This is a genomic window from Pedobacter jeongneungensis, from assembly GCF_000633455.1.
Taxonomy (GTDB): Bacteria; Bacteroidota; Bacteroidia; order Sphingobacteriales; family Sphingobacteriaceae; genus Pedobacter; species Pedobacter jeongneungensis_A.
On the sequence record NZ_AYMG01000026.1, the window covers coordinates 1 to 115343 of the forward strand.

Here is a 115343-nt window from a genome sequence, read left to right on the forward strand (position 1 = left end):
AGCTATAGCAGGACGAGACAAATTGCTGATTTGTACAAAACTGAACCATTTCCGTACAAAACTGAACCCTTCCATTAGGTACAAGTAGCTAGTTTTGGAATCACCAAATATGACAGCTACAAATTATTATGAGATCGATAGGCGGGTCTTTCCGCGAACTTTTGGAAATTCTCCACTGAAGTTTGTATCGATGCAAATCCTTGAAAAGATTTACCGGGATTGGACATTAACCATTCAACCTTTTTTACTGCTTCTTACTTTGATTACAGTCGTTACGCCTTGCCTTGCGCAGGATGGATGCTACAGCCGTTTGAATAAGGATACCCTTACCATTGGCAATCAATTTATAGAGCGTAAGTTTATCTGGAACAAGGGGAATATCGTTACTTACAGCCTCAGTGATAAAATGGGGCAGAGGGTTTGGTTTAACCGGAACAAGAAACCTGATTTTTCTGTTCAGGCAGATGAGGTAGCTCGAAATGCAAACTATCAACTCTGTTCAAGAAAGGCTGATCCAGTTAAAGTCGCTACTCAGGAAACCATCGTTTCTTTTTCTATAGGCAGCCTTGATGTAAAGCGAATCTATCGGATTACCGCTCAAAGTCCTTCAATCGCTTGCGAAACCTATCTGAAAGGAAAGATGGAGGGCATGACAGGAACGCAATCAGTCAATGCCGCTGATCAAAAAAACATTGAATTTGCTGAGGACATGAGGGTTAACGGTTCTGCCGCAGTTTTAGATCAATTAAAGCTCGACGGGTACCATTGGCAGGGTAAGGCCGTTGAATTTTTTGATGTAACCGATTGGAACAATAATCTTGTGCAGGAGAATAAGTTTATTCCCTATCGGAAAAGAACGCACAGAGGCAACCTGCTTTTTGTACACAATCAGGAAAAAGAGAGCGGCTTTTTTTTCTTGAAGGAAGCGCCAAGTTCCAGTGTGCAGCTTGCCTATGGCGGTCAGGATTTTACGACTGAATTTGGACATTTTGCAGTAAATGGATTGGGGCTAAGTGCCAGGGATATTCTTACAGATGACTGGCGCAAAGCCTACACGGTTGTATTGGGTGTTTATAGCGGACAGGAGATTGACCAGCTGCAAGCCTTACGCAGTTATCAGAAAACCATCCGTAAAAACGAGCCACAGCGAGACGAAATGGTGATGATGAATACCTGGGGGGATAGGAGCCAGGATGCTAAAGTTAATGAACGGTTTAGCCTTTTAGAATTGGAAGCTGCCGCAAAGCTGGGTATAACACATTTTCAAATTGATGATGGGTGGCAGCAGGGAAAAAGTCCAAATTCTGCCTTAGCCAAAGGATCTTTTAAAAACATTTGGGACAATCCAAATTATTGGAAACCCGATACTTCAAAATACCCAAATGGACTCGATCCAATCGTAAAGAAGGGCAAAGCGCTGGGCATTGAAATTTGCTTATGGTTTAACCCCAGTATTCAGCAAGACTATGCAGACTGGGAGAAAGACGCTTCGGCAATGGTAAAACTTTACCGGATGTACGGAATCAGGACATTTAAAATTGATGGACTCTCCATTCCCAACAAGCAATCGGAAATTAATTTGGGCAAAATGTTTAATAAGGTGCTGAGCGAAACAGAAAACCAAGCCGTTTTCAATCTCGATGCCACTGCAGGGCGTAGGGGTGGGTACCATCTTTTTACTGAATATGGCAACATTTTTCTTGAAAACCGTTACACCGACTGGCAAAACTATTATCCCTACTGGACACTACGTAACTTATGGCAACTCTCCAAATATGTACCACCAGAGAAGTTGCAGATTGAATTTTTAAATAAATGGAGAAATGCCGACAAGTATGGCAATGATCCTTTTGCCCCTTCCAAGTATGCTTTTGATTATTTATTTGCCAGTACAATGGCTGCTCAGCCACTGGCCTGGTTTGAAGGAACAGGGCTACCTAAAGAAGCCCTAAAACTGGGAACACTCGTAGCAAAATACAAAAAGGTTCAGCACGATTTCCATCAGGGAGTTATTCTACCAATTGGTGAGGAGCCTTCTGGCAGATCCTGGACAGGATTTCAATCCCTTCAAAAAGATAGGGGTTACTTGATTGTTTTCAGGGAAAATACTGCAGATGGTATAGGCATGCTGGAAACCTGGTTGCCCGAAAATGTCAAAATACAATTAAAGCCCCTGCTCGGTAAGGGAAAGTCGATGATCCAGGCAACAGGACGTAAAGGTTCTATAAAGGTAGAATTACCTGCAAAAAATGATTTCGTGATGTACAGCTACACCATTTTAAGATAACCCAATGAAACAAAAAATATTACGCTTATTCCTTTTAACGTTCCTAAGCATCCCCGCAACCGCCCAAAAGAGGGTTAGTGTTAATTCTCCTGACAGGAGGTTGCAGGTGGATGTGATTATCGCTGATAGTATTCGTTTTCAGCTGGAGCACGATAAGGAAAGGGTACTGAATTCTGGTGCAATAGCCATGAAACTAGGCAACGGGAAAAATTTCGGTATCAAATCTCACTTCAAGCAAGCCAAAACCATTACGGTTAAACAAGATATTCCCGCTCATTTTTACAAAAGAAACAGCATAAGTGATGACTATTCAGAATTGACACTGGAATTCAAGGAAGATTTTAAACTGATTTTCCGACTTTACAATGAAGGAATGGCTTACCGTTTTATATCTACGGGTGAAAAGGATTTTATCGTCAATGAAGAACTGGCCGCTTTCGGTTTCCCAAAAGATTACAAAGCCTACATCCCTTATGTGAAGACGAAGGAAACAACACTGGAAGGACAGTATTTCAATTCATTTGAAAATACCTATGCCTACAGCCAATTGAGTAAAATGAACAGCGGAAAACTTGCATTTTCACCGCTGGTAGTAGAATTGGAAAGGGGAAAGAAAGTATGTTTAGCAGAAGCTGATTTGCAAAGCTATCCAGGTATGTATCTTTTTAATCCTACTGGAGGTACTATCCTGAAGGCCAACTTTGCCACTTATCCAAAATCTACTACGCAAGGTGGGCATAACCAGCTGCAACAAATAGTGACCTCGCGCCAGCCATACCTCGCTAAAAGCAAGGCTGGAACTAAATTTCCCTGGCGTATTTCCATAATAACAACGAGCGATAAAGCCCTGGCTGATAATGATATGGTTTACAAGTTAGCCGAGCCCAGCCGGTTAAAGGATGTTTCCTGGATAAGACCAGGGAAAGTTGCCTGGGAATGGTGGAATAACTGGGGGCTGAGTAAGGTAGACTTTGTTTCGGGTGTTAATACTGAAACCTATAAGGCTTATATAGACTTTGCGGCCAAAAATAAAATTGAATACGTTATTCTGGATGAGGGTTGGGCGGTAAACCTCAAGGCGAGCTTATTTGAGGTTGTACCAGAGATTAACCTGAAAGAACTGATTGCTTATGGGAAGACCAAAAATGTAGATATTATTCTCTGGGCTGGATACTATGCCTTTGAACGCGATTTAGAGAAGGTTTGCAAGCATTATTCCCACCTGGGGATTAAAGGCTTTAAGATCGATTTCATGGATCGTGATGATCAGGATATGGTTGATTTTCATTATCGGACGGCAGAAACGGCGGCTAAATATAAGCTGCTGGTCGATTTTCACGGTACTTATAAACCCACCGGGCTAAACCGAACTTTTCCTAATGTAATCAACTATGAGGCGGTAAATGGTCTTGAGCAGATGAAATGGACCGGGTCTGAAATGGATATGGTTACCTACGATGTTACCATGCCCTTTATCAGAATGATAGCTGGTCCTGTTGATTATACCCAGGGAGCCATGCGCAATGCCACCAGGCGCAGCCACAGGGGAATAAATGATGAACCCATGAGTCAGGGAACGCGCTGCAGGCAGCTGGCAGAATATGTGGTTTTTGAATCGCCCTTAAACATGCTTTGTGATAGCCCTGATAATTATGCGAAGGAGCAGGAATGTACCGATTTTATCAGCGCTATACCTACGGTTTGGGATAACACAATCGTGCTTAATGGCGAGATTGGACAATATATAACTACTGCCCGTAAAAAGGGCAACACCTGGTATTTGGGCGCTTTAACCAATTGGGAAGCGCGTAAACTTGAGCTCGACCTCAGCTTTCTTGGCAGCGGAGATTATGCCGCAGAAATTTATCAGGATGGTATTAATGCCAATAAAATCGCTACCGACTACAAAAAGGAACGAATTGCTATCCCTGCCGATCGAAAATTATCCATTAACATGGCGCAAGGTGGTGGTTTCGCTATGAAAATCTTTAAAAAGTAAACACAATAATTTTATGAAACTAACCAAAGCCATTTTTAATTTGCTACTGCTGATGTGTTGTTTGCTGTCTAATCTTTCGGCACAGGAAGTTTTGGTAAATGTATACGGTAGAAAAACACAATCCCTTAACGGGAAATGGGAAGTCATTATAGATCAGTATGATCAGGGTAGGAAAAATAGAATCTATCTCAATAAAAAACCTGCGGGAAAGACAGATTTTTATGAATATGCTTTTGATGGTGGCTTAAAACTGAATGTACCTTCAGACTGGAACAGCCAGCTATCCGAACTGAAATATTATGAAGGGACTGTTTGGTATGCCAAACATTTTGATGCCCCGAAAGAACATAATGAGCGTTCGTTTATTTACTTCGCTGCGGTAAGTTATCGTTGTAAGGTTTATCTTAATGGAAAGGAAATTGCCGGGCATGAAGGTGGTTTTACGCCCTTTCAGGTTGAAGTAACAGATCTGGTTAAGCAATCAGACAATTTTTTAACCCTGGAGGTAAACAATACCCGAACTGTGGATGCGATCCCGGCGAAATCTTTCGATTGGTGGAATTATGGAGGCATTACCCGTGATGTGATGCTGGTATCAACCCCAAAAATATTCATTCAGGATTACTTTATTCGGCTGGATAAACAACGCAGTGATCAAATTAATGCGGAAGTTAAAATCGTTGATAACCAGAATAACATACCGGTAACCCTTGAAATCCCAGAATTGAATATCAAACAAAAACTGGTTACCGATCAACAGGGGATTGCCAAGCTGTCAATCACCAATGTAAAAAAAATACAGCGCTGGTCACCGGCATCTCCGAAACTTTATCAGGTGTTTATATCTACCGCGAATGATAGGGTAGAAGAAAGGATTGGCTTTAGAAACCTGGCCGTAAAAGGAACGCAGATTTACCTCAATGACAAGCCGATCTTTCTAAAATCCATTAGTTTTCACGAGGAGATTCCACAGCGCAAAGGTAGAGCCTTCTCTGAGGCAGATGCCATGATGCTTTTATCTGAAGCGAAGGCGTTGGGATGCAATATGATTCGTTTGGCGCACTACCCACAAAATGAATATACGGTACGTGCAGCCGAAAGAATGGGTTTTCTGTTGTGGGAGGAGACTCCAATATGGCAAGGAATTGATTTTGAAAATCCGGAAACCAAAAAGAAAGCCGGAAATATGATCAGGGAGATGGTTATGCGTGATAAAAACCGCTGCGCCCTCTCTTTTTGGGGTATGGCCAATGAAACTCAACCTTCTGCCGCCAGGAATGAATTTCTGAAATATCTGATCAAATGCACAAAGGATATCGATAGCACCCGTTTAATTACTGCTGCATTCGATCTGGTTCGGTTTGATCGGAACAAACAACGCTTTGTTATGGACGATCCTTTTATTAAAGAAATAGATGTGGTAGCCATAAATAAATATATGGGTTGGTACCATCCCTGGCCAGTTGCTCCAAACAAGGCCATTTGGGAGGTTGCCAGCGATAAGCCTTTAATTATTTCAGAATTTGGTGCAGAGGCATTGTACGGTAAATCCGGAGATGCTGACATAGCGAGTTCATGGAGCGAAGACTACCAGGCCCAGCTTTATAAAGACAACCTGGAAATGTTTAAAAATATTCCAAATCTCAATGGAATTTCACCCTGGGTATTGTTCGATTTTCGGTCGCCGTTCCGCTTTCACCCTACTTATCAGGAAGGCTGGAACAGAAAAGGACTGGTTTCTGATCAGGGATTTCGCAAAAAAGCCTGGTACATCGTAGCAGACTATTACAAAAACATCAAATAAAATTATGAGGAGATATTTTTTAGCCTTGTTGCTATCAGGGTTATTATGGTGCAACCTGGCAACTGCACAACCATTGAAAACAGTAGTTGCAAAGGCCCTGGCTTTTTCTGAACAGCAAAGTCTTTTAATGGCCAGGAAATATGAACAAGAAGCAGGTGTATTGCCCCGGTCATTCGAAGGGGGAAAAAACACGGTATCTGATTCACGGTGGTGGTGTAGCGGATTTTTTCCTGGCTCCCTCTGGTATCTTTATGAAAATAGCAAAAACCCAGAGCTGTTAACCTTCGCCAAACAATATACCGATAGGGTAGAGCGGGAAAAATACACTACCGATAATCACGATGTAGGTTTTATGCTGTATTGTAGTTTTGGCAATGGTTTGCGTTTAACCAAAGAAGCATCTTATAAGCAGGTTTTACTGACTGGAGCGCAATCGCTGGCTACCCGCTATGACCCTAAGGTGGGCCTCATCAGGTCATGGGATCATAATAAAACGATTTGGCAATATCCGGTCATTATCGATAATATTATGAATCTTGAGTTGCTGTTGTGGGCCAGTAAGCAATCAGGGAGCGAGCAGCTGAAAAAAATAGCACTTTCGCACGCCGATAAAACCATGAAGCATCATTTTAGGCCTGATTTCAGTTCCTACCATGTAATTTCTTATGATTGCCAAACTGGTCTTCCGCATAAAAAACAAACCCATCAGGGCTATGCTGATGATTCTGCATGGAGCCGGGGCCAGGCCTGGGGCCTGTATGGTTACACTTATCTTTATCGGGAAACCAGGGAAAAACGCTATTTGGAGCAGGCCAAGCACATTGCCAGCTTTCTAATCCATCATCCCCAAATGCCTGAAAATTTTATTCCTTATTGGGATTATAATGCTCCACAGGAAGCTGGTACGCCAAGAGATGCTTCAGCTGCCTGCATTATGGCCTCAGCACTAATCGAACTGAGTGATTTTGTAAATGCCAGCACCAAAAGGAAATACATGGAGGTGGTAGAAAAGCAAATCAGGACGCTCGCTTCGGATGAATACACGGCAAAGCTGGGCGAAAACGGAAATTTTATCTTGAAGCACAGCACAGGAGCATTTCCATTTAAATCGGAAGTAGATGCACCGTTAACCTATGCCGACTACTATTATCTGGAAGCACTCAGCCGTTTGAAGAAAAGATTGTAACCAGATCATCAAAATGATGTTGGATAGATTCCAGCTCAAATTCCATTGAAATACCCTATATCTTTCTATGAATACTATAAAAACCTATTACAAACTATTATTAACTGCATTTACCCTTTTAAGCTTCTTTACTGCCAATTCTCAAACGCAGACGGTAGATTTAACTGGCAAATGGCGCTTTCAAACCGATGTGATGGACTTTCGCCGGGGATCGCTTTCTCCCAGATATAACCATGAGTTGCAGGGGGAGATACAGTTACCTGGAATAACGGATGATTATCAAATCGGTTACAAGGTGCCGTATAAATATATCGACAGGCTTACGCGGAAATATGAGTATCTCGGGCCAGCCTGGTATCAGCGGGATATCGAGATTCCCCAGGCATGGAAAGGGAAGCAAATCTTTATTTATTTTGAGCGTACCAGCTGGTTAAGTTCCATTTATGTGGATACCAAAGAGGTGAGTAAAAGCGACTATGTAAGTGTTCCGCATAACCATAACCTTACTGCCTATCTTAAACCGGGTAAAACCCATCGCATAACCGTTTGTATCGATAACCGGTTTCAGTATAATACGCATAAATGGGACCATGCACATACAGAATTTACACAAATCAATTGGAACGGGATCCTTGGTGAAATGAAAATGATCGCAGTTGATCCTGTTTACATTGAAGATTTACAAGTCTATCCAAATATTAGTGAACAATCCATTGATGTGAAGATGGATCTGGCCAACCGGACAGGTAAACCCATTTCGGGCAGTATTAAATTTAACGTTGCCGGTAAGCATTACAACCTGGATAAGGTGATGAAGGTAAGCGGTAAAGACTCGCTGATTCATTTTGAAGGTAAAATTTCACTCGGTAAACAAATTAAACTCTGGGATGAGTTTCAGCCCAACCTTTACACGCTCAGCTGCAAACTAAGCAGTGATGTTGAAGGGGCCAGGTTTGAGCACGAAAAAACGGCCACATTTGGCATGCGCGAAGTAAAACAAGGGAAAAATCATGTTTTGATCAATAACAAACCTGTCCATTTGCGTGGAAACGTAGAAAATGCCGTTTTCCCCAGAACAGGCTATGCACCGGTAAAAGAGGACGAATGGGAGCGGATTATGCAGCTGATGAAACAATATGGATTGAATCATTTACGCTTTCACTCCTGGTGTCCGCCAGATGCAGCATTTAGAATGGCCGATAAATATGGTATTTATTTCCAGGTAGAAATGCCCATGTGGGGTAAAGATGCTGAGCCAGATGAAGCCCGGTACAATTTCTTTAGGAGAGAGATGACTGCTATATTAAAGGAGTATGGAAACCATCCCTCATTTGTGCTGTATTGTAATGGAAATGAGATTACCGGTAATTTCGATTTTATTGAAGAATTGACGGCTAAAGGCCGGCTGAAAGATAACAGACATCTTTTTTGCGGCTCCACTGCCCGAACACGCGTAAAATCAGATCAGTTCTACGTATCTCAACAAACCAATAAAGGACCTGTTAAAGTTTATGAAGGGTTGCCTTACACCAACTGGGATGTGAGCCAGCAATCGGATGTAGACGTTCCGGTAATCTCTCACGAATCGGGACAGCGTGCGGTTTATCCAAATTTCGAGGAAATAAAAAAATATGCCAATAGTCCCGTGGAGGCCAGGAATTTTGAGGTTTTCCGTGACTTGCTAGAAAAAAACGGGATGCTGGACCAGGCCAATGACTTTTTCAAGGCATCAGGTGCCTTAACCGTGGTTGAGTATAAATCGGTAGTAGAAGCGCTGTTGCGTTCGGCGAAATCAGCGGGATTTCAGCTTTTGTCTATTAATGACTTTCCCGGACAGGGGTATGCTTCTGTGGGTATTTTAGATCCTTTTTGGGATTCGAAGGGCTTGATCAGTCCTGAAAAGTGGCGGGAATTCTGCGGGCCAACTGTCGCATTATTGCGTTATGCCAAAAGCGCTTATTTCAATGACGAGGTTTTTCAGGGAGATGCTGAACTGTATAACTTTAGCCCTTTGGGATTAAAAAATGCAAAGATAAAATGGCTGCTTAAGGATGAATCTGGAAAAATTATCAAACAGGGGAGTTTGAAAACCCAAACACTGGGTACTGATGGCGTTTTTCCTATGGGCAAATTCACCTTCGACTTAAAAGACATTAAAAAAGCAGAAAAGTTAACCGTCTCTGTAGTGGTTAATGATACCATTAAAAACAATTGGAACATCTGGGTTTATCCCCGAAACGAAAATCTTTTGACCACAACTGCTGATGTGCTTTACACGACAGTTTTTGATGATCAGGCGAAACAAAAACTTGCCGCAGGAGGAAAGGTTGTTTTAATACCATTCCCTGAACAAGTGCAGGGCCGCAAGTCTATCTTTCACAATCACTTTTGGAACCCCATCATGTTCGCCTGGCCACCAATGACCATTGGTTGTCTCATCCATAACGAAGAGCCGGTTTTTGCAGATTTTATCACCGCTAACCATACTGACTGGCAATGGTGGGACATTTTAAACAATGCCAAGGTAATTGAAATGAAAGATGCACCGCAGGCATTGCGGCCTTTCCTTCAGGTAATAGATGCCAACGACAAGAACGAAAAACTGGGCATAGGTTTCGAAGCCCGGATTGGGAAAGGTAAGCTTCTGGTATTGGCGGTAGATACTAAAAAAGATATGGATAAGCGTCCGGCAACCCGGCAGCTGCTAAAAAGCATTGATACTTATGTGAAGGGCGATCAATTTAATCCTAAAGTAACAGTAGATGAGCAGTTTATTCAGTCGTTTATGGTTAAGTAATTTGAGAATAAGCCATGAAAAAAATAACTTACATCATTCTGTTTCTTGCATTTCTTTCCAGCAATGGCTTTGCACAGGAGATCCAATTTGATAAGCAGGCCAGTGTAGATCAGGGATATTTAAAACCTCAGGAATCTGCGAACCTGTTGCCCATGAATGAGTTGGATGTAGAAACTGGCTATGCTTTATACCAGGCAGAGATCAATCTATCAGTGGAAAATCCTCTGCTCAGGTTAGAAAATGTTCGCGATTATGCAGTAGTCTTTCTCGACGATAAATTACAGGGAACCCTTGCCGATCAACACAAACAGCTTGCCTTGAAGGCTGGACTGGGCAAGCATAAACTCCAGATTTTTGTAGAAAATATTGGCCGCATCACCTATGGCCCAGAGATCTTAGATAATTCGAGAGGATTGTTCGGAAGCATCACCCTGGGGCAGGATGAAATTGAGGATTGGATGATTACGCCAATAAGAATTAAAAATCTTGAGGTTTCTAAACTCCTATTTGAGCAGAAAAAGGTATCGGCCTTACCCTGTTTCTTTAAAGCTGAATTTAACATATCACAGCCATCGGCATATTACCTTGACATTTCTGGCTGGGGCATGGGAGAGATATGGATGAATGGAACCTATGTTGGTGCTTATTGGGAAGAGGAAAAGCAACAATCTATTCAGATTCCTTCAGAAGTGCTTAAGACCGGAAAAAATGAGATTGTTGTATTCGAATTAAAAAATCTGGAGCAGAAAAACATGAAGCTCAGTAAGCAAGCCGTATTTCGTTAACATATAAACAAATGACCAGACAGATAACCCTTTTGGTTTCTTTGATACTGATAAGCAATGTTGTATCAGCGCAAACTAAAAAAACAAAATTTTTATATCAGGATGCCCGCCAGCCAGTAGAGCTGCGGATAAATGACCTGCTGGAGAAGATGACTTTAGAAGAAAAGGTGATGCAGTTGAATCAGTACACTTTAGGCAGGAACGATAATGCCAATAACATGGCCGATCCGATAAATGATATCCCTGCTGAAATTGGTTCACTGATCTACTTTAGCAGCAATCCGGAACTGCGCAACCGGGTACAGCGGAAAGCCATGGAGCAAAGCCGCTTAGGGATTCCCATCCTCTTTGGTTATGATGTAATCCATGGTTTCAAAACCATTTATCCGATATCGCTGGCACAGGCCTGTGCCTGGAACCCGAATTTGGTACAACAGGCTACAGCTGTAGCCGCTCAGGAGGCGAGAATGTCGGGGGTAGACTGGACCTTTTCTCCTATGATAGACGTTGCCCGTGATGGGCGCTGGGGCCGTGTGGCAGAAGGATATGGTGAAGATCCCTACACGAATGGCATATTTGCTGTGGCATCTGTAAAGGGCTACCAGGGAAAGGATCTATCCAGTCCGGTCAACGTGGCCGCCTGCCTGAAACATTATGTGGGCTACGGAGCATCTGAAGCTGGCCGGGATTATGTGTATACCGAAATTTCTGATCAAACGCTTTGGGATACTTATCTTCCTCCATATGAGGCAGCTGTAAAAGCCGGAGCTGCAACTTTAATGAGTTCCTTCAATGACATCAGCGGTACGCCCGGCACTGCAAATACTTACCTGCTGAGAACAGTATTAAAAGAGGGCTGGAAGCACGATGGTTTTGTCGTTTCCGATTGGGGGGCTATAGAACAGCTTCGCAGTCAAGGGGTTGCTAAAGATAAGAAAGAAGCTGCCTGGAAAGCCTTTACTGCCGGTGTAGAAATGGATATGATGAATCAAAGTTATGACAAACATCTCGCAGCATTGGTAAAAGAGGGTAAGGTTGGGCAGCAGATTCTCGATGATGCTGTAAAAAGAGTTCTGCGTATCAAATTTCGTTTGGGCCTTTTTGAAAAACCTTATACCCCTGAAATTGCAGAAAAGGAACGTTTCTTATTGCCTAAAAGCCGGGCTATAGCAGCACGCCTGGCAGAGGAATCTATCGTATTGCTTAAGAACGAACAAAATGCCTTACCCTTAGCGGGCTTTAAAAAGATTGCCGTGATTGGTCCGATGTCTAATAGCAAATGGCATTTGTTGGGTTCCTGGAGGGCACACGGAAATGCCGAAGATGCCAGTACAATTTATGATGATATAAAACAGGAATTTGGAAATAAAATAGCGGTAAGCCAGGCGCAGGGTTGCGATTTTGATGGCAGGGATCAATCAGGTTTTGTTGAAGCAAACCGCCAGGCCCGGGAGGCAGATGCAATCGTAATCTGTTTGGGAGAGAAAGCCACCTGGAGCGGCGAAAATGCATCCAGATCTTCTATTTCTTTACCGGCCATCCAGGAGGAGTTACTTGCAGCATTGAAAAAAAGCGGTAAGCCAATTATTTTACTGATTTCCAGTGGGCGCCCTTTAGATTTAAGCAGGATAGAACCCATGTGCGATGCCATCCTCAGTATGTGGCAACCGGGAACAACAGGAGGAAAGGCAATTGCTGCGGTATTATCCGGCAAAATTAATCCCTCTGGTAAGCTGGCAATGACTTTCCCTTATTCCAGTGGTCAGATTCCAATTTATTACAATCACCGTCAAAGTGCCCGTCCAAACCAGGGGAAGTACCAGGACATTCCCAGTAAGCCTTTGTATGATTTTGGCCATGGACTCAGTTACACCACCTTCGAATACGCCGAATTGAAAGCCTCTTCCTCAAGCATTAAAGTCAGTGAAACTTTAACGGTAGAGGTTGCAGTGAAGAACACTGGAAATCGCGATGGGATGGAAATCGTTCACTGGTACATTTCCGACCCGGTGAGTAGCATTTCACGTCCGGTCAAAGAATTGAAATTTTTCCAGAAACAATTCATCAGGAAGGGTGAAACAAAAGTCTTCAGTTTCCAGATTGATCCTAAAAGAGATCTGGGCTTTGTGAATGCCAAGGGGGAGAAATTCGTCGAAGCAGGCGACTATTACCTTATCGTTAAAGACAAGAAGATGAAACTTGAGCTGCTGAAGGAATAATTTTTCCTCAGCGGCTTAACCAGGAGCAGTATGATGTGCCATTGAACAATAAAAATGCTTTTCTGGCCTCCATTGTACAAAACTAAACCATTTCCGTACAAAAACGAACCCTTTGCACGAAGGTTTAGAACTAGTTTTGTGCTAACCAGATATAAAAACCAAATATGATGAGCACAGGACAGATCATTAATTTTACCTTAGCTAACGTTTCGGTAAACACTAAGCTGAGGGCTGCCAGCATACCCGAAAAATCGCCAATACGATTTACGGTAAAACCCAATTTTCATGCAGTCCTATTTCCTCTTTTAAAAACCAGCCATACGAAAGGCTTCCAGTTTAACAGCAAGCCATCAGGCCCCTGAACTTCATTAACCTGCTGTTAAGTTTTTCTTACAGCACTCAGGAAATAGATAATTCAAATACTAACCATATATAACTCTAAATGATTAAAAAAATACAAATCAAGCTTAAGGGCCACATCATAACGCTGGTGCTGTTGTTACTACTAAACGTTAGTTATGCGCAAGACCTGAAAAAAGTTACCGGTAAAGTTACCGATGAGAAAGGAGATGTACTTGTTGGGGTTTCCGTTAGGGTTAAAGATAGCAATACAGGCACTTCAACTGATAAAGATGGAAATTATACCTTGCAGGCTGCTCCAGCTGCCATTTTGGTGTTTTCTTATGTAGGCTTTAGTAACCAGGAAGCGAGCGTAAGCGCCACAGGTGTAGTCAACGTAAAAATGGCTGGAGATAAACAACTGGATGAGGTGATCGTAGTGGGATATGGTACCGCCAAGAAAAAAGACCTTACCGGTGGACTGGCGGTGGTAGGAAAAGAGCAGATTAACATGGTTTCTACACCAAATCTGATGGATCGTTTGGTTGGACAGGTAGCGGGTTTTAATATCACTACAGGTAATGCCGCACCAGGTCAGGACCAGACATTACTTATCCGTGGCGAAAATTCACTATCCGCCAGCAACAATCCATTAATAATTTTAGATGGAATTCCATACAGCGGCTCGCTTGTAGACCTTGACCCGAATAACATCGAAAACCTCACCATTTTAAAGGATGCCTCAGCGGTAGCTATCTATGGTTCCCGTGGTTCAAATGGGGTAATCCTTATTCAATCCAAAAGAGGGATGCTGGGTAAAGCACAGGTTGGCTATAAAGGCCAGTTGGGTTTTGCAGAACCCATGCAGCGAATTGATGTAATGGGACCAAACGAATACATCAGGTTTAAGCAGGATATCGGCCGGTTGAGACTGAGCTATACAGGCGAACAGCTCGATCCAATTGCCGGAAACATCATAAGCGTTACTGAACGTGAAAATTACAAAAACGGAATCACCAACAACTGGCAGGATTATATCTTTCAGCGTGGGATCACCATGGACCATCAGTTAAGTGTTTCTGGTGGTACGCAAAATACCAAATACATGGCTGCAGCCTCCTCCCTCAGTCAGGAAGGAGTAGTTTATAATTCGAAACTTTCCAGACTAAACGTTACGGCCAATATTGATCAGACCTTTAATAATTGGTTAACTATGGGCATTGGGACACAGTTTGCGCAAAGAAATGATGGAGGCATTACCCCAAATATCGAACACGCAATTAAACAAAGTCCATATGGAAAGTATAAAGATGCCGCAGGTTATTATGTTCCGGAGCCAATGGAATATTCGCTGATTGTAAATCCGATGCGTAATGTTAATGCCGATCAGGATCGGATTAACCGCAGTTTTTTCCTTACCGGTTATGCTGATATCAAACTGCCGGTGAAAGGCTTAACAGTAAGATCAAACTTTGGGTATAACTACCGTAACGGATTTACAGGAACCTATTATGGCCGCGATACTTTCGATGGAAGGGAGCAGGCAGGATTAGTGGGTGGGAAGGCAAGCGTTAGCAGTAATCAGTATAACGATTATACCTGGGAGAATATCCTTAAATACGACCGTACTTTCGGCGACCACCGTATCGATGCTACTGGTTTATTTAGTATGAACCAGACCAGAAGCGTAAGCACCACCCAGAATGGGGAAGGCTTTGTTACCGATGACACGGGATACTTCATCATGGGGAATGCGAGCCGTAACATTACCAATGTTTCCGGTATTTCAGAAACAGCCATGTTATCTTACATGGGCCGCCTTAATTACGCCTATAAAGGCAAATACCTTGCTACGTTTACTGGCCGTACAGATGGCGCTTCCGTATTCGCGGTAAATAGAAAATATGCTTTTTTCCCTTCAGCAGCTTTAGCATGGAATATTGGTGAAGAAAATTTTGTGAAAGATAATTTAAAGTGGATTGATCTGATAAAATTTAGGGTTTCTTACGGAGCCAATGGTAACCAGGCGATTACTGCTTACAGGACCTTAGATCGGCTGAATTCAAGCGTTAAATATACCTGGGGAGATGGAAGTACTGCGGTTAATACCGCTTATCTGGCAGGAGACGGTATCGGAAACCCCAATTTGAAATGGGAAACTACTTATACAACTAATGTCGGTCTTGATTTTCAGTTGTTTAAAAATCGCCTGAGTGGAACCATCGATGCCTATCTCTCCAATACCAAAGATTTATTGATGATCCGTACGGTGCCTATCATGAACGGTTACAGCCGCATCTGGGATAATATCGGCCAAACCCAGAACAAGGGCTTTGAGGTTACGCTCAATTCGCTTAACATCGATTCGGAAAACTTCAAATGGAATTCAACAGCCGTTTTCTCATTAGATCGTGATAAGATTGTGGAACTTAGAGGTGATGGCCTGGATGATATCGGTAACAACTGGTTCATTGGCAAGCCCCTGAGAGTTTTCTATGATTACAATATGATCGGAATCTGGCAAAAGGGAGAAAACTATAGCCCTCAGCTGGGTGCAGGCGCCGGAGCTGCAAAACTTGAGGATGTGGATGGCAACGGAAAAATAGAACTTGCCGACAGGAAAGTAATCGGTTCAAAAATGCCAAGATATACGGCTTCATTTAGCAACCGCTTCAGCTATAAAAATTTCTACATGTCTGCCCTGCTTACCGGAGTATTTGGGGTATGGCGTGATGATCACATGGCCAACATAGGCGCCTGGACATTTGGCATCACCAACTATGTTCATCAAGCCAATTACTGGACGCCTGAAAATCCTGATGCAACCATTGTTTCTCCAGGTTATACCAATAGCCTCGGGCACGGTTACTATAAGAAAGTTAACTATGTACAGGTGAAAAATATCACACTTGGTTACCGGGTAACACCGCAACTGGCTAAAAAAGTTGGAGTAAGTGGAATTGATGTGAACGTTAGTGTTAACAACCTGGATACGTTCTCCAACATCAGGCAGGTACTCAATTATGACAATACCTGGATGGCCTCTTACCCCACAGCCCGCTCTTATATGTTCGGGTTAAATGTAAACTTCTAACCAACTACACAACATGAAAATTATTATAAAAACCAGCCTGGCACTCATGATGCTACTCTCCGTATGTGGGTGTAAAAAGTTTCTTGTAGAAGAATTGAAATCAGAACTGGCACCAACCAATACTTACACCAGTACCTATGGATTTGAAGTCGGAAGTGCCGGGTTGTATGCGCTAACCCGCTCTGAATATAATACTTATGGTGAAGGTGGTGCTTTCATTCACAACGGAGCCTGTCCGTACGAAGCTTTACAGGCGGGGACAGATATCGCCGATGTGATTAATAGTGATGCATCGTTATTGCCATTTGCCAATCTTACACTTGCCTCTTCAGATCGTTTTGTAGGAACATACTGGAACTGGGCTTACAGCCTGATTTCCTCTGCCAACCTTATGCTGGTTTATGCTGAAAAAAATACCAACTGGGATAGCCCATCTGATAAAGCCCGTTTTCAGGCTGATGCCCGTTTCTTCCGTGCCTATGCATACCGGTATCTGGTATACCTTTATGGTGATGTGCCCTACGTAGAAACCATTTTATACGATTTTAAACTCAATTTTACCCGTACACCAAAAGCTGAAGTGCTGGGTCATATTATTGACGACCTGAAATTTGCAACAGAAAATCTTCCGGCAAATCCAGATCAGGTGAAAGATGGAAAGCTGACCAAGTGGGCTGCTTATCATTTGCTAAGTGAAATGTACCTGCTGAACAAGGATTATGAACCTGCCGCGCAGGCCGCCCTTGCAGTGATTAATAGCGGTTATTATAGCCTGATGAAAACCCGTTTCGGAGCCAGTAAAGACAAGGCTGGCGATGTATTTAGCGATTTGTTTGTGGAAAATAACCAGAACAGAACCAAAAATGCCAATAAAGAAAGCATCTGGGTATTACAGTTTGAATTTAATACAGTAGGTGGTGGAACCAATTCTGACGATTGGACACGCAGGGCATGGATTCCAAACTATTCTTCCATTACCGGATTTGTGTTGGCTGACACGCTGGGTGGGCGTGGATTGGCGCAGTTAACACCAATGAAATGGTGGGTAGGAACCACTGGTACCAATGCAACAGGAAACGTACCCGGTATTTTTGAAACTGCAGATATTCGTAATTCAAACTATAACATCAAACGCAACTGGTACTATAACAATCCCGGAGAAACTTCCTTATATGGGAAAAAGGCCAACATCACCGAACAAACCTGGTTCTCTACCAAAACTTTGTTTCCGGCCATCACAAAATTTTTCTACGGGCGTGCAGAAAACCTCAGTTTAACAGGTAGTTATAAAGACCGTATGAAATTCCGTCTTGCGGAAACGTATTTATTACTGGCAGAAGCCTACCTGGGGCAAGGCAATCCATCAAAAGCTGCCGAAGCAGTAAATGAGGTGCGTAAGCGTGCCGGTGCTTCCCAGATCAATGCCAGTCAGATGACGATGGATTTCCTCCTGGATGAGCGTATTCGTGAACTGGTGGGAGAGGAAACCCGTAGGTTCACGCTAATCCGTACAGGTAAACTGGTTGACCGGGTGAAACTTTATAATGCCGCAATCAAAGATAAAATCATGGACTTTCATAACCTCTGGCCCATTCCACAGGGAATCATTGATGCCAACCGGGAAGCACCATTTCCGCAAAACCCTGGTTACGGTAAATAATGATGACCCTGCAACTACCTTGAAAATAGCCTATACCATTAATTACACTCCATATTCATTTAAGGATGAAAAGAAATAAATATCTATATAAAGTAATGCCTTTGGTATTACTGATGATTGGCATGGTTGCCTGCAAAAAGGGCATCAATGATATTGAGAAAGTTCAGGAGCAACTGGCCATTATGCCTTCATCAGAAAGCATTTTGCTCGACGAGAACAACCTGTCTAAAAACATTATCACATTTAACTGGAAACCAGCCCGGCCGCAGTCGGATGATCACTTGGTATCTTATATCACTAAGCTGGATGTGGTCGGGAATAATTTCGGCTCTTCTACAGCGATTATGAAATATGAGGATGACGAGACTTTCAGCAGGAGCTTTACTTCCGAACAATTGCAGAATTGGGCCAGCCAGAAATGGGGAATCCCGAACAATAAGGTATTTACTTTAGAGTTCAGGGTAGTTGCCCAATGGGAAGGGGGCCGAACTTTCGAGGCTCCGGAAGTACGTACGGTACAAATTAAAGTAACACCAATTAAGGCAGTCGTTTTTGATGCGGATAAGATTTTTTTATCAGGAAGTGCTGTGCCTGGGATAAACAAAATTGAAATGACAAAAACACTCGAAAACCTGAATCAGTACGCTTACGTATTGAACCTTCAGCCTGGTGAATTACAGATTCCGGTTGACTATAAAGGTGCAACCAACTATATCGCTTCTGCCGATGCAAGTACAGCCTTGCAAGATGGCAGTGCGGTGGCTATAAAAACCAGGGAAACGGCGTTTTCATGGAAGATAGAAACTGCCGGACAATATCGGGTAGTGGTAAACATGCAAAAGGCAACCGCCACCATTTATTCGCCCCTGAAGGCCCTAAGCCCAAAAGTGGTAAACTGGACTGGCGATGGATCGGTAGCTCAAACCACAACCGTTACCGATTTATGGATGCACGGTGCGATCAACAGTTTCGGTACGCCAATAAAAATGGACTGCCGGGTAAGTTTAGCCGATCCGCAAATCCTGGTTTATACGGGAGCAAGAGTTGGGAAAACTAAATTCATTGTTTATGGTGGTACAGATAATAATAAAAACCTGGCCTATGCCTTTAGTGCCCCACTTTCGGCTACTAATACTGCTCAAGACCTTACGTTGGTACAGGGCGCAGTTGCTACGCTATCCGGAGGCTCAACAAGTGCACAGCGAAATTCATACTACACCATCCCCTCAGGCACCAATGTGCTGATACTCGACCTGCGTAATATGACTATTCTCGCTGAAAAAAGATAGATCTCCATTAAATCAATGAATCATTTATCAATCAGATTAAGATTTTAAAAAGATGAAAACATTAAATTATAAATCAATCCTATCGCAAATTGCAATGACCCTGATGTGCATCATGATGTTGGCATGCAAAAAAGACGAACCAGAAGAAATTACCAAAGCCGAAGGTACATTGGTTAAACCTAATTATAACAGAAGTACCATGTTCAGAAACCCGTTAAACGGCTGGGTGATGTATGGTTCAGGTTCTGGTTCAGCCAGCTATTGGGACACCGAGTACTATGTGCCGGATCTTGGGAAAAAAGTAAAAGCCATAGATTATGCCTCCGCTTGCTACATCCGTACGAGTTGGGCTACATTTAACCCGGCCAACGGCGTTTATGCCTGGAGAGATCCAAACACAACCATTTATAAAATGATCAAAGCAGCAAACGATAAAGGTTTGCCCATTGCTTTCCGTTTTGTGGCCGATGGGCAGGATCAGGGCCTGAACACACCGCAATTTGTGATTGATGCAGGTGCCAAATATTACCTGGCAGATAGTAAATTTCCAGATCGCAAATCTCCATATCCACAAGACCCGGTTTTTCAGCAATACTATGCCAAATTTATTCAGGCGCTGGCCGAAGATTTCAATGATCCGAAGCGTACATCGTTTATTGATGGTTATGGACTTGGGAAATGGGGAGAGGGGCACGGTGTGATATATGAAGATCCCAATACTGCTACGGTGGCCAATACCGAAAAATATAAAACAGAAGTAATGGACTGGATTACAACTTTATATGCCAGGTATTTTACCAAGGTACCTTTGATTATGACTTATCATCGTTTAATTGCAGATCCGGCCAGTGGTGGTTCGGTTAATGCCAACAGCACCCGTTTACTGGAAATGGCGATCAACAAGGGATATAGTCTTCGTCAGGATGCATTCGGAATGACAGATTATTATCAAACCTGGGAAAAGAATTTTGCAAAAACCTGGAATTTTAAACGTCCGGTGATTATGGAGGGTGGATGGATTACCAGCGGCACACACCGTTACTGGATCGATCCGAGTGGTAAATACAGGGAGGGGCATCCGGAAGACGTACGCCAGGGCGAGTTTGATTCATCAGCCGAAGCCTGCGTGAACATGATGGATTTCCGAATTGGCGATATCGAATCCTGGTTCTCAAAGGCTTTCAACCTCACTCAGCGTTTCATCTCTGAAGGTGGATATCGCTTGTACCCGGATCAGGTATATCTGCCCGAAAAGATAAACAGCGGGAGCGAAACTACCATTACACACCGTTGGAGAAATATGGGCTGGGGCTACTTTCCAAACAATATTCCGCAGTGGAATTTCAAATACAAAGTGGCTTTTGCACTCCTTGATGGCAGTAATAACGTGAAGAAAGTTTTTCTTGATGCCAATGCTGAGCCTTCAACCTGGCTGAAAAACAACCCTGCCAGATATGAATTGAAGGCAACAGTAGGGGTTCCTGCCGGAAGTTATACATGGGCGGTAGCCATTGTTGATACCACAAAAGAAAATCAACCAGGGATAAAACTTGCTGTAAATGGCGATCTAACCCCTACAGGATGGCTGAAACTCATGGATGTAGCTGTTCAATAACCGCAGTTTAAAGGAGGATGTATCATAAAGATCGGGACAAGTTGTCGAAGACCCTGTTTTAAATGTCTGAAAAGGCATTTCGACAGGCTCAAGGTGACAAATCCAGAATGAATTACAAATTATGATACGGCTTCTTAACCGTTGGCGATTATAGTGCGGATCTTAGCTGAATCCAATAAGCTATTGAGATAAAATAAAATAGAAATCGAAATAAATTTATAGATAAAAAATTTTAATGGTAATTTCAAATTCAAGACTTTACCTGCTTCTGCTTTTTGACCTTATGGATATCCGGAAAATCTCTTATTTGCTATTTTGTTGCTGTGCATTTCTGCTTAAAAGTGCGGCTGCAATTGATATTTCCAGGTATCGGTTTCATGTGATGCCCGAAACATCGTATTACGGAGGTATTCAGAGCATCACCAAAGATAGTTTGGGGAGAATCTGGTATACTGGGCCGGATGCTGTTTTTATGTATGATGGAAACAGTTTTTATCAGTTGAATGAATTGGCCTCAAAGAGCAATCCCAAGGTAAAATGGGCTTACGGTTCTCTGGTAACCGATAAGAAGGGGGGATTGTTTTTGGCCACCAATCACGGTTTGTTAAAGTTTAACTATGAGCAGTTTAATTTTGATTTGATTCTCCCGGGAAAAATCCGTTCCATCTGTCTCCATAACGACGGTAATGTTTACATGCTCTCTGGCGACAGCCTGTTTATATACGATCGGGAAAAAAGGGTTTCTAAAAAAATCAAGCTTCCTACCAGCAAGTATTTCAATAGTGTGATCAGCCTGAAGGGAAATATTTATCTCTCTCAGGAAAATTTACTGTACAAGTTCAATACCAGAACAGCACGCTTTGCAGTTTTTGCCAATCTGGGACAAACCTCCTTTGTGGTGAACGATGCAGTGGCCTATCAGGGCGATTACTATTTTCTTACCCAACGGGGAGGTATTTTCGTAACCGATGCGAAAGGTGTAGTTAAGAAAAATATTTCAATAGCTGCTGCGGGTAACCAAACCACTATGGCCAAAAAAATCTTTATTGACCAGGTGGGTATGATGTGGGTAGCCACACAGTCAGGACTGCTGCTTTATGATCCGCAAACCCAAATCAGCAAGCTGCTTAAAATGAATCTGAACGATGCCTTTTCGCTGCCAAATAACTCTATCTGGACCATTTACGGTGACCCAGATCAGGGCGCCTGGATTGGCACTTATGGCGGAAAGATTGCTTATTGTTCACTTTATGATGCTTATGTTCGTTATTTTACACCCAGCCTTGGCGGACTTAACCACCCGGTGGTAAGTGGTTTTCAGGAAGATGATCTGGGCAATGTTTGGATTGCTACAGAGGGCGGTGGGCTCAACTATTGGAACCGGAAGGATGATACTTTTCGCCATTTTACCAAGTCAGAAGCCAACTCCATCAATTCTAACATGGTTAAGCGCCTAAAATTTGATCCCGAGCGAAAAAACTTATTTATTTCTTCTTTCAACGGAGGAATTTCTGCATATGAAATGGCTACAAAGCGTTTCAGTAACCTCAACATCCTTTTTCCCGGAAATAAACAGCCTTTAACCGTGTATGATTTTGTTCGCGATGCCGAAGGTACCTGGTGGATGACGGATCCCGATAAAAACTTTTTCCACCGGAAGAAAAGCCAGGCCGATGCAGAGACTGAGATTGTTAAACTTATCGGGGAAAATGGCCAGGCTTTAGATGTAGAAATCGAGGCGATTTCGCTCGATCAGCAACAAAATCTTCGTCTGGTTAGCCATCAGGGCCTGTATATTGCAGATCCCAAAACGCTTAAAGTAATGCGTCATTACGTGATCAAGAATGGCCCTTATTCGGTAAATCACCTTTGCAGCTATTATGAAGCATCAAACGGCGACCTTTGGCTCGGTACTTCAGGAAGGGGTGTCAATATTTTAAAGAAGGACGGGCGCTACCTTAATTTTAACAGTACCAATGGTTTTCCTCCTAAAATCGTTTTTGGTATTCTTGAAGATGATGTTTCAGGAAATATTTGGTTCAGCACCAATGAAGGGCTGTACTTTTTCGGTCAGAAAGCTCAAAAGTTTGAAAAAGCCAGGTTTTATAACGCAAACAGTTGTGGCTCCTTTTATTTAAGGTCGGCCTACAAAACCAAAAATGGAGAGATGTTATTTGGAGGTACAAACGGCTTTTTGCTTTTTGATCCGCAATACCTCAATAAAAACTTACAAAAGCCAAGGGTGTTTTTTACCAGCTTGTTAATCAACAATCAACAGGTAAACAATGTCTCCAAAGATTCTCCATTAACCAAAGATATTTCTACGCTAAGCAATCACAAGGAGGGAAGGATTTCACTTTCCAGTAATCAGTCAAATATTGAAATCCGTTTTTCGTCAAACAGCTATTTATCCGCAGATAAAAATCAGTTTTCGTATCGCATGGTTGGCTTAAGTGATAAGTGGCTTAAAATGAATACCAGTCAACATGCTGTTCAGTTTTTCAATTTGCCGAGCGGAGATTACATCTTTGAGATCAAGGCCTCTAATAATGACGGGCTCTGGGGTAACGAGATTTCGAGACTTTACTTTCATGTAAATCCACCGTTTTTCTTGTCCTGGTGGGCCTATTCCATCTATACTTTAATTGGTCTGGGACTCTTGTTTTTCATCATGCGTTATTATACCAATAAGAAGGTTTTCAAGGAACGATTGGCTTTAGAAGCGCTGAAAGAACAGAATATGCGGGATTTAAACCAAGCAAGGACAGATTTTTTTACTAATATTTCCCATGATCTGAAAACCCCACTCACCCTGGTACTCGAACCACTGAAGCAGCTAAAAGAAACTGTTCAGAAAAATGACCATGCAACAGGCTATATGCAATTAATTGAGAAGAATGTTGCCCGCATACACCGTACAATCAGTCAATTGCTGCGTTTTAGGGAGATTGAAAGTCAGAAGGTAACCTTAAATCCTCAGGTTGGCGATTTTATCAGTTTTGTACATGATGTTTTTGGCCTTTTTGAGCTCTATGCGAACAAAAAGGAAATAGAAACCAATATGACCGCCCATGAAGACCATTTATATGTGGCCTTTGATTATGATATTATTGAAAAGATTTTAACCAATCTTTTCTCCAATGCCTTAAAATATACCTCAAACAAGGGCTATGTGGGCGTAAGGATTTATCAATCTACGGCCGAAGAACAGTTACGGTTAGGTGTTGCGCCAAATCACCAGGAATGTGAATATATCTCTGTAGAGGTATTAAACACCAGTATCGGGTTTTCCGAAGAGCAGATTGCATCGTTATTTACATCCTTTAACCGATTATCCTCTTATCGCCCCACATTTGAAGAAAGCTCGGGACTTGGCCTTGCCATTGTGAAGGAACTCGTAGATGCCATTGAAGGAGAAATCTGGATGGTGAATAAAACCAATAAGGTTTCTTTTACCATGATGCTGCCGCTTAAAAAAGAAGCCGGCTCCGGAGATATGCAGTCGAACGTATACGATTATACCATCTCAGAAATTGATGATATCCTTTTAGAAGCCGAGGAACCCGATCATTCACTAAAGAATGTGAGGAAATCTACCAGCATTTTATTAATTGATGATGATCCAAACCTGCGAAACTATCTGGAACGCCGACTATCGGAAAAGTATAATGTATACTTAGCCAGCGATGGTATGGAGGGCATTATTAAAGCTGAAAAAATCTATCCTCAATTGATTATTACCGATCTGGTGATGCCTAATACCAATGGATTTGAGGTATGCAGTCATTTGCGGCAGAACTTTAAAACCAGCCACATTCCCATCGTAATGATTTCGGGTATGGGCGATGTACACCAGAATAAAACCAAGGCGCTGGAACATGGGGCAACAGTTTTTATCGATAAACCTTTTGAAGTAGAATACCTTATTCAGCAGATTGATACCATCTTGAAGAATCAGCAAGAGATGAGGGAAATGTACAGCAAGCGGCTGGTAGTCGATCCTTCTAATGTGACCATTACTTCTATGGATGAGGAATTGCTGATTAAGGCCATGAAGTTTATTGAGCAGAACATGGCCAATCCGAATTATTCAGTAGACGATTTTGTGTCTGATATGAACACTGGAAGAACAATTCTCTACCAAAAGATTAATGATATTGTGGGCATGTCTATCAAAGAATTTATTTTAAACATCAGACTTAAAAGAAGTGCCTATTTGCTGGAACATGCAGATTTAACAGTGGCCGAAGTGGCTTATCAAACCGGGTTTAATAACGCCAAATATTTTAGTGTTTGCTTCAAAAAACAATTTGAAACCAGCCCGTCTGAATATAAAAAGCGCTATAGTTCAGAGAATAATGCCGTTTAATAAACTCATACCGGGTATGCACCCTGCCAATAGCGGTTACTAAGCCGGTTTTAGTATAAATCTATCTATAAAGGGGCCTATTGCATCATTGAAGCCCCTATCATTAACCAAATAAAACCCATGAATCGTTTAAAAATTTTTCTTTTTATTTTATTGGCAACCGGCCTCTTGTGTGCCCTGCCAGGTCAGCAAGTCTTTGCCCAACATCAACTCAAGGGGATGCATCCGCAACAACAGATTGATTTTGTTAAAAAACAGCTCAAAGCCAAAAAAGAGCCTTATTTATCAGCCTATAAGGCCTTGTTAATCCAGGCAGATTCAGCCCTGCTGGTGACCCAACATGCGGTAGAAGACTTCAGTATTCCGGGATTTTATGCAGATAAGGAAACACATCGCCGAACTTCCCGGGCACTCCAGGTTGATGGGTTTTCGGCTTATAGTTGTGCCTTAGCTTATCAGTTGAGTGGGAAAACCAAATATGCAGATAAAGCTGTTTATTTCCTGAATGCCTGGGCGTCTGTTAATAAAAAGTATTCTCAACTGGATGGTTCACTGGTGATGTCCTATTCTGGTACCACCTTAATGATCAGCGCAGATTTGCTTAAGGGTTATAAAAGATGGCAGCCCAAGGATGTTACGCAGTTTAAATGGTGGACTAAAAATGTATTTCGTGCTGCTGCAAACAGCATCCGGTATCGGAACAACAACTCGGGCGATTGGTCTCGTTTGGCCTCTATCCTGGCCGACACCTATCTGGAAGACCAGGAAGATATGCAACAAAACATCACTTTGATTAAAAAGGATCTTTTCGATAAGATTGCAGCAGATGGCCACCTGGTTGAAGAAGTAAAGCGCCAGGGAAAAGGCATTTGGTATACTTACTTCTCTTTAGCACCACTTACAGCATCCAGCTGGATAATTTATAATCAGACGGGAGAAAACCTTTTTGAGGCCTCGCGAGATGGGGCATCATTTAAAAAGGCGCTCGATTATTTGTTGTACTACAATCAACACCCTGAAGAGTGGAAATTTTTCAAAAATCCGGATACAGGCTCCGTTCATACCATAACAGGCTTCTGGCCGGCCAACCTGCTGGAGGCGATGAATGGAATTTACCCTTCACAACAATTTGATGATTTTCTGGCACCATATCGGCCAATTATGTATACCACACACGATTACGCCTGGACATTCCCAACCCTTATGCCTTTACGTTTAAATGGATATCAATAAATTATTCGCCATGAAAAAACATTTACGCCAAACTTTATTGTTGAGCTGTGCCATATGCATCGGTTTATCGGCAGGAGCCCAGCAAAAGAAATATCCTAAGCCTCCTGCACTCCTTGCCAATGGTTACAAATTGGTGTGGGCCGAAGAATTTAACAGCAATGGTGCACCCAATCCGGCTAACTGGACTTACGAGCTCGGATTTGAGCGCAATGAAGAATATCAATGGTATCAACGGGAAAATGCATGGTATGAAAAGGGAAAACTAATCCTCGAGGCAAAAAGAGAAAAAAAGGCAAACCCTAATTTTAAGGAGGGAAGTAGCGACTGGAAAAAGAAGAGGAGAGAAGCCGATTATACTTCTGCCAGCATCAAAACACAGGGCTTGCACAGCTGGCTTTACGGCAGGTTTGTAATGCGTGGCAAAATTGATATCCGCGATGGCATTTGGCCAGCCTGGTGGACATTGGGAACTAAAGGATCCTGGCCAGCAACTGGTGAAATCGATATCATGGAATACTACCGGAAAAAGCTGCTCGCCAATATCGCCTTTATGGGGGCAGATCGAAAAGATGCCTGGTTTAGCACGGAGAAAAATATAGATTCCCTGGGTGGTCAGGCCTGGGCAGATCAATTTCACATTTGGCGAATGGATTGGGACGAAAACAGCATTGCGCTTTACGTAGATAACCAGCTTTTAAACAAGGTGTCATTAAACCAACTGGTTAACCAGAATGGTACCAATATTAATCCTTTTAAACAACCGCATTATATGTTACTCGACCTGGCAATAGGGGGTAAACAAGGGGGCGATCCCTCCAAAACTACATTTCCAGCCAGGTTCGAAGTAGATTATGTAAGGGTTTATCAAAAATAATCAATTAAGAAATGAAAGATATGAATTTAAAACGCCTGCTTTTGATTTTAATATTTAGTGGTTGTAGCGTACTTAGTGCCTTTTCCAGCCAGTCACCCGTAAAAAGGGATTCTATTTTGGAAAGTGCAAACATTTTTAAAACGATGCAGCGGGTGGCCGACTGGCAATTGAATACCTGGAAAAATAAAGGTTTTAATCATCGGAAAGCAGATTGGACCAATGGTGCTTGCTACACCGGTATTTTTGCGTTCGGTAACCTGAAGGGCAATGAACATTACCTGAAAACGCTGGTGGATATTGGCGATGAGCTAGGCTGGAATACCGGGCATTTGCGCTTTCATGCAGATGACTATTGCGTAGGGCAAACTTATGCGCAACTCTACAGTAAATTCAAAAAGAAAAGAATGATTGCTCCTTTTATTTTGCAGGCCGATAGTATTATAAGTCAGCCACATGACGAACCGCTAAACTGGAAAAATAATATCCAAAAAAGAGAGTGGGCCTGGTGCGATGCGCTTTTCATGGGGCCTCCTTCACTGGCTTATCTGAGCACTGCTACTAAAGAAGAAAAGTATCTGAACACAGCAGTTAAGCTATGGTGGAAAACCACAGAATTTTTATACGACCCTACTGAAAAGCTGTTTTTTAGAGATGAGAGTTTCTTTACTAAAAGAGAGAAAAACGGACAGAAAATATTCTGGTCGAGAGGCAATGGATGGGTTTTGGCTGGCCTGGTAAGGGTGTTGGAGAATATGCCGAAAAACCATCCCGATAGAAGTAAATCAATTCAGCTTTATAAGGATATGGTATCCAGGGTTGCCGGATTACAACAGGCAGATGGCAGCTGGCATGCTTCATTACTGGATCCTGCGAGTTTCCCGGTTAAGGAGATGAGCGGTACCGGCTTTTTTTGTTATGCCATTGCCTGGGGCTTAAATCATGGAGTTTTAGAAAAGCAGCAATATCTTCCTATAGTAGAAAAATCATGGAAAGCCCTGGTATCTGCGGTTCATGAAGATGGTATGCTGGGTTACGTACAGCCAATAGGCGCAAGTCCGGATGCGGTAAATGCCAGTAGTACCGAGGTTTATGGCGTGGGCGCATTTTTGCTGGCAGGAACGCAATTGTTCGAATATCTGAGGAAGCCAAAACAGGTAAATTAAAATTATTAATATGAAGATTAATATGAAACTACGGTTTACGGTTTTAATGAAATTCAGCATTCATTTTCTTCTGCTGGTTTGCCTGGCTGGAGATGTTTTTGCCCAAACCCAGCGAGATACATTACGCTTATTTATTATAGGAAACAGCTTTTCGCAAAACGCATCCACTTTTTTACCTCAACTGGCAAAAGAAAGAGGAAAAATACTCGTTATAGGGCACGCTGAACTTGGAGGGCATTCTCTTGAACAGCATTGGAGCTATGTAGAAAAAGCAGAAGCCAATCCTGATGATCCCAAGGGAAAACCTTACGGTGGCAAATCGTTAAAAATGTTGTTGGGACAAGGGAACTGGGATATCGTTACCATACAGCAATATTCTTTCCTTTCAGCAGATTCTTCAAGCTACTATCCTTATGCCAGTAAACTCATTGCCTACCTGAAGGCACTGCAACCTCAGGCCCGTATTTTCATCCATCAAACCTGGGCCTACCGTGCCGATGCCAAAAAGTTTGGTCGTATAACCGAAGGTGAACTCGCGAAGAACCAGCAGAAAATGTGGCAGAAATCCCGTGAGGCTTATCATCTCCTGGCAAAACGCATCAATGCCCCAATTTTACCTGTCGGTGATGCTTTCGAAGTCGTGGCCAACGATAAGATATATGGCTTCAAACCCGATCTTACATTTAATTATCATCAGCCCACAGCTCCAAATCTACCAGATCAGACCCATTCCATCAATATTGGGTACTTCTGGAATAAAAACGAGCTGGTGTTCGATCCTAACCATGCCAACGATGCAGGGAAGTACTTAGGTGGATTAGTCTGGTATAGCATCTTGTTTAATGATTCCATTAAAAAGATCAGATTTAAGCCAGAAAAGGTATCGGAAGAATTTGCCCGGTATCTTCGTAAGGTGGCAGCCAATACCGTAAATCATAAAGAAGCGGTAAAATAATTGCGAGTGCTAAACCGAATTCATTTAGGCTAGTTTCAGTTGCAAATTTTAAGCTTTGGGGAAATAAATTGCGGATATCCTCAATCTGTACAAAAACAAACCATTTCCGTACAAAAGTGAACCCTCTGAAGGAGATATGCATATAGATTTGTGTTAACCAAATAATAAACCTAACTAAGTATGAAAACCCAATTCCCAACCATCCTGGCTATTGCCAATGCGGAAAACACAACATCTGAATTACGAGCCAGTACATTGAAAAGGCCCTGCTGTTTAATCGGCATTCCCCGGCACCAGGTTTAGCTTACAAGCCTAAATCAAACTTAATAAAAACGCTATCGTAATGCTTTCCTATTTCCTTTCCTAAATATAGCTGATAAAACCTGAACCCTTTTAGGGGATTTATGAGGACGCGTGTATGGTATCCTAAAGATGCATTATGCGCGAAAAGCGAAAGTATTAAAAACCTATAATTCTAACCATATATCAAATAAATGATAAAGAAATTAAACCTCAGGCCCAAACGCTGGTTTTTTGTGGTTGTTGCATTTTGGTGTCAAGCACAGGCACTTTCCGCCAAGCCAATAAATATAACCACCAGCGCCGTTACTACGAGCGCTATGTTGCCGTATCAGGAAATAACCGGTACCGTAAAGGATGAAAAGAGCCAACCCATTCCGGGCGCAACGATCAGAATAAAGGGAACCACTAGCGGTGTTCAAACCGATCTGGATGGGAAATATAAGATAAACGTTAATCGTGGTCAGGTGCTTGTTTTTTCGACCATTGGCTTCGAAAGCAAAGAAGTAACCGTAGGTGCTGCCAGCGTAATCAGTGTAAGTTTGACCGCTACAAGCAGCTCGCTCAGTGAAGTGGTGGTAAACGGTTATTCTACACAAAGAAGATCAGCTGTTACTGCTGCCATTAGTACCGTTTCTGGTCAGGATTTATTAAAGGCACCAGTTACCAATGTCAATAATGCTTTGGCCGGTCGAGTTCCCGGCTTAGTGGTGCAGCAAACCTCCGGTCGTCCGGGGATTAACGGTGCAGCTTTGTATATCCGCGGACAGGTCTCACCCTCAGCTACAGCCCTTATCATTGTTGATGGTGTTGAACGGACTTCCTTCGGTGATATCGATCCCAATGAAATTGAAAGTATTAACGTCCTTAAAGATGCTTCATCTACAGCATTATATGGTTTGAAAGGTGCAAACGGTGTGTTTGTAGTCACTACCAAAAGAGGGGTAGAGGGGCCGGCCAGGGTAACGCTTTCCGGTAATCTGGGCATTATCAGTTCAACCTCCCGTCCTGAAATTCTGGGGGCGTATGAGAGTGCCATGCTGTTAAGCGAAGGCCAGTCAAACGTCGGTGAGTCGCGAACCTTTACCGATCAGGATTTAGCCATTTTTAAGGCTGGAAATGGCAATCCACTGCTTTACCCAAATGTGATGTGGTATGATGAACTGGTTAAAGATCATTGGATGCAAAATCAGCAAAACTTAACCATTTCAGGCGGAACTGAAAAAGTAAAATACTTTACTTCTTTTAGCCACATGCGAGAAGAAGGAAACTTTAAGGAGTTTAAAACCCCATTAGATTATTCGACTTCTCCAAGCTATAGCCGTTACAACTTCAGGGCCAGGGTAAGCATAGACCTAACCAAGACCACTAATTTTGAAGTCAATCTTGCAGGCAGGAACGAACACCGTTACAGCCCTGCCGGAATGAGTGAATACAACGATCCAGCCGGAGTAGTAAGTAACGGTATTGAAGGACTTGTTGGCCGCGCCTTAAAAATGCCTTCATGGGCAGCACCGTTTTTTAAGGAATATATCAATTCTGACGATCCCAAAATTATTGCTCTGGATGGAAATTACAACCACATTGTAAACTATGGGCTGGGAGGGGTAAATGCTTTCAATCCTTACGCTTTGCTAACCTATGGTGGATATGCCTTTACCGATAACAATATCGCCGAATCGATTTTCACAGTAAGGCAAAAACTTGATTTTTTAACCCAGGGCTTGAGCTTTAAGGCTCAGTTTGGTTATGATGCCACACAATTATCCGGAAAGTTGCAGCGTGGAAGTATTGGCTACCTCGAGCTGGACAGAAACACTTTGGCACTAACGCCGGTGGGTGGTACGTATAATGATTTTTTTGGAGCACCTGCCTATTCAAGAAGTGGTTTTACCAAAACGAATCTCCAGTTATTTTTAACCTACGGCAGGTCTTTCGGCAAGCATAACCTGAGTGCTAATCTAATCGGTCAGCGCGAACTTCAGGGATCGGCTGCGGCTGCCGCTCCTTATGCCAACCAGGGAATTATTTCGGAGGCCACTTATAACTACGGAAATAAATACTTTTTAACAGCCAGTGCCACTTATAATGGTTCGGAAAACTATGCCAAAGGTTATCGTTACGGATTTTTCCCGGCAGCAACGTTAGGTTATAACCTGGCCAACGAGGAATGGATGAAAAAACTGACCTGGATCAGCATGCTTAAAATTCGCGGTTCTATTGGACGTGTAGGGATTCCCAGTCCAGGTACAAGCCGTTTCTATTATCAGAATAGATTTGGGGCCGGTTCAAGCGTAGTGTTTGGAAATCCGAACAGTAACTTCAGCGCACCAACTTATACCCAATTACAATATGGCAATCCATTTATCACCTTTGAGGTTTCCTTAAAAAGAAATCTCGGCCTTGATTTGTCCCTATTCAAGGATAAGCTGAATATTACAGCAGACCTTTTTGATGATGAGCGTTCGGATATTTTGACTACCCGTTCAGCAACGAGTTTTGCTACTTATGGCGCTACTGTACCGAGTACCAATTATGGTATTAATTATAACCATGGGTATGAACTTTCAGTAACCTACCGGGATAAGATTAAAGATTTTACCTATTCCTTTACAGGCAACCTGAGTTATGCCAGAAATGAACGCAGAGTACTGGACGAAGCGCCCGGTCTTGCAGAGAACCTGCGGGTAACTGGCAGGCCGATTGGTACCTATTTCGGCTACCATGTTTTGGGTTTTTATGCAGATCAAAAGGATATAGACAGTAGTCCGCTGAATAAAATTACTGCCTATTCTTCCATACCCGGCGACTTTAAATATCAGGATGTTAACGGCGATGGAATCATCAATAACCAGGATGTAATGGCCATTGGACATTCAAATATTCCAGAGTACAATGCAAGCTTAAACATGCAGTTTGGTTACAAGGGTTTTCAATTGTCGGCACTGTTTAATGCGGTAACGAATGTAAGCTCTAATGTGGTGTTTCAAAGTGGCGGTCTTAACCAGTATTATGCACCGATGTTGAATAGATGGACCCCTGGCAATACCAATGCTAGCTGGCCGGTAATTCGTCCGGGCTTGAATGCAAACCCTAATGAAAGTCTCAACGACTTTATATTACAAGATGCTTCCTATATCAAATTACGAAATGTGCAGCTCAGTTACAGTTTGCCTAAAAAATGGATAACCAGACTTCGGTTAAATAGTCTTACGGTATTTGTTAGTGGTCAGAACTTAAAAACCTGGACGAATTTCTATGGCATAGACCCTGAAAATAGTTTGTCGGGAAATGCCTATGCCTCCTCTATTGCCACTATTCCCACCACTAAGGTTTTCAATTTTGGCCTCAATTTATCACTCTAATTAAAGGTTATCATCATGAAAAAGTTCATATATCTTTTATTTTTCGTTTTTCTCTCCACTGGTTATTCTTGCAAAAAGGATTTTTTACAGCGTGATGTGGGTATTCAGAGCGACCTTGAAGAAGTTTTTAAAGACCCACTGCTGGCCTCACGTTTTGGGGATTTCACCTATACCTTTTCTATTTCAGATTATGGTCGCCTGAGCGGGTACAAGGGAATGACCTCACAATTTACAGATGAATCCATTGCCAATAATGGTCAGATAGAAGTGGCGGCAATGAACAGCGGACAATTTTTAGATCCCGGAGCCTCAGATGTAGCAGGTATTTACACCCAGATGTACCGTGGAATCAGAAATGCGAACCTGATGCTGGCAAACATGGATAAAACGCCATGGACAGCGCTTTATAACGCCAATTATATCAAGGGTGAACAGCTTTATCTGCGTGCATACTTTTACTTTGAGCTTTTAAGACGCTTTGGAGGGGTAGTAATATTAACCCAACCACAGGATTTTACCGAGGCTTCTACAGATTTTCCCCGCAGTAGTTATGCAGAAACATTTGCGCTGATTTTAAGTGATCTGGAACAGGCCATCACGCTGTTGCCATTAACCAATGCTGATTGGCCCAATCCGGCAGCACAATCTAACAGGGCTACGGGGGCTGCAGTGATGGCGCTTAAGGCCAGGGTACTATTATTTGATGCCAGCCCCTTAAATAATCCCAGCAACGATTTAGCGAAATGGAAGAAGGCCGCAGACGCATCAAAATCAATTATAGACTTAAATAAATTTTCACTGGAGCCCAATTATGCCAACGTATTAACCGTGGCCAACTCTAATGAATATATCCGCATCTGGCCACGCGGCGGAAGAGGATTTATTGGTACCTACCTCAGCGATTTTTTGATTCCTACAAGTTTTGGTGGGGCACAATCTAATCTTTCGCCTGTTCAAAACCATGTTGATCTCTATGAAATGGCAAATGGTAAACCCATCACCGATGCCAGTTCGGGATACAATCCGCAAAATCCTTATCTCAACAGAGACCCACGCTTTTATGTTAACATTCTTTATAACAATACTACCTGGCAGGGGAGGGCGCTACAAACCTGGCAATCAGAACCCAATGCCCAGGGTATTATAACCTATGGAACTGATATCAGTACCGCTACTTCCATAACCAAAACCAGCTATTACCTGAAAAGGCTTTGGCCGGAAGCTTCACGTTCGGGCTCAACAGCATCAGCGTTGCTTAATTATGTTTTCTACAGGTATGCCGAAGTACTGATCAATTATGCGGAGGCTTTAAATGAAGAAGCAGGGCCGACTGCTGAAGTTTATAATGCAGTGAATGCCATTCGCTTGCGGGCTAAAATGCCGGCTTTACCAGCAGGGCTCAGTCAATCCGAAATGCGGGAGCGCATTAGAAACGAACGCGCCATAGAGTTCGCTTTCGAAGACATGCGCTGGTGGGATATTCTTCGCTGGAAAAAAGGTGCGGAAATCGTGGCTCAGCCAATGAAGGCGATGAAAGTGATTAAAAATACCAACGGATCTTTCAGCTATAATGTGGTAGAACTACCCGCATTTAAAAAGGTATTTAATGATAACATGTATTTATACCCCATTCCCCGAGCAGAAATGAATAAAACCAGCGGTGTATTGAAACAGAATCCGGGCTGGTAGTTATTCAGTTGTACATAATTTAAAAGATAAGAAATGACAAGATATATTAAATGTTCAGGCATTATTTTGGGCATCATATGCTATCTGTATACCTGCACAGCCTTAGCACAAAATACTAATCAGCAGGAGTCTGTTACGGGCGAAAATGGTAACCTGACAGATTCAACAGATAAATTAATAGAAATTCCCTTTGGTACACGGAGCAGAGAAGAACTGAATTATGCCCAGAGCTCGCTTCGCTACAACCAGCTCAGTAAGGTGCCCATCAGCAACCTGTCTGGTTTACTTGCCGGGAGGTTGAGCGGCTTTTTGTTCAGGTGGACAGGTAATCAGCCAGGTGGCGGAAACGTATCCTATCAAATCCGTGGAAGATCGTCTTATGCGCAAGGCTCTTCACCAGCTTTTCTGGTAGATGGAATTGAACGCGATTTCGAAGATATGGATATTAGCGAAATTGAAAGTGTTACGGTATTAAAAGATGCTGCTGGCTTAAACTGGTACGGCCTAAATGGAGGCAATGGCGCAATTCTGGTAACAACAAAAAGAGGTAAAGTAGGGCAGAACCTAATTTCTTTTGATGCTCAGGGTGGTTTTCAATCTGCCAGTAACCTCATTAAGCCCTTAAACTCCTTTGATTTTGCCACCCTGTATAATCGCGGGTTAACCAACGCCGGGCAGGCACCAGCTTATAATGATGCGGCTTTAGAAGGTTATAAAAATCATACCGATCCCTACCTCTATCCAGACAACAACTACTTAGATCGCTTTCTTAACAAAAGGGCATCTACCCAACGGTACGCGCTTACCTTTAGTGGCGGGAACAATAGGGTACGTTATTTCAGCTCGGTGAGTTACTTTAATCAGCAAGGTCTTTTTAAAGAAACCGAAACCCCTAATTACGATTCAAATTATGGTTATAAACGTTATAACTTCCGTATCAATTTAGACTATGATGTTACTAAAACACTTACCTTAACGCTTTTGGCAGGGCTAAGAAGTGAAGTGCGCAATGATGTTGGAGATGGCACCAGCACTGTTTTTAGCAACTTGTATAATTTACCGCCCAATGCCTTTCCTATTTTAAATGCAGATGGATCTTACGGTGGAACCTCGCTCTTTCAAAATAATCCCCTCGGTCAGCTACAGGCTACAGGATTTTCCAGGACTACAACTAATATTTTACTGGCCAGCATCATGGCCGATCAAAAACTGGATTTTATAACCAAAGGCCTTTCAGCTAACTTATTCTTTTCTTATGATGGCTACGGTAATTATGGCGATGGGTTATCTGAAAATTATGCAGTTTTTAATCAGACAGTCACTCCTGTACAAACTTATCGTACACCAGCCGTTATTGCTTACCGAACTGCAGCCTTTCAAACCAATACCAAAAATAATGAGCTCTGGTTTGGCTTAGATTACAACAGAACCATTGCCACAGATCATCAGATAAAGGCCAATGTACGTGCCCAACAATATGTAAGTGCAGCGGTAGACCGATTGGATTACCGTTCCCGTATGCTCGTGGGGAGAGCAGATTACAGTTTCAAGCAGCGCTATATGCTGGGGTTCACAGGGAGCTATTCCGGGGCTGAGAATTATGCACCGGGAAGACGTTTTGGCTTTTTTCCGGCAGTATCGGCCGGGTGGCTAATCTCCAAAGAAGATTTTCTGAAGGATGTTTCAGTGATTAGCTACCTTAAATTACGAGGGTCTTATGGTCGTTCGGGTAATATTGGCCCAACTTACGATGCCAATGGTAATGTGGTTAGGTTGCCATACCGTACGCTGTTTACCAGAGATGCAGGACCATTCCTGGGCTCTACTTTTTCTACATCAACCACGGCAAGGTTGGTAAGTCCTGCGGGTAACCCCTTAACCACCTGGGAAAAAATTGACCGCTTGAATCTGGGTACAGACGTAGACTTTTTTAAAGGAGCGTTTTCTTTGTCTTTTGATTATTTTGATGAAAAAAGAACTGATATACTTGGACCAGCCAACTTACCCGGTATCGTTGGAATCGCCATTGCGCAGGTGAATTCGGGCAAGGTAAGCAGCAAGGGATTTGATGCCAGTGAAACCTTCAATAAAAAAATTGGTGAAGTGCTGATCAGTGCGAACGCCAACTTTACGTATGCTAAAAATGTAATTTTGGAAAGAACTGAAAACGTATTGCCCAATCAATCTACAATAGGCCGATATGTGAATGGTGGAAATTATTACATTGCCGAAGGTATTTTTCAGAGCCAGGCAGAAATTAATGCCAGTCCAAGACAAACCCTTTCAAGCCTCGTTGTACCCGGCGATCTTAAATACAAGGATATTAACAATGACAATGTAATAGATGCAAACGATGCCGTTTCAAGCGACTATACAGATATTCCGAAAATATTTTATGGATTTGGCTTTAATATTAAATATAAACAGTTTGATTTCGGCGCACAGTTTCAGGGTGTAGAGGGCAGAACAGTAGATCTTTCTGATATCATGTACGCCGGTCCAAATGGACTAAATCAGCTAAGCTTAGACACCTGGACTCCAGCCACAGCGGCTACGGCCAAATATCCTCGTGTTGGAATTTCAGATAATGGAAATAATACTGCCAACTCTACCTTTTGGCTGTATTCGGGAGATTTTTTAAAACTCAGATCTGCCGAGATCGGCTATAGTACGCCACGAAGCCTGAATCAACGCTTACGCTTTAAGGGAGCAAGGATTTTTGTAAGTGGTAACAATATCTTTTCGGTTTCCAAACTCGATGACCTGGATATTGATCCTGAAACACCCAATGCAGGTCGTTTTTCCTCTTACCCTTACGTGAAAACCTTTGCAGTAGGCATAAATGTTAAATTTTAATTCATAATGAAGATGAAAAAGAAAATATATGGCATGCACATCGTTTTGGCCGTTTTGCTGATGAGCTTTGCCGCTTGCAAGGATGAATTCTTTGAGCCATCCTACAGTGAAGGCCCCGTGAATGAAGAAGCGATCTGGAATACCGACAGGCGAGTGCGGGAATATTTAAATAACGGTTATAATTATATGCTGCCCAGGTACAATGTTGATGGCTCAGGGGCGTTAATGGCCAGCGGAAGTGATGAAGCGGTAAATTCAAATCTAAACAGCAACGTAAATATTTTTAATAATGGCAATTGGAGCAGTTTAAGGACCTTTGATGAGCAGTATACCAATCTTTATAACGGCTTATGGGTGGTTAATACCTTTCTCGAACGATCGCCCACGGCGGTGATCTTTCCGGCAAGCGATCTTCGCGGATTAAGAGGAGAAGCCTTTTTCCTGAGGGGTTTATTTCATTACGAATTGTTTAAAAGATATGGTGGAATTGTCCTTGCCACCCGGTCCTTTTCACCGGTAGAAGACCTCAATATCCCCCGCAATTCTGTTGATGATGTGGTCAAACAAATTGTTAAAGATTGCGACTCGGCAATCAATCAGATTCCTGCGGCTTCTACCAAGGATTGGGATGCCGCCAATTATGGGCGTGCTACAAAAGCTGCGGGAATGGCGCTAAAAGCTAAAACCCTGCTGGTTTATGCAAGTCCGCAATATAACCCCGGCAACGATCTGCAACGCTGGCAAATTGCAGCAAATGCAGCAAAGGATTTGATCGATTTAAACAAACATAGTTTATTAAGTGCGGCCTTGTTTCCGAACCTGTGGGACTATACCACTGCTGCAACCTCTTACAACAACGAGGTCATATTTGCTACACCGGCAAGCAATACCAATGCAATTGAGGCAAATAATGCGCCCATTAGCTTCACTGGCGGATTGGGCAGAACAAACCCTACACAGAATTTGGTCGATGCTTTTGAAATGACCAATGGCAAACCCATTACCGACCCTACATCAGGCTATGATCCGCAAAACCCCTATGCAAATAGAGATTCACGTTTAAACCAGTTTATAGTTTACAATGGGGCAAATTTTAAAACAGGAAGCCTAACCCGGGCAGTGGAAACTTATGAAGGCGGACGTGACAATGTTCCTTCCAATGTAAACAGTACCAAATCCGGTTATTACCTTCGGAAGTTTTTAAGTGGTAACGCCACTTACAACATCACGGGTACCACAAGCGTAAGAAGGCCCTGGGTATTGTTTCGTTATGCAGAAATTTTACTCATCTATGCAGAAGCCCTGAACGAATTTGGAGGTCCGAATTCAGAGGTTTATACGGCAATAAATGCTGTACGTAACCGTGCAGGTATGCCTGCGCTGGCCGGATTAACACAATCGCAAATGCGTGATCGGATTAAAAATGAACGCCGGGTAGAATTGTGTTTCGAAGAACAACGGTTTTTCGATGTGCGGCGTTGGAAAGATGGGGAGAGCAATTTTAATGGATCGGTTAGAGGAATGAAAATTACTAAGGTCGGTACGGCGCTCACTTATAGCCCATTTGTAATTGAAAACAGAATCTTCAGCAGCAAGAACTATTGGTATCCTTTTCAGCAAACTGAAATCAATAAGGCAAATAAACTCATTCAAAATCCTGGTTATTGATAATGATGATAAGATTAGAATCCTTCGCTCCTAAAGGCAGATTGCTTATCAGCTATTGGATGAAAAAAGCAGTAATCTGCTTGATTGGGCTAAATTTTCTTTCAGCAGGCTTATATGCGCAGAAAACAGATAAGTTTATGGGAGAAATCGTTAATTATGATGAAAGTACCGTTCCAACCTATACCTTACCTAGTATACTTCTTACTGCAAAGGGAGAAAAGGTAAAAAATACCGCTACATGGGAAAAGAAACGTAGACCAGAGCTTTTAGCCCTGTTTGAAGAACATGTTTATGGAAAAACACCTGGCAGTTTCGACAGTTTAAAGTTTGTTGTCACCAATGAAAAAGCTGATGCCATGGCAGGAAAAGCACATTTGAAAGAAATAAAAATTACGGCCTGGAACGGTGGCCATTCGGTATCCTTTCCGGTAGTACTCTTTATTCCCAACAAGCGCAAAACACCTGCTCCGGTATTCTTACTGATTAACAACCGCAGTAGCAAAAATACAGATCCGGCAAGAATAGAAAAGAGCACTTTTTGGCCTGCAGAAATGGTCATCGACAGTGGTTACGCCATTGCTGCCTTTCATCATTCGGATGTGGCTCCCGACCGTAAGGACAGCTATCAAAATGGCGTATTAAAACAACTGTTTCCTGCAGAACTGGAAAAAGACAATGGTATGAAGGCCATTGGCGTTTGGGCCTGGGCCGCCAGCAGGGTGATGGATTACTTTAAAACAGATATAGAAATTGATTTTAATCATGTTGCCCTGGTGGGGCATTCACGAGGTGGTAAAACAGCTCTGTGGGCCGCAGCTCAGGATCAACGGTTTGCTATGGTATTCAGCAGTTGCTCCGGAAGTACAGGTGCATCACTTGCCAGGCGTAAATATGGCGAAACCATAAGCCTGATCAATAAACAATTTGGTTACTGGTTTAACAACAATTACAAAAAATATAGTAACGATGTAAACAGCCTCCCCGTAGATCAGCACATGCTCATTGGTTTGATTGCTCCACGACCTGTTTATACCACTAACGCTACTGAAGATCGATGGGCAGATCCCTATGGCTCATTTCTTTCATTGGTACATGCCAAGCCTGTTTATGATCTCTATCGAAAGAAAGTTAGTCTGCCGAAGGAGATGCCAGCAGTAAACAGTCCAATTATTAACTCGGCTATGGCTTACCACTTAAGGGAAGGGAAACATGACCTCAATGTTTATGATTGGACAAATTTTATACGCTTTGCCAATCTCTATTGTATACCATGAGGTTTGGCGGGGTGCTGTTGTAAGGTCTTTATTTGTAGTGTTTTATATTGTTTGATCTAAAGAAAGTTGGTTAGTTTTAGTTAACGGAGGTATGCTGTAAAGCATCTCCGTTTTTTGTTTTTCTTAACCATACGCACTGTTATATGGTGAAACATGACATGTGGTTTTTGTTAATTTAGCTCTGCGTCCATTGCGTTAAAACTCTGCCTGCTTTGCAGTTAAGTAAACATTAAGAAGTTAGGGGAGTTAAGGTTTGGCTGTGGATCCAACTCTGTGTCCACTGTGCCTTCACTCAGCGTCCACTGAGGTAAAACTTTGCGTGCTTTGCGGTTAGATAAACATAAGAAGTTAAGGGGAGTTGAGGTTTTTGGGGCGAATCGAAATGTGTTTAGCGTTAAAACGAATCCCGAGACTTTATGGATCCAACACTGTGTGCACCATGCCTTCACTCTGCGCCCTCTGTGGTAAAACTTTGCATGCTTTGCAGTTATTTCTTACGATTATAACCACTTATATCCCAATGTTTCACCACTTTGTACAAAATTGAACCATTTTCGGACAAAAACGAACCCTCCCGAACGCCTATCTGTGTATTTTTATCTCAACCAAATTATATTCTTATGAGCCATTATCTTAAATTCCATTAAATGGAGCGCAAGGTGAAATGGAAGGAACTTACACGTAGATAAAATCCATGCGCGGTGGATTAAAAACGTGCACAGCGCTTTTCATATCCGAAGTAGACAGTTTACTTGGGCACCTACTTTTTAACCCGTCATTCTGATTCGAAATAAAGATTTGTCGACGATCTTTCCGCTAATCTGTAATGTCTCTTTATGTCATTCCCTTATTCAGGTAGCCAATGATGCGCATTCAATTTAGCGAAAAGGCAAGCTATTGCCTTGAGTTTTCAAAATCAGTGCCGCATCAATCTAACGAACTTTTAAATCTAAAATTTAATGTTTATGACCATGAAAAAACTAATTTTCGAGCGAACCGGAAGGGCCGCGTTGTTGGCCTTTCTATGTTTGCAATCACTTTCCTGCTCCAAAAAGGTAGAAGAAGATCTTTCCGAAACCTTCAGTACCGGGCCCAGAAAAATGGCTGTTGTTGGTGCCGCCAATAATGTAGTGATCACGCCTGTGTACAACAGTACCGTGGTATTGCGAAACCCGCTAAACGGGTGGGTAATGTATGGGAAGCGTGATGCTACCGATACCTTTTGGGATAGTCAGTTTTTTGTTCCCGAATTGGGTGCAAACGTGAAGGCAATTGATTACGCTTCTGCCTGTTACATTCGCACCAGTTGGAGATCGCTTAATCCCAGTCCTGGCGTTTATGCCTGGAGAGACCTTAACTCTCAGATAGGTAAATTAATCAATGGCGTTAAAACAAGAGGTTTGCCCATCGCATTGCGAATTGTGGTAGATGGACGTGACCAGGGAGAAAATACCCCAGCCTTCGTGTTCACTGCTGGTGCTCAGTATTGGTTGTCAAACCCTGCAGTACCGGCACAGAAAACTCCCTTTCCCCAGGATCCGATTTTTAGACAATATTATACCACTTTCATTGAAGAACTCGCCAAGGATTTTAATGATCCTGTTCGTACCTCTTTTATCGATGCATATGGTTTAGGCAAATGGGGAGAAGCACATAATACCGTATATGCAGCCCCTGGGGTATTAACGGCAGCACAAACAGAATCAGTAAAGGAAGAGGTATTGGACTGGATCATGGCACTATACAACAGGACTTTTACCAAAGTACCGCTAGTGATCAACTATCACAGACTCATCGGACATCCAACGAGCTGGGGTGCAGCAAACGTAAATAGTAATGCTTTGCTGGTAAAAGCAATCAATCAGGGATATAGTTTAAGGCATGACGCCTTTGGTATGACCGATTACTATCAAAGCTGGGAGAAGAACTTTGCGGCAACCTGGAAACATAAACGCCCGATTATTATGGAAGGAGGGTGGATTGTGAGCGGTACACACCGATACTGGATTGACTCGAGTGGCCAATATCGGGAAGGGCATCCTGAAGATGTTAGAAAAGGTGAATTTGACAGATCGGCAGAAGCTGCGGTAAATATGATGGACTTCAGGGTGGGCGAAACCGCTTCCTGGTTTCAAACCAGCTTTCCTCTGGTACAACGCTTCAATGCGGAAGGAGGCTACCGGCTGTATCCCGATGAAGTTTCGTTGCCAAATGCGATTGCCAACGGGGCTACGGCTACACTGATCCATCGCTGGAGAAACATGGGTTGGGGCTACTGCCCTAATAACATTCCTCAGTGGAATTATAAGTATAAAGTGGCCTTTGCCATTCTGGATACTGCCGGTGTAGTCAAAAAACTTTGTATAGATGAAAATGGTGAGCCATCTAAGTGGCTGAAAGATAATCCCATTACTTATAACTTTACAACTCCGGCAATCAATCTGCCAGCTGGTAGTTATAAATGGGGGGTAGCCATTATTGATAAAACAAATGCAAACAAACCTGGGATTGCGCTTGCCGTAACCGGCAACTTTAAAAATGGCTGGCTGGAACTTGGTAGCTTGCAGATACAGGCTGAGCCACCCATTGGTCAGACCGTAAAATTAAAAGGTCCCAATAACCTGTTTGTTTCCGGCGAAAATGGGGAAGTACCAATGAGATGTAATCGCGCAAGTGCTTCTGACTGGGAAACTTTTACCATTATTGATGCCGGTGGTGGGAAAATCGCCTTGCGAAGTATGAACAAATATGTATCCTCAGAAAATGGCGCTACTACAGGGATAACCTGCAACCGGACAACAATCAGCGATTGGGAAAAATTCGATTGGGTGGTAAACGCTAACGGGAAAATTTCCCTTAAAGGAAATAATGGCAAATACATTTCTTCTGAAGATGGACAATCGGTAATGAAATGCAACAGGGCTACAATTGCTGGGTGGGAGGCTTTTGCTTTAGAGTAATCTTTTTAACTTTTAGCTAGATCATTATAAATCAGTTTAATTGGTTTGTAATGAGTCAAATATGAAATGGACTGGGTTGCTCTTTTTAGAGTAACCCCCTCTTCAAAAATGGATATAATATATTCGCAACGTTTCACCGATAATAGCTTAGCCTAACCCGTTTCTCTTAAATACGCTGCCCGGCTCAAAAAGTTGTGATCGGTTCGTTGACAACACTTTCTTTTTTTATTTTTCCCGTCATAGCGCCGTAGGCTAAAAGAAAGCAGATCTATGCTATGGATAAAAGATAATTTCTCGATGAATTTTATTAAATTCGTGCTTTTACCGCTGTTTAGTTTAATGATCAATAAATAAACCTAGGGCTTTTGTAAGCTTATATCAAGATCAATTAGCTGCCTTTCTTAGCCATACCTCCAGCGAGCGGCCGATCAGGTTTTCGGACCGGGCACCAGGGTGGAAATAGACCGATGAATGGGGGACGGTCGGCATGGTGGGAAAACCCAACCTGATCCAAAACAAAATCTGTTATCGATGTATTACAGTTATGTTTGAACTCTCCGGTGCTGAAAAAAGGCTACTGATCGATGCAAGTCTGGGCCATCGTATAGGATATCGGTATGCAGCTATTCTCAATAGGCTGGTTCCATATCTTTGGCTAAACTGGGGATTTCGGCAATGGCACACCTTCCGGATTGCTTTCATTCTGGATCATAATTGGCGCTACCGCACTAATCAATACTGCTTTTGCAACCCGGCCTTTGCCATGTTTCGCAACATAACGGACTACTTCACTACCACCGGTTGAGTGGCCAATGTGAATGGCATCTTTCAAATTGAGCGCCGCTGTGAGTTCTGCAATGTCGGCTACATAATTATCCATATCATTGCCATTTGCACTTTGGAAACAATGGTCAATTGATTGGTTTGTCGTGTTTTATTTTGTATTTAGCTGCATTTTCTAACCTCAGGCGCCAATAATCAGTTTTGTACTTAAGCTTACTTTCTGAGGTATGCGGAAAGAAATGGTGCTGTCTTGCTTTCTTTGCAGTTTATGAGGCCTTCAACGCTACCGCTATATACGATACTGCCACCTTTCTCACCTGCTCCCGGGCCGATATCAATGACCCAGTCGCTTTGTGCAATGACCTGCATGTCATGTTCAACCACAACAACAGTATTACCTGCATCAGCTAATCTGTTGAGCTGGACCAGTAACCGTTCTACATCCGAGGGATGGAGCCCCGTAGTGGGCTCGTCCAGGATATAAAGTGAAGATCCTTTCTGGCTTTTCTGAAGTTCGGTAGCCAGTTTAATCCGCTGCGCCTCACCACCGGAGAGTTCTGTTGCCGCCTGTCCGAGCCTGAGGTAGCCAAGACCGACCTCCCTTACGATATCAAGTGCGCGGTAGACAGCAGGATCCTCATCAAAAAAATGGCATGCCTGATCGACCGTCATTTCCAGTATCTGGGCGATGTTTTTATCCTTATAGGTGACCTCAAGGGTTGCGGGATTGTACCGTGATCCACTGCAGGTTGGGCAGGGAGTATATACGCTCGGTAGAAATAAGAGCTCAACCATCACAAAACCTTCACCAACGCAGTGCAGGCATCTTCCCTTTGCTACGTTGAAAGAAAAACGGCCTGCGTCGTATCTGCGTTTCCTGGCGAGCGCGGTATCTGCAAAACGCTTTCGCACCTGATCGAACAGCCCTGTATAGGTTGCCAGGTTCGATCTTGGCGTGCGGCCTATTGGCCGTTGGTCCACCACAACCAGCCGGGTAATCTGAGACAATCCGCCTGATATCGTCCCCTTAACCGGTGCAATGGCCGTCGATTCCGGTCCTTCAACAGCTTCGACGCCTGTATCTATTTTCTGGCCTAATCCATTTGCAACCAGTTCAACAAGAACCTGACTGACCAGACTGCTTTTTCCGGATCCGGATATCCCGGTGACACAGGTGAGCATGCCGATCGGGAAATCAATAGCCACATTTTTTAGGTTATGACGGTATACCCCTGAAACGCTCAGTTGGCCTGTGGCCTTTCTGGGTGTATTGATGGCGGGAGCTTTATCATTAAATAAAAATGAGGCGGTAGTCGATTGGCTTATACCTTTCAGGCCATGTGGGGTACCGCTATACAGAATATGGCCTCCGTTCTCCCCGGCGCCCGGCCCGACATCGACGATCCAGTCTGCATGTTTGATGACCTCGATCTCATGCTCAACGACAAAAATACTGTTTCCCGCATTTTTAAGTTTGTCCAGGATACCCAACAGTGCCATTGTATCTGAAGGATGGAGCCCGGCTGAGGGTTCGTCCAGAACATAGATTACGCCAAAGAGATTGGAATGGACCTGGGTAGCCAGTCTTAATCGTTGGAGTTCTCCGGGAGATAAGGTTGGCGTGGTTCGTTCCAGGCTCAGGTAACCCAGCCCGAGCTCCAGCATCACTTCTATACGGGAAAGAATGTCCGCGCAGATCCGCTGCGTGACGATCTCTTTCTCGGACTGCTGTCCTTTTTGAACAGACGCATATTTTTGGAAAATGACCGAAAGTTCGGATAGCGACAATCCAGAAAGTACCGCAATATCCTTTCCATCGAAGGTGACAGAAAGCGATTCTTTTCTAAGCCTCTTACCCAGGCACAGTGGGCAGGGAGCACTGATCATGTATTGGCTTACCCTTTTTTTCATCAGTTCAGACTGGCTCGAAGAAAACGTCTTAAGTACATAGGGCTTCGCACCGATAAAAGTCCCCATATAATCCGGAGTCTTCTTATTTTTTATGGCTTTCGCAGTCTCTTCTGGAGATAATCCAGGATAAACAGGAACAGTTGGGGTTTCCATTGTGAAGAGTATCCATTCACGTTCTTTTGCCGGAAGATCTCTCCACGGGATATCGACATTATATCCCATCGATACCAGGATATCCCGCTGGTTCTGCCCCTGCCAGGCGAGGGGCCAGGAGGCAACCGCACGTTCACGAATGGTAAGGCTGGGATCTGGGACCATGGTTTTTTCGGTTACCTCAAATACACTGCCCAATCCGTGACACTCAGGACATGCGCCTTGCGGGGTATTGGCCGAGAACCCCTCAGCATAAATGATAGACTGCCCTTTTGGATAATCACCGGCCCTGGAATATAACATACGCAGAAGGTTGGAAAGGGTGGTCACACTTCCGACTGAAGAGCGGGTACTTGCTCCTCCGCGCTGCTGCTGAAGTGCAACAGCTGGTGGAAGCCCGTCAATTGAGTCTACCTCCGGTACGCTCATCTGATTGAACAACCTTCGGGCATAAGGGGATACCGATTCGAGATACCTGCGCTGGGCCTCAGCGTATAGTGTTCCAAAGGCGAGTGAAGATTTACCTGATCCTGACACTCCGGTAAAGACCACAAGCTGATCTCTTGGAATGTCAAGACTGATATTCTTGAGGTTATGCTCCCTTGCGCCGCGGATGATGATCATATTCTCTTTTGCTTTTTCTACCATATTTCACTTACTCTATGCTATGCAACACCCGAGTGGTTAACCAGGTTTTGCTAAAATGGATTTTGTGAGTGGACACCACTTTTCCTCTTTTGCAGGGTTACAGGATCATGCAGATCTCATCCCAATCGCCTGCCTAAGGGCAGAAGAAGCTTGGTGGGGCGCCACATGAACCCATCAAGGACACCGAAATGCAGACCCAGCGGAGCATGAAAGCATGGTGCAGCAAAAATAATCGATTTCCTGTTAATTCCAGCAATTCCTGTATAGTGTATTATTGCGATTGAAGGGCCTAAGATGAAAATAGTAATATATAAATTTCCTAAATAATGTAGATGCTGTTTTTCAAACAATCTATTCGCTTGATGGTTTATTAAACAATTTCTTTGATATCCCATGAATAAATTTCTATCCGATCAGCCTGTGCAGGTACTGTCTTTGAGCAGTGAATACTATATTGCCGTATCAAAGCTTAAAGTTCAAGAAAGCACATCCCCTTTGTGGGACAGGCTGAGGCGAATTTTAAAAGCATTCACCTTTAAGGCCAAACGGACAGGGCTCTTAAAGAGCCGCAAAAGCCCCAAGGTAGCTAAGCGTGAATTCAGGCCGGAGTGTGGCATGCAAGCGCCTGAATATTGCTTTGATTATGATTCACTAAAGATAAAAATTATAGCCCGCTGGCCAGAGGCAGTACAAGATGTTATTATGGAAAGTGAAAAAGTTTATCTGGTGATATGCAAGCCAGGGATCTGCTTTTTTACCTTTAGGAGGGTGTTTCCGCAATTTGTTCCGCGAATAATTCAACAGGAAAACGATCTGGAATTTAAAGTTTACAATGCCAGTTTTAACAGTGATTTTATCGTCCGCCTATTCTAAAGGTCTTTTTCCACCAGAAGTAGATCTCAGGAGCATGTGCAAACATGTGATCAGGCAGGGTAATTCCGCTTGAATTGCGGTACATATCAGGCCCTGTTGATCTTTGCTTTCAAGCGACTAAGCGTCTCTTCCCTAATGCCCAGGAAACCTGCAAGATGTTTTGAGGGGATGCGTCGGTAAAGATGGGGGTAGGTTTCGATCAAACGTTGGATGCGCTTTTCCGCAGTCGGAATCCGGATGAGAAAATTACGCTCATCAGCTTCATGGTAGTGGTACCACAGCAGGTTTCTTGCCAGATGGTGCATCTGCGGAAAAGTGAAAAGTTCCATGATCAGTTCGTGTGGGATGATCACCGCATGTGTGGTTTCCAATGCCTGTATAAACTGCTGGCCGTGCAGGTTGTACTGTTTGTCAAAAAGCGTCAAACCAACAATATTGCCCTCTGTAGCCAGCCAGGTTGTAATCTCTTCACCGGCATCCCTGACAAAACCCCGTACAGCACCCTTGACAATAAAATAGAGGCTTGGTTTAAGGTCAAGCGGGCTTGAAATATGTTTATTCTTCCGGAAAGTGATGTCTAAACATTCACGTTCTACTACCAGTTTCATGTCATTCGGGATCCGGTTGAAGGATTCGAAATATCTGATAAGCAGTTTTGTACCATTAAGGTTAGACGTTAATGAGGGCATAGTTCGTAGGATAGACCTGCAAAAATACTACAAAGCACTTGCCTATCCCGCCTATCGATGGGCTGAATAAGTCGCTTTGTTCTTGACCTTTATCAAGAAATGTGATCTACGAGAGCGAATAAGTAATTCATGCTGCACTCCTCCGGACAAAAATTAGTCATTGATTCTCATTTTGGGTGCTTTTCCGGATTGAACAGGTGTGTGGGCGGGATGAATTGCTGGGCGGAAATTTTCCCTGCCCGAATACATCCTAGCAGGGTGAGAATAGGATAAATAGATATTTTTCATGGTTTAAAGATTGATGTTATGATAAGCCCATATAGCGAAAGATTGTTTTCTGAACTTGCAATGTGATTCCGGTTCTATCCTGGTACGAAGACTACAGGGCCTATCCTCCCGGTGGGACAAGGGTGGGTAAGAGGGAACAATCCTGCTCCGGCGGATGTTTGGTTCACGCTTTTTGTTTTTCCATAGAACAATTGCCGGATTTATAATGTTGGATTTAGGGAAAGCCTTTAGCTTTTAAAGGTCCGCCCACAATCCATGGCCAGGATATATGGGCAGTATGTTTAAGGCCGAAATAAACAACATAAAAAGAAATGACTGAAAATAAAAAACAGCCTTTACAGGATCCGAGAACTAAATATCCACAGCCGCCATTTAGCAAACAGCCACAGCCGGTACCGGGACTTGCATCAAAAATGGACCCGGTTCCGGATCACGGGGAGGAGAGTTATAAAGGATCAGAAAGACTTTTAGGCCGCAAAGCGCTCATTACCGGCGGGGATTCAGGGATTGGCCGGGCTGCGGCTATTGCCTATGCGAGGGAAGGAGCAGATGTGGTGATCGGTTACCTGCCCCAGGAGCAGTCCGATGCCGATGAGGTATTGGCGCTCATAGAAAAGGCAGGCAGAAAGGGATTCGGGATACCTGGCGATATTACCTCAGAGGCATTCTGTGTGTCCCTGGTTGCAGGGGCAGTGGAAAAATTAGGCGGGATCGATATCCTGGTCAATAATGCAGGGCATCAGCAGGCGGTCGATTCATTACTGGATATCAGTTCGCAGGATTTTGACACGACCATAAAAACCAATATTTATGCGCCATTCTGGATTACCAAAGCAGCTCTGCCACATCTTGAGCCGGGTTCAGTGATTATTTCAACCAGTTCTGTACAGGCGTATGATCCTTCGGAAAACCTTTTTGATTACGCACAGACCAAGGCGGCCAATGTGGCTTTTGTGAAATCACTAGCCAAGCAATTGGGGCCGAAAGGGATAAGGGTTAACGGGGTGGCACCCGGACCGGTATGGACGCCGCTGCAGACCAGTGGAGGACAGCCGCAGGATGCCATTGTAGAATTCGGGAAGGTAACGCCATTGGGGCGGCCGGGACAGCCAGCCGAGCTTGCTTCCATTTATGTACAGCTGGCAGATAATTCAGGCAGCTTTGCAACCGGGCAGATTTACGGTTCAGCCGGAGGGAACGGACATCCCTGATCTATCATCTGTCCCGAAATAGAGCGGGTTGTAGGAGTTCATATCTTCAGCTCTTCTTTCGGCTATATCGATTGCTTTTAGGCGCCCGTGAGGGTGTAATAGCGATTTTTCCATATTGTAGCCAGGCAAAACCTGTTTATTCCCCTATATCATCCTGATAGGTTTTTAGGTATTTTTTAAGCAGGAGCCTGGCCTGGTGGATGCGGGTTTTAACCGTGCCAAGCGGAATATCGAGCTCTGCGGATATTTCCTCGTATTTATAACCTTCGAAATAGCGTTGAAAAGGATAACTGTACACCTCAGGGACACTGGCCAATGCCCTGCGGATGTCCTCCATCATAAAGGTGGCGCCTGATGAGTTCCGGCTAGCGCTTTTTATCAGGCTGGGGCTGGTGATCTCTTGTTCCTGCACGATCAGCGTCTGTTTTTTCTGGTCCTTGCGGTAATTGTTGATAAAGGTATTACGCATGATCACATACAACCATCCTTTTATATTGGTACCCCTTTCAAAATTTGCGCAGAAACGTATCCCTTTAAGCAGGGTGTCCTGTACAAGGTCCTTTGCTTCATCCTCATCCCGGGTGAATTTCATCGCATGTGAACGGAGCGCGGATGCATGCTTGTCTGCAATCAGGCTGAATTCATTTTGATCCATAGTTTCTCGCTTAGTTGCCATTATCGACGGTCTTTTAACAACAAGGATGACTTTTGGTTTGCAGATAGTTCACAATTGGGAAAAGATGAGTATTTACACCATCATTGCCAGGCAGTTTTTTCGCTATGCGGTGGCCGGGAGTTATCAATATGGTTTGAAATGCCTGAAACAACCGTCGGTCTCTCTAAATGAAAACGGGAACCTATCAAAAGACAGGTTCCCGTTTAATCTAAATTAACGCTCTCAAATTAATAAGCGTATTTTTATAGTTTTTATTGTGCTTACTAAAAAAAATATTCACTATTATGCCCGTTTGAAAAGCTTAAACATCGCCGCAGTAGTGCAGGCTCCTGTCAGGTAAGAGCCAATGGTCAGTGTTGTTACCTTTGCATTTACTTATGGCGGGATATTGGGACAGTTGGAAGGAGCCTAAAACTGGGATTGTGTTCCGTCCTGCACCATCATCACGCAGCCGGCCAATAAATGTGAGGGAATTGCCGGCAGCAGAGCGGTTAAAGGTAGCCAACCAGTAGATGATACTTTATTGAAAGGCCCTCAGATGGACCCGAGATCAACAATGCGCGAAATAAAGATGAGCATAATAACAGGCCTTCAGGACCTGACCTTAGCTTTTTTGACTTTGTTTTCGCGGCCTCGTTTTGGGGCTGCTTCTATGGGATTTGGTGTCTGAGAAGTGCTGTTCGGTTTCTTTTTTTGCTTAAGTTTAGCGCCGTTTTTTTCCACCTGTTTGCTCAGGCGTTTCTCAAGACCTTGGAGCCTGGACTTCCATTTTGTGAGTGTGTCGTCGGCCTGACCGGGCTGTCCATCGGTATCGAGCAGGCCAAGGATGCTGGCAAGGGGCCTCGGCAACCTTTTGATGAGTACTGATCCAGTTTTGCTGAAGGGTTTTCAGATGTGCCTGCTGTGAACTGATCAGATCCTTCAATAGCTTCATTTCAGCTTTAATGTCCTTGCCCTTGCGAAGCAGGATGAGCAGTCGGGATGCGGAATGGAGGTGAACCGGATTTTTGGCAAGGATGGACCTGTAGGTTTTGATGGCCTGCACGTAGTCCCCTTCGGCTTCAAGGGCTTTCGCCGTTTCCATTCTTTCCGCCTCAATGATTTTTGCTTTTTTGGACATGTTTACGCTGTGGTTTATGTTGTCTGATCAGTTTCCCGTTCCCTGATGATCCGGTGTAATTCAGGCCAGATATTTTCTGCAGCGATCTGGTAACCTTTTTTCAATGGATGTACGCCATCTGGCATATTCAATTCTCGATGGCCGCTAACGTTTTTAAGAAAGGAGGGGACCAGTGCAATCCCATTTTTTTTTGCCAGCTGCGAGAAGATGATCCCATATCCGGTGCTGTGTGCCTCATTGGCCCAAACGGGAAGTTCGATACCAAGCAGCAATATGGAAGCAGAAGGACAGGCGGACTTTACCTTGTTGATTATGGCCTGAAGATTGGCCGTGACCAGGGCAGGGTTGATTCCGCGCAGGAAATCGTTGGCGCCCAGCTCCAGGATAAAAATAGCCATGTCTTCTTTCAATACCCGGTCCAGCCTGGATAACGCCGAAGTGGTGGTATCACCGCTAACGCCAGCATTGATCGTGCCGTAATTTAAACCCTTTTTTTTTAGCTTTTCGCCGATCAGTGCGGGAATGGATTCCCTGGATGGATCGCTTAAGCCGTAGCCTGCAAACAGGCTGTCACCAAAGAAAATAACCTTAAGCATCGTTTAGGAATTCTTTTTTATTAGCAATGCGGAAAGCAGTATTACAGCCCCCAACGCTATGTATTTGCGGTGTGCTTTAGGTTTTCCGGGTATTCCCCATCCCCCATGAACCGCGTTGCCGTATTCCACGGTGCAGAAAATGTTTCCATTGGTAGGGGGAATAGCTTTGGCATGCTTCAGGTAGGTCCGGATAATGCTACCTGCTATAGCGGTGGTCAGGGTAGGGAATAATGCACTGGAAAGGCGCATAAGTGAGGCGAAACTTCCCACCATTTTCTCAGGCCTTGGATTTAAGGAGAGTTTGAGTATTTCGATTGCCAGACGGTCTGGGTCATAAACCAAGGGCCCCGGTTTGAGTACTTTTCCCGTATAGTTTGCAGCATGCTGCATACCGGGTGTATCCAGAAAACCTGGAAAGGCGTCACACACATGTATATTTGGGTAGGACCGTAACTCCGATTTTAATGAGGCAGAAAAACCGCGCAGTCCAAATTTTGCGGCCGAATAACCTGCTCCGAAGGGAACCGGAAGAAAACCGCCTATGGATATATTGTTGATCAGGATACCATATCCCTGCTTTTTAAAATAGGGCAGAACAGCGTGGGCACCATGCATATAGCCCAGAAGGTTGGTCCTGATAACCTGTTCGCTCACTTCCAAGGGGGTCTGGTCGAAGTTTCCGATAGCAAAAACCCCTGCATTGTTGACCCAAATGTCGATTTCTCCTCCATCTGCGGCCGCGGACGCGAGGTTTAGGACCTGATGGTAATGTGAGGTGTCGCATGCGATGCATTTCACTTCAGCACCAAACATTGTACACTCTGAAGCAAGTTCCTCCAGTGCAGCGATATTCCGGGAGGCAATAACTAGGTGGTCACCGTGTCTCGCAAAAGCAAGTGCAATGGCCCTTCCAGCACCACTGGATGCGCCGGTTATGACTATTGTCCTGATTTTTCTTTTTATATGCTGGTCATTTTCCATATTGATATAACCCGCTTGCAAAGCTGAATGTTTGCTTTCTGGCAGTAATTGGACAAACTTTTTCCCTATATACACTGTTCTCCATCTTACAGGCCATATGGTAAGGAAGGTGCCGGCGGGAAGGCTGTGGCGTAATAAGTGCGCCAGCTATAAAAGATCAGGATGATGAATAATTGTATGGTTGTATGTTTTCTGACGGGTGCGGATTTTCTGCATGTAATGTTAAACCTGACCATGGAGAAGATGACCAGAAAGATACTTGTCGTGAGATAACTGCAAATGATGCAGTAGATGGCTATGAATATGAAAAAGATTTTATCCGCCAAAGGTATCCGCAGGGTTAGGCGCCCTTCTTATCTGGGATTCGATATCGAAGGTTATCCCTGGAAAAAGGAAATCAATTACCGTGAACATCCGCAGATGTACCGTGTTGGAAAAGGGGAACAGGGCGTATTGATTTGTGAACCCTACAAATCGATAATCGGCCCATTGTGGCGTTTTAAGGATCCACAGATTGCCAGGGAAAGCGCAGAGACAATTTTCAATCGCTTTATGGAATTTATTGACGATGGAGATTTCGTAGGGGCTGACCTGGCCCGGAAGTACCTTCAGATGGGGTATACCCGTTCGAGACGTTATGCTAATTATAAGGGTGGCCGCAAATATGATAAAGAAGATGGTTATGCCCTTTTAAAGCGTGGTACCGGTGAGAAACAAAAGGCAGAGGCTGCCCTGATATTCTATGGTTACTGGAAAAAGGCGGAAGGGAATGACTGGTACCGTGATGAAAAGATGCGCTGGAAGAAGGAATATGGCTGATTTTCAGCATAGTATAAGATGCATATAGAAATAAATGATAGTTATGAATATAAATCGGGATGGTGGTGCCCTTGACGGTGCCAATAGAAGCAAATTCGAAGAGGGTCTGGTGGAAACGCGTTGGACGGATGTCGGAGAGCCATATTATGTAATTCGGGATGGCCTTGATCTCGAAGAATATGCGGAAATGGCCAAAGCGGTGCTCGAGTCGGAAAGAGATATTGCACATGACTTTACAGGTAAGGTGATCAGTGAGTCGGGAGATCGGGAGGTCCTGTTTGAATACAGATCGGGTTGGTTTTTGGAGGGGCTCGCTGAAGGGGAGATTGAATAAAGAATTATGACCAGAATTATTGATTGTTACCATTAGCTAATGGATCGGATTGAAACGATTAAAGAAAAGCAACCGCTAATAGCGGTTGCCTAACTTAACATTGCTTAATGTTGTTACGAAGCTGTGGATTTAAAAACAGCTTTTTGTATCGCGAATTTTTTTACGGAAACCTGGTTACTGCCCGGTAGCTGGTTGAACTATGCATTCATTACCCAGATATTGTCCCCATTCCGTGTTGCCGTTGATGGATAGGCAGAACGGTATGTGGATAGGGTAGGTTTTTCATATTCCGGTTTCTCTTGTTCAACAGTTTCTTTTGAAGAATAGTTTTGGAAAACCGTGGTAATGGGAAACATTTCAGGAATCATGGCTTTGCAGGTTACAGGACTATGGATGATCCGTTTCATGATGTATATGAATAAAGATTTTGTGATCCCTCCTCGTCTCAAAACTTTCAGCCCGCTTCCGTGGTTGTAACACCATGCAGATTTTATCCCCTTCGGCTGCGCATGGTCCAGCGAGAAAATTATATCCCTATCAGCAGCATGCTATTGAAACCCTTTTTGAAAAAATGCAAAGTAGGACCGAAAGTCCGCGTTTGCTCTATCAGTTGCCTACCGGTGGTGGTAAGACGGTGATCTTTTCCGAAATTGCTGACCGTTTTATCAAAAAATACGGGAAGAAAGTTATCGTTCTGACCCATCGGCAGGAGTTGTGCAAACAGACCTCGCTGGCGCTGAAAAATACGGGTGTTGTTAATAAAGTCGTGAACAGTACAGTCAAAAGGATAACTAAAAAAGATTACTATAACTGTTATGTGGCAATGGTAGAAACCCTTAAGCACAGGATCGACGACGGCCTTATCGATACTGAAGGGGTAGGCCTTGTGATCGTGGATGAAGCCCATCACAATTCCTTCCACAAACTGCTTAAGAAATTTCCGGGAGCCGGAGTAATCGGCGTAACAGCAACCCCATTTTCAGCAGATATATCCAGGCCCATGAAAAACTTCTATGGTGAACTGGTGCTTGGGGAGCCGATAAGTTCGTTGATCGAAAACGGTTTTTTGGCAAAGCCAAGGAGTTTTGGCTATGAGGTAGAACTCAATACCCTCAACAGGGGCATTCATGGTGATTTTACGGTAAGCAGTTCCGATGAACTTTATTCATCCAAAGCCATGCTGGATCTCTTGGTACATGCTTACAGGGAACATTCCCTGGGGAAAAAGACATTGATTTTCAATAATGGGATATTTACCTCCCGAAAGGTTTTGCAGGTTTTCCAGGAGGCAGGTTATCCGGTCCGCCATCTGGACAACCAGACAGAGGGCGAGGAGCGGGTTGAGATATTGAGATGGTTTAAAAAAACAAAAGGCGCTATACTTACATCAGTTTCCATTTTGACGACAGGTTTTGATGAACCTTCGGTACAGTCGGTGATATTGAACCGTGCAACAACCTCCCTTACACTTTACCACCAGATGATTGGCAGGGGAGCGAGACGTCTGCCCGGCAAAAGAACATTCAACATCATCGACCTGGGCAATAATGCAGAAAGGTTCGGAGAATGGGATGCGCCAATCGACTGGCAACATGTATTTGAAAACCCAGAAATCTATCACCAGATACTGGCGAAGGTCAGTGATGATATCCATCAGATGCCTGCAGAAATGAGGAACAGTTTTCCCAATAGCGCGGGTATATCCTTTGATGTGTTGGCGGCTTATCAAACGGCTATAGAGAAAGGAGAAAAAGCAAGGACAGTACTCCGCAGTTCCATTAGGCAACACGCACTCATGTGTGCAGACAATGCGGAAACGGTAAGCATGGCGCTGGAATTATCCAAAACGCTTGATAAAGAGATCGACTGGAGGATAAAACAATACGGTAAATGCCTGGGTACGGTAACCAAAAATTATATGAAGTGGCTGGGCAGCGACTATCGGAGCCGTTTGCAGGGCCTGATCGAAAAAATAATGTCAAGGCGGGCCGTAATGCGTGCAGCGGTTTAATATATAAAGCAAGAGTCAACCCAAAAAAATACAAATTAGCCTTGCCGTACAAAAGGCAGGCTGGAATTTAGCAGAAGTAAAAATCATGATTGTTAACTATTGTAACAGCGGATGGGAAATTATAACCCAACGGGCTCACGGGCTCCTGGCCGGGCAGATATGTGCAAGATGGAAAATTTCTGACCAGCCCAGCCGATGGGTGGAAACTCTTATTGCAACCACCGAGCATGATGATGTTTTTAATGAATTCAGCCGTGGTCCGCTGTTGTGTGGTAATGGTGGTCCTTTGGATTTTAAAATGACCTCATTTGATATCACCGCCTGCAGGGAGATGATGGACAAGGCCCTAAGTAAGAGCCGTTTTATTGCACTGCTTTTTGCGAGGCATATCTCCTTTACCCATGGAAGTGAAGGTGCGGCAAAGCGTTATCTCGCAGGACTTAAAAAGCTGGAAGGGCAGTGGATCAAAGAGGCACGGAGCAGCATAGCTGAAGTAGACCGCGCTTACTCCCTGCTTGAATTCTGTGATGCCTTTTCGTTGCTCATCTGTCAGGACCAGATTCCCCCCGAGGAACGTCGCCTGGAAATCAGCCAGGGCCCTAGCGGCAATTCTTTCCAGTTTTTTCAGCAAGGGCAGCGGCTTGTTGTTGAGCCCTGGCCATTTGAGCCTGACAGGTTTGAGGTGGACTATGAGCGGCTGAGCTTAAAGGAAATCAGTTTCGAAAATGATAAGGTCTTTAGGAAGGCCCTGCGGAAAGCAGCGGTTGAACACCGGACGGTTATAATCTGCAGGGAATAATCTAGTTATTTTAACCTATTGGTTTTCAATTTCTTAAATAATCGTCGAAATTACTGCGCGCCCGATTACTCACCACTATCTTGATGCAGATTAACTTTGTATCTTACAATTCAAAGGTACAATTTGAGTTAAAACTAACCAAATCAAACTACTAAATTATGAGGTAGTGTGATTTTTGGACTTCTGAAAGAACTAAATGACATCCGTTCGACTGCAATATAGATTTTGTGGTTGCCCATCCGAAGTAGAATAACAACGGCATAAATTTTTTTCTGTGAAATAAACGGTCGGTTAACTGTACGCCATTGGAAAACAACTGGGAAGATTTTTTTTCGCATTATTCCGTACATTTTCGTGTTACACTAAATTAAATTATGTTATATTTATAGAAACGAGTAAAGTGTAATTATGCTAATTGGATATGCAAGGGTAAGCAAGTTTGAACAAAATTTAGATTTAAAAACTGATGCTTTTAAAAACATTGGAATAGAAAAAAATTTTGTTGACCAGGTTAGCGGTGTAGAATCTGAAATAGCACACCTTAACGAGCTATTAAGTTTTATAAGAAAGGGAGATACTTTAACAGTATGGAGATTAGACAGGCTTGATGGAACTTAAGTAAAGTTAATTGAATTCGTTACGCAACTTATAGAATCAGGAATACACTTTAGATCTCTTACAGAAAATATCGATACTTCTACGGCCATGGGTAAATTGATCTTTCACATTTTTTGCGCCTTAGCCGAACATGAAAGAAATGTATTAATAGAAAGGACTAATGCAGGATTGAAGTCTGCCAGAGCTAGGGGCAAAAATGGAGGTAGGCCAGAGGGTATGACGGATAAGTACAAAGAGATTGCCCCATTGATAAAAGCTTCTTACGAAAGTAAAAATGGATCAGTAGAGAGTATTATGAAAGCTTTTAATTTTGGGAGTAAAACCACATTTTATAAAATAATCAATTTTGAATTAGGGCAGCAAAGGTTTATGCTTTCTTTGGACTATTTCTTTTTATCTTAGGGGGGACTGCTTGGTACTGTAAAATTCAAAAACAGCAAGATCGGTTGCAATCAATCCAACTTGAAATAGCTCAAATCGAATTGTCAAAAATCAAATCTTCAAATCCAGAACTAGAGGAGTCTTAGACAATTCGAAGTGCAAACAAGCCTAGCTGTAATCCACCGTGTAGCAATACCGTGAAACATAAATGCAAAATCTCTATGAACGATTAATATGGATGACAAATTAAACAACGAGGAATTAATAACATTAGTAAAGAGGTCTTACGGTGAAAGTGACATTAAATTCGCCGGCCATAGTGATGAAATTGTAAATGCACAAAAGGCTTTGATTTTAGCAATGAAACTTGATTTAGAATTAGATCAATATTTGGATTACCATAAAAAATTTCTTTTTTATGGTAAAAAGGTATCAGCAGAACACATTAATAAACAGATTGAACGGGTTAAAGATCTTTCTTACTATTTTAAATTCGATTGATCAGTTTAAATTAGCTAAAAAGAAACATTAACCCGGCACCGTTTGCCAACAGCTTTTGATCAGATCCACATGTAACCAGATGAACATTAAAGTCCGGGACAAATAAATTCTTAAAGAACGATCAAAATGAAGTGCTCAATTATTGTATTTTTCTGTTCATTATTTGCAACAAGTTGCTTTTCTCAAGATCAATGGAAATATATCGGCACAGACCTATACTAATGGAGGTGCACAAAATACTTTCAGCTATAACTATGACAAGCTGAATAGGTTAACACTTTCCAGTGCAGGAAACAATCTTGGTGAAAGTATCAGTTATGATGTAATGGGAAACATTAAGAGTCTTTCCAGGGATGGTTATGGAGCCAATGACTATCACATTGATCAATATAAAGGGAACCAGCTGAAGAATATCAGTGGTTTTACCAATGGTAGTTACGTATATGATGAAAACGGAAATCTGGTGAGCGATGGGCCAGCCGGGACGATCATCGGTTACAATTACCTGAACCTTCCGGTACAGGTAAACGGGAACCAGAATATTACCTTTACCTACGATGCTTCTGGTAAAAAACTGACAAAGACTAATGCAGGCGTAGTTACGGCCAATTATCTTGACGGTATTGTCTATAAACCTAACGGTGTAATTGATTTCATTCAGACCGAGGAAGGGATCGCAAGGAATAGCAACGGTAGTTATAGCTATGAGTATAATCTTGAGGATCGTTTGGATAATGTGCGTACAAGCTTTCATCGAAATCCTGCATCAGGACTTTTGGAGCCTATCCAGAGAGACGATTATTATGCGTTTGGGCTAAGGAAAGTTGCGAGTGGAGGAACAAACAAGTATGTTTACGGTGGTAAGGAACTGCAAGAAGAGTTAGGGCAATATGATTATGGTGCAAGATTCTATAACCCTGTCATCGGCAGATGGAATGTTGTCGATCCGCTAGCAGATATGTCACAAGGAACCTCACCTTATGCGTTTTGCGCAAACAATCCTATTTTGTTTAATGATAAGCTGGGCTTAGACACTGCGAAAGCTCGAAATCTGGGAACCGTTAACATTACCGCACATAGCATAGCCCGCGGTTATGAAAGGCTTATGATGTGGACGCATGGATTTGGCAGGATTATAGTTGGCAAAACTTTGGATCACTTCAATGTGGCGAGTAATTCTTCAAACTTTTTTATGTTATTAGCGAATTCTGGAATGCAGAGAGGTAAAACAAATTTGACCGGTGGTCTCTTAGAAAAGTTGAAGAAAGATCCAGGGATGGCCAGGTTTAAGAAAAAATTGATAGAAAAAATGAAACTTAATCCTGGTCTGAAAAAAATTAAATTTTCTGACCTTGTAGAGTTTGGTGGGAAGTGGGAGGATGGCAATAAAATGAATGTAACCACAAACGCTTTGACGTGGACAATTCGTCATTCGTGGTTAGACGCTGATGCGATAATTAAGCCTGATGGAACTGTTGTAGTTCAATTTAGCACATCCGACACCTTAGATTTGACACCACAGGAATCTAGGTCGTTTAGCTATAATGTCGCCAGCTTCGTAACTGGCACAGTATACCATGGATTCGCGGGAGGAGGCATGGATATGAAAGTAGAAGCCAATTGGACCGAAACTATTAAACCATAAAAAATGAAGCAGTGTATCTTTTTAATAATTACGATTTTGTCGATGGCCGGTTGTGGCAGTAATTCAAAAAATGGGAAACAATCAGATGAATTTTATACAGACAAAGGAGGCATGGATTGGGGGCGGGTTCCAATTATTAAGCCATATGAAATAGTTTCGCTTAGGGAGGGGAATTGGGGCGCTAGATCTGTTGATACCTCTGACGTTGCATTAAGTATGCCAGGTGTCAGGTCAGTAAATGTTGTAGATTCTTTTATTTTCATTTCTGGAGAAAAAACGATTTTGAACGGTCAAGAGGTTGAGGCAGCCTGGTTTGTGATCAATTCTAAGAACCACAATGTGCTGGGCTTTAAAGATCATAAGGACTACCTTAACCATTTATATTTCATTGGGATTGACAATGAACCGAAATTACTTGATGTGCGAGAAGTTTCTCAATATTTCCTCAAACATGATACGGTTGATTGGAAAGGCATTTCAATATCTTCTAAACAATAACTTAGATTGACCTATCAACAGATCACCGAAGATTAAGAAATGGAGGGCGATAGTATATTTTTTAAAAATTGACGACCTATAGAAATGATGGATTTTGCTTTTTCAGAGAAGTTATTTATTATCTTTAACTTAGCCAATTACAGTCAAATAGTTGCAAAATAATGGTGAGCATATAGTGAGCTGGTTAGTGTGTTCTAATTTAAAATATTCATTATCAAAGAAATAAATGTTCGGTTCGAGTCCCGTCCATTCCCAACTAGAAATTCAAAAATATTAAAAGCCCCAAAAATATTTGGGGCTTTTAACTTTGCTGTGAAAGTTAAATTACGTGGTTTAAATATGACCGAACTGCTGTTTAAGCTTGCTCATATCCCGGCTTACTTTAATGTCAAGGACTTTTGCATAGTGCTGAGTAGTTTTTAAGGCAGTATGTCCTAGGATTTTGCTTACCGTCTCAATTGGAACCCCATTAGAAAGTGTTATTGTAGTTGCAAATGTGTGCCTTGCCAGGTGAAATGTCAAATGTTTAGCGATACCACAAACATCTGCTATTTCTTTTAAGTAAGCGTTCATCTTCTGATTGCTTAACACTGGTAATGAGAGGCCTTTGTTTTCGCATTCAGGGTTGTCTTTATAGCGGTTCAATATTTCAATGGCGCTTGGTAAAATTGGTATATGCGATGATGTATCAGTTTTTTGTCTCTTTGTAAATATCCACTTTTCACCATCTATCCCTATAACGATTTCTGTCCGTTTTAGTTTTTTAACATTAGCATAAGCTAGTCCTGTAAAGCAACAAAAAATGAAAATATCTCTAACTTGTTGTAACCTTCCTATTGCAAACTCTTTGGCTATAATCTTATCTATTTCCTCTTGGGTTAGGTAGCTGCGTTCTTTGGCTTTTGCTGTTGATTTATAACCGATAAAGGGAGCGTGTTTTAGCCAGCCATTTGCCATACAGTCGTTGATGATCTTTTAAAGGTGTTTAATATATTTTGCGGCAGAAAAATCTCTACACTTACAATCTGCCCGTAAATAATGTTCAAAATTGTTAATGAAGGCATAATTCAATTCACTGATCTGAATATCATCTTGGGTATACTTTTTTCGAAGGAAATCTGTTAAGTGTTTTTCAGATGTAATGTAGCCTTTTAGTGTATGGCTTCAAAACCATTCCCGATTAATTCCTTTATCCTCGAGTTATGTTCCGCAAATAAACCCGTTAAATATCTGCTTTTTTGTGATTTGCCTGTGAACTGTCCTTGCAAACTCGCTGCTGTAACCTGTAGGCCCGTGTCGAGTAAAGCCTGATGGGCCATTCTCATCTTGCTTTGCAAACTATCCAGATAGCTATTGTGGGTTCTGACATCTTCCTTTGTGCCAATTGCACGCCCGGCTGAACTATTCCATTTTCCGGGTTCGCAATCTCGACCTATAGATATTTCTGCCCGTTTACCATCTACGGTAATGCGCATATAAATGGCCCTTGGGCCTCCTTTGTAGACTTTTTGCTTTCTTAGATAAAAAAGCAGATGGAAATTACCTTTCATAATTACTTACTTGGAGTGAAACAAAAGTAAGACAACAGCTTTCCAGTATCAAGATGTTTAATGATTTAACATGTTGGTGTTCAAGTGATTGAAGTAAATTCGGTGCGTAGTTTTTTTATTCTAGATACACACCGAATTACACACTTTTTATTGCGATTTGATGCATATTTTAGGTTTTTGATATCAGTAAAAAACCCTTCAAATGTTTGATTTTCAGTGTTTTGATATTATTTTACATTGATTTTTGTAGCCCGTAGGGAAATAATCCCGGTTTCTCCCTGCGGTTAAGGTGCCTGAGAATAAATGCATGGTTCCAAAACTTTCGCCGCCCGCGTATGGTTATCAGCATGATGAAAAAATGGAATCCGTTTGAGTGGCTTGTGGTCTGCCTTATATTCATCATGTTTATTAGCAGGACGTGGGTTGCCTTGCAGCGCAGTAACAGCTCGACAGCATTACCTCCGCAATATCCTGTCGTTGCCATCTGCCGCTAAGGTTAAAAACTGTTATTGTAAAACAGCGTATTATTTAGTATACCATTTGCGTTAATCTCAGTCGTCTTTACCCAATATTTATTCCACCAAAACAATAATATAACCAATAACAATGATAGTAACAGAAAAACTACCTGCTTACGAATATCAGATAAATCAGGATTTAGCCGGCATCGACTGGCAACGGGTGCATGAATTATTCCAGAAAATCAGTTGGAAACACCGTCTGGCAGAAGAAATAGAAACAGCCTTTGGCATGAGTACTACCACGCTTTTTGTCTATCACGGAGATGTTATAATTGCTTTTGGCAGGGTAGTAGGCGACGGAAGGTATTATGCGATGCTGGCCGACGTTGTGGTGGATCCAGCTTACCAAGGCCAGGGTCTGGGAAAATATCTGGTAAGCACATTAAACGCTCAATTGAAGAATTACCATTTTGTTAACCTGAGTGCTGCTCCTGGTGCCGACCGCTTTTACAAGAACCTTGGTTGGAAGAAGCAGACCACGGCCTTTATATGGCCACAGGGACCTAAGCAGCTCAGGCAGCATTGTGAAAAAGATTAAGGGACAAAATGCCTCATCTCAAAGCCTGAAATAACAGGCATCTACTTAAACCATACCTTTCACTTGTTCCGGTAGTCCTGTTATCGCTTGTTTGATCTGGCAAAAAAACCGCAGACATGATTGCCTGCGGTCAGCCGTCCTGCTATTTTCTAGATCAGGCAATTATTCGGAACCTGTCGCCAATAAACCTTAAGCAGCTCCCCTGATCAAGCGTAGTATCACAGCAATTACCGCGATAACCAGCAGGGCGTGGATGATCCCGCCGGTGTAATATCCCCCGAAAAAACTGATTGCCCATATAATGACAAGTACGACTGCGACCAGATAAAGTAAGTTTCCCATGTTTTTAATATTTAAGTTTTATTTAAAACAGGATTTATTCCTTTTAGTTTTAAGGATATGTGTATACAATTCGATTTTAGCCGGAATATCGCTCGAAAAATAAAATGCAGAAAATCAAACCGATCGGTCACATATGCTGTTCTACGGACATGGAAGTATTTGTAAACGAACAGACTGGGCGGCGTGCCGGAAAATGGATAGCGCGGCACACCACAGGACTGTTCATTGGCGCAGCCTTTGGTGTTTCACTTGTGGCTATTTGTCTGATATATGGCAAATGGCGCGGAAAAATTTTAAAATCCAGCGCATCCGAAGCAAAACCTGATCTGAATATGGAAAAATACATTTTTGATATCGCAACCAGTGATGGCATCAAACAGGTCACTGTTGAAAGTAGTGGCGAATGTTATAGCGTAAGCCTGGAAAATTCTTTTCTGGGCACAATGTGGCAGGATCCTGCCCACGGCATGCAGTGGAAGACAGAAGACCAGCCACTTCAGGAACATCTTTGGGATATATCCGCTGCGCTTTCAGAAGCGTTTTCCAGAAATGGTTTTCCCACAATTCTAAAAGGGGCATATCCTGAAATCATCCAGACCAGATGGAAAACCAGCGAAACATTGGAGGTTATCCTTAAACCTGATGCCGATCTTGTAGTATTCAGCACTTTTCTTCAGGATGAGGTGATGAACCTGGTTGATTTTGAGGAACACCTGGATCTGGTAGTGAAGAAAAAGGAGGATAATTATTTCAAGATAATAGGTGTTAACTGATGAAAACAAAGAAAGGAGAATATTACGCCATGGTACAATGGTGACTATCCACCATCATATAAGAATCAGCCTGTGTCTTTAAGGGAAAAAGCTCTAGAAATAGCAAATTCCCTGCCTGCAGAAGGGCTAGAAGACGGCGTAGCGATAGCTGCCGCACTTAAACGGACGAGGCAGTTCTTTCAGGTTGATTCGACCGGGAAGGGTGATGCGCTTCATGAGATCGAAGACGATTTCGAAATGCTGGAACCTGGTGACTTTGGGCCTGAGGAAGGAGTAATAAATACAGGGAAAGAAAGTGAACTTGCCTATTGGGCTGAACAGTTTCAGATCAGTACAGATGAGCTTAAAACTGCGGCCTTGATGCAAGGCAATACACTTTCAGAAATCAGAAAATACTTAAAAATATAATCTTATGGCAGAACTTCCGGATTTAGAGGTGTTTTCCAGGATTCTAAGCCGCAGATACGGTGGACAAACACTGGATAAAATTGATGTAGAAGTTGCAAAGAAACTCAACGTCACGGCTGAAAAACTCAAGGCCTCGCTCGAAGGCCGTAAGCTTTTGGCAGTGAAACGTTCAGGTAAAACACTGCAGTTCCATTTTGACCGGGACAGGATTTTAGGACTACACCTTATGCTGCGCGGAGCGTTGATGGCATTAGGTGAAGATCCCCCGAAATTTCCAGTGCTGATTTTCCATTTCAAAGGTGGGAAAGGCTTCGCTGTAACCGATATGCAAAAACAGGCGACGCCCATGCTTGATCCACCGGTAAACGAAATACCCGATGCTTTGGATGTGGATTATCCGGGTTTAAAAAAGCTGCTTGATGGCAAAAAAACAGTGATCAAAACACTTTTGATGGATCAGAAAAAAATCCGCGGAATAGGAAACTCCTATGGAGATGAAATCCTCTATGATGCCGGGATTTCCCCTTTCTCTATCGCCGGTAAAATCCCTGAAAAGGATGTCAAAAGACTTCAGAAAAGTATCCACTCGGTTTTGAAAACAGCCATTAAAAAGATCGAAAAAGAAAATGGCGATGAGTTGGCAGGCGAACTCAGGGATTTTATGCAGGTCCATAGCCCCAGACTAAAACAGACCCCTAAAGGTGAAGAAATCCTTTCTGAAAAAATCAGTGGAAGAACAAGTTACTATACTAGATCCCAGGAGCTTTTCTGTTAAGTGCCCCCAAAACCATTCTCTAAATAAATATGTTCCTATAATAAAAATAAATATCATGGAAGAAAATATTGATCCAAAAGACAGGGAAACAAAAAACAATGATGAAAATTCTCAAAATAGTCCAAATGATGAGAAAGAAGTGGATGATAATGAGTTACAGCGCGGTTTGACAGGGGAAACTGACGATGAAGAAGATGTTGGCGGTGACCTTGCCGGAAATGCCGGTGGAAATACCTGATCGTTGAACGGGTATTTTATTTCTACCGGGAAAGATTGAGGTTACTGATCAGCACCTGAAAGACCAAACCCGGATTGCCAGTCGGTCCGGTTTTTTTGTGTCTGTAAATAAAAGCAATTGAACTGGTGTTCTTTGATTTTGGCTATCGTTTTAGTGCAGTATATTCACTCTTTCTGCTGATAAGTAAGGGTGTCCTGGATATTGCGGCAGATAAATATCCAAAACTATTTGCCATAAAAGGGCTTGTATCTATATGAAAACAACCAAGTTATTTTTATGCATCACGGCTTTTGCCGCCCTGGCCCTGCAAGCCTGCCATAACCCTTCTGAAATGGTAAAAAAATGAAGCTAAAAATGACTTCAAAGGATACATCAGCAATGAAAGCGGATACGCTACAGCCCCCTGAACGGATCAATCCCGGAGATTCTGCACAAAAGTTTTAATCTTCTAAACCATGGAATGATAAGCGAACCGCAGGGTTCTGGCCGCAGGTGAGCAATTCGGAAAATAAATTTGGCAGCATTCCCATTAGGGTGACAGATATGGAGGCACACAAAAAAGTGAAAATCCGATTTATTTACCTCCAAATCCTGAAGGACGGCTGCCCCTTAAGGTTTGCTGCTTTTAACAGCAGTTCCCACTATTAATCAGCAATGCATCACCTTAATAGCTGTTCTTTCGTATTTTCTGGCTGAATGCCATATGCACCATTCCGGTAATCCTGTTGGAAGGCCCCAAAATCTGCACATACCAGGGCTGCCTGCTCTATGGCAACATCAAGAATCTGTTGTTGCCAGTCCTTTTTTAAAGCAAAGGCCTTCAGTTCATCCTTGGTTGCCGTTCCATCCATTCCCGAACTCCTTAGCTGGGAGGAGGCAGTAAGCATGCCCATATTGTCAATGACCTGATAGAGCTTGCGGTATTCCTCTCTGATGAGTTTGAATTTCAGTGTATCCTTTACGGGCTGAAGTTCCTGGATGACATAATCTTCCCTATTAAATGTACTTATCGAAAGCAGAGAGGCGGATACGTGCTGCATGCGTTTCTGCACCGTTACAATCCGCTCTGCCTCATTTTCCCAATCAGGCTGGGGGTTTTTTAAAAAGGGGGAAAGTGAGGAAGGATAGGCTTGTTTCATATCGATCAATAAATAACGGTCTTTTTTTTGAATGCTCTTAAGTAGGAACAAATACCGTTTTTGTCCGAGGCTTCCGGTTCCGGCGAGCCGGTAAACTACATCTTTCACCCGGTAATTATAGGGGCTGTCGTTATTCTGCGATAACCATTCTGCCATATGGTTAATCAGATCTGATTTAAGTTTTTTATCCAGTTTGAAATGACGCTCGTTGCTGGTGTCAAGCTGTAACTTGCGTCCTTTCCGGAGTGTTCTTTTATGTATAAGTTCATCTGCAGAGCCCCTTTCTGCCCGTTTTAAAAAATCTCCCACGATGCCTCTGGATGTTCTGGGATCAAGGTCCATTGCCTTTCCACCGGTCAGAGTTGTACCATAACTTTTCAGGAAAAGGGCTGCCATGTTCATCGCCTGCTCACCATCGATCTCCAGGCTTTGGAAAGCTATGAATATACTGGTTACCAGGCGGACAACTTCCCAAAGCACCGGCGCTTTTATCGCCTCGTCAAAATCGTTCAGGTCGAAATAGACCAGATTGTTGTTACCCTTATAACTGCCGAAATTTTCCAGATGCAGGTCGCCACTGATCCAGCCAACTGGTGACTTGGGCATAGTTTTAAGTGCAGCTATCCGTTCATAAAAAAGATGGCAGGTTCCGCGGTAAAATCGGAAAGCATTTTCCAGCATTGCGGCGTATTTTAAGCTGATAATTGAAGTAAGGCGGTTGTTATTAAAAGCCTTTATTTTTTCGGAACGTTCTGACATATTTCGCTTGATCATGTATATTGGTTAATGCTGTTCAGGCCTGCTCTGTTCAAGTGCCTGGTTTTTTTCTTCAGCCAGCTTTTCGGCCGAATCAATGGAGTGGGATTTATGGATATCGTCATCCTTTTCAGCGACATCTGAGAGTTTCTGGTAGTATTTATGTAGGACATCCAGCTCGGACTCGGTGAGGTCCTCGATATCCACCATCCGGTTACTGGCATGACGGCTTGCTGCCAGCAGCTCATTGAGTTTCAGCTGTATTGCTTTTGAGTCCTTGTTCTGCGTTTTCTGGATCAGGAAAACCATCAGGAAAGTGACGATCGTGGTGCCCGTGTTGATGACCAGTTGCCAGGTATCAGAAAAATGAAATATCGGACCACTTATGCCCCAGATAATTACGATAGCAAATGCAGTGGTAAAAGCCCAGAGACTACCCGTCCAGCAGGTAATCTGATTGGAGACGCGTTCGAAGAATTTCTGTTTTTTCATGTTTTTTGTTTAATTATAGCTAGTACAATGTTTGGTGCGTAATAGTTTTAAGTTATGTGAAGAGGTTTGTTGTCCAGCTTTTTATAATGGGTGTCTGGTCTGCTGTAAGTTTAATCTGATCGCTAGCTTCCTTTTTCTTGCCCGGATTTTAACTGAAAAAACAAGAGTTTTCTTTTTGTTCTGAAGAGATTTTATATCCTGAAAATATAGATCTTAATATTCAGGCAATGAAAAAGATTTTGATCAGCTGCTTTGCCAACAATTCAGCCTTAGGTATTGTTGCTTTATATCATGGGACAAGAAATTAAAGGTTATTATTCCGGCACCAGCGGGCTGTTACTGCCCGTGCCGAATAAACTGCATTATCCGGAGGAATTCCGGGAAAGGTCAAGGTTATGCTATTATGGTTCACTTATGGACAGCATCGAAATCAATAGTTCGTTTTATAAGGTTCCACTGGCATCCACCGTAAAAAAATGGAGTGCAGATGTTCCAAATGGATTCCGGTTTACCTTTAAGCTCTTTAAGGGGATTACGCATTCCCCTCAATTAGGTTTTGATCCTGCAGAGATCGGCAGGTTTATGGAAGTTATCAGGTCTGCGGATGAAAAGAAAGGCTGTCTTCTCGTCCAGTTCCCGCCAAGTGTCAGGATAGGTAACCTCCGCCAAATTTCACGCTTAATGTTTAGCCTGAGGGAACATGATCCTGAAAATGAATGGAAAATAGCATTTGAATTCCGGCATGCCTCTTTATATACCGAAGAGATAACAGAACTCCTGGAAGAAAATGGGCTAGGCATGGTTGTCCATGACAAGGGTATGGGAACAGGGCCTGAAGATGGTCCTGATAGCCCTTTTCGTTACCTGAGGTTCCATGGTCCGGGCGGTGATTACCGGGGCAGTTATGCTGAAGATGTGCTTTCAGAATATGCCGGTTATATCACAGAATGGTTGCTGGAAGGCAAAGAGGTTTTTGTATATTTTAATAATACGATGGGAGATGCTTACGGTAATTTAAAGACACTAAGTCGTTTGGTGGAGATTATGGTTTAAGCTAATGATTATAGGATATGATACCAAACTTTTTAACCAGGATTTACATCACAACCTAGGTTACGGGGGGCTTTTGGGTAACATGTTGATCTGGATTTTTCCTGGCCTGTTGGTATTTGTGCTCCCTGCGGTAGGATAGCATTTTTTTAAAGGCGCGGAACAAGGTTGATGGGCTCTAACTTAAACACACAGTTTATTATTACATTAGCAGATAATCCCTATCAAAATGCAGAATTCCCAATTGCCATTTCAGGACACACTCAAAACACTTGAAACAGTTCCGAATATGTATCTGATCGTTTCTCCGGATCTGATTATCCTCACAGCCAGTGATCTTTTTTTAGAAGCAACGAAGACAACAAGGGCGTCCATTGTCGGGAGACATATATTTGATGCATTTCCGGATAACCCTGAACTGCCCGATGCTGAAGGCGTGAGAAATATCAATGCCTCTTTACAGGAAGTACTGAAGACCAAAAAAGCCCATTTTATGTAAATCCAGCGTTATGATGTTCCAGACGTGCTGAAACCCGGAGCGTTCATAACACGGTATTGGGAACCAAGCCATACCCCGGTACTGGATGAAAATGAGAACATCCTATACATTATCCAGCATGCAAATAATATTACAGAAAAAGTGCTCAGGCTTGCTGAGCTTGCAGAAAGCCGTAAGATCGGACTGAACGCCTTAAAAAAGGTAGAACTGCTCAATCTTGAACTTGATGTTCTCAGGATATCAGAGCTGGAACATGAAAAGAATGAAAGGCATTTCAGGTATTTGGCAGACCTGGTCCCCGCAAAAATAAGTAATGCACTTCCAAATGGTGAGTAACTTATTTCAATAAACACTGGCTGGATTATAGCGGCATGAGCTTCGAAGATCTCAGGGATTTTGGATATTTCCAGATGATGCATCCCGATGAGATAGAAGCTTTTCAGGCCGGACTTAAGCATGCATCGGAGACAGGAATTCCATTTGAGTCCGAAATGCGGTTTAAGGATATTAACGGTGAGTACCGATGGCATCTGAATATAGCCTCTCCGGTATTTGATGATGAAGGTAAAATCGCCTTGTGGGCCGGTTCTACTACGGATATTCAGCGCCTGAAGGATGAGGAGCAGCGGAAGTCCGATTTTATCGGCATGGTCAGCCATGAACTCAAAACCCCGCTTACTTCAATTAAGGCTTACCTTCAGGTAATGGAAGTAAAGGCAAAGAAGATTGATGATGAAAATGTTCAGAAAATCATTGATAGGTCCCTCATTCAGATCAGGAAAATGACCAGCATGATTGATGGTTTTATGAGTGTTTCCCGTCTGGAGAGTTCAAAAATAGTTATAGCCCCAACCAGATTTGGTTTAGCCCAACTGATCGGGGAGATTAGGGATGACTTTAAAAATACGGTGATGAGTCACCAGCTCTATTTTGGGAATGTGGAAGGTTTTCCAGAAGTTACCGCTGACCGGGACAGGATTGAGCAGGTAATCAAGAATTTTATCGGTAATGCCGTGAAATATTCACCCAGGGGAACCGATGTGATATTTAAATGTCTTGCTGAAATTGAAGAAATCCATTTTTCAGTCAGTGACAATGGTCAAGGGATCGACCCCAGCCATCATCAAAAAATCTTTGAACGTTATTATAGGATTGAAAATGACCTGAGCAAGACCACTTCGGGGTTTGGCATCGGTCTTTACTTCTGTGCCGAGATTATCTCACTGCATGGTGGCAGGATATGGGTAGAAAGTGAACTTGGTAAAGGATCAACCTTTCATTTCACACTCCCGCGGCATTGAACATAAAGGCTAACTGACATCTTTTGACCGCTCAATACTATGGCATCAGCTGGGTATTCCAATTTATTGGATAAGAACGGAGATGTAAATGCCCGATTAAAGCGGTTTATATCTCTCCATAATAGCCAAATAGTGTTAGTCGGGGCTACAATATCAGCAGGATTACTCAAATACAAGCCCTGCTGATATTTCTCTGGTCAGTATTGGGAAAATGAAGACATATGAATTAAATTTGTCATTTTAGTACTCGATACAGATTACTAAAGCCGGATTTGATTTTTTTGGTAGAGCAGATTATTTAACAAAACTAACCAGTTCGGTTATCGGCAATCTTACCTTTTTTAAGGCAGCATAGACATCATTCTGCTCATCCCGGTATCCGAGTGCTAAGGTAACCACACTGGTCAGCCCTTGCGACTCCAGGTTAAGCAAAGAATCAAATTTTTTCGCATCAAATCCTTCCATTGGAGTAGAATCAATCTTCAGCTCTGCTGCGGAGATCAACGCTGTCCCCAAGGCGATGTAAGCCTGTCTCGCTGCCCAAGCCGCATTTTCCTCGTCCAGCCTGGAGAGAATCCCACCAACCAATGCAGTCTTGAAGTCCTCGAGGGCCGCCAACGGGATTTCTCTTTCCTTAGCAATCTGCTGCATATAAGCATCGATCTGTTCAATGGTAACCTTTGTAAATGCAGCAAAAACAAGCAGGTGGGAACAGGTAGCGATTTGCGTATTAAAAGATCCCTCAGCCAGTGATTCCTTAAGGGAAGGATTTTCAACTACTACAATCCGGTATGGCTGCAGTCCGGTGGACGATGCAGATAGATTGATAGATTCCAGGATTTTGTCTATGGCTTCAGCCGAAACTTTGCGGTCACTGAATTTTTTAGTGGCATAGCGCCATTTTAAACTTGCTATGGTATTCATGATTTTCGTTTTAATTTGTGCTGTAAAATTGCAACATTTAGTTTATTTTTGTCACTATAAGACAAAAAGTAACGGTGACAAACAGGTAACTATGAAGCAGATTACAAAAGAACCCAGCCACGATTGTAAAATGGCCATAATGGCTGTACATGATGCAATTGATGTTTTAAACGGCAAATGGAAGATCACCATTATCACCTGTTTGTTGTTTGGCCCAAGAAGGTATTCAGAGATTATGCGCGATGTGAAAGGCATTTCTGGAAAGGTGCTCAGCAGGGAGCTTAAAGAGATGGAGATCAACCTGCTCATCAGCAGGAGTGTAATCAGTACCCAGCCCATCACTGTAAGTTACTCGCTAACCGATTATGGTACGTCTGTACAGCCTATAATCACGGTGCTTTCAGAATGGGGACAAACCCATCGGAAACAGATTAGTAAAAAAACGAAAGACAGATAATCATTGAAAGAACTAGAGCTGGTTTGGATCCTGTAAAGACTATGGGTAGATCGGGTGCCGATCTAAGGACTATCGGAAAAGTTGAAAGAAACAGCACTTACTGCTGAAATTCTGTATAAGGGAAATCAACATTTTACGGATGAAATTGTAAAACGTCTTTACTAATAGCTTTCTCATTAACCATGATCGTCATTGCAATCTCATGCTTTGTAAAACAAGATTATTATATGGGAATAGTTTCTATTATATTCCCAAGCTAAATCCCAGATGATCGGGGTCATTTTAATCTTTGCATGCTATAGTTTTGGGCAGAAGATTTATGCTCAAAGCCTGATCACATCAGCGTTCTGGTTTACATTATCCATCCTTTTTCTATCTTTGCCTCTATACATGAAGACAGCACAGGACCTACGCGAAACATTCGGAAACATTGATATTTACCTATTTGACCAGTTGTTAAAGGGCACCTATTCCAACTGCGATACTGTTTTAGATGCCGGGTGCGGCACAGGTAGAAATCTCATGTATTTTCTGAAAAATGGTTATCAAACTTATGGTATAGACAAGAGCGCCGATGCTATTGTACAGCTGCAGCAAATCGCTAAAGAGTTTTCCAGCCCATCTGCAACAGAGAATTTTCGGGTATCCCCGGTAGAAAACCTGCCCTTTGAAAATGAAAAATTTGATCTGGTAATCAGTAGTGCGGTGTTGCATTTTGCCGAAAATCTGGAGCATTTTGAGGCCATGCTTTGGGAAATGTGGCGTGTGTTAAAACCCGATGGTTATTTTTTTTGCAGATTAGCCTCCGACATCGGTATTGAATCCGCAGTGCATTTTATCGGCAGCGGAAGGTATATCCTTCCCGATGATTCCGAACGCTTTCTGGTCAATCAGGAAATGCTCATCAGGTTTACCAAAAAACTGGGCGGTGAACTCCACGAACCCATCAAGACCACCAATGTGCAGAACATGCGTAGCATGACCACCTGGTGTGTGAGAAAAGAAAAAAAGTAAATTTAACAGATTAACCTATAAATCCAAAGCACGATCTATGCCCGGTATTATGCCACACGAACTCGTCCGGGTAGCAGAAAAACTGGAAAAGGTGTTCGGGAACTTCAATGTTATTGTTAAGGTTGGTCTTCCCAATGTCATTGCGCTTTCCCTGCCCAATGATCTTTCAAAGATGAAGGGGCTATGCAGGAATTTGGCTACCAATCGCTGAAGGCAGCAGGTATTAATCTGCATACCCGGCTGGAGATGGTATTCATCAGCCCTGACCAAAGCTTAATAAACATTGTCCTTGAGGGGTCGCCAAGAGATGAACTTAATTAGTTACACTAATTTAGGGTTGTTTTATGCCTATTTAAAGTTCCTAGCTGCAGGAAAAACTGCTCCATCCATCTGCTCCCTTTTCTGCGTGCGTTTGTTCTCTGCCGGAAAAGGAGAACGTTCATCCGCCCTGGAAAGCGTCAATAACGGCAGTTCTTCCTGGCCAGTATCGGTCAATCCTTTCAGCATGCCCGTTAGATCAAAACACCGCTTGACAATTACATGCACCACTTCGCCCTCGCGCTGCAGTTTTCCCTCCACCATCAGTAGCCTTGCGCCCAAAATCTCCTTTCTGTACTTTTCAAAAAGCTGCTGAAAGACCACCAGGTTAGCTACACCTGTCTCATCCTCAATGGTAATAAAACATACCCCACCGGCGGTGCCGGGACGTTGACGGACTAAAACTAACCCTGCTACTTTTACCAGCCTTCCGTCCCATGATTCCGCTGTTTCTTTGGTGGACAGGATCTTCAGCAGGCTCAGTTTTTCACGCACAAAACTTACCGGATGCGCTTTTAGGGATAGTGCTGTCGTGGCATAATCCTGTACCACATGTTCCGAATCACTCATCAGCGGCAGAGAAAGCTGCGGCTCTTTTTCTGATTCTGAGGATTGCTTTTCAAAGAGTGCTACCGGACGATCCGCCAGTGCCGAAACCTCCCAGAGGGCCTGACGCCTGTCCATCCTTAAGGAGCGGAAAGCATCTGCATCGGCCAGCCTTTCCAGCGTGTTCTGTGATACTCCGGCATCCATGATCTCATGTATGGTGCGGTAGGGTACCGTTCTTCCTTTTACGAGGAATTCCATTTCCTCTGCCGCAATGCCCTTGATCTGGCGAAAACCCAGACGCATGGCATGGTACTTTCCGCTTTTTTCTTCTAATAGGTTGTCCCAAAAAGAATAATTTACATCAATCGCCCGGACCTCAACGCCATGATTCCTCGCATCGATCACAATCTGTGCAGGTTGATAAAAGCCCATGGGCATGCTGTTGAGCAGCGACGCCGCGAAAACATCAGGATAATAACATTTCAGCCAGCAGGAAACATAAACCAATAATGCAAAACTTGCTGCATGGCTTTCGGGAAAACCATAACTCCCAAAACCTTCGAGTTGCCTGAATATCCTTTTGGCGAAATCCTCGCTATAGCCGCGTTCGAGCATCCCGTCAATTAATTTCTTTTCGAACTGGTTCACAAGGCCCTTAAACTTAAAAGTGGCCATACTGCGCCTTAACTCATCAGCCTCTGTGGGGGTAAAACCGGCAGCGACAATGGCAATCTTCATTGCCTGCTCCTGGAATAGGGGCACGCCCAGCGTGCGTCCCAATATTTCTTTTAGTTCCGGCGAGGGATAATCAACAGGTTCCTCATGATTCCGCCTCCTTAGATAGGGGTGCACCATATCACCTTGTATCGGTCCAGGGCGCACAATCGCCACTTCAATGACTAAGTCATAAAAACATTTCGGGCGCAAACGCGGCAACATTGACTGCTGCGCCCGGCTCTCGATTTGAAAGACACCAATGGTATCGGCATGGCTGATCATCTCATACACCTTGGGATCATCCTCTTCATTGATCCTGGCTAGGGTTAAATCCAAATTGTAGTGCGCCTTGGCAAGGTCAAATCCCTTGCGGATACAGGTGAGCATGCCCAAAGCCAGCACATCGATCTTTAGGAAACCCAGTGCATCAATATCATCTTTGTTCCATTCAATATTGGTACGGTCTGCCATACGCGCATTCAGGATAGGGCAGAGGTCGGTCAGTTTTCCGCGGGTAATCACAAAACCTCCGGTATGCTGGCCCAGTTGACGCGGAAAACCCATCATCTGCCCAGTGAGCTGCAACACTTTTTTAAGTAAAGGGTCTTTGGGGTTGAGCCCGGCCTCTAGTATACGTGCCTCCTCAAACCATTCATCGGTAAATTCCCAGATTGCCCCGGATAATTTGCTCACCGTATCTACCGAAAGTCCCATGGCCTTACCCACGTCGCGGATCGCTCCCTTTTGATGCTGCTGGGTGACTGTGGCCACAATTGCTGCCCGGTCACGGCCATATTTTTCATAAATGTATTGGATAACTTCTTCTCTTCGCTCATGTTCAAAATCCACATCAATGTCAGGCGGCTCATTCCTTGCGGAGGAAATAAAGCGCTCAAAGAGCAGGTCAAACTTGGTGGGATTGACCGAGGTAATGCCAAGGCAGTAACAAACAGTAGAATTTGCTGCAGAGCCACGGCCCTGACATAAAATGCCCTTTGAACGGGCAAATTTTACGATATCATATACGGTAAGAAAATAGGAAGCATAGTTCATCTCCTCCATGAAAGCCAGCTCATAGTTGATATTCTTCGAAATCTTCTCCGGGATTTCTTCTCCGAACATTTCTCTGGCACCATTCCAGCTGAGATAGGTGAGTTCCTCTTGTGGTGTGCGGCCATCGGTAGTGATCTCCTCGGGATAAACATATTCCAAACTGTCCAAAGAAAACCGGCAGGATTCCGCAAGCAGCACACTATTGGCAATGGCATCAGGATACTGCCGGAAGAGCCTGTTCATCTCTGCCTTGTCCTTTAAATGCCGCTCGGCATTTTGGTGGAGTAGGAAACCAGCGTTCTGTATCGTACATTTCTCGCGTGTACAGGTCAGTATATCCTGCAGCTCCCGGCGCAAAGGATGGTGATAATGCACATCATTGGTGGCAACGAGCGGAATATGAAGTGCCTGGGATAGCTGATTGAGCCTGAATAATCTTTTATGATCATCCCCGGTATAACTCCGGGTTGCCGCCAAAAAAAGATTATTACCCAATTTTTTCCTGAATTCTGCCAACTGCGATTTAAAGCCTGCTTCATAATCAAAAAGCGAATTCAAGCCTTCCGGTGGGATCGCGATAAACTTTATTCCCTCACAATGGGTAAATACATCTGTTTGATAAAGGTGGCAGCTGCCTTTTTCCGCCCGCATATTGCCAAGGCTGAGTAGAGCAGAAAGCTGGCCATAAGCTTCCTTATCTGTCGGATAAGCCAATAGTGATGGCCCGTCCAAAAGGTCAAGCCTGCAGGCTGGAATCAGCTGGATGTTATGGTTCCTTGCGGCTACATGGGCACGCACAATTCCTGCCAGGGTATTCCGGTCAGTAATGGCAAGTTTGTGGTAGCCCATCGCTGCAGCCTGATCGATGAGTTCTTCGGGATGAGACGCGCCACGTAAAAAACTAAAATTACTGGTCACCTGAAGCTCTATATATTCCATAATTACTTAAGCAAAAAATCCATGTATAAACCAGCCAGAGGTTTTCTCCGAACTGTAGTGTCCCGACCGGAACAGCCAGTAACGTTTCCCCTCTGTGTCCTCCAGTTGGTAGTAATCCCGGTGCTCACCTTCCTCTAGCCACCATTCCCGTTCTATGCGTTCTGGGCCATCTGCCTTTTTTACCTGGTGGGTGATTCCCTGATAGCGAAAGAGCATCGGCGGATAATCAGGGATGGGTGCAGAAACCTGGACCGGCTCGGGTATTTTCAATAACTGTACCGGTCGCAAGCGGTCGGTCCGCCATGGTAAGGAAAGCGTCTCATGGAGCGAATCCACCTTTTTGATCGATCGCTCCGGCCAGTGGTAGGGCTGGGGAAGGTAGCGCTGAATGGCCTGTAGACCGACTTTTCCAGCAAGTTTATCCAAAAGTTCAGTTACTTTCTGATCCTCCACGCCTTTTTCTGCGGCCCATAATGCTTCCTGACGGGGATCCAGTGGTTCTACCTTTGTGGCATCCATGGTAAAAAGCTCAATACCCATTTTCGGTTCAATCTGCTCGATCTTCAATGAAAAAAGCTTTAAGAGATGGCTGATATGGGCACTAGGGCTATTGGTGCCTATCTCTGTCCTGATCACTTTGCCATCTATCCGGAAACTTTGCAGCAGGGCGGACCGAAGACCCATCCCATCCCTTTCAAGATGGTTACAAAGCTGGGTCAATAATTTTTCGATGGCGATCTCAATACCTTTTCGTGTTCTGATCGGCTCCATGCTCGCTAATCGCTCGCCATACAGCTCTGGAACGACAATCGGCGAAAACCGTTCTTCCTTTTGCCCTAAAACCTGCTCGATCCTTTCCATATTTTCCTCTCCGATACGTCTGCGCAGCACCGATCGTGGCATGGAAATAAAGCTGCCCACGGTCTTTAGTCCAAGCTTGATCAGCTTTTGACTCGCAACGGCAGAAAGCCGGAGCGCCATGGGTGGCAGGGACAAAAGCGCGTTCAGCTCTTCAGTACTTTTAATAATAGGAGAGATCTTGCCGTAACGTGCCACCGCCCAGGATGTACCCATGGTATCTGAAATAGCAGCCCGGACAAAATAGCCCAATCCGCGCAGCCGGTTGACGATTTCCCGCAGGTATTCCCTTTCTCCGCCCCAGAGATGCGCGCAACCGCTGATATCCAGGATCAGTCCCTGATCTTCCTCCACAGCCACCAATGGCGAGTACCGTATGCACCATTCCCCAATTGCCCTTAAGAGCCTTTCTGATTTATGACATTGATTTTCGATTACCTCCAGATCGGGAACAATTGCCCTGGCATCAGCCAGCGGCATCCCTAAATGGATGCCGAGCAGCGAAGCTTCGCTGCTCGTTGCGGTAATGACCATGCGGTTACCGGCTTTATCTGAAAAAACAAGCGGCAAATCCCTTAAGGCTGGTCGCTTGATGCGGATCCAGTCGGTGAGCAGGGTAGAAAACCATATGGACATATACCTTTTCTGCATTAGACCGCCTTTCTGATTTCAATAGTTTCACTAACAGTTTTGCTGGGAGCCCTAAAACTTCCCCCGGAATATTCGATAGTCCAGCTGCCCGGCAATCCGTTTTTGACTTTCAGCAGCTCGATATTCCACCTTGGAAAGCCTAGTCCGGGCAAGCCATCGATCGCTTCGCTTGGTAAAGCCGATATCCGCCACCTTGCGGCGGCTAGTGTAGCGCTGAGCTTTTCCGCATTTTTACGGATAATAAAAGATGTTACCCTACTTTTCTCGATTACCAGCTGCAGCCTTCTGCTCTGCGCAAAACTGATCTCATCCAGTTCAGTTACTACTGCGGCCAGGCTTTCGCATTTTAGGGCCTCTTCGCTTGCCCATAATACATCCCTTTCATTTTGCAGGTCGATGAAAATAATGCGTTCAGGGGAAAGGCCAAAAGTAATCAGCGAAGGCGGGAATATTTTTCTCTGGGTACTGATCCAAAGGCAAAGGCCACCCTTTTGCATAAGGGAGGAAAGCAGTGCTGAGATAAAACCACCACTGGCTGCTGCATCCTCCAGGTTTGTGCTCAGGAATTCATGGATCGCTGCAAGTGGAAATACCTTACCCGGAAAAGAAGCACTTATCTCTCCGAGGCCAAAGTTTACAGCAGGACCATCCCCAACAGGCTTAACGCCCTGAAGGCTTAGGATTTGTTCCTGAAGTTTACCAATAATATCCCTTTTAACTGACTCCATTTCCTATTGCTCATGGCCTGAATAAAACATTCAAGCCGATCACACAAAATTAATACTAAAAATATTAGCAATTATAATTGTTAACAAAAATAACTTGAAACGGTTTTAAAGTACTTTAGGCTCAATATAAATGCCTAAAAAATGTTGATAAATACTAATTTATTTAGTAAAAATAATTATATTTGGTCTTTGAAATTCATAAAATCCTTATTTATGATTGAGTTGGAATATTTTTATGATGGGGAAAATGGGGCAGTGATGGTTTATCAGCTGATCCAGTTTGAGGCAGGCGAGCCCTGGAGGATTGTCCTGGATGGAGAACTGCTCGGCAGTCTTGAGAATCCGCAAGGCAGCTGGAGGCAACTGAGCGGCGATGATCTCAGCGCAGAACTTTTTAATAGTCTTACGGGGCATATTGATAATCAATATTTCAATAGCCTGCCCGAAGAGATCTGTTCGCGTTGGCCAAACCTAGTCGAGAAAGTCGTGTTAATATCAGATGCAGCATATATGGTGATCTGCAAAGAAGGAATCAGCTTTAGAAGCTTTGAGCGAATATTTTCAAGGTTTATACCAGGCCTGCTCAAAAATGAGTGGGCGGTAAAATTTCAGGTCTTCAATCATGACTTTTCCGATGACTTTTTGCTCGAATCCAGGCCCCTGGTGTATAAGAAAGAGACATTTGGCTGGGAAGAGGTAAACAGGTAATGGAGCAGCTGAGTTTTTTTGCATACAGTGGGCAATCTGCGGGGCTACCAGGAGATGTGCTGGAATACTGTGCAGGTTTTATCGATAGAGAAAAAAGTGATCTGTTAATCAAAACCCTCATCCAAAACACCCCCTGGCAGCAAAGGCTCGTGAAGATGTACGACCGGGAGGTTCTTACGCCAAGGCTCACTGCGTGGTATGGGGATATTGATGGTATTGATTATAATGCCCTTGGCAAATCCACTCCACTTGAATGGACATCAGAACTTTTGGAGCTTAAAGGATTGGTAGAGCCAATTGCAAACATTACTTTCAATAGCGTATTACTCAATTATTACCGGGATGGCAAAGATTCAGTCGCCTGGCACAGTGATAAGGAAACGGTCATGGGATCGCATCCCATCATTGCCTCCATTTCCTTTGGCGCGGTGAGGAGTTTTGACATCAGAAAAAAGGAGGGGCATCACGAAAAACATTCTGTCCGGCTTGAGCATGGCTCATTGCTGATCATGAAGGGTGATCTGCAATCAAAATGGGAACACAGGATTGCTAAGACAGCAGTGCCTGTAGGACCAAGGGTAAACCTTACTTTTAGGCGGATTATAAATCCATAGACCACTCTTGCTGGTACTCCGGTTTTTACTGCTTACAGGCATATTCATTTTTTTCTGAAGCTACTTTCTTATAAAATAAATCTTAATCATATTAAGATAGGACAGTCATTTTCAAATGACGCAGCTTTTGCTTAGCTGATTAATAATTTTGAGTAAAACGTTGAAAAATATATCTTTCTTTTTTTTAAAACAGTACATCTATAGCTTTACCAAAATATGACAGGAAACCTCATAACTGATGTATATTTCATCGCATTTTCTGCTTTTCCCTTTGCTTAATCGGAAATATGGCAAGGTAGAGTTCAATTTTAGGCTCTGAATTTCCAACGAAAATGGCTTCTCAAGGATATTCGCTTCATTTTTCAGTGCTTATCTCCCTTATAGCTTTTTTGGGTACATAGTGCCGGTCATAAAGCCTATTGCCCCTAATGCAGGCAAAAACCCTACAGATAAGTTTGAACTTGATGGCATTGATCGCGGAACTCTTTTTTTTCTTATCGACCACTACCCTGCGTTTATAATAAGCTTTTATTTCATGATCATTGGCAAGGCAAGTCCGGACACCGTTATGCAGAAGGGATTTGACCCGGTTGTTGGCCATTTTGGAAACTCTTGCTGGTTTTTTTACACTTGTTCCTGAATCATGTTCAAAGGGAGCAATGCCACAGTAGGAGGCAAAAGTCCTTGCAGTCGAGATCGATTTGAACTCATTGGTTTGGATCAGCATTTCCAGTGCAGTGACCTCGCCTATGCCAACGACAGATAGCATGATTTTCATCATACGGCAGGTCTGTTCATCGGAAGACCAAATTTGTTTGATCCGCTCATCCACCTCTTTGATGAGCTGGACAACCTTTGATACCGAAGGGCTGCAGAGCCTGAGGTTTTCCTCGGATACCGCCTGGTCGATAAAGCCATTATCCTCATCCAATGGTGTCTGGATGATCGTCCTCACCTTGACCATTCTTTCCCTTAGGGTCGAAAGACTGCTGAGCTGGTCGATGATTTTCCGGCGCGGCACCCATAGTCTGAGCTCTGAAAGGTTTTTCACCAGGTACCGTGCAATCCGGGCGGCATCCAGTTTATCATTTTTTCCTTTAATAAGACCTAGGGAATTTTTGATCCGGAGTGCAGGTTCTACTACAATTTTGGCTTTCAGTTTTGATAGAGTACCGATGAGTATGTTTCCATAGATGCCGGTGGTCTCCATTCCAAAAACGGCAAACCCGGTTTTGAAGCCTGGGATTTGTTTTAGACCTGAAAAAAATTCCCTGATCGATTCAGAGTTGTTCGCTGCCTTACCGTTTACCACCTTTCCACTTCCGGATTTTACACAGTAATTGAAAGTGGCTTTGGAGACATCAATGCCGATAAAGTATTTGACAGGAGCCAGTTTCTTTTCTCTCATCATATCCCATTAACTTAGTTATTTAAATCAAATTAGGAAGAATTTCGTTAATGTAAATGAAATTCAGACCACCCCAAAGTCCTTTTTTGCCTGTTGATTCTTCATTTTAACTTTGCCGATAGGTCGCTTCTTCCATGATAGGGTAAGCATCTTTGGGCTTGGCAATCTTTCTCAGGTCCTGCCTAATTCTTCACTAAAGTCGTTCCTAAAAATGTTCATATCAATGGTTTGGGTGATCTGATGGCACAATTTACGGAAATATCAGCTAACATATGCGCTATTTCGTTTTAATTTGAGAGTCTGTTTGTTTATTCGAATCAGGCTAAAGCATATCCAAGACACCCAGTTCTTTCACTGCGGTATCTACCAGTTTTTTACAAGAGCCATCATCACGAATATCGCCCGGTATCGCTACGGCTTTTCTTCTGCTGATGTTCTGATTTTCAATAAAAATGTTTTGGGTAAATCTAGAACCAACCTTTTTTGCGGATGGTTTTGATTTATGAAATTTTTATATCCTGGCACGTAAAATGTCGACCGAACTTTTGTCTATGTGATCAAGCACATTAATTTGTCTCAAGGATACGGGTATTAGCATAAAGCCATCAGAACAGTCTCTGCAATAATGCTTCCTTACGTTGCGGCGAAACCTCCACCTCTGCGCCATCGCTAAGTTCTAAGGTGCCGCCATCTCCCTTGCGGTATTTTACCACGTAACTGAGGTTTACGATTACTGAGCGGTTAATTCGCATAAAAAAATCATCGTTCAATTGCACTTCATATTCTTTGAGGGTTTTGGAAACGATGATTTTTTTATTATCGGTGAGCAGGAAAACGCTGTAGTTGCTCATGGCTTCCACCCTGATAATGGTCGTTTTATCGATGATATAAACGCCCTCTGCGGTAGGTAATGCCAATCGTGCATTTAAAACTTCAGATTTTGGGCTCCGTTGTTTAATTTTTCCCGCTACCCGTTTACGTAAGCGGGTGATAGCGGTTTTGAGATCGTCCTCATCTACAGGCTTCATCAGGTAATCTACAGCACTCAAACGGAGTGCTTCCAGTGTATAACTATCGTAGGCGGTGGTAAAGATCACCTCGAAACTGAAACTTCCCAAACGCTCCAGAAATTGAAAGCCGTTTATCCCCGGCATTTCTACATCAAGAAACAAGACGTCAGGATCTAGCGTAATAATTGCGTTCAGCGCCTTGGCGGGCTCATTAAAAATGCCCACAACCTGAAGTTCATCTTCGAAAGACTGTAGTTTTTGCGAAAGCAATTTACTTCCTCGGGTTTCATCGTCTAATATAACTGCCTTTAACATAGGGAAATGTGTTAATGATAAAATTCGGGTTTTAAATCCGATTGGCCAAAACTTATCCGGATATTTCTATGGTATGGACCTGGTGGAAGGTTTTTTATCCATTACTCAGTTTACCTGGCTCCGCTTGTACGGCCTGAAATTTTTAAGGTAAAGATACATTTCGGTGCCAAAATCGTTTTCGGTACAAATTATGGTTTGTTTTACGACTTCATTTTGTTTACCAAATATGGTTTTCCAGGTGTTTTTTCCAGCTTTGCTGGTGGCCATACTGTTGGCGGTCAAATCTATTGTTCCTGCTTTGTCGAAACGGATTTCCACCATAAAATATTTAATCAGGCCATTCTTTTTACGGTCTAAGAACAACAGCCCGCTCCGATAAGAAACAGGATATTTTACTGCTTGCTGCCAGTTGCCAGGAGCTTTTTCCCAGCCGCCATCATCATGTAAAGTGGTGGGTTGGGTAAAGGGGATCCTGATTTTTTCTGTATCGCCCTGGCTGTTGGCTATCTGTATTTTTACAGGCACCTGTGAACGGATTTGTGCCCTGCTGCCCAGGCTTAAAAAACCAAAGAAAGCAATGGTGAGGATTTTTTTCATAATCAGTCGTTCTAGAAAGTATATTTAACACCAATACCACCGTTTTCTGCGCTAAAACCTCCGCCGCTATTGAATGTGAATACTGGTTGCCAGTCTGTACTAATGGCAATGGGAAGACCTTTAAATTTGTATTCGAGCCCTAAAACACCTAGTGCCCCAACGGTAGTGGTAGGGTCAACCAGGTTATCATCGAATGAAAAATATTCGAAATGGCCACCTCCACCAACGTACCACTTTAGATTTTGTACGCCATTGACAGGCAGGTGATATTCGTAAGCCGCGCTTATCCCGATCTGGGTACCCAGACCATTAAAACCCCTATAGGTAAATATGCCTTCCAGTGCATGTTTTTCTTTCAGGAAATGTTTTGCCGTAAGGGATATACCGTAGAGAAATTTTACCCCGATTGCAGTATTGTAGTTTTTGGATGTGCTGTAACCATCTGCTTTGGTACTGGCTTTAACTTCGGGTGCTAATTTTACATTGGGTTTAGCAGCTGTTTTAGTGAGCGGTTTTTTTGTTGGTGTTTTCTTTGTCTGTGCGCTGATATTGATTGCAACAGCACACAGTAGTATCATCAAGATGGTTTTCATGGTTGGCGTAGGGTTAAGGTTGATAAAATATTATTTTATTTTGGTTATAGTGGGCTGCTAAAAGTCCGTAGCCATTTGCTGTTTTTACAAAGGCCAGTCCGTAGATATCTCCAGAGCCTGTAAGTGTTTTAATACAGCCGGTAAAGTTCACCTCGGTTGAATGGATCTGGTTGCTGTTTAACAGGGTAATGCGCCTGTTACCCGGTGAGGCTGCTGCAACAATGTTCCCATAAGCTGCAACATCAACCAGTTTTGGTGAGTTTACGATTACACTTTTGCCTAAAGCGCCTGTTGCCGTTAGTTCGTATTTGTACAAGCGGTCGGAACTGTAGCCAGTGAGGTAAAGGGTATCATTGGCAATGGCCAATCCTTTTGGACTTCCAAATACAGCTGCCAGAACACTGAATGTACTGCTGTTTAAAGGATCATCAAAACGTAGTAATCTGTCTTTGCCATCATCGGCAAGGTACAGGCGGTTTTTACTGTCGAAAGCAATTCCGCGTGGATTGATGAAGCCTTCCTGGATTACCCTTGAATACTGATAGGTGCTAACCACGTTAACGGTAATCTTTTTATAGATTACAATGCGGGCGTTCAGTTCGGTTTCGGTGATGTATAAATTCTCATTGTTGTCAAAAGCAATCGCTTCGGCTCCCACGCTTTGGAAAGTTTGTGCAGGTAATTTTTTCGCCAGCAAATCACTATAGCTGTTCCAGATTTTTGTAGTTCCGGTTGAGCCGTATGGCTGTTTAAATTCTGTAACGGCTACCTTACCGCCAGCCGATACCGCAATTCCACAGGGATTGGCCACATCTGCTGAAGCGGTCATCTGCAGTTCTGGTATGCCACAGGTATCGACTGGTTCGTCTTTAGCTTTCTTTTTGCAAGAGCTAATTGCCCCTGCCATTAGCAGCAGGAACAATAAGGGAGCGAGTTTTCTAAGGTTTTTCATGACCGGTCTGATTAGATTTTTTTCAATGTGCCTATATAACTACCTTTTAAAGGGCCTTTGGCTGTGGTGGCATCAAACGTAATGGTATACTTGTCACCATCTTTGGTAATTACCACCGTGCCCCCATTTATTTCATCGGTAACATTGTTAACCGTTACTGCACCTCCGGCAAAATTTGTGGCGGTATTGTAAGGGGCACCATTTTTATAGGTGAAAGAGCCGATCGGAATGACATAATTGCCCAGGTTTTTGAAACGGATCTGTACGGAATTAAAATCGGGAGTAAGGAAATAGAGCCATGCACCATCGCCGTTCCCACCTCTGTAATCTCCGGAATTAATATTGTTGCTGTTGTTCTGGTAATCGAATTTACCAGCTACTGCTCCTGATGCCCCATCTTCGTCTTTATCTTTTTTGCACGAAGCCAGGGTGAAGAAAACACTCACTAGGATGAATATTTTTACAATGTTTTTAACGTTTTTCATGTTTTTTGTTTTTAAAGGTGATGGCTACTGTTTATTGGCCTGATAGATGATATTGCTGCGTTCTATAACCATGACCTGGCTATTCACATTTTTCCAGTTGGGCACCATAGCGCCGATGAAATCACTGTTTGCCTTGAAACCGCCTGTGCCTATTGCGTAATAGGGTATAGATACCTCCGGAGCCATGGCGGTAACCGGAAGCGTTTGATTAATTGGAGGTGGATAATATTTAGTACCAATCTGGCGTTCCCTGATATCCCAATCGATGGTTTTAGCAGCACTAAACCTGAAAAGGAGATTCCCTGTTTTGAAATCGGCATTTTCATAATTTTGTGCAGTAGTGGTATTGGCCATAACCGCATATTCGAATCCCTGTGCTGTATTGGTCTTATCACTATATAGGTAAGATTTCAGCGTTAACTGTCCTGAAGCATTTTTTTCAAGCTTATAACTGTAGGTATAGGTGCCGGTGCCATCTAAATCGAAGCTGAGCACATTATCTGTCAGCGCTGCTGTGATGCTTCTCAGGTAGCCTTGGCGGTGCAGGTTTACTTTAAGCCCATCACCATCTTGCGTAAAAGTCATGATGGCCAGCTTTTGGTCTCCGGTTTTACGTTCTGCTACGATATAATATGGTAATAAATCAGTTTTGGCTACCTTTTGGATGTTTTCAGGGTTGCCTGGATCGTTGGGATCACTCTTGCCTTTTTTGCAGGCGGCTAAAGTGGCCATCAGCATCAGGACGCTTAACGTCAATTTTAATGTTTTCATGTTTTTTAAATTAAGGGTTGATTATTTTTGTTTATTGGGGCGGTTACTTTTAACCCCCTTTGGTTCATTTTAATTCAGCCAAACGACCATCTTACTGTACATTTTTTCCGTCCAGTCGCCACCACAGTGTGTGCTGCAACCATTGTCGGTGATGCCTTCACTTTTGGCTTTAACTGGTGAGTTTGAAGGAATCTGGTCGTAAAGGCTTTTTCCGTAATACTCTCCTTCATTGTTTCCACTACAGTTGATGGCAAAAACCGGAACTTTAAAGTTCTGGGCATTCCAAGCCCCGCTTCCGCCACATGCAGCCAGCACACCTTTGCAATAGCTGAGCGCAGTATTGGCAGAAATATCGCTAAAGAGCATATAAGAGGCGAAAGAGTAGCCGCCTACCACAGCTTTCGTTTTGCTGATATTATATTTACCGGCTATAGCTACAATACATTTATCGTAATCTTCACCAATCATTTTCGCACTGGTATTCCAGGCATCGGAGTTGACATTTCCAGGCGTTTTACGATATTTCACAATCGCCGCGGCATAACCGTTAGCAGCTGCTTTTTCGCAGATTGCAGTTTCGGCTGCTCCATCTAAACTGCCCTCAGTAGGGTTATTTTCGTCGTTGCCACTGCCCATCACTAAAATGCCTTTAAAGGTTGTGGCATCTTTGCCCATAAAAATTTTATAGGTAATGCCATTTACGGTTTCAATGGTTTCTTTCAGGTCGCCTTTAATGACTTCCCGGGCATGGTCACTATTTTTTTTACAGGCAATGGCAATTAAAATGCAACAGGCAATCGCAAGGGTTAAGTTTTTCATAGTTGTATTTTTAGGATGAGCTAATGTTTATTTCATTTTGCTGATGCAAGTTTAGCTGGTCTGGGTATGCTATTTTTTCACAATGATTGAGTGAGATGGATAGATGAGTGAAAGGGTGGATAGGTTGAGGGAAGACTTGGGCAAAAATGGCTGTAAAGTGTAAGATTTTTTGTCACAGCATCAAACAGAAAGATGTTGAAAGAACAATTGCCTACATCAAGACCCTGTTTCAATGAGTAGATACCCTGTTTCATTTAGTAAAGGGGAATAATTATCCAATTAATTTTCTGTTAATTTGAATAACCGGTTTGTTATCAGTTAAATAACCAAAGGATGAAGATTTTTTTTCGCATTTTAAGGAGTATGTGTTTCGCTTTAATAATTATAGTTATGGGAGGGGCGAAAGTGTATGCACAGCAGAAAAAAATCGATTCTCTGGAAAGAGCAATCCTGGTAAATCCTTATAATAATGATCAAAAAGCCAAGGATCTGTTTTTTCTTAGTATCAGTTTCATCAGTTCAAACCCGAAGAAGAGCCTGGTTTATATCGATCAGGTTCTTTCTTTCGAAGATAATATTAAAGAGAGAGGGGTTTTAGCAAGCTGCTACAGGGTAAAAGGTGCTATTTTAAATATCCTTGCCCGCTTTCCTGAGGCCATATCAGCTTTAAGTAGTGCATTGCTCAAAGATAAAGCTGAGCAGAACGCTTATGGTATTGCCGGCGATCTTTCCAATATGGCTACCATTTATCTCTATCAGTCTAATTTTCCGCAGGCATTAAACTATTATCAACAGGCTACTAAAATGCTGAGTCAAATCCCTGAAACTGATCCTCATAATTATAAAGACAGAAAGCGGGACGAAGCTGCTATTTATGGGAATATCGGATTGGTTTATATGGAAACCGGAGATTATGCCAAAGCGATTGATCATTTTCAGAAAGCAATTTTAGCACACGGTAAACTGAACAATAATATGGGAATTATACCTGCACTGGGAAATATTGGAAATGTATATAACCATCAAAAAAACTTTGGGAAGGCCATTCTTTATGCAACGAAATCTGCAAAATTAGCTGATTCCCTAGGTGACAAAGTAAGTTATGCCCGTGAAACCGGCAATTTGGCTTCCTATTATAGTCAGAATGGGCAATATGACCTGGGTTTGAATTATAGTTTGAAAGCAATTGCTTTAAACAAGGTATTGGGGAATACCAAAAGTATAGGCTTTAACATGCAAAATGCTGCCGAAGCTTACGCTAAAAAAGGAGACCTGGAGAGTTCAAAACTTTATGGATTGGGGTCATTAAAAATTGGACAGAATTTAAAAATACCCGAAATACAAAGGGATGCCAGTGAGGGATTGAGCAGGGTGTACGAGAAACTTAAGTTGACGGATAGTGCACTTTTTTATTATAAAAAATACTCGCTTTTTAAAGATAGCATTAATAACAGCAAAAAAAGAGACGAAATAGCCAAACTTAGCATACAATACGAATTTGATAAAAAAGAAGTTACCTATCAGCAGCAACAAGCTTTAGCTGATGAGCAGATGAAACAGCAGCGGCTGCAATTGGCCCTAAATGTAGAACAGCTGAGTGCAAGCCAGCGTTTAAGAAGCCTGCAGCAGGCACAGTTACAAAACGAAAAACTGCAAAAAGAAGAACAACAAAAACAACTGGTAATTTCTATGAATAATGGAAAATTACAATCTGTAAAGGTAAAACAACTTTCGCAACAGCAAAAACTGGATAAATTAGAACTTAAACAATTGTGGCTTTACGCGGTATTACTCGTGCTACTGCTAAGTTCTATCTTGCTTTTTCTGTACAATAAATACCGGATCAGGCAGTTGCGGTTTAAAAACACGCTGCAACAGCAACAGGCCGCGCAGGTCAACAGCGAATTGAGTTACCAGAACCAGTTATCAGAAAGTGAGCTCAAAGCCATACGTTCACAGATGAACCCACATTTTATTTTTAATGTATTAAACTCTATCGAATCCTATATTATGGATAACGATAAAAAAGTGGCTTCCAGGCTGATCCAAAAATTTGCGGCCTTAAGCCGTTTGATTCTAGAAAACTCCATCAAAAGCATGGTTACCGCTGATAGGGAATGGAAAGCAATTAAGCTTTATACAGAGCTAGAGGCCATGCGCTATGATCATGCTTTCAGTTACAGCTTTTTGGTTGATGAGGCGGCAGAACTTAAGGATTTTCTTTTACCACCAATGCTGATCCAGCCATTAATTGAAAATGCAATACTACATGGATTAATCGAATCGCCGCAACCAGATGCGCATTTAGCTGTAGCCCTAAATTTTGAAGCAGGGTATATTTGTATAACAGTTGCTGATAACGGGATTGGCTATAATAGAAATATAAAACCACTGCTTCCCAAAGGGATAAAAGAGAAATCTATCGGACTCCAATCTATTTTGGAGAGGGTAGAAATGATCAACAGGCAACAGATTGATTTTAAGGCAAGTTTTCAGATCCGCCCGGGCAATAACGGGCGGGGTACTGTTGCTACGATCTGTTTACCAGTGGTTAAGGCAGAATAGCAGAAATCGGATTTCATTTCAGTAGATGAAATCACTGGGTAAATGCTAAATCAGAAGGTACATTATACTGCTGCTTCTATTCTGCCAGAGACTATCCCTGTGTAAACACATTTCAGATTAGCCACTATCTGCGTTTAACCTGTCTTCTTATTTTTTAAATAATGAGAAAGCCATCTCGATCTCTTACTGCAGGCTTGCACGAATAAGCGAGATAATGACTGATTTGTAAAATAATGTAGTTTAAATTATACATTATTCATAGGAGTTAAATTTTAGAATCTATCGGGTTTATACTGGGGAAAAAACACTTTTTTCATTTTTTATGGCTTAAGAATTGACAAATGTCAACAATACAGCCATTTATATAGTCCATGAAAATCTGGTTGATTCTATGGCACAAAAATTGGAATTAGGTACAATTTAGTCACCTATCTTTACTAACCTATGTTTAATAATACCGAATTCGAAAATTTCAAAAAAATTATTTTAAAGCGCCTAAAGCCAGCCCTTAAGCCTTTAAATATAGAGAACGACTTTCTTGAAATCTCAACTAGCTATATGGGCAAGGCTTACGAAGTACGCATTATGGGCGGACGAGATGTCCAAGGAAATTATTTTTGGGAGGTGGTCAGGGTGGTAAACAGAAGTATTATCCCATCAAGCCTTGAATTTAATTTTCCCAAAGCAGATACAGGCTAAGTTATTTAATGAATTGTGAAATATACTAAAACGTTTTATTTAAAGCTCAGTACGCTTGTATTCTGCAACTGATAAACCCCTGACCTGCATGTGTAATGACATTAAGCGATAGGGAAAGTGGATCGATCATATCCGGATTTCCGGCTTATGTGGCCTTAAATTGCACGAAATAATAACCTAAATGACTATAAAGGGCTATATAATGGTGACCACTGCTGCGTTACTTTTGTAGTCTTCATAAATCACGGGATCGATTTTTTTAACACCGCCTTTCGGATGAAAGGTGGTGTTTTACACTGACATTCCCGGAATTAAATCAGGCATATAGCAGTTTAAATCTGCTTGTAAGCGTTAAAATCAGCATCGCAAATTGTGGCCTTCTATTAAGACATTGCTTAGAGGTGAACGTTGTATTTCATTGGTATGTTGATTCTTACCCTTGTTCCCCTGTAATTTTCGATAATCAGTCCTGCTTTTAAACGTTCCGTTCTTATCCGTATATTTTCCATGCCCACACCGGTAGATCTTTGGGCAGCCGGGTCGAAGCCTGTACCATTATCTTTTATGGAAAATATGAGCTGATCTTTTTCAACCTCGATAAGGAGCTTAACCTGGGTTGCCTGAGCATGTTTAAGCACATTATGGGCGATCTCTTTGGCGATCAGGTAACAATCGCGTCTGCTTTGGCTTTGCAGTTCAATAGATGGAATAAATGCGGGAAGTTCGGAAGTGAATGCAGTATCAGTATGTTCGAACAGCTTTCTGATCTGTTCTTCCATAAAATAGATCAGGCTTTCCAGGTGGTCGCTATCTGTATTTGAACTCCAGATGATTTCCCTGATTTTCAATGTAATCTCGCCGATCATCTCTTCCATAATTTTAAGTTCTCTCACTGCGGGTTTCAAACGGGCTGAGTGTTCTACATATAATTTTATCGCAGTAAGGCCTGATCCGATTTCATCATGTATTTCGCCACTGATCCTATCTCTTTCTGCTTTGATTAATGCAGCCTGGTTTTTATACTTCCTTTTAAATTTTACGGCAGTTCTATAATATTTTAAAAAAAAGACTGATAGTAATAAGATTAAAAACAATAAAAAAAATGAAAATAAATCGAGAGGTTTTTGATAAAAATTTAACTGCATATTTCTTGCTCAAAAAAAGTTAATGACGGTTGATGGTGCATATTTGATGTTTTATGTATTATTAATAATACTCATTTAATTGATTTTTGTATATCATTGTATTGGTGTATCTCTTATAAAATGTATGACTGAAAAACCAATAACGTCATGTTGGTACAGGGTAACTGCGTGATATCAAAGGGCATAACTAAAACTTTTCTTTTTTATAGGTTTGTCACGTTCAGTTAATGCTGGATAAAAAGTTGTCTCCCTTCAAAATAATCCCCAATCCATCAGTGGTATTAACATGCCGTGTGCCGGATTGATATAAATCGTTGAAAAATCTGAATGGGATAAACGCATGTAACAATATTACCTAAAAAAAACGCATTATTATGATTTCAGTGTCAATTGTTGAAGACCACAACCTTTACCGGAACAGTTTAGCCAGTTCTATCCTCGAAAATAAATCCTTTGAGCTCAAAGGGGTTTATGCCACTGCTGAAGAAGCCCTAGAGAAATTGCCAGTTGAATGTCCGGATATAGCCATAGTAGATATCAAGTTGTCTAACATGTCGGGGATAGATCTTGTTATGCAGAGTAGAGAAGGTTTAAACAAAACGCTATTTTTGATGTGTACCGGTTTTCAGAATGATGAGAAAATTTTTAGTGCTTTGCAGGCTGGCGCATCAGGTTATATCATTAAAGGTTCTACCTCCGCAGAGATCCATGAGGCGTTGATAGAACTCTATAACGGAGGATCGCCCATGAGCCCCTACATCGCGCGTAAAGTCATCAGTCTTATCCAGGGGAGTAAACCTGCCAGGAAAAAAATTGATTTAGGCCTTAGTGAGCGCGAGCTGGAAGTGCTGTCGCTGTTAAGTAAGGGTTTATTGTACAAGGAGATTTCTGAAATGCTTTTTATAAGCCCCAACACGGTAAAAAATCATTGTAAGAACATTTATAAAAGGCTGCATGTGCAAAACAAAATTGAAGCCCTTAATAAGTTTAAAGATTACAGTTATAATTAAATAATATAACGAACCATTGCGCTGTTCCGGGCCAGCCTGATCTGGAAAAGCATTACCGGTTTTTTTGGATCGGTTTGATCGACTCCCTGGTCTACTTAAACGACATTTCTTAACTGAATAAGAATAGTTGAAAACCTTTAAGGAATATACCTGTTGTTCCCTAGTTGTCAATCCCTCAATAACCGTCAGCTTATCCCGCTTGATCTGATGTTTTTATTGTGCCATTTTCCTGGATGGCAATCATAAAGTTTAAGTATCCCGATATGATCAAATTAGCCTATAGTACGCCCATTGCAAGATTAGATAAAATTAAGATTGGCGATGAGGTCATGGATGAATATCAATCCACTGGAAAGGTGATCCAGATTACAAAAAATATTAAAGATAAGTCTACTGAATTTATTTTTTTGCTGGATAGCAAACAGACCATTTTCATCATGTGTGCATCTGCATAATTACCCGTTTTACCATTTTGTGTTTCGGGCGTATTAATTTTTAGGTACTTATGTTGGTTTACAGGCAATCAGAATATAAAATTGCTATCTTGTAGGCCAATCCCCACCTGATGAAGAAATGCCATTTTAGGAAATTATCTTTTGCTGCTGCTTTTGTTACTGTTACCTTATTTTCAAACTGCAATAAGGCGGTAATTACCTCCCCTGAAAATACTGTTGACAATTCTTTATTGAGCGATGAACCTTTTAAGGCTTACCTGGGTGTAAATGCCTTTGAGTGGAATTTTACTTCGGATGCAAACCATGGACAGATCGAAGAATCGAGGTTCCAGACCATTAAATCCTTTACCGGTATCAGGCACTACCTCGACTGGCAGAGAATTGAAAATAAAGAAGGATCATTTACTTACAGCCCCTCTCATTGGGGTGACTGGGATTACGATCAGATCTACCAGCGAATGAAAGATGCCGGAAAATATGTTCTTTTAGATCTAAAAGGTTGTCCGGACTGGCTTTTGGCCTCTTATCCGATTGGTAAAAGAGATGCAGAGAATGTTCCTGCTCCTTATGGGCTGGATAGGGCGGTACCGGCTTCTTACATTAAGCAGGCACGTGCGGCTTTTCAACTGGCAGCTCGTTATGGTTCAAACAAGGATGTTGATAGGGTGCTGCTGCTTGCCGACCCCACCGTACGCTGGAGAGATGATCCGCAGAATATGCCAAAGGCAGGTTTAGGGCTTATTACCTATATGGAATGCGATAATGAACGTGATAAGTGGTGGAAAGGTCCGCTTGCCCAGCAGTCGGCAGAAGAATATGCAGCCAATCTTTCTGCTTTTTACGATGGCCACAAAGGTACTCTTGGCAAGGGGATAGGCGTAAAGACTGCCGACCCCAATATGATTGTGGTGATGGGAGGCCTTGCCGATCCAAATCCGGAATTTGTTCGCAAGATGGTTCAATGGTGTAAAACGAACCGGGGGATGAAGGCAAACGGGCAGATCGATCTCTGTTTTGATGTGATCAACTATCATCAGTATTCCAACGATGGTTTTCAAAACTATGGCAATCCTACAGCAGGCATGGCACCAGAGCTTTCTGACTTGGGTAAAGTTGCCGCCCTTTTTAAAGAATTTGCAAAATCGGTAAACGGTGGCATCCCTGTTTGGGTAACCGAAACCGGTTTTGATGTTGGAGAGCATACCTCGCAAAGGGCTTTAAAAATCGGTGATAAAAGTGCATTGGTTACCCAGGCAGACTGGAACCTTCGCACAGCATTGTTATATGCAAGAACGGGACTAACGAAATGTATATTTTATATGCTCGAAAATGTGGATGTTAACAGCTGGACACAATATACTTCATCGGGTTTTATCAATCCTGATTATTCAAAAAGACCATCTGCTGATTATATACTCCAAACCAACAGGCTTATGGGTGATTATCATTTTTCTTCAACGCTTAACAAGGATCCCCTCGTTGATGTGTACCTGCTAGATGGTAAAAAGACCTATGTGCTAACCATACCAGACCAGGTGGGCAGAACAAAATCATACGATCTGGATCTCGGGCAAAGTAAAGAAGCCATAATTTATACCCTTGCCATTGGCAAAGATGAAATGGACCACAAAACCGTATCCACCAAAAACGGCTTATTACAGATCCAGGTAACCGAAACACCAGTTTTTGTACAGCCAAAATAGGTAAGATGGAAGATGTAGGATGGAAAATGGATAATGGAAATAAAACCATTATCCATTTTTCGTTTAAACGGGAGATGCAGCATTTGCCTATGCATGATTAAAATTCATTTTTACCTATTTTAATTCGATCATTTTTTTATTGGTACTTAAGGGCTATTGAGTGCGGAAGGCTTAACCGATAGCTTTGTAGAAGCTAAGGCTTAAGATCTACACGCGATATCGTGTGTCCGTTTTTTTGCATGCGCCTTAATATTTATGAATATAAATACGAATAATAATGATATCTGAGGGGCAGAATCAATCACTTGATGTCTTTCAGGACTGGAAGAACAATAAAGGAAACTTCAAGTCCAGGATGATCATGCTTTTCTACCGAATCTCCTCCTTAATTTACCGGTATAAAATTTTACGCTTCATTTTTTTCTGGTACTTAATGCTCTACAAGTTTGCTATTGGCTGGCTCATGAATATTGGTATCAACTCCAGTGCGGTTATTGGCAGGGGTTTTAGGATTCAGTATGGCTTCGGTACGGTGATCGGTAGTCACACCGTAATCGGCGAAAACTGTAACATCAGGCAACTTACCAACATCAGCTCCAAGATGAAAGAGAATGGAAGCTACAGCCGGGCACCCAGAATTGGTAATAATGTAGATATAGGCATTAACGTAGTAATACTCGGTGATGTGAATATTGGCAATAATGTAACCATAGGAGCAGGCTCGGTGATTACCAAAGATGTGGAGGATAATTGTGTGATGGTGGGTAATACGGCTACTGTATTGAAGAAAAAATATATTATCTCAGTCGAAAAATCATAGTACAAAACTATTCAGTTTCCCTCAGTGGCCTTTAAAACATTATCCGGTTAAAAACAGGCCTTACCGTATTTCATTCCCATATTTTGCCGGAATTAGCCCTATTGGGCTATTGCTCAAGGGTGGGGGATATAAGACCTTTACAGCGATCTATGAAACCTATAACTCCCGGCAATTAGGTGAAAAATATTAGCGTCAACAACTTAATAAATCAATGAAAAATCTCATTTTAAAGGACAGCATGAAGCGTTATACCAAGAAGCATATTCTTCTGGTGGATGGCGGATTAAACCTCGGTAAGTTAATGAACTTCATCCTGGCTCCCGAATACAGGCTGACCATCAAAACCAGCGGAATAGATGCCCTGAGCTGGCTGGAGGAAGGCAATGATCCAGATCTGATCATTACCAGCTTAAGAATGCCTTATTTTGATGGGAGCGCTTTCATCCAAAACCTTAAGTGCAGCGGTTTTTACCGTAATACGCCGATTATGGTTCTTTCGGGAGAAGAAAACCTCGAAGAAAAAGTAAAAAGTATGTCATTCAGGATTGATAGTTACATGGAAAAACCTTTCAACCCAACAGTTTTGAAAAGCCAGATTAGCCTTTTGATTGCATAATGAACGCTCAGGACAAAGATAGTGCTATGGCCAATGTGAGGTCAGTGTATTTTGGTAAGTTATTGAGGGATGTGATGTTCGAAAGCCTGGGAGGCTATACCAAAGAACTTATTTTTATTGATGACTTTCAGTCTTATATTCAGCAGCAGACTTTTTTAAGTCTTCCTGACCTGGTAATGATTGAGGTGGATGAGAACCCTGAATGGTTTAACCAGGTTTCTTTTATCAGAAACCATCCTATACTCAATCATCTCATCGTTGTACTTATTGGTACCACTGAAAATGCAGATTGGAGAAAGAAAGCACTTCAGGTTAGGGCAAACGATTATTATCTGTATCCCTTTCCGCCATCAGATTTTATTTCAAGGATTGCTTTTCTGGTTAAGTTTAAAGCAGTGAAACCCAATGTACTCGAGATTTCTGCAAAGATGCAGGAACGTTATACTATACCCGTAAGCAAGCGGGTATTCGACATTATCGCCTCGGGGCTGGCTTTACTCATCCTGTCGCCGCTGTTTATCATTATTGCTATCATGATCAGGCTGGAATCGAAAGGCGACATCATTTATAAAAGCAAACGCGTGGGGGCAGGCTACAAGATTTTTGATTTCTATAAATTCAGGTCTATGCGTAGCGGAGCCGATAAAATGGTAGCCGAACTCTCATCGCTGAACCAATATGCCAATGAAGGGAATAAAAACGGAAAATCGGCTTTTGTAAAGTTTACGAACGATCCGAGGATTACCAGGCTTGGTAAAATACTGCGCAAAACCAGTATTGACGAGCTTCCACAATTGATCAACGTTTTTATCGGCGACATGTCGCTGGTTGGCAACCGGCCGCTTCCTTTATATGAGGCCGAGCAGCTCACCACCAACAAATGGTCTTCGCGTTTTAACGGGCCTGCCGGTTTAACCGGGCTATGGCAAATCAGCAGAAGAGGGAAAAAGGAAATGTCGGAAAGTGAGCGTAAAGAACTTGATAATTATTATGCCAACCATTATTCCATTTTCCTCGATTTCAAAATTATTTTAAAAACCATTCCGGCACTGATCCAGAAAGAAGAAGTTTAAACAGATCAGGCACAAATTATATAAAAATCATGATGAAAAACATTTCACTTATAGCCCTTTTATTATTCGCACTGGGCGGTACAAAACTATCAGCGCAAGAGTCAATCCTTGGTCAGATAAACAAAGCAGATATTGAGCAGTATATCGCATTGGCAAAGCAGAATTATGTAAAGCGAAAAATCCAGGGAGTCTCTACAGAGTCGATGAAAAATGATGTGTCAATGGCGAAAGTATCTTATCTGGATATTTTCAATGCATCCTATTTCTACCGTCCGCAGGGTAATACAGTAATCGATCCGGTAAATCCATACAACATCAATGGTTTCCAGTTCGGGGTCAACATCAATCTTGGGGCCCTGCTTCAAAAGCCCTTTATCTTAAAAAAGGCAAAAGCAAACTATAAGGTGGCGCAGCTGGAAGCATTAGACTTTGATACGCAGCTGGTGGTTGAGGTTAAAAAAAGATATTATAACTATCTGCAGGAAAAAGCGCGTTTAAAAGTGCTTACCCAAAGTGCATCCGACAGTAAAGGTGTGGCAGAAAGTTTAAGAAGAAAATTTGAGCGCAGCGAGACTTCCCTTGAAGTATTCAACCAATCGAGGGTTACGCAATCGAGTGCCGAAACACTAAAAGTAGAAGCCGAAGGGAATTTCCTTAAAGCAAAAGATTTATTGGAAGAAATTATAGGGCAGGAAATCCCTGCAGGAAAATAGATATGGTAATGGATTTGAAATTGTTTTTGCTCCGTGTCTCCAGGCTCAAATGGCTGATCATATTATTGACTGTATTGGCCATTTTGATCTCTTTTTTACTGGTGAAAAATCTTCCCAAAAAATACGAATCTGTGGCACAGATTTCGACTGGTTTGCTTGATCCCTCTAAAAAGGTGATCAGCAATGAAACCGTCGATTTTTTTGCTGTGAACCAGCAGTTCGCCAATCTGGTCGAAAAATTTACCATGAAAAGAATGGTTAATCTGCTTACCTATAAGCTTATCATCCATGATCTTGGTGATCAAAAAAACGCATTTAAACACCTTCCCGAATCTTTATCCTCAAAAAGCAGCACGGAGCTAAAAAAAATATCATCGCTTTTTGAGCGAAAACTTGTAGCTAACGCGCTATTGACCCTTGATGATGACAAGGGTGCGGTAAAACTATTTAGTATTGCAGAGGATATGGGCTATGGTGAGGAAAAGATGCGGGATGGTTTGGAAGTATCACACGCTGCAAACAGTGATCTGCTCCTGGTAAGCTTTACTTCGGAGAATCCCGCATTATCTGCCTTCACGGTGAATACACTATCAACTGAGTTTATCAGCAGCTACAGCAATGATGTCTCTTTAAATCAAAACTCGTCGGCAAAAATCCTAGACTCTATGCTGCTGAGCAAGAAAAATACGATGGATGCCAAAAATAAACTGCTGTCTGATTTTAAGCGTACCAAAGGCGTTTTGAACCTGGATGAACAATCGGCAACGGTTTATAATCAGATTTCGCAATATGAGGCCCAGCGTGCTGAGGCTATGCGGGTTATCCAGTCGAATGCAGGCGGAGTGGCTACCATCGAAAGCAAACTCCAGGGCAGCGACCGGTACGTTAATGGAAGCAGCAAGGCCAACAACCGTGAGATTGTGGAACTCAAAAGGCAGTTGCAGGTAGCCAATAACCTCTATATTGATGGCGGATTTAAACCCGCCATGCAGAAAAAAATTGATTCACTGAACAGGCTGGTTAATATTAAGAGTGCAGCCAATGTAGATGAGAATGTGATTGATACACGGGTTTCGAAGCAGGATCTCGTTCAGCAAAAGGTAGGTTTGGAAGTTTCTTTGCAACAGGCCAGGAGCAGCATCAGAACGCTTGATGGTCAGCTCCGCATTTTAAGGGAACGTTACAAAAGCATGGTACCCTTTGATGCGGATATACAGAATTACCAACGTGATGCGGAACTTGCAACAAAAGACTATATGCTGGCACTCGACCGGTTTAACACCGCAAAAACAGATCAGAAATTAGGCCTGAACCTGGAAATAGAGCAGGTGGGTTTACCCGGAAATCCAAAACCCACCAAAAAAGCATTATACATTGCCGGAGCAGGTACAGGTACTTTTGCCCTTTGTTTAGGATTTGTATTTCTATTGGTGGTGGTCGATTCATCTATCCGTAACCAGCACAGTTTGGAGGCCGTTACCGAAAGTGTGGTTATCGGCAATGTAAATGAGATCGCAGGTACGGAACGTATAGCCAGGAATATTTGGAGCGATAAATCAGCTGGGGGAAAATACCCGGTATTCATGGAACAGATCAGGTCGTTAAGGTTCGAAATTGCTTCGCAGATGGAAAAAAGCGAAAGTAAAATCCTGGGCATTACGAGTTTGGCCAGTGGAGCAGGAAAAACTTTTTTAAGCCATAGCCTTGCCTATGCTTTCGCCTTAACTGGTAAAAAAGTGCTTTTGATTGCGGATGAACAGCTACAGACACTTTCTACTGAAAAAGGACTGATTACAAATCTGAGTTTTCAGAATTTTCTGATCAAAAAGGAATTCCATACCGAAGATCTGATTACGGTGATGAATAAAAGTGTTGAACGCAATTCATTGCTCGAAATTCAGAATGTAAGCAATTTAAGAGATGGTTTCGAAGTGCTCAAAAAAGAATTCGATTACGTTATTATTGATGTGAACAGTTTAAGGGAAGTTAACATTTCGAAAGAATGGTTATTGTTTACAGAACAGAATATTGCGCTTTTCGAATATGGGGCTAAGGTTAATGAGGCCGACCGTCCCTTGATGCGTTACATCCGGGAACAACCTGGTTTTATGGGCTGGGTTTTCAACAAGGTAAATGATGTTAAATAATACACCCTTGCACAAAAACGGTTTACGATACTAATGAAGCGGTTCTTATATTTTTTTCTTATTGCGTACTGCTTTTTTTTGTTTTTGGTATCCCGTGAAATTGGTGGTCTGCCTTACGGTCTGATTATCGATATTTCTTTTGTGCTGATCCTGATCACGGCGCTTGCCACCACGCCAAAAGAAGATTGGAACGGGCTTAATGTAAGTTTATTTTATACACTGTTATTGTGGTTACTGGTTAGTCTCTTTGAGGGTTTTAATCCGGGTTCGAGCAGTTTGGGCTGGATCAATGAAATCCGCAGTACAGCCATATATCCTTTTGTAGCGGTACTTCTGGGACTGGTGATTTTCAGGACGCGCAGAGACCTTGATCTGTTTCTTATTCTCGTCATGGTATGCTCAACACTTGCATCATTAAACGGTATTAAACAGCTTTACCTCGGGCCAAGCGACAATGAACGTAAATTTTTACTGGAGAATGCCAGCACCCATCTTTTATGGGGACACCTCCGCGTTTTTTCATTTTACAGTGATGCAGGACAGTTTGGTGCATCTCAGGCCCACATTGGCTTAATGGCGATTATTCTTTCGCTTGCACCAATTAAAACCTGGAAGAGGATACTGCTTCTTTTGTGTGGTGCAATCAATATATACGGTATGCTTATTTCGGGCACACGCGGTGCACTGTTCGCTATTGTTATTGGTGGTTTTGTGGCTATTGCACTGGGCAAAAATTACAAGGCACTCCTTTGCGGAGGTTTTTTGGTTATTGCACTGCTCGGCGTATTGAAATTTACCACAATCGGAGATAGTAATTATCAGATTTATCGCTTACGGACAGCCATGAACCCGGAAGATCCTTCACTGAATCTCAGACTTTCCAATCAGCGGAACCTTGCCCTTTATATGCACGATTATCCATTCGGCAACGGGCCTGGGGTTACCGGCTATTATGGTAAACTCTATAATGGTGACAAGTATCTTTCGAGGGTGGAGCCAGACAGTTATTTTGTGAAAATATGGATGATGTACGGCGTTGTGGGGCTCACCATCTGGTTTAGTGTGATGATGTACATCCTTGGAAGCTGCTGCGGCATGGTATGGCAGATAGAAGATAAGGTATTAAAAGTGAAAATGATCGCCCTTACTGCTGGTTGTGCTGGTATTTTATTCTGTAGTTATGGCAATGAGGTAATGAACCTGATTCCAAGCTCAATTGTAGTTTATCTTTCCTGGGTATTTATCTACAAGTCGCCATTGTTAATCCCCGGTAAAGAAATTTTAACTTAACTATATGCCTTTCGAATATTTTATCATTCCCGGAATTATCTGCTTTTTAATAGGTTTTTCGAAGGCCAAACGTATTTATTTATCCAAAAAACTGTAAAGAAAGAATATGATTGTAGATATTTTATGGCTGATGCTTCAGCTTTTGATCGGTTATAACCTCATTTTTCCGATATTTCTTTATGCGGGATACCTGTTGGCAGGCAGGCGAACCTTTGTTAACATCAGGGCGGATGAATATGATTATGCCGTAATTGTAACTGCCTATGAGCAGACAGATCTTTTACCCGCCGTAGTAAGCTCGCTGCTAAAAATGGAATATTCCAATTATCTCATTTACCTAGTATGCGATAATTGTGATATTTCTAACCTTCATTTTACAGATGAACGTGTGGTGCTGCTTCGTCCTGAAAAGGTACTGGCCAGTAATACCCGTTCGCATCTTTATGCCATTTCCAACTTTAAACGTCCTCATGAACTGTTGACGATCATTGATAGTGATAACCTGGTAGACCGCCGCTATTTAAAAGAACTTAATGTTTATTTCGACAATGGTTTTGATGCCGTTCAGGGCCAGCGAAGATCAAAGTCTTTAGAAACCTCCATTGCATCTCTTGATGCCGCAAGGGATCTTTATTATCATTTCTTTGACGGGAAAGTAATGTTTGCTTTAGGCTCTTCCGCTACACTAGCCGGATCGGGCATGGCTTTTAAAACAGCTCTTTATGTTGAATCTTTTATCAATCACGACCTTCAGGGAGCTGGTTTCGATAAAGTGTTACAAGCGAAAATAGTATCTCGGAATCTCCGGATTGCCTATGCACCAGCTGCGATAGTTTATGATGAAAAAACAGCCAACCGCACACAGCTGGAAAATCAGCGGTCACGCTGGATCAATACCTGGTTTAAATATTTTAGCCTTGGCTTTTCTATTATCGCCAGGGGCATTACCAAATTCAGCTGGAACCAGTTCCTGTTCGGTATAGTTCTTTTGCGCCCACCACTTTTCCTTTTTATATTGCTATCTATACTCTGTTTTATAATCAACCTCATTTTTTGGGGGATTGGCCTATGGTTGTGGATCTTCGCTTTTTTGGCTTTTGGTATGAGCTTTTTTGTAGCATTAAGACATGGAAGGGCCAATAGAAATATCTATTTGGCACTGGTGGGTATCCCTTCATTTATATATGTTCAGGTTCGCTCGCTCATGCGCATCAGGCATGCCAATAAACGTTCGGTTGCCACCAGACACCTCATCAAATAACCTAATCAGAAACGGATTTGAAAAACCAGAACATCATCATTGTGGGGCAGCAGCCCTGGGATACGGAGATCGGTAGTAACTGCAAAAATATTGCACTCGAGTTTTCTAAGCAAAACCGGGTGCTCTATATCAACCCGCCGCTTGACCGGATTAGTAAAATCAGGCATGCCCATGATAAAAAAGTGCAGAAACGCATCTCGGTTATTCGCGGGAGACAAAGTGGTTTGGAAGAAATCAGTCCCGGGCTTTTTACGCTTTATCCGGATTGCCTGATCGAATCGGTGAACTGGCTGCCAAGGGGATTTATTTTTAAGACCATTAACCGGTTGAACAACAAACGCTTTTACCGTTCTGTACAATCTGTGATCGAAAGTCTGGGTTTTAAAGATGCAATATTGTTCAATGATGGTGATATGTTCAGGAGTTTTTATCTCACCGAACTCTTGGAGCCGGCAGCTTCCATTTATTATTCGCGCGATAATATGATTGCCACCGCTTACTACCGCAAACATGGGCTGGCCTTAGAACCACTTTTAATAGCGAAACATGATCTTTGTGTCGCAAATTCAGAATATCTGGCTGCTTATTGCCGGAAATACAATCCCAACTCAGCCTATGTGGGGCAAGGATGTGATTTTAGCCTTTTCGACGATTTCCTAAGACAATCGGCACCGGTTTTGCCGTCAAAATTTTCAGGTACGGTAATCGGTTATGTTGGTGTACTGACCTCAGCAAGGCTGGATATAAGCCTCATTGAAGGAATAGCCAAACAAAGACCTGAATGGAATATCGTATTGGTAGGCCCTGAAGATGCGGATTTTATGTCCAGCGAACTCCATAAGCTTGCCAATGTTCATTTTATGGGCGCCAGACCTACCGACGAACTTCCGATGCACATTAATGGATTTGATATATGCTTCAACCCTCAGTTAGTGAACGACCTTACCATAGGGAACTATCCCCGGAAAATTGACGAATACCTGGTGATGGGCAAACCCACCATTGCCACTGCTACTCCTTCAATGCAGGCGTTTAAGGAACATGTTTGCCTGGCAGAGGGTGTGGAGGGATATATTGCAGGAATTGAAATTCTGCTTGGTAGTAATACGGCAGAGAAAGTAGGCCGCAGAGTTGCTTTTGCGCGCTCACATAGCTGGGAAAAATCCGTTCAGGAGATTTACGATGCCCTGGCCCTGGTGATTAAAAAAAAACGTTCAGCATCCTGATCAAACAAAAGCCAGGTTTTTATGGCATCATGTATGGGCATCAAAGCTTACGCAACGGTGGCTGCATAACAATATCAAAATTATACTTCAGCTGTCTGTAGGTATCCCTGATCAGTTTAATGAATATCCCTTTGCCTTCGCGCCAGCTCGCTCTTGTCATGGTGCTGGGTTCCTGAGCTGAGTTTTTTTGAATAAGCAGCCTGTTAAAATCGTTATAAAACAAACCCTGCGCCTTGTTCTGCAAAAAGGAGATACACATTCTGTATTCGGTCAGATCTCCCTTTAAACCTTCGGGGTACCTGCCAAACTTTTCGAAAAAAGATGATCTTCTCAGGTGCGGATGGTCCGAATAAAGATATATTTTGCTATAATCTGTTCCAAAGGTGGGATGGTACATCTGCGAAAAATGTGCATCATAAGGTTTTAGGTACGCGTATGGTGCATAGGCGTAGAACCTGATGATATCCAGTTCTTCTTTCGTTTTCAGGTGGTTCAGTCCCTGCAAAAACTGATGGGGAAATTCATTTGAAGGTTCAAAATCCTCCTGAATATACAGGGTATAAGGTTTGGTAACTGCATCCTGGCCTTTGTTAATATTGTGGCCCAATCCCCGGTTTACCGGAGTGGTAATGAGTTTGAAACCAAAAGCTTCTTGTAGCGACCTGAGATTAGCCATGTGTTCATCCTTGCTTCCGTCGTCGGAAACCACAATTTCGCCAAAGCTGCATTTTAGCGCTTTAAGTTTGTGCAGCAGATTGCTTAAGGAAGTGCTTCTATTATAGTGTGTAATGAGCAGGGAAACCTGGAAAAAAGTGTACATGTTGGTAAAATAAATCTTTAAATTTTTTTAGTATCGTGCGGCTTGTGCGGGGTTAAGAGGGATAGCAGTTTTTTAGATTCGATAGAAATCCTTGATAATAAAGCCTGTCCAAAGCTGCCGTCGCGCTGCAAGGTGCGTGGCGCGGTCCAGGCCCGGGAACGGTTCCGTTTAAGCTGTCGTACTTTTCCAAACTGCATCAGATCGAAACATAACCGGCCGTCTTCTCCTCTCACATTAACCATCACATAACCAACTTTCATCCCATATTCGCGGATATAACCCATGCTTATGCCAAAGGCATTGAGGTATGGTCGCTTCACATGCCTTAAGGCAGCAATTGCATCCTTCATTTTTTCGAGCATGGCCAGTTTCCATCTGGGGAAACCTGGTTCGGGAATAAAAGAATAACGGCCATAAACACAAACAGTGTCCGGGCTGCTCAAAACAGCTATCATATCATCCAGCCAGTACTCCGGATAAATACAGTCTGCATCAGCGAGCAAAATATATTTTCCCCTGGCATTTTCCATTCCCATCTGTCTGGCTGGTCCACAACCCTGAATTTTCTGGAAATAACTTTTAATATGCAATTTATCCAGCGTTTGCTGCGTTGCGTCGGTAGAGTTATTGTTTACCACGATAATTTCGAGTGGAACTTTGGTAGCAAGGTCAGCTAAGCTGGCGATATTTCGGATAATATTAACTTCTTCATTCCAGGCGGCAATGACAATGCTCACCAGTGGCGTTCCGGTTTGCAATACATCAAGTTTTTGATTGATTTCCGTAAAAACGCTTTCGGGTACATCAGCTGTTTTCGTAAAGGAAAGATCATATTTTTTGATCCAGTTGGGTGTATTGAAAATATTGTACATCGTGTGCCTTGTTATCGTGTTTATTTGAGCTAAATGTTAATCAGCGTAAATTTTTTGCCTGCTTAAGTCCCATGGTTACAAATCTGGCCAGTTCGCGGTAACCGCTGAGGTAACTGTTTACAAGGGAGAACTTTTTAAAGTCTTTATTGATATAGTAGTAGGAAATCCCTATTGCGGTAATGGTCGGGAAAAATGTTCCGATCACAATGCCATAAACATTTCCCAGCAGGTATACGCCAAGGAAATCGGCCGAAAGGTTGACCACCAGCATCACGATTACTTTCATGAAATTGATCTGTGGCCTGTGAATGGCATCAAGTGCAACGCTCATAAAGCGATCTGCAGGGTAGAGCAATGCAAATGTGGTAAAAATCCTGAAGATGTTAATCGCAGTATCGCCCGCTGGCGTATTGTTGTATTGCCCACCACCAATAATACTCATGGCCAGGCCTGCGGCAATGTAGGCCACCACTAGTACAGGGAACAAACAGATGGTGATTGTTCCGATGTATTTTTTCATAATTTCGATGACTTCTTTTTTGTTACCGCTGTTATAAGCTTTTGAAAGCGAAGGCATGGCCGTAGCCACAAAACTGCGAAGCGGTATTTCAACCACTTCCATTAGTCGTTTACCGAGGTTGTAAATGGCGAGTGATGATGGGCCAAGCATGAAGTTGATCACAAACGTATCGGTTACGCCAAAAAGACTGCTGCTGATGGATGTTCCAACAGTATATTTTCCAAAATCGAAAATCTCCCTGATGCAGTCTTTTTGCTTTCTGAAAAAGTAACTGATGCCAGACCAGCCCATAAACAGTGTTAGAAGACTGGTCAACAGGGTAGCGGCAATGTTCGCCATCATCAGGTTCTGCAGCGAATTAAGGTGTAAGATATTAAGTGTAACCAAAAGAGTGATCAGCAAAAGTACCTGCGACATCCTGATGTATAAAAGTGTATCAAACCTGAGCCCACCTTGTGCAATACACATGGCTACTACCATGGGTAGGGAGCAGAGCAGGTTTATGGCGTAGTATTTAATAAAAAAGGCCAGACTCTCATCGGTACTGAAATGGCTGAAAAAGAGAAGAGGAATATTAATTGCCAATAAAAACATGGTAATGAGCGCCGCGATATACCAGGTAGAACCAATTACTTCCTGGCCTTTCTGTTCACTTGCGCCTGCATAAAACTTTACAAATGCCGTGGTCAGAAAGCCCTGTCTGAATGTATCAAGAAAGGAAAGCAGCGCCTGAAAAAAAAACCAGATGCCAATTTCTTTAATGGATAACGACCGGTAAAGAATGGCTGTAAAAAGGAAGGTGAGCAGCGACATTCCGCCTGTACCCATTAAAGACAGGAAATGTATATTTTTTAATTTAGAAATGAATTTCATTCTATAAAACAGTATTTATCTTGCTTATCAGGTAGTCCAGGGTATATTGGAATTATATTTTAACCTGATCAAAACTACTCATCCAAAGGGGCTATGTAAATAGCCCTTAACTACTAATGCAAGCGTCGGTTTAAGGTGTTAATTTTGGATAGTTTCCGGTAAACAATTGGTTGATGCCTAGCGGCGCACCCCCGGGATTATTTAATATGAATACACGAATAAAAATATCAATGCCGGCCATCGGGTTCCGGTTCTTTTAATATGGGGATAAGAAAATACATCCTTCAGGACTGGAATGCCAATCTGGCCAATCCTACAAAGGGCAAATATATCGTGGTGCTTTTTAGGATTGCACAGCTCATCGTTAAACGTAAGCTGACCAAAATTCTCTTTTTTTGGTACCTGTTGTTTTACAGGGTGTTTATCGAATGGTTTATGTGTGTGGAACTGAACTGGAAAACTTCAGTAGGGAGCGGATTCCAGCTGTGGCATGGAAGTGGCGTGGTGATCCACCCCGATACAGTGATAGGTGAGAACTGCTCGGTACGCCAGTGTACAACAATTGGGATAAAACAGGATTTTAGCGCATCAGGGATCATCAAAGCACCAGTAATTGGTGATGCTGTAGACATCGGCTGTAATACCGTGATTATCGGCGATATTGTTATCGGGAAAGGGGTAACCATTGGCGCAGGCTCGGTAGTGGTAAAATCCATTCCTGCAGGTGTGATAGCTGCGGGGAACCCGGCAAGGATTCTCCGCAGTAGTTAATTATCTGAAAGCCAGAACGAGCTTTTTTTCTATTTTGTTATAGATCTTTTTTAACTTACTTACCGCATCACTTCTGGTGCCGAAGTTTGCCCATTTAGTTTGGTTCAGGTAATGGAAAAACTGGTTTTTAAATTGTTCCTGACCGGAATAACCCTTATATATTGGTTTCATGCCGGTAAAATGGATCAGGTATGGAGTAGGCGTGTGGTTTTTTGCAAACCAGTTCCATAAAGGGTCAAGCTCAAACCAGTCCTCATTGAAAACAACATTAAGTGTGTATTGCTCGGCAAAATTAAGGTGTTCGGCATTTTCGGCGGCACAGGCAAAAGCCCGGGCGGTAATGTTGCGTTCACGCCAGCGCTGTGGTTTAAGCAGCATCATGCCCGCATTAAGGTATTTGCTGTTCGGATTAAGTCCAAGTTCCCTATAATTATTGATGCCCCCCCAGGGAGAACTCACCACTCCCGAAAGATCTGACACTGCCCCCAAATCGTATTCGCCTATATCGGTATGCCACAACTTTGAAATATCATCCAGCACAATCATATCTACATCCAGGTAAATGGCCTTTGTGGCCTCCTGTGGAATAAAATATGGAATGCACAGGCGCATATAAACGTTGGCGGGAAAGGAAGACTTGTCTCTCGGCAGTTTAAACTGCTTTGGCAAAGCTTCTTCTATGGGGATCCAATGCAGGGTAAGTTTAGTTGTAGAAAGGCTGGAGATTACTTTAAGCCTGTTTTTCTCGCTGATATGATCAGAGACGATATACAGGTTTATTTCTTCTCCTGAATGGTGATTTTCTTCTAAGGATCTTAACATCGCGGCCATCAATACGACAAACTGGTTGTCGCAAATGGTTACAATGGTTATACCTTCGGGTTGATTTATCATGGGTTATGAATGTTCTTATGTGGTTATGGCAAAAGACTGGTGAGGGGTTTGAACCTTGGAAATTAACTTTCTTCCTATACTGTTATAATAATAACCGAGCTCGGCCATTTTCTCCAGTTCAAAAAGATTTCTGCCATCAAAAATTACTTTTTCCTTCAGCAGGTCTTCCATTTTCTCAAAATCAGGGTTCCTGAACAGCGACCACTCGGTTGCAATTAGCAGGGCATCTGCACCTTCGAGCACAGCGTATTGATTTTCAGCATAGGAGATCCGGTCGTTAAATATAGCCCTGACATTTTCCTGTCCCTCCGGATCGAAAACACTGATGCTCGCCCCTTGTTTAAGGAGGGTTTCGATCAGATAAAGTGCCGGAGCTTCCCTAATGTCGTCTGTTTCAGGTTTGAAAGAAAGTCCCCAGAAGGCGAAATGTTTTCCCGAAATATCATTTTTGTAAAAGTTCAGGAGTTTATCTGCCAGGATTACTTTTTGTTTTTCATTGATTGTAATCACCGACTTCAGGATCTCGAAGTTGTATGCATGTTCATCGGCTGATTTTACTAATGCCTGCACGTCTTTTGGAAAACACGATCCGCCGTAACCAATACCGGGGAACAAAAAGCGTTTGCCTATCCGTTCATCAGTACCAATGCCCCTGCGTATCGCATCTACATCGGCGCCAACCAGTTCACATAGGTTGGCAATCTCATTCATAAAGGTAATTTTGGTGGCCAAAAAGGAGTTTGCAGCATATTTGGTCAGTTCTGCGGAGCGTTCGTCCATAAAAATAACCGGATTTCCCTGACGTACATAGGGTGCATAAAGCGCTGACATGATTTTTTTTGCCCGCTCGCTGGTGGTTCCAATTACCACACGGTCGGGTTTCATAAAATCTTCTACGGCAACACCCTCCCTTAAAAATTCGGGATTGGAAATCACATCAACATCAACGGTGGTAATACTTTCAAAAACCGCCTTAACCTTATCTGCTGTTCCTACCGGAACGGTCGATTTGTTTACAATAACCTTATAACTGGTGATGAGCAGCGCAATATCTTTTGCCGCACCAAGGATATAGGATAGATCAGCAGCCCCATCCGCGCCTGGAGGAGTAGGTAGCGCCATAAATATAATTTCGGCATGATGTACTGCAGCTGAGAGATCGGTGGTAAACTGAATGCGTTTCTGAAGGATATTGCGGTGGAAAAGCAGTTCGAGCCCAGGCTCATAGATGGGCAGTTCACCCTGTTGCATCTTTTCTATCTTTTGGGTGTTGATGTCTACACAGATCACATCATTTCCTGTTTCTGCCAGGCAGGTTCCTGTCACCAATCCTACGTAACCGGTGCCTATAACTGCAATTTTCATGTTTCGTTATGGTTAAAAGAGTTTAAATTTTTAATTGAAATGGCTGTTTCCAGCAGTGACGAAAATAGGCTTCAATTGGATTTTAAGAAATAGCCCTTTACTACCAAAAGATGCTGTTCTACCAGCATTCGTTAGGCCATTTTCCGTTTGGAGCGTTCCCATGCCGCACTCTGGTTTTGATTGATGTACCTCAAGATGCCCGCTGCTACCGCATAGTTCATCATGCAGAAATAATAGGGGATAAAAAGGGTTTTGATCCTGATGTTTTTTCGTTCCATTAAAAGCCCGAGCAGGGCCAAGGTGTAAAAGATACCTTGTGCTGTCAGGAGAAGCGTATAAAATTGATGACCATGCTGGAATACAATCCAGATATTTGCCAATAAAGCCAGCACGAGTAAGAAAGGGGTGATGGTCCATCTCAATACCCGGTGTGAAAGGTACTGAAAGGTTAATATGGGATAGCGAAAGGGGTTGGCGGCAATTTTTAGCCTGAGGATCGACTGAATTCCACCAGCAGCAATCCTGATCTTTCTTTTCAGTTCTTCAGCGGTATTTTCTGATGCAGTTTCGCTGGCATAAGCGGCGGGTTCATAAGCAATCAGGTAACCTTTTTCGGCAATCCTCATCGCAATCATGTGGTCATCAATAATCGTGTCCGATTCGATGGGTTCATATAAGGAAGCTCTAATGCTGAAGAGTTCTCCTGCAGCACCAACATTAGAGTACAGTTCATAATCCCATTTTTTAAGCCTCGATTCGTATTTCCAGTAAAAACCTTCTCCTGCCGAACTGGCATCAGCGTGCTGATTCACCAAAATCCGCTTTTCACCAGCAACAGCACCCACGTTTGTATTCTGATAGTGTTTTACCAGCTCCAGCAGCGCCTCCCGGTTTAAAAAGGTATTGGCATCAGAAAATACAATAACCTCTCCCTTTACCTGCGGCATTGCCCTTTTAATTGCCGCCATTTTGCCGCCACGGTCGCTGTTATGCATCAGCACGATCTCCTGATAAGGGTGAATGAGCTCTGGCGTGCGGTCTGTAGATCCGTCTGTCACGAATATAATCTGCAGCCGTTCCTTGGGATAATCTAACTGCAGTGTATTTTTTATTTTATCTATTATCGTTACCTCTTCATTCCAGGCAGCTACCAGTAAGGTAACCGTTGGTAAAGGTGCCCCGGAAATAAAACTTTTAGGTCTGGAAAACGACCGTTTAATTTTAATGAGTATGAAAAGCAACAGGCCATAACCTACAAAGGTATAGGTTATGATAAAAAGGCAGGTCCAGAAAAAAATGATCATTATATCAGGTATGGATTAAGCCGGAAACAATTAAGTAGGACTTAATGCTACCTGTTTCCGATCGGAACGAAGTTAGGTTTAGTAAAATTGCGCCTCAATAGTCCTTTAATACCATTATGTAAAATGTTATTTGAGGCAAACTATCTCTTACAATGTTAATTTGGTACGGCTTCCGATATGGTTTTTTGAATGGAAAGAGTTCCATAGCAACGCCTTTATTACATAAGGAACAAGATCGGATCTTCCTTTTAGCAGGTAGCCAATCAATTGTTTTGGAACTGCCAACAGGAGGTAATAGGTGCTAAATAGCATTACATTGATCCAATTGGTATTCCGCCGCATAAACAACAATCGGTTGCGTGCAATGAAGTAGGTTTTAGTCGGGCTTTCCTTTCCTACACTCATCGATTCTTTATGGAGAATATGTGTTTTTCCGCTAAACCAGATTTTTTTGCCTGCACGTTTAAACATTTCGCACCAATCCAACTCTTCATAATAAAGAAAATATTGTTCTGGCATCATACCAATATGATCGATATCGGATTTTCTGCACATCATAGCGGCACCATGACAGAAAGAGGTTTGATGACTGGTATTTGCATATTGATCTTTATTTAGATCTCCCAACCCAATGGTTCTATTTCTTCCAGTGATTGGGTTTATTGGCGTATAACCAGCGTATTGGATAATATCCTGATCATCATGATAAAGTATTAAAGGGGAGAGGATCCCAATTTCTGGGTGGGCAGCCATTTCTGCGATAAGCTGTTTTATAAAACCTGGGATAAGTTCCGTATCATTATTGATCATCAGAATATATTCTCCGGTAGCATGGTTTAGGCCCAGATTATTTCCACCTGCAAATCCGAGGTTTACATCCGAGCGGATATATTTCAATTCAGGATAATGCGTTTTAAACCGGGTTTCATGATCCTCCTCACTCGCATTATCGATCAGGATCACCTCTATTTCATCTGTTGAGCAGTGCTTTTTGATAGAACTCAATAGGTCTAGAGTAACCCTGGGCTGATTATAATTAACGGTAATGATTGAGGTTAATGCCATTTCGACAAACCTAGCTAATGCTTACTTATCGGGCTATAGCCTTTTTGGGTGATTTTTTTTGGCTAATCAATTAGGGGATAGTTAAAGAGAAATCAGTGCCACGCCATAATGTCGGTTAAATCAATTCATAAAGACAGATTATCTGTCCTCATGAGCGGCACAGTGCCGGCATGATTTATAAATGGCGAAAAAAGGCTATATGGTAGCTTCAAGGTACATGGTAGTTTTGTGATGTAACACTAAAGGCTTAATTATTAACCAGATCGTTATAAATTATACATGAATAAATGAAAAACCAAATTAGATTCTTAATGATATTCCTGCTGGTTGCATTTGCAAATTCGCTTTATGCGCAGCAGATATTGCTTATCGGCTCCGATTCACGGGATGAAAATAAGAGAGGCAATGCAGATCTGATCATGGTTATCACCGTAAAGAACAAAGAAGTAAAATTAACTTCTATTCTGCGTGATACCTATGTCTACATTAAAGGCTATGGCAATCAGAAACTCAATGCCGCTTATCGCCTGGGTGGGAGGAAATTATTGATTTCTACCATCAATGCAAATTTCAAAACCAGGCTGGCGTCGTCCATCGTCACCGATTTTAACAATACCGCGCGGGTAATCGACTCTTTTGGAGGAATAACATTAACTATAGATAAAGGTATACACCATTATGTGAATAGTTACATTGGCGAACAATCGTACCTTAAAGGGGTGCCACTTTTGCCCCTTAGCCGAACGGGAACAATTAAAATGACCGGTGATCAGGCTCTAGCCTATGCCCGTGTAAGGGTTGCCGGAACGTGTTACGATGACCATGCCAGGGTTGAAAGGCAAAAAAATGTGACCAAAGCGGTAATTAGTTATGCCGTGAAAAATAAATCGGTCGCCTTAAAAAATATATCAGATTTATGGTCTATGATTGATACCGATATTAATCTGAAAGATTACATCAAAACCTTTAGTTCTTTTTTAAATAAGCAAAGGCTGCCCAGGTCACAGGTGTTTCCAAAAGGAAATCTGTATACAAATGAGCGGATTAACGGTGTTGGCCTTGTTTTGAAAATCAGGGATTTCAAGCGGGCATCCTTTTACCTGAATGATATGATAAAATAAAGGATAGTGTAAAATACACTGTGTAATCTCGCCGTCGTCTTTGGGCATCTGCCGGAGGTTCAGGACGGATTATTTTGGAAATTGCTGAATCTAAAGAGCAGTTGGGAGGAGTCGTTGGTACTTGTTTTTAAAAGAAATTTCAATGGACGTAGTCAAAAGAAACATTTTGATTGCCAAGGGGAATGGTACATGTCCTATGTTAGCTTATGGATTTGGATGTGGCCAGAATATATGGCGTTTTATTACCCCTTCATTCGAGCAGGCCTATAAAATTATTCTGTCAGACTACATTGTTGCAGGCAAATTTGACCTGAACTCTTACGACCCTGGAAAATCTGCTTATAATGAAACTGTTTAATTTGGCCTGGTTTTGTAAGTTTGATTTCATGATGGGTTCTGTCGAGAAATGCTGGTTTTGCTAACAAAAGCAATCGTAGTTAATTGAATTATGATTTTTTTTCAACTGACAAAAAGATTATTTATTTAATGAATTCGGTTCTGGCCTTGCCCTCGGCATCTGTTAACTGGATACCTAGTATTTTAGCGGCTGTGGGGCTCCATCTTCAAAATTAATGGATTCCAGAACAATTTCGGGTTTCAGGCCCCCTTTATTCAACAGTCTGATAATTTTAGCGAAATCTTCCCGTATCTCGGTTCGGAATTTTTCGGTTACCTTGCCAGTCCAAATGCTGTAAAAAACAGCTTTCCTCACGTTTGGCCAATAGTTGAGCCACGACAGGTTTGCGATTAGCGCCAAAAACAACATCACCACAGAACTGCTCATATTTAGCGCATAGAATTGCGTAGCTCACCAATATCCCCCTGGGCTTAAGCGTGG

Annotated in this window: 95 protein-coding genes and 3 pseudogenes (1 of these 98 running past the window's edge); 63 read left to right on the forward strand and 35 right to left on the reverse strand. The window is 42.7% G+C overall.

What is annotated here, in order from left to right; translation table 11 throughout:
• Positions 1-109: 109 nt before the first annotated feature.
• The 23 genes from U859_RS0121895 (at position 110) to U859_RS0122010 (ending at position 43780) form a co-directional block, all read left to right on the forward strand.
• A complete protein-coding gene (locus U859_RS0121895; protein ID WP_240183084.1) occupies positions 110-2287 on the forward strand; it encodes an alpha-galactosidase in 2178 nt (725 codons plus the stop codon).
• A gap of 4 nt (positions 2288-2291) precedes the next feature.
• Positions 2292-4286: a glycoside hydrolase family 97 protein gene (locus U859_RS0121900; protein ID WP_025145431.1), complete on the forward strand. Its 1995-nt coding sequence runs from the start codon at positions 2292-2294 to the stop codon at positions 4284-4286.
• Positions 4287-4299: 13 nt separating this feature from the next.
• Positions 4300-6090: a glycoside hydrolase family 2 protein gene (locus U859_RS0121905; protein WP_025145432.1), complete on the forward strand. Its 1791-nt coding sequence runs from the start codon at positions 4300-4302 to the stop codon at positions 6088-6090.
• Positions 6091-6094: 4 nt separating this feature from the next.
• Entirely contained in the window at positions 6095-7276 is a 1182-nt protein-coding gene (locus tag U859_RS0121910; RefSeq protein ID WP_029986035.1) for a glycoside hydrolase family 88 protein, read from the forward strand.
• Between the two features lie 67 nt (positions 7277-7343).
• Entirely contained in the window at positions 7344-10073 is a 2730-nt protein-coding gene (locus U859_RS0121915; RefSeq protein ID WP_025145434.1) for a glycoside hydrolase family 2, read from the forward strand.
• A gap of 14 nt (positions 10074-10087) precedes the next feature.
• Positions 10088-10858, forward strand: coding sequence for a hypothetical protein (locus tag U859_RS0121920; RefSeq protein WP_025145435.1), 771 nt, complete (start codon positions 10088-10090; stop codon positions 10856-10858).
• Between the two features lie 11 nt (positions 10859-10869).
• Positions 10870-13077: a glycoside hydrolase family 3 N-terminal domain-containing protein gene (locus U859_RS0121925; RefSeq protein ID WP_025145436.1), complete on the forward strand. Its 2208-nt coding sequence runs from the start codon at positions 10870-10872 to the stop codon at positions 13075-13077.
• A gap of 442 nt (positions 13078-13519) precedes the next feature.
• Entirely contained in the window at positions 13520-16510 is a 2991-nt protein-coding gene (locus tag U859_RS0121935; protein ID WP_025145437.1) for a SusC/RagA family TonB-linked outer membrane protein, read from the forward strand.
• Between the two features lie 13 nt (positions 16511-16523).
• The gene (locus U859_RS0121940) at positions 16524-18170 is read left to right on the forward strand and encodes a RagB/SusD family nutrient uptake outer membrane protein (RefSeq protein WP_025145438.1); all 1647 of its coding nucleotides are present in this window, start codon (positions 16524-16526) and stop codon (positions 18168-18170) included.
• Between the two features lie 65 nt (positions 18171-18235).
• Positions 18236-19459, forward strand: coding sequence for a SusE domain-containing protein (locus U859_RS0121945; RefSeq protein WP_025145439.1), 1224 nt, complete (start codon positions 18236-18238; stop codon positions 19457-19459).
• 52 nt (positions 19460-19511) lie between these two features.
• Positions 19512-21074: a hypothetical protein gene (locus U859_RS0121950; RefSeq protein ID WP_025145440.1), complete on the forward strand. Its 1563-nt coding sequence runs from the start codon at positions 19512-19514 to the stop codon at positions 21072-21074.
• A gap of 235 nt (positions 21075-21309) precedes the next feature.
• Positions 21310-25443: a hybrid sensor histidine kinase/response regulator transcription factor gene (locus U859_RS0121955; RefSeq protein WP_025145441.1), complete on the forward strand. Its 4134-nt coding sequence runs from the start codon at positions 21310-21312 to the stop codon at positions 25441-25443.
• 120 nt (positions 25444-25563) lie between these two features.
• The gene (locus U859_RS0121960) at positions 25564-26676 is read left to right on the forward strand and encodes an alginate lyase family protein (protein WP_025145442.1); all 1113 of its coding nucleotides are present in this window, start codon (positions 25564-25566) and stop codon (positions 26674-26676) included.
• A 10-nt stretch (positions 26677-26686) separates the two neighbouring features.
• Complete coding sequence (locus tag U859_RS0121965; protein WP_025145443.1) at positions 26687-27550, forward strand: family 16 glycosylhydrolase; 864 nt, start codon at positions 26687-26689, stop codon at positions 27548-27550.
• A gap of 11 nt (positions 27551-27561) precedes the next feature.
• Positions 27562-28713, forward strand: coding sequence for a glycoside hydrolase family 105 protein (locus U859_RS0121970; protein ID WP_029986038.1), 1152 nt, complete (start codon positions 27562-27564; stop codon positions 28711-28713).
• A gap of 10 nt (positions 28714-28723) precedes the next feature.
• Complete coding sequence (locus U859_RS0121975; protein WP_029986040.1) at positions 28724-29668, forward strand: DUF4886 domain-containing protein; 945 nt, start codon at positions 28724-28726, stop codon at positions 29666-29668.
• Between the two features lie 180 nt (positions 29669-29848).
• Positions 29849-29971 carry a hypothetical protein gene (locus U859_RS32525; RefSeq protein WP_262496808.1) on the forward strand — a complete coding sequence of 41 codons (123 nt, stop codon included), beginning with the start codon at positions 29849-29851 and terminating at the stop codon, positions 29969-29971.
• A gap of 191 nt (positions 29972-30162) precedes the next feature.
• Positions 30163-33333 (forward strand): SusC/RagA family TonB-linked outer membrane protein, encoded by a 3171-nt coding sequence (locus tag U859_RS0121985; protein ID WP_025145446.1) that lies wholly within the window; start codon positions 30163-30165, stop codon positions 33331-33333.
• A gap of 15 nt (positions 33334-33348) precedes the next feature.
• Positions 33349-35022: a RagB/SusD family nutrient uptake outer membrane protein gene (locus U859_RS0121990; RefSeq protein WP_025145447.1), complete on the forward strand. Its 1674-nt coding sequence runs from the start codon at positions 33349-33351 to the stop codon at positions 35020-35022.
• 33 nt (positions 35023-35055) lie between these two features.
• Positions 35056-37878 carry a SusC/RagA family TonB-linked outer membrane protein gene (locus U859_RS0121995; RefSeq protein ID WP_025145448.1) on the forward strand — a complete coding sequence of 941 codons (2823 nt, stop codon included), beginning with the start codon at positions 35056-35058 and terminating at the stop codon, positions 37876-37878.
• Positions 37879-37890: 12 nt separating this feature from the next.
• Positions 37891-39546 carry a RagB/SusD family nutrient uptake outer membrane protein gene (locus tag U859_RS0122000; protein ID WP_205314430.1) on the forward strand — a complete coding sequence of 552 codons (1656 nt, stop codon included), beginning with the start codon at positions 37891-37893 and terminating at the stop codon, positions 39544-39546.
• A 59-nt stretch (positions 39547-39605) separates the two neighbouring features.
• The gene (locus tag U859_RS0122005; protein WP_025145450.1) at positions 39606-40820 is read left to right on the forward strand and encodes an acetylxylan esterase; all 1215 of its coding nucleotides are present in this window, start codon (positions 39606-39608) and stop codon (positions 40818-40820) included.
• Between the two features lie 971 nt (positions 40821-41791).
• Positions 41792-43780, forward strand: a complete 1989-nt coding sequence (locus U859_RS0122010) for a DUF4832 domain-containing protein (RefSeq protein WP_205314431.1) — start codon at positions 41792-41794, stop codon at positions 43778-43780.
• A gap of 676 nt (positions 43781-44456) precedes the next feature.
• Here the strand turns inward: U859_RS0122010 and U859_RS0122015 are convergent.
• Positions 44457-44672: pseudogene (locus tag U859_RS0122015) on the reverse strand (alpha/beta fold hydrolase); the annotation flags it as partial.
• Positions 44673-44776: 104 nt separating this feature from the next.
• Positions 44777-47275 (reverse strand): excinuclease ABC subunit UvrA, encoded by a 2499-nt coding sequence (locus U859_RS0122020; protein ID WP_025145453.1) that lies wholly within the window; start codon positions 47273-47275, stop codon positions 44777-44779.
• Positions 47276-47668: 393 nt separating this feature from the next.
• On the opposite strand from U859_RS0122020, the gene U859_RS0122030 reads away from it, so the two are divergent.
• Positions 47669-48148: a hypothetical protein gene (locus U859_RS0122030; RefSeq protein ID WP_025145455.1), complete on the forward strand. Its 480-nt coding sequence runs from the start codon at positions 47669-47671 to the stop codon at positions 48146-48148.
• 86 nt (positions 48149-48234) lie between these two features.
• Here U859_RS0122030 and U859_RS0122035 read toward each other — a convergent pair whose 3' ends face one another.
• Positions 48235-48837 carry a Crp/Fnr family transcriptional regulator gene (locus tag U859_RS0122035; RefSeq protein WP_025145456.1) on the reverse strand — a complete coding sequence of 201 codons (603 nt, stop codon included), beginning with the start codon at positions 48835-48837 and terminating at the stop codon, positions 48235-48237.
• 599 nt (positions 48838-49436) lie between these two features.
• Between U859_RS0122035 and U859_RS0122040 the strand changes: the two genes are divergently transcribed.
• Positions 49437-50336, forward strand: a complete 900-nt coding sequence (locus U859_RS0122040; protein WP_025145457.1) for an SDR family oxidoreductase — start codon at positions 49437-49439, stop codon at positions 50334-50336.
• 136 nt (positions 50337-50472) lie between these two features.
• On the opposite strand, the gene U859_RS0122045 is transcribed toward U859_RS0122040, so the two are convergent.
• The 4 genes from U859_RS0122045 to U859_RS0122065 all read right to left on the reverse strand — a co-directional run bounded on the left by U859_RS0122045 (position 50473) and on the right by U859_RS0122065 (position 53709).
• Complete coding sequence (locus tag U859_RS0122045; protein WP_316931582.1) at positions 50473-51012, reverse strand: sigma-70 family RNA polymerase sigma factor; 540 nt, start codon at positions 51010-51012, stop codon at positions 50473-50475.
• A gap of 742 nt (positions 51013-51754) precedes the next feature.
• Positions 51755-52132 (reverse strand): hypothetical protein, encoded by a 378-nt coding sequence (locus U859_RS0122055; RefSeq protein ID WP_025145459.1) that lies wholly within the window; start codon positions 52130-52132, stop codon positions 51755-51757.
• Between the two features lie 14 nt (positions 52133-52146).
• The gene (locus tag U859_RS0122060) at positions 52147-52728 is read right to left on the reverse strand and encodes an arylesterase (RefSeq protein ID WP_025145460.1); all 582 of its coding nucleotides are present in this window, start codon (positions 52726-52728) and stop codon (positions 52147-52149) included.
• Positions 52729-52731: 3 nt separating this feature from the next.
• Positions 52732-53709, reverse strand: a complete 978-nt coding sequence (locus U859_RS0122065) for an SDR family oxidoreductase (protein ID WP_029986044.1) — start codon at positions 53707-53709, stop codon at positions 52732-52734.
• A gap of 303 nt (positions 53710-54012) precedes the next feature.
• On the opposite strand from U859_RS0122065, the gene U859_RS0122070 reads away from it, so the two are divergent.
• On the forward strand, positions 54013-54528 hold the full coding sequence (locus U859_RS0122070; protein WP_051584757.1) for a DUF4385 domain-containing protein: 516 nt from the start codon (positions 54013-54015) through the stop codon (positions 54526-54528).
• A gap of 43 nt (positions 54529-54571) precedes the next feature.
• Positions 54572-54862, forward strand: a complete 291-nt coding sequence (locus U859_RS0122075; protein ID WP_162800011.1) for a hypothetical protein — start codon at positions 54572-54574, stop codon at positions 54860-54862.
• Between the two features lie 197 nt (positions 54863-55059).
• On the opposite strand, the gene U859_RS0122080 is transcribed toward U859_RS0122075, so the two are convergent.
• Positions 55060-55269, reverse strand: a complete 210-nt coding sequence (locus U859_RS0122080) for a hypothetical protein (protein ID WP_025145464.1) — start codon at positions 55267-55269, stop codon at positions 55060-55062.
• Between the two features lie 74 nt (positions 55270-55343).
• On the opposite strand from U859_RS0122080, the gene U859_RS0122085 reads away from it, so the two are divergent.
• The 6 genes and pseudogenes from U859_RS0122085 to U859_RS0122110 all read left to right on the forward strand — a co-directional run bounded on the left by U859_RS0122085 (position 55344) and on the right by U859_RS0122110 (position 61315).
• Positions 55344-56873 (forward strand): DEAD/DEAH box helicase, encoded by a 1530-nt coding sequence (locus U859_RS0122085; RefSeq protein WP_025145465.1) that lies wholly within the window; start codon positions 55344-55346, stop codon positions 56871-56873.
• A gap of 85 nt (positions 56874-56958) precedes the next feature.
• On the forward strand, positions 56959-57672 hold the full coding sequence (locus U859_RS0122090; protein WP_025145466.1) for a DUF3891 family protein: 714 nt from the start codon (positions 56959-56961) through the stop codon (positions 57670-57672).
• A 408-nt stretch (positions 57673-58080) separates the two neighbouring features.
• Positions 58081-58692: pseudogene (locus U859_RS32405) on the forward strand (recombinase family protein).
• Positions 58693-58905: 213 nt separating this feature from the next.
• Positions 58906-59172: a hypothetical protein gene (locus U859_RS0122100; RefSeq protein WP_025145467.1), complete on the forward strand. Its 267-nt coding sequence runs from the start codon at positions 58906-58908 to the stop codon at positions 59170-59172.
• Positions 59173-59314: 142 nt separating this feature from the next.
• The gene (locus U859_RS0122105; protein ID WP_162800012.1) at positions 59315-60817 is read left to right on the forward strand and encodes an RHS repeat domain-containing protein; all 1503 of its coding nucleotides are present in this window, start codon (positions 59315-59317) and stop codon (positions 60815-60817) included.
• Positions 60818-60820: 3 nt separating this feature from the next.
• Positions 60821-61315, forward strand: a complete 495-nt coding sequence (locus U859_RS0122110; protein ID WP_162800013.1) for a hypothetical protein — start codon at positions 60821-60823, stop codon at positions 61313-61315.
• 333 nt (positions 61316-61648) lie between these two features.
• Here the strand turns inward: U859_RS0122110 and U859_RS32585 are convergent, their stop codons facing one another.
• The 3 genes from U859_RS32585 to U859_RS32595 are packed head-to-tail and all read right to left on the reverse strand — an operon-like array spanning position 61649 to position 62865.
• Positions 61649-62272 carry a site-specific integrase gene (locus tag U859_RS32585; RefSeq protein WP_316931583.1) on the reverse strand — a complete coding sequence of 208 codons (624 nt, stop codon included), beginning with the start codon at positions 62270-62272 and terminating at the stop codon, positions 61649-61651.
• An 18-nt stretch (positions 62273-62290) separates the two neighbouring features.
• On the reverse strand, positions 62291-62458 hold the full coding sequence (locus tag U859_RS32590; RefSeq protein WP_316931585.1) for a phage integrase SAM-like domain-containing protein: 168 nt from the start codon (positions 62456-62458) through the stop codon (positions 62291-62293).
• An 8-nt stretch (positions 62459-62466) separates the two neighbouring features.
• The gene (locus U859_RS32595; RefSeq protein WP_316931584.1) at positions 62467-62865 is read right to left on the reverse strand and encodes an Arm DNA-binding domain-containing protein; all 399 of its coding nucleotides are present in this window, start codon (positions 62863-62865) and stop codon (positions 62467-62469) included.
• Positions 62866-63471: 606 nt separating this feature from the next.
• Between U859_RS32595 and U859_RS0122120 the strand changes: the two genes are divergently transcribed.
• The gene (locus U859_RS0122120) at positions 63472-63924 is read left to right on the forward strand and encodes a GNAT family N-acetyltransferase (RefSeq protein ID WP_025145470.1); all 453 of its coding nucleotides are present in this window, start codon (positions 63472-63474) and stop codon (positions 63922-63924) included.
• Between the two features lie 189 nt (positions 63925-64113).
• On the opposite strand, the gene U859_RS31840 is transcribed toward U859_RS0122120, so the two are convergent.
• Positions 64114-64266, reverse strand: coding sequence for a lmo0937 family membrane protein (locus U859_RS31840; protein WP_115684176.1), 153 nt, complete (start codon positions 64264-64266; stop codon positions 64114-64116).
• A gap of 104 nt (positions 64267-64370) precedes the next feature.
• Here U859_RS31840 and U859_RS0122130 point away from each other — a divergent pair, with 104 nt between their 5' ends.
• The 4 genes from U859_RS0122130 to U859_RS0122145 all read left to right on the forward strand — a co-directional run bounded on the left by U859_RS0122130 (position 64371) and on the right by U859_RS0122145 (position 66460).
• The gene (locus U859_RS0122130) at positions 64371-65039 is read left to right on the forward strand and encodes a hypothetical protein (RefSeq protein ID WP_025145471.1); all 669 of its coding nucleotides are present in this window, start codon (positions 64371-64373) and stop codon (positions 65037-65039) included.
• 72 nt (positions 65040-65111) lie between these two features.
• Entirely contained in the window at positions 65112-65447 is a 336-nt protein-coding gene (locus U859_RS0122135; RefSeq protein ID WP_025145472.1) for a DUF3606 domain-containing protein, read from the forward strand.
• A 4-nt stretch (positions 65448-65451) separates the two neighbouring features.
• The gene (locus U859_RS0122140) at positions 65452-66222 is read left to right on the forward strand and encodes a DNA-formamidopyrimidine glycosylase family protein (protein WP_025145473.1); all 771 of its coding nucleotides are present in this window, start codon (positions 65452-65454) and stop codon (positions 66220-66222) included.
• Between the two features lie 55 nt (positions 66223-66277).
• The gene (locus U859_RS0122145; RefSeq protein ID WP_025145474.1) at positions 66278-66460 is read left to right on the forward strand and encodes a hypothetical protein; all 183 of its coding nucleotides are present in this window, start codon (positions 66278-66280) and stop codon (positions 66458-66460) included.
• A 659-nt stretch (positions 66461-67119) separates the two neighbouring features.
• Here U859_RS0122145 and U859_RS0122165 read toward each other — a convergent pair.
• Positions 67120-68373 (reverse strand): DUF2252 domain-containing protein, encoded by a 1254-nt coding sequence (locus tag U859_RS0122165; protein ID WP_084153129.1) that lies wholly within the window; start codon positions 68371-68373, stop codon positions 67120-67122.
• Between the two features lie 9 nt (positions 68374-68382).
• Positions 68383-68847, reverse strand: a complete 465-nt coding sequence (locus tag U859_RS0122170; protein WP_025145476.1) for a low affinity iron permease family protein — start codon at positions 68845-68847, stop codon at positions 68383-68385.
• Positions 68848-69138: 291 nt separating this feature from the next.
• On the opposite strand from U859_RS0122170, the gene U859_RS0122175 reads away from it, so the two are divergent.
• From U859_RS0122175 to U859_RS32720, 5 genes and pseudogenes are all read left to right on the forward strand, one after another.
• Positions 69139-69900, forward strand: coding sequence for a DUF72 domain-containing protein (locus U859_RS0122175; RefSeq protein ID WP_025145477.1), 762 nt, complete (start codon positions 69139-69141; stop codon positions 69898-69900).
• 226 nt (positions 69901-70126) lie between these two features.
• Positions 70127-70396, forward strand: coding sequence for a hypothetical protein (locus U859_RS31280; RefSeq protein ID WP_025145478.1), 270 nt, complete (start codon positions 70127-70129; stop codon positions 70394-70396).
• 24 nt (positions 70397-70420) lie between these two features.
• The gene (locus U859_RS31285; RefSeq protein WP_025145479.1) at positions 70421-70732 is read left to right on the forward strand and encodes a hypothetical protein; all 312 of its coding nucleotides are present in this window, start codon (positions 70421-70423) and stop codon (positions 70730-70732) included.
• 11 nt (positions 70733-70743) lie between these two features.
• Positions 70744-71013: pseudogene (locus U859_RS32715) on the forward strand (PAS domain-containing protein); the annotation flags it as partial.
• 24 nt (positions 71014-71037) lie between these two features.
• Positions 71038-71697, forward strand: coding sequence for a sensor histidine kinase (locus tag U859_RS32720; protein WP_410477233.1), 660 nt, complete (start codon positions 71038-71040; stop codon positions 71695-71697).
• Between the two features lie 294 nt (positions 71698-71991).
• Here U859_RS32720 and U859_RS0122200 read toward each other — a convergent pair whose 3' ends face one another.
• The gene (locus U859_RS0122200; protein ID WP_025145481.1) at positions 71992-72621 is read right to left on the reverse strand and encodes a nitroreductase family protein; all 630 of its coding nucleotides are present in this window, start codon (positions 72619-72621) and stop codon (positions 71992-71994) included.
• A gap of 91 nt (positions 72622-72712) precedes the next feature.
• Here U859_RS0122200 and U859_RS0122205 point away from each other — a divergent pair, with 91 nt between their 5' ends.
• Complete coding sequence (locus U859_RS0122205; protein WP_025145482.1) at positions 72713-73078, forward strand: winged helix-turn-helix transcriptional regulator; 366 nt, start codon at positions 72713-72715, stop codon at positions 73076-73078.
• A gap of 390 nt (positions 73079-73468) precedes the next feature.
• Positions 73469-74092 (forward strand): class I SAM-dependent methyltransferase, encoded by a 624-nt coding sequence (locus U859_RS0122210; protein ID WP_025145483.1) that lies wholly within the window; start codon positions 73469-73471, stop codon positions 74090-74092.
• A gap of 348 nt (positions 74093-74440) precedes the next feature.
• On the opposite strand, the gene U859_RS0122220 is transcribed toward U859_RS0122210, so the two are convergent.
• Genes U859_RS0122220 through U859_RS0122230 form a run of 3 tightly spaced genes read right to left on the reverse strand, consistent with a single transcriptional unit; the run spans position 74441 to position 79905 of the window.
• Positions 74441-77668 carry an error-prone DNA polymerase gene (locus U859_RS0122220; protein WP_025145484.1) on the reverse strand — a complete coding sequence of 1076 codons (3228 nt, stop codon included), beginning with the start codon at positions 77666-77668 and terminating at the stop codon, positions 74441-74443.
• A gap of 6 nt (positions 77669-77674) precedes the next feature.
• Entirely contained in the window at positions 77675-79177 is a 1503-nt protein-coding gene (locus U859_RS0122225; protein ID WP_025145485.1) for a Y-family DNA polymerase, read from the reverse strand.
• Complete coding sequence (locus U859_RS0122230; protein WP_025145486.1) at positions 79177-79905, reverse strand: ImuA family protein; 729 nt, start codon at positions 79903-79905, stop codon at positions 79177-79179. Before U859_RS0122230 ends, U859_RS0122225 begins: the two co-directional genes overlap by 1 nt.
• A 213-nt stretch (positions 79906-80118) precedes the next feature.
• Here U859_RS0122230 and U859_RS0122235 point away from each other — a divergent pair, with 213 nt between their 5' ends.
• Positions 80119-80613 (forward strand): hypothetical protein, encoded by a 495-nt coding sequence (locus tag U859_RS0122235; protein ID WP_162800014.1) that lies wholly within the window; start codon positions 80119-80121, stop codon positions 80611-80613.
• Entirely contained in the window at positions 80613-81227 is a 615-nt protein-coding gene (locus U859_RS0122240) for an alpha-ketoglutarate-dependent dioxygenase AlkB family protein (RefSeq protein WP_025145488.1), read from the forward strand. Before U859_RS0122235 ends, U859_RS0122240 begins: the two co-directional genes overlap by 1 nt.
• Before the next feature lie 355 nt (positions 81228-81582).
• On the opposite strand, the gene U859_RS0122245 is transcribed toward U859_RS0122240, so the two are convergent.
• From U859_RS0122245 to U859_RS0122280, 8 genes are all read right to left on the reverse strand, one after another.
• Complete coding sequence (locus tag U859_RS0122245; protein ID WP_084153130.1) at positions 81583-82638, reverse strand: IS110 family transposase; 1056 nt, start codon at positions 82636-82638, stop codon at positions 81583-81585.
• 602 nt (positions 82639-83240) lie between these two features.
• Positions 83241-83960, reverse strand: a complete 720-nt coding sequence (locus tag U859_RS0122250; RefSeq protein WP_025145490.1) for a LytR/AlgR family response regulator transcription factor — start codon at positions 83958-83960, stop codon at positions 83241-83243.
• A 105-nt stretch (positions 83961-84065) separates the two neighbouring features.
• Positions 84066-84557, reverse strand: a complete 492-nt coding sequence (locus U859_RS0122255) for a hypothetical protein (protein ID WP_025145491.1) — start codon at positions 84555-84557, stop codon at positions 84066-84068.
• Between the two features lie 11 nt (positions 84558-84568).
• Complete coding sequence (locus U859_RS0122260) at positions 84569-85135, reverse strand: hypothetical protein (RefSeq protein WP_162800015.1); 567 nt, start codon at positions 85133-85135, stop codon at positions 84569-84571.
• A gap of 28 nt (positions 85136-85163) precedes the next feature.
• Positions 85164-86102, reverse strand: a complete 939-nt coding sequence (locus U859_RS0122265) for a hypothetical protein (RefSeq protein ID WP_025145493.1) — start codon at positions 86100-86102, stop codon at positions 85164-85166.
• 11 nt (positions 86103-86113) lie between these two features.
• A complete protein-coding gene (locus U859_RS0122270) occupies positions 86114-86587 on the reverse strand; it encodes a hypothetical protein (protein ID WP_025145494.1) in 474 nt (157 codons plus the stop codon).
• A gap of 24 nt (positions 86588-86611) precedes the next feature.
• Positions 86612-87358, reverse strand: a complete 747-nt coding sequence (locus U859_RS0122275) for a hypothetical protein (protein WP_025145495.1) — start codon at positions 87356-87358, stop codon at positions 86612-86614.
• Positions 87359-87427: 69 nt separating this feature from the next.
• On the reverse strand, positions 87428-88177 hold the full coding sequence (locus U859_RS0122280) for a hypothetical protein (RefSeq protein ID WP_025145496.1): 750 nt from the start codon (positions 88175-88177) through the stop codon (positions 87428-87430).
• A gap of 390 nt (positions 88178-88567) precedes the next feature.
• On the opposite strand from U859_RS0122280, the gene U859_RS0122285 reads away from it, so the two are divergent.
• Positions 88568-90742 (forward strand): tetratricopeptide repeat protein, encoded by a 2175-nt coding sequence (locus U859_RS0122285; protein WP_025145497.1) that lies wholly within the window; start codon positions 88568-88570, stop codon positions 90740-90742.
• 444 nt (positions 90743-91186) lie between these two features.
• Positions 91187-91441, forward strand: coding sequence for a hypothetical protein (locus U859_RS0122290; RefSeq protein ID WP_025145498.1), 255 nt, complete (start codon positions 91187-91189; stop codon positions 91439-91441).
• Positions 91442-91836: 395 nt separating this feature from the next.
• Here the strand turns inward: U859_RS0122290 and U859_RS0122295 are convergent, their stop codons facing one another.
• Entirely contained in the window at positions 91837-92535 is a 699-nt protein-coding gene (locus U859_RS0122295; RefSeq protein ID WP_162800016.1) for a sensor histidine kinase, read from the reverse strand.
• Between the two features lie 425 nt (positions 92536-92960).
• On the opposite strand from U859_RS0122295, the gene U859_RS0122300 reads away from it, so the two are divergent.
• The 11 genes from U859_RS0122300 (at position 92961) to U859_RS0122355 (ending at position 104900) form a co-directional block, all read left to right on the forward strand.
• Positions 92961-93596: a response regulator transcription factor gene (locus tag U859_RS0122300; protein ID WP_029986051.1), complete on the forward strand. Its 636-nt coding sequence runs from the start codon at positions 92961-92963 to the stop codon at positions 93594-93596.
• A 263-nt stretch (positions 93597-93859) separates the two neighbouring features.
• On the forward strand, positions 93860-94051 hold the full coding sequence (locus U859_RS0122305; protein WP_084153134.1) for a hypothetical protein: 192 nt from the start codon (positions 93860-93862) through the stop codon (positions 94049-94051).
• A gap of 110 nt (positions 94052-94161) precedes the next feature.
• Positions 94162-95754: a hypothetical protein gene (locus U859_RS0122310; protein WP_025145502.1), complete on the forward strand. Its 1593-nt coding sequence runs from the start codon at positions 94162-94164 to the stop codon at positions 95752-95754.
• 433 nt (positions 95755-96187) lie between these two features.
• Entirely contained in the window at positions 96188-96574 is a 387-nt protein-coding gene (locus tag U859_RS0122320) for a serine O-acetyltransferase (protein ID WP_051584755.1), read from the forward strand.
• Between the two features lie 211 nt (positions 96575-96785).
• The gene (locus U859_RS0122325) at positions 96786-97190 is read left to right on the forward strand and encodes a PleD family two-component system response regulator (RefSeq protein WP_025145504.1); all 405 of its coding nucleotides are present in this window, start codon (positions 96786-96788) and stop codon (positions 97188-97190) included.
• Positions 97190-98263 (forward strand): sugar transferase, encoded by a 1074-nt coding sequence (locus U859_RS0122330; RefSeq protein WP_025145505.1) that lies wholly within the window; start codon positions 97190-97192, stop codon positions 98261-98263. The genes U859_RS0122325 and U859_RS0122330 overlap by 1 nt, the downstream gene beginning before the upstream one ends.
• Positions 98264-98292: 29 nt before the next feature.
• Positions 98293-98976 carry a TolC family protein gene (locus tag U859_RS0122335; RefSeq protein WP_084153132.1) on the forward strand — a complete coding sequence of 228 codons (684 nt, stop codon included), beginning with the start codon at positions 98293-98295 and terminating at the stop codon, positions 98974-98976.
• Between the two features lie 8 nt (positions 98977-98984).
• Positions 98985-101123, forward strand: a complete 2139-nt coding sequence (locus U859_RS0122340; protein ID WP_029986057.1) for a GumC family protein — start codon at positions 98985-98987, stop codon at positions 101121-101123.
• Positions 101124-101156: 33 nt separating this feature from the next.
• On the forward strand, positions 101157-102413 hold the full coding sequence (locus U859_RS0122345; protein WP_025145508.1) for an O-antigen ligase family protein: 1257 nt from the start codon (positions 101157-101159) through the stop codon (positions 102411-102413).
• A 106-nt stretch (positions 102414-102519) separates the two neighbouring features.
• A complete protein-coding gene (locus U859_RS0122350) occupies positions 102520-103674 on the forward strand; it encodes a glycosyltransferase (RefSeq protein WP_037505706.1) in 1155 nt (384 codons plus the stop codon).
• 17 nt (positions 103675-103691) lie between these two features.
• Complete coding sequence (locus tag U859_RS0122355) at positions 103692-104900, forward strand: glycosyltransferase (protein WP_025145510.1); 1209 nt, start codon at positions 103692-103694, stop codon at positions 104898-104900.
• Positions 104901-104940: 40 nt separating this feature from the next.
• Here the strand turns inward: U859_RS0122355 and U859_RS0122360 are convergent, their stop codons facing one another.
• From U859_RS0122360 to U859_RS0122370, 3 genes are read right to left on the reverse strand one after another with little or no spacing between them, the layout of a single operon-like run.
• A complete protein-coding gene (locus U859_RS0122360) occupies positions 104941-105720 on the reverse strand; it encodes a glycosyltransferase (protein WP_025145511.1) in 780 nt (259 codons plus the stop codon).
• Positions 105721-105737: 17 nt separating this feature from the next.
• On the reverse strand, positions 105738-106592 hold the full coding sequence (locus tag U859_RS0122365) for a glycosyltransferase family 2 protein (protein ID WP_025145512.1): 855 nt from the start codon (positions 106590-106592) through the stop codon (positions 105738-105740).
• A gap of 40 nt (positions 106593-106632) precedes the next feature.
• Positions 106633-107985 carry a lipopolysaccharide biosynthesis protein gene (locus tag U859_RS0122370; protein ID WP_025145513.1) on the reverse strand — a complete coding sequence of 451 codons (1353 nt, stop codon included), beginning with the start codon at positions 107983-107985 and terminating at the stop codon, positions 106633-106635.
• Positions 107986-108246: 261 nt separating this feature from the next.
• Here U859_RS0122370 and U859_RS0122380 point away from each other — a divergent pair, with 261 nt between their 5' ends.
• Positions 108247-108756: a serine acetyltransferase gene (locus tag U859_RS0122380; protein WP_029986062.1), complete on the forward strand. Its 510-nt coding sequence runs from the start codon at positions 108247-108249 to the stop codon at positions 108754-108756.
• Here U859_RS0122380 and U859_RS0122385 read toward each other — a convergent pair whose 3' ends face one another.
• From U859_RS0122385 to U859_RS0122400, 4 genes are all read right to left on the reverse strand, one after another.
• Positions 108757-109650, reverse strand: coding sequence for a glycosyltransferase family 8 protein (locus U859_RS0122385; protein WP_025145514.1), 894 nt, complete (start codon positions 109648-109650; stop codon positions 108757-108759). It abuts the gene before it with no gap.
• A gap of 15 nt (positions 109651-109665) precedes the next feature.
• Positions 109666-111015 (reverse strand): UDP-glucose dehydrogenase family protein, encoded by a 1350-nt coding sequence (locus U859_RS0122390; RefSeq protein WP_025145515.1) that lies wholly within the window; start codon positions 111013-111015, stop codon positions 109666-109668.
• A 131-nt stretch (positions 111016-111146) separates the two neighbouring features.
• Positions 111147-112319 carry a glycosyltransferase family 2 protein gene (locus tag U859_RS0122395; protein WP_025145516.1) on the reverse strand — a complete coding sequence of 391 codons (1173 nt, stop codon included), beginning with the start codon at positions 112317-112319 and terminating at the stop codon, positions 111147-111149.
• Between the two features lie 147 nt (positions 112320-112466).
• Positions 112467-113384 carry a glycosyltransferase family 2 protein gene (locus U859_RS0122400; RefSeq protein WP_025145517.1) on the reverse strand — a complete coding sequence of 306 codons (918 nt, stop codon included), beginning with the start codon at positions 113382-113384 and terminating at the stop codon, positions 112467-112469.
• A gap of 287 nt (positions 113385-113671) precedes the next feature.
• Here U859_RS0122400 and U859_RS0122405 point away from each other — a divergent pair, with 287 nt between their 5' ends.
• Together U859_RS0122405 and U859_RS32080 are read left to right on the forward strand one after the other, a co-directional pair.
• The gene (locus U859_RS0122405) at positions 113672-114505 is read left to right on the forward strand and encodes an LCP family protein (RefSeq protein ID WP_025145518.1); all 834 of its coding nucleotides are present in this window, start codon (positions 113672-113674) and stop codon (positions 114503-114505) included.
• Positions 114506-114647: 142 nt separating this feature from the next.
• Complete coding sequence (locus tag U859_RS32080; protein ID WP_162800017.1) at positions 114648-114863, forward strand: hypothetical protein; 216 nt, start codon at positions 114648-114650, stop codon at positions 114861-114863.
• A gap of 271 nt (positions 114864-115134) precedes the next feature.
• Here U859_RS32080 and U859_RS32275 read toward each other — a convergent pair.
• Positions 115135-115343, reverse strand: part of the annotated coding region (locus tag U859_RS32275) for a hypothetical protein (protein ID WP_205314432.1) (this coding region is incomplete at its 5' end). 82 nt of the annotated region lie beyond the right edge of the window; 209 of its 291 annotated nt are in view.

Bases quoted from the DNA above. Each gene is read 5' to 3' on its own strand.
- U859_RS0122245 (WP_084153130.1), bottom strand. From the start codon at position 82,638: ATGATGAGAGAAAAGAAACTGGCTCCTGTCAAATACTTTATCGGCATT.
- U859_RS0122370 (WP_025145513.1), bottom strand. From the start codon at position 107,985: ATGAAATTCATTTCTAAATTAAAAAATATACATTTCCTGTCTTTAATG.
- U859_RS0122005 (WP_025145450.1), top strand. From the start codon at position 39,606: ATGAAAAAAGCAGTAATCTGCTTGATTGGGCTAAATTTTCTTTCAGCA.
- U859_RS0122080 (WP_025145464.1), bottom strand. From the start codon at position 55,269: ATGAAACGGATCATCCATAGTCCTGTAACCTGCAAAGCCATGATTCCT.
- U859_RS0122275 (WP_025145495.1), bottom strand. From the start codon at position 87,358: ATGAAAACATTAAAATTGACGTTAAGCGTCCTGATGCTGATGGCCACT.
- U859_RS0121970 (WP_029986038.1), top strand. From the start codon at position 27,562: ATGAAAGATATGAATTTAAAACGCCTGCTTTTGATTTTAATATTTAGT.
- U859_RS0121920 (WP_025145435.1), top strand. From the start codon at position 10,088: ATGAAAAAAATAACTTACATCATTCTGTTTCTTGCATTTCTTTCCAGC.
- U859_RS0122175 (WP_025145477.1), top strand. From the start codon at position 69,139: ATGGGACAAGAAATTAAAGGTTATTATTCCGGCACCAGCGGGCTGTTA.
- U859_RS0122385 (WP_025145514.1), bottom strand. From the start codon at position 109,650: ATGATAAATCAACCCGAAGGTATAACCATTGTAACCATTTGCGACAAC.
- U859_RS0121895 (WP_240183084.1), top strand. From the start codon at position 110: ATGACAGCTACAAATTATTATGAGATCGATAGGCGGGTCTTTCCGCGA.
- U859_RS0122240 (WP_025145488.1), top strand. From the start codon at position 80,613: ATGGAGCAGCTGAGTTTTTTTGCATACAGTGGGCAATCTGCGGGGCTA.
- U859_RS0122255 (WP_025145491.1), bottom strand. From the start codon at position 84,557: ATGAAAAAAATCCTCACCATTGCTTTCTTTGGTTTTTTAAGCCTGGGC.
- U859_RS0122270 (WP_025145494.1), bottom strand. From the start codon at position 86,587: ATGAAAAACGTTAAAAACATTGTAAAAATATTCATCCTAGTGAGTGTT.
- U859_RS31840 (WP_115684176.1), bottom strand. From the start codon at position 64,266: ATGGGAAACTTACTTTATCTGGTCGCAGTCGTACTTGTCATTATATGG.
- U859_RS0122120 (WP_025145470.1), top strand. From the start codon at position 63,472: ATGATAGTAACAGAAAAACTACCTGCTTACGAATATCAGATAAATCAG.
- U859_RS0122040 (WP_025145457.1), top strand. From the start codon at position 49,437: ATGACTGAAAATAAAAAACAGCCTTTACAGGATCCGAGAACTAAATAT.
- U859_RS0121965 (WP_025145443.1), top strand. From the start codon at position 26,687: ATGAAAAAACATTTACGCCAAACTTTATTGTTGAGCTGTGCCATATGC.
- U859_RS0122290 (WP_025145498.1), top strand. From the start codon at position 91,187: ATGTTTAATAATACCGAATTCGAAAATTTCAAAAAAATTATTTTAAAG.
- U859_RS0122000 (WP_205314430.1), top strand. From the start codon at position 37,891: ATGAAAAAGAAAATATATGGCATGCACATCGTTTTGGCCGTTTTGCTG.
- U859_RS0122230 (WP_025145486.1), bottom strand. From the start codon at position 79,905: ATGGAGTCAGTTAAAAGGGATATTATTGGTAAACTTCAGGAACAAATC.
- U859_RS0122265 (WP_025145493.1), bottom strand. From the start codon at position 86,102: ATGAAAAACCTTAGAAAACTCGCTCCCTTATTGTTCCTGCTGCTAATG.
- U859_RS0121910 (WP_029986035.1), top strand. From the start codon at position 6,095: ATGAGGAGATATTTTTTAGCCTTGTTGCTATCAGGGTTATTATGGTGC.
- U859_RS0122210 (WP_025145483.1), top strand. From the start codon at position 73,469: ATGAAGACAGCACAGGACCTACGCGAAACATTCGGAAACATTGATATT.
- U859_RS0122310 (WP_025145502.1), top strand. From the start codon at position 94,162: ATGAAGAAATGCCATTTTAGGAAATTATCTTTTGCTGCTGCTTTTGTT.
- U859_RS0122170 (WP_025145476.1), bottom strand. From the start codon at position 68,847: ATGAAAAAACAGAAATTCTTCGAACGCGTCTCCAATCAGATTACCTGC.
- U859_RS0122305 (WP_084153134.1), top strand. From the start codon at position 93,860: ATGATCAAATTAGCCTATAGTACGCCCATTGCAAGATTAGATAAAATT.
- U859_RS0122390 (WP_025145515.1), bottom strand. From the start codon at position 111,015: ATGAAAATTGCAGTTATAGGCACCGGTTACGTAGGATTGGTGACAGGA.
- U859_RS0122220 (WP_025145484.1), bottom strand. From the start codon at position 77,668: ATGGAATATATAGAGCTTCAGGTGACCAGTAATTTTAGTTTTTTACGT.
- U859_RS0122205 (WP_025145482.1), top strand. From the start codon at position 72,713: ATGAAGCAGATTACAAAAGAACCCAGCCACGATTGTAAAATGGCCATA.
- U859_RS0122200 (WP_025145481.1), bottom strand. From the start codon at position 72,621: ATGAATACCATAGCAAGTTTAAAATGGCGCTATGCCACTAAAAAATTC.
- U859_RS0122280 (WP_025145496.1), bottom strand. From the start codon at position 88,177: ATGAAAAACTTAACCCTTGCGATTGCCTGTTGCATTTTAATTGCCATT.
- U859_RS0122225 (WP_025145485.1), bottom strand. From the start codon at position 79,177: ATGCAGAAAAGGTATATGTCCATATGGTTTTCTACCCTGCTCACCGAC.
- U859_RS0122065 (WP_029986044.1), bottom strand. From the start codon at position 53,709: ATGGAAAATGACCAGCATATAAAAAGAAAAATCAGGACAATAGTCATA.
- U859_RS0122405 (WP_025145518.1), top strand. From the start codon at position 113,672: ATGAAAAACCAAATTAGATTCTTAATGATATTCCTGCTGGTTGCATTT.
- U859_RS0122085 (WP_025145465.1), top strand. From the start codon at position 55,344: ATGCAGATTTTATCCCCTTCGGCTGCGCATGGTCCAGCGAGAAAATTA.
- U859_RS0122030 (WP_025145455.1), top strand. From the start codon at position 47,669: ATGAATAAATTTCTATCCGATCAGCCTGTGCAGGTACTGTCTTTGAGC.
- U859_RS0121995 (WP_025145448.1), top strand. From the start codon at position 35,056: ATGACAAGATATATTAAATGTTCAGGCATTATTTTGGGCATCATATGC.
- U859_RS0122320 (WP_051584755.1), top strand. From the start codon at position 96,188: ATGCTCTACAAGTTTGCTATTGGCTGGCTCATGAATATTGGTATCAAC.
- U859_RS0122285 (WP_025145497.1), top strand. From the start codon at position 88,568: ATGGGAGGGGCGAAAGTGTATGCACAGCAGAAAAAAATCGATTCTCTG.
- U859_RS0122350 (WP_037505706.1), top strand. From the start codon at position 102,520: ATGATTGTAGATATTTTATGGCTGATGCTTCAGCTTTTGATCGGTTAT.
- U859_RS0122090 (WP_025145466.1), top strand. From the start codon at position 56,959: ATGATTGTTAACTATTGTAACAGCGGATGGGAAATTATAACCCAACGG.
- U859_RS0122400 (WP_025145517.1), bottom strand. From the start codon at position 113,384: ATGGCATTAACCTCAATCATTACCGTTAATTATAATCAGCCCAGGGTT.
- U859_RS0122380 (WP_029986062.1), top strand. From the start codon at position 108,247: ATGGGGATAAGAAAATACATCCTTCAGGACTGGAATGCCAATCTGGCC.
- U859_RS0122145 (WP_025145474.1), top strand. From the start codon at position 66,278: ATGGAAGAAAATATTGATCCAAAAGACAGGGAAACAAAAAACAATGAT.
- U859_RS0122325 (WP_025145504.1), top strand. From the start codon at position 96,786: ATGAAAAATCTCATTTTAAAGGACAGCATGAAGCGTTATACCAAGAAG.
- U859_RS0122360 (WP_025145511.1), bottom strand. From the start codon at position 105,720: ATGTACACTTTTTTCCAGGTTTCCCTGCTCATTACACACTATAATAGA.
- U859_RS0122020 (WP_025145453.1), bottom strand. From the start codon at position 47,275: ATGGTAGAAAAAGCAAAAGAGAATATGATCATCATCCGCGGCGCAAGG.
- U859_RS0122130 (WP_025145471.1), top strand. From the start codon at position 64,371: ATGCAGAAAATCAAACCGATCGGTCACATATGCTGTTCTACGGACATG.
- U859_RS0122260 (WP_162800015.1), bottom strand. From the start codon at position 85,135: ATGATACTACTGTGTGCTGTTGCAATCAATATCAGCGCACAGACAAAG.
- U859_RS0122075 (WP_162800011.1), top strand. From the start codon at position 54,572: ATGAATATAAATCGGGATGGTGGTGCCCTTGACGGTGCCAATAGAAGC.
- U859_RS0122335 (WP_084153132.1), top strand. From the start codon at position 98,293: ATGATGAAAAACATTTCACTTATAGCCCTTTTATTATTCGCACTGGGC.
- U859_RS0121955 (WP_025145441.1), top strand. From the start codon at position 21,310: ATGGTAATTTCAAATTCAAGACTTTACCTGCTTCTGCTTTTTGACCTT.
- U859_RS0121925 (WP_025145436.1), top strand. From the start codon at position 10,870: ATGACCAGACAGATAACCCTTTTGGTTTCTTTGATACTGATAAGCAAT.
- U859_RS0122235 (WP_162800014.1), top strand. From the start codon at position 80,119: ATGATTGAGTTGGAATATTTTTATGATGGGGAAAATGGGGCAGTGATG.
- U859_RS0122110 (WP_162800013.1), top strand. From the start codon at position 60,821: ATGAAGCAGTGTATCTTTTTAATAATTACGATTTTGTCGATGGCCGGT.
- U859_RS0121945 (WP_025145439.1), top strand. From the start codon at position 18,236: ATGAAAAGAAATAAATATCTATATAAAGTAATGCCTTTGGTATTACTG.
- U859_RS0122140 (WP_025145473.1), top strand. From the start codon at position 65,452: ATGGCAGAACTTCCGGATTTAGAGGTGTTTTCCAGGATTCTAAGCCGC.
- U859_RS0122035 (WP_025145456.1), bottom strand. From the start codon at position 48,837: ATGCCCTCATTAACGTCTAACCTTAATGGTACAAAACTGCTTATCAGA.
- U859_RS0121985 (WP_025145446.1), top strand. From the start codon at position 30,163: ATGATAAAGAAATTAAACCTCAGGCCCAAACGCTGGTTTTTTGTGGTT.
- U859_RS0121900 (WP_025145431.1), top strand. From the start codon at position 2,292: ATGAAACAAAAAATATTACGCTTATTCCTTTTAACGTTCCTAAGCATC.
- U859_RS0122165 (WP_084153129.1), bottom strand. From the start codon at position 68,373: ATGATCAAGCGAAATATGTCAGAACGTTCCGAAAAAATAAAGGCTTTT.
- U859_RS0122340 (WP_029986057.1), top strand. From the start codon at position 98,985: ATGGATTTGAAATTGTTTTTGCTCCGTGTCTCCAGGCTCAAATGGCTG.
- U859_RS0121915 (WP_025145434.1), top strand. From the start codon at position 7,344: ATGAATACTATAAAAACCTATTACAAACTATTATTAACTGCATTTACC.
- U859_RS0122330 (WP_025145505.1), top strand. From the start codon at position 97,190: ATGAACGCTCAGGACAAAGATAGTGCTATGGCCAATGTGAGGTCAGTG.
- U859_RS0122045 (WP_316931582.1), bottom strand. From the start codon at position 51,012: ATGGCAACTAAGCGAGAAACTATGGATCAAAATGAATTCAGCCTGATT.
- U859_RS0122010 (WP_205314431.1), top strand. From the start codon at position 41,792: ATGAAAAAACTAATTTTCGAGCGAACCGGAAGGGCCGCGTTGTTGGCC.
- U859_RS0122250 (WP_025145490.1), bottom strand. From the start codon at position 83,960: ATGTTAAAGGCAGTTATATTAGACGATGAAACCCGAGGAAGTAAATTG.
- U859_RS32080 (WP_162800017.1), top strand. From the start codon at position 114,648: ATGGACGTAGTCAAAAGAAACATTTTGATTGCCAAGGGGAATGGTACA.
- U859_RS0122395 (WP_025145516.1), bottom strand. From the start codon at position 112,319: ATGATCATTTTTTTCTGGACCTGCCTTTTTATCATAACCTATACCTTT.
- U859_RS32595 (WP_316931584.1), bottom strand. From the start codon at position 62,865: ATGAAAGGTAATTTCCATCTGCTTTTTTATCTAAGAAAGCAAAAAGTC.
- U859_RS0122300 (WP_029986051.1), top strand. From the start codon at position 92,961: ATGATTTCAGTGTCAATTGTTGAAGACCACAACCTTTACCGGAACAGT.
- U859_RS0121960 (WP_025145442.1), top strand. From the start codon at position 25,564: ATGAATCGTTTAAAAATTTTTCTTTTTATTTTATTGGCAACCGGCCTC.
- U859_RS32585 (WP_316931583.1), bottom strand. From the start codon at position 62,272: ATGGCAAATGGCTGGCTAAAACACGCTCCCTTTATCGGTTATAAATCA.
- U859_RS32525 (WP_262496808.1), top strand. From the start codon at position 29,849: ATGAAAACCCAATTCCCAACCATCCTGGCTATTGCCAATGCGGAAAAC.
- U859_RS0122365 (WP_025145512.1), bottom strand. From the start codon at position 106,592: ATGTACAATATTTTCAATACACCCAACTGGATCAAAAAATATGATCTT.
- U859_RS0121990 (WP_025145447.1), top strand. From the start codon at position 33,349: ATGAAAAAGTTCATATATCTTTTATTTTTCGTTTTTCTCTCCACTGGT.
- U859_RS0122060 (WP_025145460.1), bottom strand. From the start codon at position 52,728: ATGCTTAAGGTTATTTTCTTTGGTGACAGCCTGTTTGCAGGCTACGGC.
- U859_RS0122055 (WP_025145459.1), bottom strand. From the start codon at position 52,132: ATGTCCAAAAAAGCAAAAATCATTGAGGCGGAAAGAATGGAAACGGCG.
- U859_RS0122100 (WP_025145467.1), top strand. From the start codon at position 58,906: ATGGATGACAAATTAAACAACGAGGAATTAATAACATTAGTAAAGAGG.
- U859_RS0122070 (WP_051584757.1), top strand. From the start codon at position 54,013: ATGAAAAAGATTTTATCCGCCAAAGGTATCCGCAGGGTTAGGCGCCCT.
- U859_RS0121905 (WP_025145432.1), top strand. From the start codon at position 4,300: ATGAAACTAACCAAAGCCATTTTTAATTTGCTACTGCTGATGTGTTGT.
- U859_RS0122345 (WP_025145508.1), top strand. From the start codon at position 101,157: ATGAAGCGGTTCTTATATTTTTTTCTTATTGCGTACTGCTTTTTTTTG.
- U859_RS0121935 (WP_025145437.1), top strand. From the start codon at position 13,520: ATGATTAAAAAAATACAAATCAAGCTTAAGGGCCACATCATAACGCTG.
- U859_RS0121940 (WP_025145438.1), top strand. From the start codon at position 16,524: ATGAAAATTATTATAAAAACCAGCCTGGCACTCATGATGCTACTCTCC.
- U859_RS0121975 (WP_029986040.1), top strand. From the start codon at position 28,724: ATGAAGATTAATATGAAACTACGGTTTACGGTTTTAATGAAATTCAGC.
- U859_RS31280 (WP_025145478.1), top strand. From the start codon at position 70,127: ATGCAGAATTCCCAATTGCCATTTCAGGACACACTCAAAACACTTGAA.
- U859_RS0121950 (WP_025145440.1), top strand. From the start codon at position 19,512: ATGAAAACATTAAATTATAAATCAATCCTATCGCAAATTGCAATGACC.